The organism is Micromonospora polyrhachis (assembly GCF_014203835.1).
GTDB classification, from domain to species: Bacteria; Actinomycetota; Actinomycetes; order Mycobacteriales; family Micromonosporaceae; genus Micromonospora_H; species Micromonospora_H polyrhachis.
In genome coordinates, this window is record NZ_JACHJW010000001.1 from 4,973,978 (window position 1) to 5,085,740 (window position 111,763).

Genomic DNA, 111,763 nt, shown 5'->3' on the forward strand with positions numbered 1-111,763 from the left:
TCTCAGCGGCAGTCCCGCATGGTCCATCAGGAACAGTTGCCGCTGGTAGTCACCGACGTACTCGCGGAAGGTGAGGGTACGGTCGATCACCTGCTGTGGGCTGCCCACGGTCAGCGGGGTCTCCCGGGTGAACTCCTCCAACGACGGGCCGTGGCCGTACACCGGGGCGTTGTCGAAGTACGGCCGGAACTCCCGTACGGCGTCCTGGGAGTTACGGCGCACGTACACCTGACCGCCGAGGCCGACGATGGCCTGGTCCTCGGTGCCGTGGCCGTAGTGGGCGAACCGCTGGCGGTAGAGGCCGACCATGCGCCGGGTGTGCTCCTTCGGCCAGAAGATGTGGTTGGCGAAGAAGCCGTCGCCGTAGTACGCGGCCTGCTCGGCGATCTCCGGGCTGCGGATCGAGCCGTGCCACACGAACGGCGGGATGCCGTCCAGCGGCCGGGGAGTCGAGGTGAACGACTGCAACGGCGTACGGAACTTGCCCTTCCAGTCCACGACGTCCTCCCGCCACAGTCGGCGCAGCAGGTCGTAGTTCTCGATCGCCAGCGGGATGCCGTTGCGGATGTCCTGCCCGAACCACGGGTATACCGGCCCGGTGTTGCCCCGACCCAGCATCAGGTCGACCCGGCCGTCGGCCAGGTGCTGCAACATCGCGTAGTCCTCGGCGATCTTCACCGGGTCGTTGGTGGTGATCAGGGTCGTGGCGGTGGAGAGCAGCAGCTTCTCCGTCCGGGCCGCGAGGTAGCCGAGCATGGTGGTCGGCGACGACGGCACGAACGGCGGATTGTGGTGCTCCCCGGTGGCGAAGACGTCGAGCCCGACCTCCTCGGCCTTGCGGGCGATGGCGACCATCGCCTTGATCCGCTCGTGCTCGGACGGGGTGCGGCCGTTGGTCGGATCAGTGGTGACGTCGCCGACGGTAAAGATCCCGAACTGCATGGTCAGCTCCTCACTCGGGAACGGGGGCGACCGTCCGACCCCCTGAACCACCGGCACAACATGTTTGACTCGTCAACTATTCCATGGGTCAACCACTTCGCTGGGCTCCGCTGCCGCTCGACCCTCCATCCCGTTCGACTTCCCATCCTGTTCGGCCTTGAACGGTCCCGTCCGGCGATGGGGAGGTAAGGAAGGGCCTCTTCCAAGGCAGAAGAATAAGTAGGGGCCTTCCCTACAGCAGCGCCGTAGAGTACGCCGGTGATCGTTGCCGAGCGTCCGCACGTCGCACCCCCGACCGGCTGGGCGGCCACCCTGGCGGTCTTCGAGTACTACCTCGTGGTCTACCGCAGAGTCTGGCGGGGCAGCGTCTTCGGGGCGTTCGCCCTGCCCCTGTTGACCATGCTCGGCTTCGGGCTGGGTGTCGGGGCGTACGTCGAGGGTGGGGTCGCCGGCGTGTCGTATCTCGACTACATCGTCCCCGGTCTGATCGCCTCGACGGCGCTCCAGGTGGCCATTGGCGAGTCGACCTGGCCGGTGTGGGGCAACTTCGAGTGGAACAAGTACTACTCCGCGCAGGCGGCGACACCGCTGCGGGTGGCGGAGATCCTCAACGGACAGTTGGCCTTCGTGCTCTTTCGGGTGCTCGTCAGCAGTGCGGTCTTCCTACTGGTCGCTGCGGCCTTCGGCGCGCTGCACTCGCCCTGGACGCTGGCCGTACCACCGCTGATGCTGCTGATCGGGTTGGCGGTCGCCGGGCCGGTGGTCGCATACACCTCGATGATCCCCAGCGACGGCTACCTGTCCCTGCTGTTCCGCTTCGCGGTGATCCCGATGACACTCTTCGCCGGGGTCTTCTTTCCGGTCGAGTCGCTGCCCGGGGCGGTGCGCTGGCTCGCGTACGTGTCGCCGCTGTGGCACGGGGTCGACCTGTCCCGGGCGGCGACCCTCGGCGTCGCGCCGTACTGGTCGATTCCCGGTCATCTGGGCTACCTGGCCCTCTGGACGGTGGCCGGCTGGCTGTTGGCCTGGTGGCGGTTCGATCGCCGTCTGATGAGTTGACAGTCTGGTGAGTTGCCCCCTGGTGAGTTGATCCCTGGTGAGTTGACAGTCTGGTCATTGAAGAGGAGAGAGAGCACGTGGTCAGCGTCGTTCTGCCCCGACTGGTCAGCTTCGAGGGAGCGCCCCGCCGATCGGCGTCGGTCACCGAACGGAACCTCGCCGCGATGCGCTCCGCATACTGGCTGGTGCTTGTCTCCGGGTTCTTCGAGCCGCTGCTCTACCTTCTCTCCATCGGGGTCGGAGTCGGGGCGCTGATCGGGGACATCACGCTGTCCAGCGGCGAGGTGGTGTCGTACGCCGCCTTCGTCGCGCCTGCGATGCTCGCCTCGTCGGCGATGACCGGCGCGCTGGCGGAGACCACGTCCAACTTCTTCGGGAAGTTGAAGTACATGAAGCTGTACGACGGCATCCTGAACACCCCCGTTCAGCCCTTCGAGATCGCGCTCGGTGAGCTGGCCTGGGCGATGCTGCGCGGCACGCTCTACTCGGCGGCGTTCCTCGGCATCATGGTGGCGATGGACCTGACCAGCGCCGGCCGGGCGGTCGCCGCCTTCCCGGCCACGGTCCTGGTGGGCTTCGCCTTCGGGGCGCTCGGCATGGCGCTGTCGACGTACATGCGCAGCTGGCAGGACTTCGACCTGATGGGGGCCATCCAGTTCACCCTCTTCCTCTTCTCCGGGACCTTCGTGCCGGCCGACGCCTATCCGATGTTGCTGCGGTGGTTGGTGGAGGTCACGCCGTTGTACCGTGCCGTAGACCTCGTGCGGGGCATCAGCACCGGGAGTGCGGGGTGGCTTCGGTTGGTCGACGTGCTCTATCTGCTTGCCGCCACCATCCTGGGCCTGGCGCTTGCGGCCCGCCGGATGGGCCGGTTGCTCTATCGATGAAGCTTTGCCCTTGGTTGCGGTCCGTGATGGAGTTGTCGGCAGAGCGAGCTCGTCGAATGACGATAGTCGGACAGGCCGTCACATTGTCCCACCGATTACCCATTGGTTTGGGCTGCTGGCAGTAGCTTTGCGAACGGTGGTTAGGGTCTCTGGAGAATCAGTTCGTATCCCCTTGGCCAGGAGAATTTGGGACACCGATGACCGACCCTTACTCCCCGTATTCGAATCAGCCCGACCCGAACCAGCCGCAGCAGTGGGGGCCGCCGCCCACCTCCGCGCCGCCCGGACAGTCGGCCGGCTACCCCGCCCCCGCCCAGCCGGGTGCCCAGCCGCAGTACGGCCAGCCGGCCCAGCCCGGGCAGTACGACCCGACGGGTCAGCAGCCGCAGTACGGCACCCCGGGTCAGCCCGGGCAGTACGACCCGACGGGTGCCCAGCCGCAGTACGGCCAGCCGGCCCAGCCCGGACAGTACGACCCGACGGGTCAGCAGCCGCAGTACGGCACCCCGGGTCAGCCGGGGGCGTACGACCCCAGCGGCCAGCCGCCCTACGGCACCCCGGAACCGCCGAAGAAGTCCAACAAGGGCCTGACCATCGGTCTGATCATCGGTGGTGTGGTGCTGCTCGTACTGCTGCTCTGCGGTGGCGCGGTGGCGCTGGTGATGAACAGCGGCGACGACGAGGACGACAAGCCGATTGCCCAGCCGGGCAACAGCGCGGGCGCCGACCCGAGCAACGGTGCCAAGCCCACACAGCCTGGCAACAAGAACAACAACGCCATCACCGCTGACTCCGCCAGCGACTTCCGCGAGGTCTGCTCGGGTGGCGCGATCATGAACGCGGCGCCCTACAACGGTCCCGCTGGCGCGAAGGCGTACGCCTTCTCCAACTCGCCGGGTCGGTTGACCAGCTGGGGCACCGAGTCGCTCGACTACGACGCGACGTACTACGCCAAGTCCGCCGAATACACCACGGTCAGCGTGGTCGGTTGCCTCACCTACGAGGAGGGCAGCGAGGCGTCGGGCCAGAAGTGTGACATCAAGGCCAGCGACGGCACCAAGCTGACCGTCGACTACATGTCGTCGCGGTACACGCTGACCTTCCACAACGCCCAGACCGGCGAGAAGATCGGCGATGGTGGCAGTATCAACGCACCGGCCACCCGTTGCCCGAGCTTCATGACCTACAACAAGACGACGCTCAAGTCGTACGCGTCGCCGGACGACGGCACGCTGAACGCGGCGTTCAAGAAGTTCCTGTCCTGATCATCGCGCCGCTTCGTGGCGTGACCGCGCAGCCTCGGGGCCGCGTACCGCATCGGTACGCGGCCCCGCCGCATCTCCGCCGCCTACTACTACGAGGAACTCGCCGCCGCACCCGGGCAGCGGCAGGAGATGTCCCCGCTTTCCTAGATCCAATAGGCTCTTTTGTCGCTTCGGACGAAAGTTAGCGTCAGATTGGCGGAACCTCTGGACAGGTGACCCGGCGTACTCCTACTGTGGCGGGCACAACTTTCGATGTCATACCGGCGCGCTGCCGGGGTGGACATCAGGCTCCCCTCCGGAGGTGAGACCGAGTGCGCAACGCGGAACCGTTACATCTCCGGCTGCTGCGTCTGCTGCGTGACAACGGTGCGGTGTCCCGCGCCGAGTTGGCCGACCGGCTGGAGATTCCCCGGCCCCGACTGCTGGCCGAGGTGTCCCGGCTGGTGAGCCTGGGCTACGTGGCTGAGGCCGGGCTGGCCGCATCCCGGGGCGGTAGACGATCCACACTGGTGGAACTCAATCCCAGCCTGCGGTTCGCCGCCGTCGACCTGGGAGCCAGTTCGGTCGATGTGGAGGTGGTCAACGGCCGGCTCGAACCGGTCGCCGCGTACGCCGAGCCAGCCGACATCCGGACCGGCCCCAAGGTGATCCTGCAACGGGTCAACGAACTGCTGCACAAGGCGAAGGCCGACGGGGCGTACGAGCGGCTCGACGCGGTCGGCGTGGGCGTACCCGGACCGGTCAGCTTCCGCGACGGGGTTCCGGTCTCTCCCCCGATCATGCCCGGTTGGGACCGGTTTCCGGTCCGGGAACTGCTCACCCGGGAACACGGCTGCCCGTCGGTGGTCGACAACGACGTCAACATCATGGCGATCGGGGAGCGGCACGGCGGGGTGGCCCACTCGGTGGACGACTTCCTCTTCGTCAAGGTGGGCACCGGCATCGGGTGCGGCATCTACCTCAGCGGCGAGGTCTACCGGGGCGTCGACGGCTGCGCTGGCGACATCGGGCACATCCAGGTCGACGCACACGGTCCGATGTGCACCTGCGGCAACATCGGCTGCCTGGAGGCGCTGTTCAGCGGCACCGCGCTGGCCAAGGAAGCGATCACCGCCGCCCGGAGCGGCACCTCCCCGGCGATGGCCGAGCGGCTGACCGCCAAGGGCGCGCTCACCGCCCTCGACGTTGCCGAAGGGGCCATCGAGGGGGACGTGGCCTGCATCCGGCTCATCCGGGACGGTGGCCGCCGGCTCGGCGGCGTCCTCGCCGGGCTGGTCAGCTTCGCCAATCCATCAATGATCGTCATCGGGGGTGGGCTCGCCCAGCTCGGCCACATCCTGCTGGCCGAGATCCGCAGCGTGGTCTACCGCCGCTCGCTGCCCCTGGCCACCGGAAACCTGCCGGTCGTCCTCTCCGAACTCGGGCCCCGGGCCGGGGTCACCGGAGCGGCGGTGCTCGCCAGTGACGTCGCCTTCGGGGAGGCGACGTGACCGAGGTCGTGCTACGGCTCACCGACGTGGTCAAGACCTTCCCCGGCGTACGGGCCCTGGACGGGGTACGGCTGGAGGTGCGCGCCGGTGAGGTGCACTGCCTACTGGGCCAGAACGGTGCCGGCAAGTCGACTCTGATCAAGGTGCTCTCCGGGGCGCACCGACCCGACTCGGGGCAGGTCGAATGGCTCGGACAGCCGGCCACCTTCGCCAATCCGCAGGCCGCGATGAAGGCCGGTATCGCCACCATCTATCAGGAACTCGACCTGGTCGAGGACCTGTCGGTGGCCGAGAACGCCTTCCTCGGTCACGAACCCCGCCGGTTCGGTTTCGTCCGCCGGGGGCAGATCGTCCGGCGTACCCGGGAGATCCTCGGCCGGCTCGGGCACGCGGAGATCCCGCCCCGGCGGATGGTCCGGGCGTTGCCCGCCGCCGGCAAGCAGATCGTCAGCATGGTCCGGGCGCTGTCCCACGAGGCCCGACTGATCGTGATGGACGAGCCCAGTGCGGTGCTCGCCCACGACGAGGTGGGCAACCTGTTCCGGATCATCCGGGAGCTGACCGCCCAGGGGATCGCGGTCATCTACATCTCGCATCGGCTGGAGGAGATCCGCGAGATCGGCGACCGGGTCACCGTACTCAAGGACGGTCGGACCACGGCGGCCAACCTCTCCGCCCGGGACACCCCGACCCGCGACCTGGTCAGCCGGATGACCGGCCGCACCATCGAGTACGTCTTCCCGGACCGGCCGCAGGCCGAGCCGGAGCGACCCGGAACCGAGCCGGAGCACGCGGAGTTGCTGCGGGTCGACCGGCTCGGGCGGGTGGGCGAGTTCGCCGACGTCTCGCTCAGCGTCGGTCGGGGGGAGATCGTCGGTATCGCCGGGCTGGTCGGCTCCGGCCGGTCCGAACTGCTGGAAACCATCTACGGTGCCCGCCGGGCGGAGACCGGCACGGTACGGATGGCCGGTCGGACGGTGCGCCCCGGCAGCGTACGGGCGGCGGTGCGGGCCGGTATCGGCATGGCCCCGGAGGAACGTAAGAGCCAGGCGCTGCTGCTCGGTGAGCCGATCTACCGCAACGTCACCCTGGCCACGTTCAGCCGCTATGCCCGACTCGGGTTCACCGACGCGGGCCGGGAACGGGCCGAGGCCGACCGGATTGCCCAGACCCTGGAGTTGCGCCCCCGGGACGTACGCCGGCCGGTGCGCACCCTCTCCGGCGGCAACCAGCAGAAGGTGGTGGTCGGCCGGTGGCTGCTCGGTGACACCCGCCTGCTGCTGCTCGACGAGCCGACCCGGGGGGTGGACGTCGGCGCGCGGGCCGAGTTGTACCGGGTGGTCCGGGCGCTCGCCGCCCGTGGCGTGGGGGTCCTGTTGGTCTCCAGTGAGGTGCCGGAGGTGCTCGGCCTGGCCGACCGGGTGCTGGTCATGCGGGAGGGCCGCGTCGTCCACCAGGCACCGGCCGGGCAGCTCGACGAGGCCACCGTCCTCGATCTCGTGATGGCGGGTTCGCTGATGGAAGGAGCGGCAGGATGACCGACAGCACCGCGACCGCCGTACGGAAGACCCCGGCGCAGCCCGACCCCGAGGCCGGTACGTCCTGGTGGCGCGGGGACGGCAGCGAGTCGGTACGGCGCAACTTGGGTCTGCTCGGGGTGCTGGTCGCACTGGTCGTCATCGGCATCGTCACCCGACCGGACCTCTACGGCGACTCGCGCTGGGTCAGCGACAACATCTTCGCCATCCTCAAGCTCGCCTCGGTGATCGGGGTGGTCACCGTCGGCATGACCTTCGTGATCATCGGGGGTGGGATCGACCTGTCGGTGGGTGCGATCGTGGCGCTGGCCGGCGTCTGGTCCACCACGCTCGCCACCCAGAGCTTCGGTGCCGGCGGCATGATCTTCACCGCGCTCACTGTCGGCGTCGGGGTCGGACTGGTCAACGGCCTACTCATCTCGTACGGCCGGCTGGTGCCGTTCATCGCGACCCTGGCGATGCTGGTCGCCGCCCGCGGCCTGGCGGCGGAGATCTCCAACAAGCAGACCCAGGTCTCGGCCAACGACACCATCAACGGCATCGCCAGCACCGAACTGCTGGGCATCCCGATGCTGGTCTACCTCCTCGCCGTGGTGGTTGTCACCGGCTGGGTGCTGCTCAACCGCACCACCTTCGGTCGCCGTACGGTGGCCGTGGGCGGTAACCCGGAGGCGGCCCGGCTCGCCGGGATCAACGTCAAACTCCACACCATGCTGCTCTACGCGCTCTCCGGGCTCTGCGGTGGCATCGCCGCCATCATGCTGACCGCGCAGGCCAACTCCGCCCAGGCGGCGATGGCCAACCTCTACGAACTGGACGCGATCGCCGCCGCCATCATCGGCGGAACCCTGCTCAGCGGCGGTCGGGGCACCATCGTCGGATCGTTGCTCGGCGTGATCATCTTTGCGACGATCACCAACCTGTTCGCCATCAACGACCTGTCCGTAGAGGCGCAGAACATGGTCAAGGGCGGCATCATCGTGGTCGCCGTACTGGTCCAGCAGTTCCGGTTCAAGTCTCTGACCCAGCTTCTCCATCGCAACAACAAGGTCACCACCACGACCTGAACCAGCACCACCGCACCTGGTGACGCCCGGTTGGGCGCTCGCCCGATCCCGCACGCCCGCATACCCCTAACAGCACACCTCAGGAGGTTGTCATGACCCAGCACAGACGCGATCTGTCGCGCCGCCGGCTGCTGCTCGGCGGAGCCGCGATCGGGGCCGGCACCCTGCTCACCGCGTGCACCAGCAACGAGGCCGAGCCGACCGCGGCGCAGACCAAGGCCGGCGATGCCGGCGGTGGCAACAGCGCCCCCGGCAAGAAGGTCACCATCGGCTTCTCCGCGCCCGCCGCCGACCACGGCTGGATGGCCGCGATCACCAGCAATGCCAAGGCGCAGGCCGCGGCGTACTCCGACGTGGAGCTGAAGTCGGTCGAGGCCGGTGCCGACGCCGCCACCCAGCGGGCCGCGCTGGCCACCCTGCTGTCCCAGAAGCCGGACGTCATCGTCCTGCTGCCACACGACGGCAAGGAACTCAACGCGTTCGGCCTGGAAGCGATGAAGGCCGGCGTCCCGGTGGTCAACCTCGACCGGGCGTTCCCGGACGCGCTTGCCTACCGCACCCAGATCAAGGGCGACAACTACGGCATGGGTGTCTCCGCTGGCCGCTACATCGGGGAACAGATGAAGGCCAAGGGCGTGACCAACCCGATCATCGGGGAGATCGCCGGCATCGACGCGCTGGAGCTGACCCAGGAGCGGTCAGCCGGTTTCCGGGACGAACTGGCCGTGTACGGCTTCAAGGTGGCCAACCGGCGGGCCGCCGAGTTCACCGCCGACACCGGCCAGCGCGAGGCGGCGCAGCTGCTCCAGGCACTGCCGAAGCTGGACGCGCTGTGGAACCACGACGACGACCAGGGCATCGGTGTGCTGGCCGCGATCAAACAGGCGAACCGCACCGAGTTCATCATGGTCGGTGGCGCAGGCGCCAAGGCCGCGATCGAGGCGATCCAGGCCGACAACAGCGTCCTGAAGGCGACGGTCACCTACAGCCCGTCGATGGCCTCCTCGGCGATCTCGCTGGCCCGTCTGATCGGACAGAACAAGGGCATGTCCGACCTGGTGGAACTCCAGGTACCGAAGGAGATCACCCTCACTTCGGAGACCATCACCAAGGAGAACGCGAGCGCCTACCTCAAGCTCGGGTTCTGACGTACGGGGGGAGACCCACCTTGTCCACTGTAGATCAAGAGCTGCGGGTCGGCCTGGTCGGCTACGCGTTCATGGGTGCCGCGCACTCGCAGGCGTGGCGGACCGTGAACCGGGTCTACGACCTGCCGGTGCGAGCCCGGATGGCCCTCGTCTGCGGTCGGGACGCGGCGAAGGTGGCCGACGCCGCCGACCGACTCGGCTGGGACGGGTACACCACCGACTGGCGTGACCTGGTCGGCCGGGACGACATCGACGTCGTCGACGTCTGCACCCCCGGCGACAGCCATGCCGAGATCGCGATCGCGGCCCTGACGGCGGGCAAGCACGTCCTGTGCGAGAAGCCGCTGGCGAACACGGTCGCCGAGGCCCGAGCCATGGCCGCCGCCGCGACCACGGCCCAGGCGGCAGGGGTACGGTCCATGTGCGGGTTCAACTACCGCCGGGTGCCCGCGGTCACCATGATGCGTGACCTGGTCGCCGCCGGCCGGCTCGGGGTGATCCGGCACGTCCGGGCGGCCTACCTGCAGGACTGGATCGTCGACCCGCAGTATCCGCTGGTCTGGCGACTACAGAAGGACCGGGCGGGCTCCGGCGCGCTGGGCGACATCGGTGCGCACATCATCGACCTGACCCAGTTCGTCACCGGCCAGCGGATCACCGGTGTCAGCGCGATCACCGAGACCTTCGTCAAGGAACGACCGCTGCCGGACATGGTGACGACCGGGCTGGTCACCGTGGACGACGCCGCCGTCTTCGTCGCCCGGCTCGACGGCGGAGCGCTGGCCACGTACGAGGCCAGTCGGTTCGCCACCGGACGCAAGAACGCGCTCCGGGTCGAGATCAACGGATCTCTCGGTTCGCTCGTCTTCGACCTGGAACGCCTCAACGAGCTGGAGTTCCACGACGCCTCGGCACCCAGCACCGAGCAGGGATTCAACCGGATCCTGGTCACCGAATCCGACCACCCGTACCTGTCGGCATGGTGGCCGCCGGGGCACATCATCGGCTACGAGCACTCGTTCACCCACCAGATGCGTGACTTCCTGGCGGCGATCGCCACCGGGACCGACCCGGCCCCTTCCTTCGCCGACGCGCTCCAGGTGCAACTGGTGCTGGACGCCGTCGAACGCTCCGCCGCCCTCGGCTCGTCATGGGCGGAGGTGGAACCGGCCCTCACCACGGTGGCTGCATGACCATCCAGGACGCGAAACCATCCAGGACGCGGGGGAGGCGAGGCCGGAACGCCGGTCGACCTCGTCTGCCGGCCCCGTCCGTTCGTACCGGTAGGCACTCCCGGGACGGTATCGACGCCGCCGACGTCGGCGCTGGTCCCAGGCTTGCCGTATCGGACGCGTGGACGGACGGGGCGCCACCGTACCCGGAACGCGGCTAACTTCATACCTGTTCGGCGGTGCGGGCGATGCCCCCATCGGGTGCCCCGCACGAGGAGGGAGCACACATGCGTACGGGTGTCTGGCTGGTGGGGGCGCGTGGCTCGGTGGCGACCACCAGCATCGTCGGAGCGCTCGCCCTGCGGGCCGGGCTGGCCGAGCCGACCGGCTGTGTCACCGAGCTGCCCGCGCTGCGGAGCGCGGCCCTGCCTGCCCTCGGCGACCTGGTCTTCGGTGGGCACGACGTGGTGGCGACTCCGCTGGTGAAGAAGGCGGAGGCACTGGCCGCGGCCGGAGTGTTGCCGCCCCGACTGGTGACCGCGCTCGCCGAGGAACTGGCCGGGGTGGAGCGCGAGGTCCGGCCGGTGCCCACCGGCGGCCGGCAGGCCGGCACGATCGCCGCTATCACCGCCGACCTGACCGGATTCCGGGCGCGGCACGGTCTGGACCGGGTCGTGATGGTCAACGTCTCCACCACCGAACCGGTGCCGCCCACGCACCCGGGGCACGCCGATCTGGCTACGCTGACCGCCGTGCTGGAGGCCGGGCAGGCGGTGCTTCCGCCCAGTGCCGGGTACGCCTTCGCCGCCTTCACCGCCGGATGCGCCTACGTGGACTTCACGCCGTCGACCGGGGCGCGGCTGCCGGCGCTGGCCGAGTTGGCCGCTCGCGAGCGGCTGCCGTACGCCGGCCACGACGGCAAGACCGGCGAGACCCTGGTCAAGTCGGTGCTGGCACCGATGTTCGCCATGCGAAACCTGCGGGTCCGCACCTGGTCGGGGGTGAACCTGCTCGGCGGCGGGGACGGCGCCAACCTGGCCGAGCCGGCGGCCAACGCGGCAAAGGCAGCCAGCAAACAGCGGGTCCTCGGCGAGACGTTGGGCTACGTTCCGCAGGGCACCACCCGGATCGAGTACGTCGAGGACATCGGCGACTTCAAGACCGCCTGGGACCTGGTCACCTTCTCCGGTTTCCTGGGCATCCCGATGCGGATGGAGTTCACCTGGCACGGCTGTGATTCGGCGCTGGCCGCGCCGCTGGTGCTCGACCTGGCCCGGCTCACCGCCGCAGCACATGTGGCTGGTCGTACTGGCCCGCTGACCGAGTTGGGCTTCTTCTTCAAGGATCCGCTCGGTTCGGTGGCGGATTCCGGGGCCACCGCCGAAACGGAGGGCTTCGGGGGCGTCGCCGAAACCGGCGGCGGACACGCGCTGGCCGAGCAGTGGGCCGCGTTGCGTGGACTGGTCCGACGACTTGACGCCACCGTCGGTCGGGACGGTACGGGCCACACCGGAGATGCCTGCGGACGGGATGAAGCTGGCGATGCCGTCGGACGGGATGGAGCCGGCGATGCCATCGCTGCGTGACCTTGCCGAACTGGTCCGGGCACCGGCCGCCCTCTCCGTACCCGGGGACGTGCTGGCCGGTGCGGTCGCCGCCGGATGGGCATACCCGCTTGCCGGTTCCGCAGCCGAGCCGCCAGGCGGGCACCGCCTGGACCGGGCGGCCCGCGCCTCCGGTCTGGCCGGGGCGTCGGTGCTGCTCTACTGGGCCGGCATGGCGGCCAACGACTGGGCCGACCGTCGACTCGACGCGCTCGAACGGCCGGAACGGCCCATCCCCAGCGGCCGCGTCCACCCGGCGACCGCGTTCGGCCTCTCCGCCGGCCTCACCGTGGCCGGCTTGGCGGCGGCTGGGCTCGCCGGTGGACGCCGGTCGCTGGCCGTGGCCGTGCCGCTGACCGGTGCGGTGTGGGCGTACGACCTGTGGGCCAAGAAGACAGCGGCCGGTCCAGCGGTGATGGCCGCCTGTCGCGGGCTGGACGTGCTGCTCGGCGCGAGCCTCGGCCAGCCACTGCGGGCCGTACCGGCGGCGGTGACCATAGCCGCCCACACCTACACGGTGACCGCGTTGTCCCGCCGCGAGGTGACCGGTGCCGACCGGTGGCTGCCGATGGCGACCCTGGCCGGCACGGCGGCGGTGGCCGGGGCAGCAACTGGGCCGGTGGGGGCCGAGACGAGAGTGGCCGCAGCGAGATCGGCCGGGATGCGAGCGGTTGGGTCGGGGGCAGCGGGGGCCGGTCGAATCCGTCGTACCCGGCGCGACTGGCGAGGGCTGGTGCCAGCCGTACTGGCCGCCGGCTACCTCGCCCGCTACGGCCGGGCGCAGGCGCGGGCGATGGCCACCCCGGACGCGGCCCGAATCCGGACTGCGGTGGGGGCCGGCATCACCGGGCTGCCCGCCTTGCAGGGCGCGCTGATCGCCCGGGCGGGCGCGCCGCTGCTGGGGATGGTGGTGGCCGCCGCCGCACCGGTGGGGCGGCGGCTGGCCCGCTGGATGTCGCCTACCTGATCCTCGACCTATCGAGGGCTACCGCTTTGATCAAGAACGTGGCAGTCTAGGCAAGAATATCGGGGAATGCGAATTCATCGTTTATCCCACGGTGGAGGTGGCCGGTGACGAACATCCCCCGGTTCGGGTACGGCACGAACGGATTCGCCAACCACCGGCTGGACGACGCGTTGGCGGTGCTGGCCGACCTTGGCTACCAGGGGATCGCGCTGACCCTCGACCACGACCATCTCGACCCCTACGAACCGGACCTCGCCGCCCGGGTGACCGCCGTGGGCCGACGCCTCGCCGACCTCGACCTCGGGCTGGTGATCGAGACCGGGGCCCGCTACCTGCTCGACCCGTGGCGTAAGCACTCGCCCACCCTGCTCGACGACGATCCGGCCCGCCGGGTCGACTTCCTCCGCCGGGCGGTGGCGATCGGGGCCGACCTCGGGGCCGAGGCGATCTCCTTCTGGGCCGGCATACGGCCGCCACACGTCGACGAGGCCACCGCCTGGGACCGGCTGGTCGCCGGCTGCGCCGAGGTGCTGGCGGTGGCCGACCGGGCCGGGGCCACCCTCGGCTTCGAGCCGGAACCGGGCATGCTGGTGCCGGACATCGCCGGCTGGCAGCGGCTGCACGCCGCCCTCGGCGCGCCGTGCAACCTTGGCATCACCCTCGACATCGGGCACTGCCGGTGCCTGGAGCCACAGCCGGTCCCGGACTGCGTCAGGCAGGTCGCCCCCTATCTGGTCAACGTGCAGATCGAGGACATGCGTCGGGGCGTACACGAGCATCTCGAATTCGGCGACGGGGAGATCGACTTCCCGCCGGTGCTGCGGGCCCTGGCCGACGCCGACTACCGAGGGCTGATCGCCGTCGAGCTGCCCCGGCACTCCCACGCCGCCCCGGCTGTCGCCCGACGCTCGCTGGACTTCCTCCGTGCCGCCGCCGACCGGGCCGGCACGAACCCCACCGTGGCCACCACCGTGGCTCCCGCCGGGAAGGAGCGCTGATGGGACCGGACCGACTTCGAGCCGCGCTGGAGGGCGTACCCGATCCGGGGTGGCTGACCGAGGCGCTGCGCCGCGTCGCGGCCGAGCCTGCCACGCTCCCGCGGATCTTCGCCACCGTTGGCCGCAACTGCGGTCGGGGCCAGCTACCGGACGCACCGGGCTGGACCGCCGACGACGCCGCGCGGGTGCTGCTGCTGACCGCGCTGCCGGCCGACGCCGTGGCCGCCCAGGTCGAGACCCTCTACCGGTACGGCGACGCGGCGGAGAAGCGGGCGGTGCTGCGCGCCCTGCCGATGCTGCCGCTGGATGCCGAGGCCCTGCCCCTGCTGCACGACGCGATCCGCAGCAACGACACCCGGCTGCTCACCGCCGCGCTCGGCCCGTACGCCCGACACCTCGACGACGCGGCCTGGCGGCAGGCGGTGCTCAAGTGCGTCTTCCTCGGCGTACCGCTGTCGGCGGTGGACGCGCTCGCCGAGCGGGCCGACACCGAGCTGGCCGTGATGCTGGCCGGGCTGGCCGACGAGCGGCATGCCGCCGGTCGGAGCATCCCCGCTGACGCCACCGCACTGCTCGACCGGCTCACCCACGCTTCCGTCCGGCCCGCGTCCGGCCCCGACCAGTCCGCCCACGGACCCGACCAGGTTACCCATGGTCCCGCCCGGTCCACCTCGAAGGAGGCGTGATGCGCATTTTCGACCCGCACATCCACATGACCTCGCGGACCACCGACGACTACGAGCGGATGGCCGCCGCCGGGATCCGGGCCCTGGTCGAGCCGGCGTTCTGGTTGGGGCAGCCGCGCACCAGCGCCGCCACCTTCGTCGACTACTTCGACTCGCTGCTCGGCTGGGAACCGTTCCGGGCCGGCCAGTTCGGCATCCGACACCACGCCACGATCGCGCTCAACCCCAAGGAGGCCAACGACCCGCGCTGCCGCGAGGTGCTCGAACTGCTGCCGCGCTACCTCGACAAGGACGGGGTGGTGGCGGTCGGCGAGATCGGGTACGACTCGATGACCCCCGAGGAGGACGAGGCCTTCGCCGCCCAGCTCGCCCTGGCGGTGGCCCATGAACTGCCCGCCCTGGTGCACACCCCGCACCGGGACAAGGCCCGGGGCACACAGCGCACCCTGGCGGTGGTGGCCGAGTCCGGCCTCGACCCGGGGCGGGTGCTGGTCGACCACCTCAACGAGGTGACCGTGGAGCTGGTCCGGGACAGCGGCTGCTGGCTGGGCTTCTCCATCTATCCGGACACCAAGATGTCCCCGCCCCGGATGGTGGAGATCCTGCGCCGCTGGGGCACGGAACGGATGCTGGTCAACTCGGCCGCCGACTGGGGTCGTTCCGATCCGCTGCTCACCCGGGCGACCGCCGAGGCGATGCTGCTGGGCGGCTTCAGCGACGACGAGGTCGACCGGGTGCTGTGGCGCAACCCGGTCGAGTTCTATGCCCAGTCCGGTCGGCTCGACCTGGCCGACCTCGATCTGGCCGGGCTCGACCTGGCACCGACCTTCGAGGGGAACTCGATCCTGCGGGGAGGCAGCTGATGCGGCTGCGGCACCGCGACGGCCAGACGGTCCACCTGAGCTACTGCACCAATGTGCACCCGGCCGAGGACCTGGCTGGCATCGTCGGCCAGCTCGACGCGTACGCGGTGCCGATCCGGCGGTGGCTCGACTCCGACGTGCTCGGGTTGGGGTTGTGGTTGTCGGCCCCGGTCGCCACCGCGCTGGCCGCCGACCCGGCCGCCCGGCGACGGCTTCGGGCCGAGCTGGACGGGCGCGGGCTGGAAGTGGTGACCCTCAACGGCTTTCCCTACCGGTCGTTCCAGGCACCGGTGGTCAAGCACGCCGTCTACCAGCCGGACTGGACCACCCGGGAGCGGCTGGACTACACGCTGGACCTGGCCCGGGTCCTGGTCGACCTGCTGCCCGACGATGCGGCCCGGGGCTCGATCTCCACCCTGCCACTGGCCTGGCGGGACCCGTGGGACGCGGACCGGGCCGCCGAGGCGGACCGGCGGTTGGCCGAGCTGGCGACCGGGTTGGCCGAGCTGCATCGACAAACCGGGCGGGTGATTCGGGTCGGCTTCGAGCCGGAGCCGGGCTGCGTGGTGGAGAGCACCACACAGGCGGCCGAGCGGCTGTCCAAAATAGACATCAGGTGGCTGGGAATCTGCCTCGACCTGGCGCATCTGGCCTGTGCCTGGGAGGAGCCGGCCGCCGCGCTGGCCCGGCTGCACGCGGCCGGACTGCCGGTGGTCAAGGTCCAGGTCTCCGCCGCGCTCCAGGCCCTCGACCCGGTCGCCGCCGCCGACCACCTTCGGGGGTACGTCGAACCCCGCTTCCTGCACCAGACCCGGGCCGCGGCCTGCGCCGACGCGGTCGAACCGGCCGACCCGGCGCACGCCGCCGACGACCTGGACGCGGCGCTGGCCGACGGGCTGCCCGGGGCCTGGCGGGTGCACTACCACGTGCCGGTGCACGCCCAGCCCGATCCGCCACTCAGCTCGACCAGCCCGGTGCTGCGCGCCGCGCTCCGGGAACTCTTCGACGGTCCGGTCGCCGGCTGCGACCACCTCGACGTCGAGACGTACACCTGGGGGGTGCTGCCCACCTCGCGCCGGCCCCGCTCCGACGTGGAGTTGGCGGCCGGCATCGCGGCCGAGTTGGCGTACGCCCGCGCCGAACTGGGCGCGCTCGGGCTCGCGCCAGCCGCGCCGAGCGAGGTGTGGTCATGACCCCGCCGGTCGTGACCCCACTGGTGGTGATCGACGTGGTGGGCCTGACCCCTCGGCTGCTGGCCCAGATGCCCCGGCTGCGGGCGGTGGCCGAGGCCGGGTTCCAGGCGGAGCTGGGTACGGTGCTGCCGGCGGTCACCTGCTCGGTGCAGTCCACCTTCCTGACCGGCGAACCGCCGGCCGGGCACGGCATCGTCGGCAACGGCTGGTACTTCCGCGACGTCGGGGACGTGCTGCTGTGGCGGCAGCACAACGCCCTGGTCGGCGGCGAGAAGCTGTGGCAGGCGGCCCGGCGGGTGTGCCCGGACTACACGGTCGCCAACGTCTGCTGGTGGTACGCGATGGGCGCGGACGTGAACTGGACCGTCACGCCCCGGCCGATCTACTACGCCGACGGGCGCAAGGAGCCGGACTGCTACACCGATCCACCCGAGTTGCACGACGCGCTGACCGCCGCGCTCGGCACCTTTCCGCTGTTCACGTACTGGGGGCCGGGGGCGGGGCTGCCGTCGTCGGAGTGGATCGCCGACGCGGCGGTCGAGATCATGGCGGCCCACCGGCCGGACCTGACCCTGGTCTACCTTCCGCACCTCGACTACGACCTGCAACGCTTCGGCCCGTCCTCGCCGCAGGCGGCGGCCGCCGCGACCGCGCTGGACGGAGTGCTCGGTCCGCTGCTGGACGCCGCCTCGGCCCGGGGCGCGACCGTGGTGGTCCTCTCCGAGTACGGCATCACCGACGTCTCCCGGCCGGTCGACGTCAACCGGCTGCTGCGGAGCGAGGGCTGGCTGCGGGTCCACACCCAGGACGGCATGGAATACCTGGACCCGTGGACCTCCCGGGCCTTCGCCGTCGCCGACCACCAGGTGGCCCACGTCTACGTACCGGATCCGGCCGACGTGCCGGCGGTGGCGAAGCTCTGTGCCGGCCTGGCCGGGGTGGCCGAGGTGCTCGACCGGGCGGGCCAGGCCCGGTACGGCCTGGACCATCCCCGTTCCGGCGAGCTGGTGCTGGTCGCCGAGCCGGATGCCTGGTTCACCTACTACTACTGGCTGGACGACGCGGCGGCCCCCGACTTCGCCCGGCTGGTGGAGATCCACCGCAAACCCGGGTACGACCCGGCGGAGCTGTTCTTCGACCCGGCAGACCCGGGCGCAGCCAAGCGGCGGGCGGCGGTGGCACTGGTCCGTAAGAAGATCGGCCTGCGTTACCTGATGAACGTGGTGGGCTTGGACGCCGGGGCGCGGGCCGTCCGGGGCTCGCACGGACGGTTGCCGGCCGACCCGCTGGACGGGCCGGTGCTGCTCTGTTCCGACCGGTCCGTGGCCCGGGACCGGCTCGCCGCCGTGGATGTGAAGCAGACGCTGCTCGACCTGGCTGGACTGAATGGGGAGAAGGCATGACGGTGGAGATGGCGGCCCCGCTGGGCCTCGCTGAGGACCTGCGGTCCCGGTTCGACGCGCGGCTCGCCGCGTTCCTGGACCGGCAGGATCCGGACTGGCCGGACAGCACGCCCCGGGACGTCTTCACCACCCTGCGCCGGTTCGTGCTCGCCGGCGGCAAGCGACTCCGGCCGTCGTTCTGCTACTGGGGCTGGCGGGCCGCCGGGGGACCGGACGGTACGCCTATCGTGACCGCCGCCGCCGCGCTGGAACTCTTCCACGCGTTCGCGCTGATCCACGACGACATCATGGACGGCAGTGACCAGCGTCGGGGGGAGCCGTCCGTACATCGGCGCTTCACCGACGTGCACGCCCGGTCGCGGTGGCGCGGCGACTCGGCCGCGTACGGGCGCAGCACCGCCCTGCTCTGCGGCGACCTCTGTGCCGCCTGGGCGGACCAGATGTTCCACGAGTGCGGGTTGGAGACCGAGCAGTTGCTTCGGGGCTACCGGATGTTTTCGGCGATGCGTACCGAGGTGATCGCCGGGCAGTATCTGGATCTGGTCTCCGGGGTGGACGAAGCGTCGGTCGAGAGCGCGCTCACGGTGATCCGGCTCAAGTCGGGCCGCTACACCATCACTCGGCCGTTGCAGATCGGCGCGACGCTGGCCGGTGCCGGTGCGGAGTTGGTCGACGCACTGGCCGACTTCGGCGATCCGTTGGGCGACGCCTTCCAACTCCGTGACGACGTACTTGGGGTCTTCGGGGATCCAACGGTGACCGGCAAGTCGACCCTGGACGACCTGCGGGAGGGCAAGCCCACGGTGATGATGGGCCTGGCCCGGGCCGCCGCCGACCAGCGGCAGGCTGCCCGACTGACCGTGCTCTTCGGCAATCCCTACCTCGACGCGGCCGGCGCGGCGGAGTTGCGCGGGATCATCATGGACACCGGCGCGCTGGACCGGATCGAGCAGATGATCAGGGTACGCAGCGACGCCGCGCTCTCCGCGTTGGCCGAAGCGCCGTTGTCGGACGAGGCGCGGGAGGTGCTGGCCGCGCTGGCCGCCGAGGCGGTCGACCGACACGTCTGACGAGGTGGGGTGGGCAACGTCAGAAATCGGTCATCGACTATTTAGATGATCGCCCATATGGTTGCTTCGAGTCGTCGGCGAAACGAGGAGTCATGCCCGTCACGATCCACAGGCGCGCGACCTGGGCGCAGTACGTCAACGAGGACCAGCGGCCGCACGCCGCTGCGGATCCCGCGCCCAGTGACAACCCGGACTGGAATCCGATCGGTGGGGTGTTCGTCCATCATCGTGGCCCGGCCGACCCCTTCGGCGGTGAGTACCCCACGGAGGAGGACTGCCGTCGGGACATCGCCGAGGTCTACGAGGACCACACGTCGGGCGACGAGTTCAACGGCGACATCGGGTACAACTTCCTCATCTGCCAGCACGGCAACATCTACCAGGGGCGGGGCTACGAACGCGGTGAGGCGAACGCCGGTGAAGCAGGTCCGGTCGACGGCCTGAAGCGCAACGCCAACTTCTACTCCATCTGTGCCCTCATGCGGTCGAACCACACGGCCAACGAGACGTTGCTGGAGGCGTACCGGCAGCTCATTCAGCACCTGCGTACGGAGGCGCCACGTACGTGCGGGACGAGGATCTACCCGCACTCCTTCGGATACGACACCGAGTGCCCGGGAAACCTCACGATGTACGCACAGCCGGGCTCGACGATCGACCCGGCCGCCCCGTGGACCGGTCTCGCGGACATCTACATCTTCGCGGCGCAGAAGTGGGTCAACGCGACCTACCAGAACGCGCCGGGATACATCCGATGCCCCGAGACCGGCCGCACCGGCTGGTCCACGGTGCTCTCCCTCACCCAGGGTCTCCAGCACGAACTCGGTATCTCCCCGACGGTCCAGAACTTCGGCCCCGGCACCTTCGCCGCGGTCAAGCAGCGAAGGCTCGTGCCATCCGACGAGTCCAACCTGAACCTGATCCGCATCTACAACGGTGCCCTGTGGTGCAAGGGCTACTGGACTTCCACCATCCAGGCCTTCTGGAACAGCGACTCCCAGGCCGCGCTCGAAGCACTCTACGGCCACGCCGGCCTGTCGTACTCGGACTCGGCACAGCGGTACGAGATGTGGCCGCACGTGGTCAAGGCGCTGATGCGGATGGACCAGTTCCGGCTGGTGCCTCGTGGCGACATCAACATCCAGCGGATCCAGCAGCGGTTGAACTCTCGCTACGTCGCCGACATCGGCATTCCCGCGATGGCCCTGGTGCCCTGCGACGGAATCTACTCCCGGGACGTGCAGCAGGGGTTCATGATGGCGGTCCAGTACGAGATCGGCATCGCCCCGGACGCCATCACCGGCTATTTCGGTCCCGGCACCCAGGCCGGGTTGCGGGGGCGGGGCTCCGGTCAGCTCACCGGGAACCTGCGCTACCTGTTCCGCTCGGCGTGCTACTTCAATTCCCCCACGATGCTGCCGGGCGACCCTCAGGTGCCGCTGATGTACAAGCCGGAGGACATCGGCACCGACACCCAGACCAGTACCCACCTGGAGTGGGTACGCGCCTTCCAGCGGTTCTCGCAGATATCCGTGACCGGCACCAACGACTACACGACCTGGGCCCAGCTGCTCGTCTCCTCCGGTGACACGGACCGGCCGGCCACCGGCTGCGACTGCATCACGGAGATCACGGCGGCGCGGGGTGCTCAGCTCAGGGCGGCCGGTTACCAGATCGTCGGCCGCTACCTCGACGAGCATCTTCCCCCGAGCGATCCGTACTACCTGGGCAAGGCGCTCAAGTCCGGCGAACCGCAGACCATCCTGGATGCGGGGCTGCGGTTCTTCCCGATCTTCCAGTACAACGGCACGCAGCTGGGCAACTTCACCTACGCCAAGGGGTACGACCAGGGCAAGATCGCCCACCAGAAGGCGGTCGAGCATCGCATCCCCGCCGGCGCCTGCATCTACTTCGCGGTCGACTACGACGCGCTCGACATCGACATCGACTCCAACATCAAGCCGTACTTCTCGGGGGTCAAGGCGGGGCTTGCCGAACTGGGCAACCGCTACACCTTCGGCATCTACGGATCGCGCAACGTGTGCAGTCGGGTGTCGCACGAGGTGGGTGCCCGCTGGTCGTTGGTCTCCGGCATGTCCTGGGGTTACTCCGGGAACCTCGGTTTCCCGCTGCCGGAGAACTGGTCGTTCAACCAGATCAGGGAGTACGAGTTCCAGCCCGGCTGGGGGCTGGACCACGACGTCTGGCGTCAGGGAGCAGATCCCGGCGTGTCCACCCTCGTCACCGGTCAGTGAGGAATCTGATGATCACCAGACGCAGTCTCCTCGGTGGTGCCGCCGCTGGGGCCAGCATGCTCGCCCTCGTGCCCAGCGCCTCGGCGCACGCGGCCGACAAGGCCGACATGGGTACGGGGATGTGGACTCGTGACGTGTCCGCGAATGGCTGGCGGATCGACCCCGCCGCCATCGCCACCTACCGGGTCGAAGGGGCGGGAGTCTCCATCGCGCTCCGGCAGGGTCAGGCCGCCGCAGTGCTGTTGCACGTGGCGCGGCGCTGGCACTACGAGATCGGTCCGTTGGACACGGGGGAGGGCGGGGGAGTCACCGCCCACACCAGCCAGCGCACCGTACGGGCGGACTTCGAGTCCAACTATCTCTCCGGCACCGCCCTTGCCCTGCACCCCACCGCCTACCCCCTGGGTGGCAGCGAGCGGCTGTGGCCCCATCAGGAGGCGATCGTGCGGGACATCCTTGTCGACTGCGACGGTACGGTCGTCTGGGGTGGCGACCTCACCCCGGCGAAGCTCTCCCACTTCCAGCTCGTCGCCCGTCCCGACGCGCCGACCCTGGCTCGCGTTGCCGCTCGATTGGACACCAGTAGGCACACCGAACTCCGGTCCCAGACCGCTGGTGCGGTCGCCGACCCGATGACCCCGGCCCGACGGGAGCAGGCCCGGCGTCTGCCTCGCCCGCGCTGATCTCTGCCACGCGATGACGTGGAAGTGGGGACCGTCCCCTGTTCAGGGCCGGTCCTGAGGGTCGTCCTCGAACGCCTGGGCGACGGTGAGGCTGTCCTCGTAGATGTGGTATCGGGTGACCACGCCGTCTTCGACCGTGAGATGCAGGGCAAACCGGGCGCGGTACGCGCGACCGGTGCGCCTGGCGGTTTGGCGGATCTCGCCAAGCACGACGGCATGCTCCCCGTCAACGAGGATCCGCTCGATCTGGGTGTCCACCGACCCAGGTACGTGGTGTTCGGTGAGCTCGCGGAAGTTGGCTACGGCGTCAGCGCGGGTGGCCCGGTGCCGAATCCACGGGGTGACGGCCGAGCCGTGCTCGGCCTCCGGCCAGTTCAGCTTCCAGTCGCACTGCTCGGCGAAGAGTTCGGCGGTGCGCTCGAGGTCACCCGCGCCGATCCGCTGGAGTAGCTCTTGTACTACGGCGCGGGTGGTCGTCTCCGATGCTACGGGCATGGCGGTTCTCCTTCGTCGTGCATCCGCGCCCTGACTGGCGCGGTGAGACCAACCCTGCCAACGTGGCTGCTTGCCGGCAATTACTTCGCAGGTAACCCCGTTTTCTCGATACGAGCGAAAGTTTGGTTTGTCTGGGCAGAAGGTATGGACACGTCGTCGGTTCCCTCCTAGTCTCGTCCGCACACGAAAGAGTTTCGTCGATGTAAACCGACGGCGCGGTAGTCCATCGACAGGTGACCTCCCCATCCGGTGCCCCCACCGGCCGGTGGTCACGGACAACCCGGGGAGGACCCCGAAGCTTCGACCTCCACCGTTACGGCAACCGGCGCGACGGCGCGCGCCCTGCCTGGCAACCCCCAGTCAGGAAGGGAAGGCACCACTGTGTCCACTACGGAATCCCGAGCCGGACGACGATGGCAGGCCAGTAGCGCAGCCCTGCTGCTGGTCGCGGCGACCGTCAGTACGGCCATCGGCACCGCTCCCGCTCCCGCCCAGGCACACCCGATCAACGCAGCCGATTTCCAGCAGGTCGAGCTGGCCCGTGGCGTGTCCGACATGGGCGAGCCGATGTCCCTGGCCGTCCTGCCCGACCGGTCGGTCCTGCACACCGCGCGTAACGGCACGCTGCGCCGTACCGACGCGGCCGGCAACACCGCCGTGCTCGGCACCCTGCCGGTCTACAGCCACGACGAGGAGGGCCTGCAGGGCGTCGGCGTCGACCCCGGCTTCGCCACCAACCGGCAGATCTACCTCTACTACGCGCCACCACTGTCCACACCGGCCGGTGACGCGCCCGTCACCGGGACCGACTGGTCGGCCTGGCAGGGCGTCAACCGGCTGGCCCGGTTCACCCTCAACGCCGACTTCACCCTCAACATGGGCAGCCAGGTCACCGTCCTCGACGTACCGGCCGACCGGGGCATGTGCTGCCACGTCGGCGGGGACATCGACTTCGACGCGGCCGGTAACCTTTACCTCTCCACCGGGGACGACTCCAACCCGTTCGACTCGGCCGGCTACGCGCCCATCGACGAGCGCAGCAACCGCAACCCGGCCTACGACGCCCAGCGCAGCTCCGGCAACACCAACGACCTACGCGGCAAGATCCTGCGGATAAAGGTCAACGCCAACGGGACGTACTCGATCCCGGCGGGCAACCTCTTCGCGCCCGGCACCGCCAGGACACGGCCGGAAATCTACGCGATGGGCTTCCGCAACCCGTTCCGGATGAGCGTCGACAAGACCACCGGCATCGTCTACGTCGGCGACTACGGCCCGGACGCCGGCACCACCAGCGCCAATCGGGGACCCGCCGGGCAGGTCGAGTTCAACCGGGTCACCTCGCCCGGCAACTACGGCTGGCCGTACTGCACCGGCACCAACACCAGCAGCGAGACGTACAACGAGTGGGACTTCGCCACCGGCACCGGCGGCGCGAAGTACAACTGCACCGGCGGGCCGACCAACAACTCGTTCCGCAACACCGGCCTGACCACCCTCCCGGCCGCCCGGCCCTCCTGGATCCGGTACGGCGGGGACGCCGGCACACCCCCCGAGTTCGGTGGCGGTTCCGAGTCACCGATGGGCGGCCCGGTCTACCGCTACGACCCGAACCTCAATTCGGCGACCAAGTTCCCGTCCTCGTTCGACGGGCAGTTCTTCGCCACCGAGTTCGGCCGAGGCTGGATCAAACCGATCCACGTCAACACCGACGGCTCACCCGGCACCATCGACAGCTTCCCGTGGGTCGGCAAGCAGGTGATGGACTCGGCGTTCGGCCCGGACGGGGCGTATTACGTGCTCGACTACGGCACCGGCTACTTCAACGGGGACGAGAACTCGGCGCTCTACCGGTTCGACCATGTGGGTGGGGGCAACCGGGCACCGACCGCAGCCGCCTCGGCGAACCGGACCTCCGGCCCGGCCCCGCTGACCGTCGCCTTCTCCTCGGTCGGCTCGTCCGACCCGGAGGGCAGCGCGTTGACGTACGCCTGGAACTTCGGCGACGGCACGACTTCGACGGCGGCCAACCCGACGAAGACCTACCACACCAACGGCAGCTACACCGTGACGTTGACCGTGACCGACCCGGAGGGGGCCACCGGCAGCTCCAGCGTCACCATCACGGTCGGCAACACCGCCCCGACGGTCTCGGTCAGCGCCCCCGGCAACGGCCAGCTCTTCTCCTTCGGTGACACCGTGCCGTTCCAGATCACCGTCACCGACCCGGAGGACGGCACCATCGACTGCACCAAGGTCAAGATGACCTACGTGCTGGGCCACGACAGCCACGGCCACCAGATCACCTCCAAAACCGGCTGCTCCGGTGAGATCGCCATCCCGGTCGACGGTGAACACGACGACGCGGCAAACATCTTCGCGATCTTCGACGCCGAGTACACCGACGCCGGCGGACTGACCACACACACCCAGCAGACCCTGCAACCCCGACACCGACAGGCCGAACACTTCAAGACCTCCGCCGGCGTCAACCTCTTCGACAAGACGCCGGCCGAGGGCGGAAAGACCGTCGGTGACATTCACAACGGCGACTGGATCGCGTTCGAGCCGTACCGGCTGGGCAACGCGACCTCATTCACCGCGCGGGTGTCGTCCGCCGGAATCGGCGGCACCCTACAGATCCGGGCCGGTTCGGTGACCGGCACCGTACTCGGGTCGGCCACCGTGCCGGTGACCGGTGGTTGGGAGACCTTCACCGAGGTCACCGGCGCGATCTCCGGCGCACCGGCCGGCACCACCACCCTCTACCTGACCTTCGCGGGCGGGGCGGGCGCGCTCTACGACGTGGACGCGTTCACCCTCAACACCGGTGGTCCGCGTACCGGTCCGGTGGTGGGGTTGGCGGGCAAGTGCCTGGATGTGGCGGGTGCGGCCACGGCGGACGGTACGAAGGTGCAGCTCTACACGTGTAACGGGACGGGTGCGCAGCAGTGGACGGTTGCCGCCGGGTCCGGTCCGGTGAAGGCACTGGGCAAGTGCCTGGACGTGTCGGCCGGTGGCACCGCCGACGGCACGAAGGTCCAACTGTGGACGTGCAACGGCAGCGGGGCGCAGAACTGGGCACCCCAGGCCAACGGCACGGTGGTCAATCCGCAGTCCGGTAGGTGTCTGGACGTCTCCGGTAACAACTCCGCCGACGGTACGCAGATCCACATCTGGACCTGCCACACCGGCGCCAACCAGAAGTGGACCCTGCCCTGATGTGGGGAAGGGCCCCTTCTCGTCGCTTTCCGCCGTGGAAGGGGCCCTTCCCCACCACCGTCGATAGGAGAGCAACCATGCGTAGACTCCTCCGTCCGGTCCTCGCCGCAGCCACCACGACCCTGGCCGCGCTCGCCTGCACCACGCCCGCCGGCCCGGCCACCGCCGGCACCGCCCCGGTCGATGCCAGCGGCGTTTCGGCCGGCCCGGTGGCATCCGCCGACGCCCCGTACGACGTGCTGGTCTTCTCGAAGACCGCCGGCTTCCGGCACGACTCGATCGCCGTCGGCACCCAGGCCATCCGGGACCTCGGCGCGGCGAACAACTTCACCGTCACCGCCACCGAGGACGCCACGGCGTTCACCACCGGCAACCTTGCCCAGTACGAGGCGGTCGTCTTCCTCAACACCACCGGTGACGTGCTCGACGCCGGTCAGCAGGGCGCGTTCGAGTCGTACGTCCGGGCCGGCGGCGGGTACGTCGGTGTCCACGCCGCCGCCGACACCGAGTACGACTGGCCGTTCTACGGCAACCTGGTCGGGGCGTACTTCGCCTCGCACCCGGCCATCCAGCAGGCCAACGTCAAGGCGGTCGACCGAGGGCATGCTGCCACCGCCCACCTGCCGCAGACCTGGACCCGCACCGACGAGTGGTACAACTACCGGACCAACGCCCGTTCCACGGCGCGCGTGTTGACCACGCTCGACGAGTCGTCGTACTCGGGTGGTGGGATGGGGGCCGACCACCCGCACACCTGGTGCAAGCCGTACGAGGGTGGCCGCTCGTTCTACACCGGCGGCGGCCACACCCAGCAGTCGTACGCCGAGCCGGCGTTCCGCGCGCACCTGCTCGGCGGCATCCGGTACGCGGCTGGCCGGACCAAGGCCGACTGCCGGGCCGAGTCCGGTTACACCACCCTGTACAACGGTTCGACGAGTGGCTGGTCCCAGGCCGGGCCGGGCAGCTTCACCAACGCAGACGCCACGCTGACCTCGGTCGGCGGGATGGGCCTCTACTGGTACAGCGCGCGGGAGTTCACGTCGTACTCCCTGAAGTTGGACTGGAAGCTGGCCGGCGACGACAACACCGGGGTCTTCATCGGCTTCCCGCCGTCGACCGACCCGTGGTCGGCGGTGAACAACGGTTACGAGGTCCAGATCGACGCTACCGACACGGCGGACCGGACCACCGGTGCGGTCTACACGTTCAAGTCGGCGGACATCGCCGCCCGGGACGCGGCGCTGAACCCGCCGGGGGAGTGGAACACCTACGAACTGCTCGTAGATGGTGAACGACTCCAGGTCTTCCTCAACGGGGTGAAGATCAACGACTTCACCAACACCGACCCGGCGCGGTCGCTGGCCGGTCACATCGGCATCCAGAACCACGGCGACGGCGACGACGCGTCGTTCCGCAACATCCGGATCAAGGATCTGGGTACGCCGGGCGGCAACACCACCATCCAGGCGGAGGCGTTCGGCACCGCCAGCGGCGTCCAGCCGTACCCGAAGGCGGGGGCCAACGGCGGACAGACCCTGGGGTACGTCGACCCGGGCGACTGGGCCGCGTACCCCGGGGTGGACCTGACCGGGGTGACCAGCTTCCGGGCCCGGGTGGTCTCCGGCGGGCCCGGCGGCGCCATCCAGGTGCGGGCCGACTCGGCCAGCGGCGCGGTGCTGGGCACGGTGGCGGTGCCCAACACCGGTGGCTGGGAGTCCTTCGCCGACGTCACCACGACGCTCTCCACCGTCCCCGCCGGGCTGCGGAACCTCTACCTGACCTTCACCGGTACGGGCAGCGGCCTGTTCGACGTCGACGACTTCACCCTGGTCCGGACGACCGGTGGTGGTCCCCGGAGCGGTCCGGTCGTGGGGTTGGCCGGCAAGTGTCTGGACGTGGCGGGTGCGGCCACCGCGGATGGCACCAAGATCCAGTTGTACGGCTGCAACGGCACCGGGGCACAGCGCTGGACGGTGACCTCCGGCGGTGGCCCGGTCGTCGGGCTGGGCGGCAAGTGCCTGGACGTGTCGGCTGGCGGTACCGCCGACGGCACGAAGGTCCAGCTGTGGACGTGCAACGGCAGCGGGGCACAGAACTGGACGCCGCAGGTCAACGGCACGCTGCTCAACCCGCAGTCCGGTAGGTGCCTGGACGTCTCCGGCAACAACTCCGCCGACGGTACGCAGATCCACATCTGGACCTGCCACAGCGGAGCCAACCAGAAGTGGACGCTGCCGTAGCGCAGCGCGGTGAGGAAAGGCCCCGACCAAGGCAGAAAGCGATAGGAAGGGGCCCTTCCTTCCATCAGGGAGGGAGAAGAGGGAGTATGGCGCGACCCGTCACGCTGTTCACCGGCCAGTGGGCCGACCTACCGTTCGAGGAGGTGTGCCGGCTGGCCTCCGAGTGGGGCTACGACGGACTGGAGATCGCCTGCTGGGGGGACCACTTCGAGGTCGACAAGGCGCTCGCCGACGACACGTACGTCGACCGCAAGCGGGAGACCCTGGCCAAGTACCACCTCCAGGTCTTCGCGATCTCCAACCATCTGGTCGGGCAGGCAGTCTGCGACCACCCGATCGACGAACGGCACCAGGGCATCCTGCCGGCCCGGATCTGGGGCGACGGCGAACCCGAGGGGGTACGCCAACGCGCGGCAGCCGAGATCAAGGACACCGCACGGGCGGCGGCGAAGCTCGGCGTACGGACCGTCGTCGGCTTCACCGGCTCGTCGATCTGGCACACCCTGGCCATGTTCCCGCCGGTCCCGCCCTCGATGATCGAGAAGGGGTATCGGGACTTCGCTGACCGGTGGAACCCCATCCTCGACGTCTTCGACTCCGTCGGCGTACGGTTCGCCCACGAGGTGCACCCCAGCGAGATCGCGTACGACTACTGGACCACCCGGCGCACCCTGGAGGCGATCGGGCACCGGCCGGCGTTCGGGCTGAACTGGGATCCCTCGCACTTCGTCTGGCAGGAACTCGATCCGGTCAACTTCATCCTGGAGTTCGCCGACCGGATCTACCACGTCGACTGCAAGGACGCGAAGGTGCGTACCGGGGACGGGCGGCGGGGGCGGCTCGCCTCCCACCTGCCCTGGGCCGACCTGCGGCGCGGCTGGGACTTCGTCTCCACCGGGCACGGGGACGTGCCGTGGGAGGACTGCTTCCGGGCGCTCAACGCCATCGGGTACGACGGCCCGATCTCGATCGAATGGGAGGACGCCGGCATGGACCGGCTGGTGGGTGCCCCCGAGGCGCTGCGGTTCGTCCGTGGACTCGCCTTCGACGCGCCGACCGCTGCCTTCGACGCCGCCTTCACCAGCGAGAAGTGAACACGTAGCCGGCACACCAGCGGGAAGTGAACACGTAGCCGGCACACCAGCGGGAAGTGAACGTGCGGCGGGGGTGGTCACCGGTACCGGTGACCACCCCCGCCCGACGGTTCAGTCTGCGCTGCGGCGACGGTTCAAGCCCGCGCCGAGATCGAGGTTCAGACCGTGCTGCCGTTGGTGTTGGAACCGGGCGACTTCGCCCGAGGTTCGGTCGTCGCGGAAGCGGTCGACGTGCCGGTGGTCCGGCTCGCGCCGGAGGTGGCGCTGGCCAGGGCGTTGTCCGCCGGGGTCAGCTCCGTGGTGTTGTCGGTGCTCGAACTGACGTGCAGCTTCTCGCCGAGGCGGGTCTGGCTCAGCTTGTCCCGGCCCTCGGTGTAGAGGCGGGTGGCCTGGGCCTGGGCGACCCCGGCTGCCTCCTGCACCGTCGGGTGATCCAGCACCTTGCGGCCCTTGACGACCAACTGCTCGTACGTCTCACGGCCTGAGCGGGCGCCTAGGACGAAGCCCGCGGCGAGCCCGCCGATGAACCACAGCTTTCCGCGCATGGCGGCTCCTCTCGTACCTGACGCGGAGTCGCTCACCGGGGTCCGGTGTGCCACCGTGTCGCGCCTACGTCGTCTGTCCGGTGCTATCTACCCATCCTCCTGGATGGGCATGCCTGAGACGACCATCATCACAATTTGCCCCGATATCCGAGTGGGCGATTTTTCGCGGAGAACCCGGTAGCGAAGCACCCCCCGGTGTCCTGTACTCTTGTCCCGTCGCACGGCGACGGAGAGATCCGGAAGCCGAGCACACTGCAATCCCCCGTAGCTCAATTGGCAGAGCAGCCGGCTGTTAACCGGCAGGTTTTTGGTTCGAGTCCAAACGGGGGAGCCTCTTCACCAAACCCGCCCGCCGACCCCAGGTCGGCGGGCATCGTCATATCTGGGGCCCGTCCACCACACGAGGTGGCCAGCCGGGCTTCCGGGCCGGCAGCCGTCCCGGATACGCGGGGGCGTCGCCTGAGCGACGTGCGACAGGTGGGTTTGGAATGGTCGAAAATCGGACGCGCAGGCCGGTACTGGTCGCGATCGCGGTGGCGCTCGTGTGGGTGGTCATCGCCCTGATCGCCGCCCCCTACAGCGGGAAGCTCACCAGCGTGGCGACCAACTCGAACGTCGCCTTCCTGCCCAAGGACGCCGAATCCAGCCAGGCCCTGGAGCTGACCCGGGGCTTCGTCGAGCAGCAGACGACGCCAGCGCTGGTCGTCTACCAGCGCAGCAGCGGCATCACCGAGGCGGACCGGCAGCGGGCCGGCGCCGACGCGGCCCGGTTCGCCGAGGTGCCGGGGGTGCTGCCGCCGGTGCCGCCACCCGTGCCGAGCCAGGACGGACAGGCACTCCAGGTGATGGTGCCGATCAGCGACGCCGAGGGAACCCAGGTACAGGACGTCGTCGACCGGCTACGGGAGATCACCGGCAAGGGCGAAGGCGGGCTCACCATCAACGTCGCCGGACCGGCCGGCCTCCAGGCCGACCTGATCGAGGTCTTCTCCAGCATCGACGGGCGGCTGCTGCTGGTCACCCTCTGCGTGGTGCTGGTCATCCTGCTGATCGTCTACCGCAGCCCGGTGCTGTGGATCATTCCGTTGCTCAGCGCCGGTGTGTCGTATCTGCTCTCCACCCTCGCCGTCTACTACCTGGCCGACAACGACATCATCATGCTCAACGGGCAGGCGCAGGGCATCCTCACCGTTCTTGTCTTCGGTGCCGGCACCGACTACGCGCTGCTGCTCATTGCCCGCTATCGCGAGGAACTGCGGAACCATCCCGACCCGGCCGAGGCCATGTTGGTGGCCTGGCGGGGTGCCGCGCCGGCCATCATCGCCTCCGGGACCACGGTCATCGCCGGCCTGCTCTGTCTGCTGCTCTCCGGGCTCGAATCCAACCAGGCGATGGGACCGGTATCGGCGGTCGGCATCGGGGCGACCCTGGTGGTCATGCTCACCTTCCTGCCGGCGCTGCTGCTGATCGGTGGGCGCTGGGCGTTCTGGCCCCGCCGACCGCAGTTCGACTCGGCCGAGGCGGCGGGGGGTATGTGGCACCGGATCGCCGGCTTCGTCGCCCGGCGGGCCCGTACCGTCTGGTTGGTCACCAGTCTGGCGCTGGCCGCGCTGGCCATCGGCCTGACCCAGTTCAGTACCAACACCCTCAGCCAGGTCGACCTCTTCACCAGTCGGACCGACGCGGTCGCCGGGCAGGAGACGATCAACCGGCACTACCCGGGTGGGTTGGGTGACCCGGTGCTGGTCTTCACCCGGGCGGAGGCGGCCGACCGGACGGCGGAGCGGATCCGGGGGGTCGCCGGGATCGCCGAGGTCCAGCCGGTCACCCCGCAGACCGGAGCGGCCCCCGGACAACCGGCGCAGCCGGACACCGCCGAACCGAAGGTGGTCGACGGGCGGGTCCAACTCCAGGCCACCCTCGCCGATCCGATCGACAGCAGTGCGGCGAAGGAGACCGTACGTCAGCTGCGGGTGGCGCTACGCGACGTGCCCGGTGCCGACGCGGTGGTCGGCGGCTCGACCGCGATCGACGTGGACACCGCCGACGCGTCGGACCGGGACCGCAACGTGATCATCCCGGTGGTGCTGGTGGTGATCGCGATCATCCTCGCCGTGCTGCTGCGTTCCCTGGTCGCGCCGGTGCTGTTGATCCTCACCGTCGCGCTCTCCTTCGCCGCGACGCTGGGGCTCTGCGCGCTGCTGTTCAAGTACGTCCTCGACTTTCCCGGTATCGACTCGTCCTTCCCACTCTTCGCCTTCGTGTTCCTGATCGCGCTCGGCATCGACTACAACATCTTCCTGATGAGCCGGGTACGCGAGGAGGCGGTGAAACACGGCACCCGGGCCGGGACACTGCGCGGGTTGGTGGTCACCGGTGGTGTGATCACCTCGGCCGGGGTGGTGCTCGCTGCCACCTTCGCCTCGCTGGTCGTACTCCCGATGGTGATCCTGGTCGAACTCGGCCTCGCCGTGGCGATCGGCGTGCTGCTCGACACCGTCGTCGTACGCTCGCTGCTCGTGCCGGCACTGGCGTACGACCTGGGCCCGCCGATGTGGTGGCCGAGCCGGCTCGCCCGGCGGCGTAACCACGGCGACTCCGACGGTCCGCCCGACCGGTGAGGTGACCGATCGGCCCCTGGTCGCGGGCGGGTCGCGCCGGGCTGGTCTGGCGGAGACCACACGAACGGGGCACGTACGTTAGGCTTTCGCCCGGCGAGGGGCGGTAGCTCAGCAGGTTAGAGCAGTCGACTCATAATCGATCGGTCACGGGTTCGAGTCCCGTCCGCCCCACCAGCAGCATGTGAGCTGGGAAAACGTGAAACCGGATGGCGTACGCGAACGGCCCTCGCAAAGCGCGCCGTGAACTGGATAAACGTGCGCGTGGTCCCGGATCGGCGCATCCGGGCCGCTGGCCCTGCAGCGACGCCGGTGGACGGATGTGTCGACAGGCGGCTGACGCCCTGACTGAGCTGCCACCGCCCCTTATCTGCGGCAGTTGCGGACGTTCTTGGTCAGACGGTCGTGCTCTAATCCCACCCATGTACGAGGTCGTTGTCGCGGCGCTGGTTCGCGAAGGTCGAGTCCTTCTCGTCCACCGGAGTCCGAACCGCCGCGCCTACCCGGACGTGTGGGATCTGCCGGGCGGACACATCGAGACAGGTGAGACAGAGTTGGCCGCGCTCACGAGGGAGATGCACGAGGAACTGGGCGTGCGGATAGCAACGGGATCGGCGATCCATCTGTGTCGGCTGGACATAGGCCGCAGAGGGGAGTCCGTACGCCTCAGCGCCTGGCTTGTCGGTGAGTGGGAGGGGACACCGACCAACGTCGCTCCCGATGAACATGACGAGATCCGTTGGTTCCGGCCTGAGGAGTTGCCTCCGGTCGCCCACGAACCCTTGGGCAAGACGCTGGTGGAAGCGATACGGGGCGCCCGCGCCTGAACTCAACGCGCTGTCATCGGCATGACTGCGCAGCCTGAGCCGAATGGCTTGTGGCCGTCGATTCGCAGGACTTGACGACCCCTTCGACGGCTTCCACTGTGCCCGCCGTGGCACGTACCGGGGGTCGATGTGGTCGGTAGTCGAAACCGCAGGGACCGGTTGCCAGCCTTCTGGCCTGGGCGGGCAGCGATGCCGCTGGTCTGCCCAGGTTCGCACTCGCCTTCCCCGATCCGCTGCGCGGCAAGCTGGGCGTTGTCGTGCTGGACGGGACCAAACCGTGGACGCCCACCGGTTCTCTTCTTCGTCTGCCCGCGCGCCCTCCGCGTCCAGCGGTGGCTCTCGTCTCGGGGCGGTGGAGCCGCAGGGTGGGCCGCGCCGCGGTTACCCTGCCGGGAGCAACCCGGACCGGCTCATCCCGCGCGAGGTGGAAGTCTTGCGGTTGATGGCGCAGGGGATGAGCGACCGTGACATCGCGGAGACCCTCTTCGTCGGCCGTTCCCAGCCGCGGAAACCTACCAACCGAGATCGCCGGAAACACCGTCGGCGAGACAGCCCGGCGAAGGGACGTTGGAGTACTAGGGTCCAATGACCCGTGTGTCCACACCCCGCCACCTTGATTGTGTTGGCATGTCGGTGGCGAGCCTGTATCCGGGCTACTTCGCACTGGTCATGGCGACCGGTATCTGTTCTGCGGCACTGCGGGAGATCGGACAGCCGACCGCGTCGGCCGTTCTGCTCGCCATCGCGGTGGCCTGTTTCGTTGTTCTGACCATCGCTCTGGGCTGGCGGCTGGTCCGCTACCCGCGCCAGGTCCTCGACGACCTTTCCGCACCGGAGAAGGCGTTCGCGTTCTTCACCGTGGTGGCGGCCTGCAACGTCCTCGCCTCGCGGCTGGTCGCGGATGGCCATCGCGCCACCGCGACCGTCTTGGCGATCGTGGGTGCGGCGGTGTGGCTGGTCTTGTCCTACACGATCCCCGTACGGCTGATCCTGGGTCCCCGGCCCCGGCCGATCCTGGAGGGGGTGAACGGGACCTGGTTCATCTGGGTGGTCGGCACCCAGTCGATCGCGATCGCCGCCGCGGCCCTGGACTCGCCCGGTACCCGCTACACGTATACCGCCGCGCTGATCGCCGTGCTGATGTGGTCGGTCGGCTTCGTGCTGTATCTCATCGTCGCCACACTGCTGCTGACCCGGCTGCTGCTGCTCAAGGTGCGCCCGCAGGATCTGACCCCGCCGTACTGGGTGACCATGGGCGCTACCGCGATCACGGTCTTCGCCGCGGCCCAGATCATCCAGATGCCGGAAGCGCCCGCGGTGCTCGCCGCCGGTCCGGTCCTGGCCGGACTCGGGCTGGTGCTGTGGGCGTTCGGCACGTGGCTGATCCCGATGCTGATCGCCTTCGGCCTGTGGCGCCACGTGCTGCGCCGGGTCGAGCTGGAATACGGTCCGGCGCTGTGGAGCATCGTGTTCCCCCTCGGCATGTACGCGATGGCGAGCATGCAGTTGGGAACGGCGGCGCGGCTGCCCATCGTCGCCGGCATCGGGCAGGACTGGACCTGGCTCGCCGTCGGCGCATGGGGCGTCGTCTTCGCCGCCATGTGCGTGGCGCTGACGCGTTCGCTGTTGCGACGAACCCAACCCGAGACGGTCGGCACGCCATAGCCTGCCGCGATTGTCAGATTCCGCGACCGCCCCGCGTTGCCGGTAGCGATTCGGCAATGAAGCCCCCTGTCATGGCGCGAGTTCCGCTCAAGATCTCTGGGCGACCAGCACGAGCCAGGAGGCCTGACCGCACTTCCACAGTCAGTCCTCCCGCCCTACCTCACGGAGCGACCTCCTTCTGTTGTTGCCTCTGGAGCTATAGGTGAACCGGGTTCGGTGATCCCGTAGGCGACCGACGACGCGGCAATGCGGCTCCCACCGACAGCGTGTGGGCAGAGAGGCATGGTGATCGGCCGGATCCTTACGGCTGGAAGTATTCCGACATCAGACCGCTGACCCATTCCGGCTGCTTGACGTTCTCCGGTAGGAACTCCGCCATCGCTGGCTTCAGGTCGATGACCGGGGTGCCCGAGACCGCGTCGAGGCCGACCACCGTCAGTTCGCGGCCGTCGACGGATTCGATGGCGCAGCACGTCACCCCGATGCGGTTCGGTCTGCGCGGGCCGCGGCCGGCGAACACGCCAACGGGCGGGAGATCGGGACGGCCGCGGTAGGGACGAGGCTCGCGGTGATCGCCGTGTTCCGGGAACTGGTCGAAAATGAATAGGACCTCCACGTGGGAGAAGTCCTCCAGACCCTGGAGGCACGCATCGCCGAAGCGCTCGTCAACGGTGATCGTGCTGAGGACGGCACCCCAGTTGTCCGTGTGCTGAACGTCCGTCCTGGCGTTCCGAACGGTACCTATCGGGGTGATCTCGAAGCTGTGCATTATTCCTTCCACGTCCGTACGAGTGTCGGGCCATTGGCGCCGTTCTTGACCGTGCCGTTCTCGGCCATGCCGTAACGATCCGGGAGGCCGCATCCGCCAGGATCGGCAGTACCGCTGTATGGCATCGGTTACCCGACGAGCAGGAGGCCGCTGATCGCCAGCATCACCACGGCGGTGGCCCCGAGGCTATGTCGCGTACGGCCTTGACGGATAGCCAGGCCTGGAAGTTGGGGTCCTTGACCGGCGTGTCGGGAATGCCGAAGCCGGCTGCGGCCTGCGGTGCCCAGAAGGCGTACGCGCCCATGAAGATGATGCCTACGCCGATTAGTCCGGCGAACACGGTGCGACGTTGATGAGCATGGGTTCCCGCTGTGGTGAAGCGGATCTTGCGACATGAGAACTTTCAGCTACTGGCACCGCGCCTCGTCCACGGCAGGAGAGTGTGTGTGGGGGCGGTGATCCAGTGCGGCAGATCAGGGAACGATCACCACGCCGCCCCGTACGCCGCCTTGGGCCAGTCGGTTGTGGGCCGCTGCCGCGTCGGCGAAGGAGTAGACGCCGGCGACCCGGAGCGGGATGTCACCGCTTTCTGCCAATTTCACCAGTTCGCCTAGCCGGGAGCTGTCCGGCAGCACGTCCAGTGCGAACGTCCGGATGCCCCGCACCGGCTCCGGGCGCAGCGGGGGTGAGGCGGCCACGTAACCGCCGCCGTCCCTGACCAGTTCCATCGCCGATGGGCCGATCACGGCCAGGTCGACAACCGCGTCGAAGCTGTCCGGCGCTACCGCGATCGGATCGTCCGAGCGCGGCACGAACGTCGCGCCCTGCGACTCGACGAACCCGCGGTCGTCGGCCCCCGCTATTCCCGTGGCGTGCAGGCCGGTGACTCGGGCCAGCGCCAGGGTGAACCCGCCGACCTGCCCGGCGGCACCGGTGACAAGCACGGACGAGCCCACCGGGAGCGCGAGCAGGTCGAGGGCCTGGGCGGCGGCGAGGCCGTTGGTCGGCAGGGTCGCGGCCTCGCTGGCGGGAATGCCGACGGGCGCGGCGGTCAGCCATGCGGCGTCGAGGACCACATACTCCGCATGGGCACCGACCGTGGTGCGTAGCCACGGCGAGAAACCGACGACCTCGTCATCCACCGTCAGATCTCCAACGGCCGGACCCACCGCGTCGACCGTGCCGGCTACGTCCCAGCCGGGTACATACGGCAGCCCGGCCGGCAGTGGCGCTGGGAATCGACCGGCGCGGATCATGAGATCGACCGGGTGCACGACGGACGCGGCGACCCGTACTCGTACCTGTCCCGGCCCCGGCTGCGGCACCGGCAGGTCCGTCGCCACGTGCAGAACCTCCGGCCCGCCGAACTGTGCATACCTGACTGCGCGCATCGCCGTTCCCTCCGCTGGACTTCATGTTCGTCATGACGGTAGGCACCCTCGCGCACGTGGGAAAGTAGGTACCTGGAAGTGCCTAGGGCACCGGCAAGGTGGGGGGAACATGGCGACTACGACCGCTGGACAACGACGAGAGCAGGCCAAACGCGACTATGACGCGTTCCTGGTCGGCTGCCCGACCAGGGAACTGCTGAGCACGCTCACCGACAAATGGGCGGCACTGGTGATCGCGGCGCTCGCAGACGGCCCGCAGCGGCACAGCGAACTCGCCCGCCGCATCGCCGGCGTCAGCCAGAAGATGCTCACCCAGACCCTGCGCACACTGGAACGCGATGGACTGCTCACCCGTACCGTGACCGCGTCGGTGCCGACCCGCGTCGACTATGCGCTCACCCCGCTCGGCCACGACCTGTTCCCGGTGATGGTCGCGATCAAGACATGGGCAGAGGCACACATGGATCGCGTCTTTCAGGCCCGCGCCCAGTTCGACGCGCGGTCATAAGTCCAGTGGACGCTCCATGTGGCCGTCGGGGACCTCGTTGTCCTGACGACGTCGAGAGGAAGCGCCATACACCCATCGTGGTGGCGAGAAATCAACCCCTGAGCTGCGGGAATGTGATTCGTTGCCGGCCACGTCCGGTCCGACGAACGAATGTGCCACCAATTGGCTGACGCTCGCGTGGTTACGCGTGGCCGCCCACGGTCACCGTGCCGATGGTCAGATGTGGTCTGCCCTCCAGGATCTCCCCGATCCGGTCTGCCTGCTCGTCGAGGTCCCGGCGTTGGGCGACGGTGAGCGTGGTCAACGGTTCGACCGTGATGTTCAGCTTGCGTCCGGAACGGCGGAGGTGCCAGATCCCGGCGACGGTGCCGTCGATGAGCAGTACCGGAAAGTTTCCGGCTTGGCCGCCGGAGAGCGCGCGTTGTGCGGCAGCTCCGGGGAAGAGCTGCTCACGCGGGTGGCAGCCGACGGTGTAGGCGTCGAAATATGGCAGTAGCCGTACGCCGTGCGCTGGCACGGGTGTGGGCGCGGTGTCGCCAGCGGTGACCCAGGCGACCGTGCCGGCGACGTCGACTGGTTGCAGTTCGTCGGCGAGGGAGTCGAACAACTGGGCCGCCCAGCGGCGAGGTGCGGACAGCCACTGCGCGAAGTGCTGCGGTGTGGCCGGCCCGTACGCATGCAGGTAGTGCCGGACCAGGCCGGCGAGGGCGTCGGGTGCCGGGGCTGGCTGGAACCCGGGCAGCCACCGTTGCGGGCTGGTGTAGGTCACCTTCCGTCCCTGGTTCGGGCCGAAGCAGAGGACCCCTCGGTGCGCGGCAAGGTGCATCGCCTGACGCCAGCGCGGCCACATGCCGCCGAACGCCGGCACCACCGGGTCGGCGGCCCAGGAGCCGCTGCTGGCGACCACCGCTGCGGTGAGTTCGTCGATGGTGAGTTCCGCGTCGGCCAGTGCCTCCGCGATGGCCGCGACGACCTCGTCGGTCTGGTCCGGCGTCAGCCGCGCGTCGGCGGACAGGCTGTTCGACGACGGTGGCAACGCCCCGAGCGCGCCGGTCCACAGGGGTAGTTCGCGGCTCGGTAACAGGTGCACAGTGCCGCGTGGCCCGAACGTCTTGACCAGACTGCGTTCGTTCCACAGGGCGTCCCGGACGTCGCTGCGGGTGACACCGGCTACGCGTAGCCCGATGGAGACCTCAGCGGCGGAGAGCACCTGAGCGTGGGCGCCGCACATGGCGGCGACGGCATCGACTGCTCGGCCGGGGAACGGCGCGGACAGTCCGTGCCTGCCGAGCCGCCGGCCCCACACCTCGGGCCAGGACAGCTGCGGCATCACGGTGGAAAGGTTGGCCATGGGCGTCAGCGGAGCTTGCGGAAGAATCCGCGTACGTCGTCGACGAGGAGGTCGGGTGCTTCCATGGCGGGAAAGTGGCCGCCGCGGCTGAACTCGGTCCAGTGCACCACGTTGTGGTCGCGTTCGGCGAGGGGTCGGAGGGTGATGTCGTTGGGGAACACCGCCACCCCGGTCGGTACCGAGGAGCGTGGCTGGGCCTGGCCCCAGCTGTTGGCGTCCTCGTAGTAGATGCGGGCGGCGGATCCGGCGGTGCCGGTCAGCCAGTACATCGAGACGTCGGTGAGGATCAGGTCGCGGTCGACAGCGTCCTCGGGCAGGGCGGCGCTCGGGTCGGTCCACTCCTTGAACTTCTCGACGATCCACGCGAGCTGGCCGACGGGTGAATCGGTGAGGGCATAGGAGATCGTCTGCGGCCGGGTCGACTGGACGATGGCGTACCCGCTCATGTCCCGGCCCCAGGTCGTCATGAGTGCGAGACGGGCCTGGTCGGCCTCGGTGAGATCGGCCAGTTCGGTCGGGTCACCGGAGGGGAAGGTGCCCAGGTTGTTGACGTGTACGCCGATCACATGCTCAGAGTCGACCCGGCCGAGTTTGGGGGAGACGATCGCCCCGGTGTCACCGCCCTGCGCGCCGTAGCGGTGGTAGCCGAGGCGGCCCATCAGTTCGGCCCAGGCGCGGGCCACCCGATCGGTACTCCAGCCCGGGGTGGTGAGGGGGCTGGAGAAGCCAAAGCCGGGTAGCGATGGGGCGACGACGTGGAAGGCGTCAGCGGGGTCGCCCCCGTAGCGGGCGGGATCGGTCAGTGGTCCGATGACCTTCATGAACTCCACGACCGAGCCGGGCCAGCCGTGGGTGAGGATGAGCGGCAGCGCGTCCGGCTCGGCCGAACGTACGTGCAGGAAATGAATGTTCTGTCCATCGACGACGGTGGTGAACTGGGGAAACTCGTTCAGCTGTGCCTCGTGGGCACGCCAGTCGTACGTGGTGTGCCAGTAGTCGGCCAGATCCTTCAGGTAGCCCAGCGGCACCCCAGCCTCCCAACCGGCACCGGGCACCTCGGCCGGCCAACGGGTGCTGGCGAGCCGGTGACGCAGGTCGTCCAGGTGCTCCTGGGAAATTTCGATCCGGAACGGGGTGATCTCTTCGCTCATGAACACAATGCTACCGGCGAGCTAGGACAGGTCCGGTCCTAGGTCGCTGAGAGACTGTGGGACATGTTGGAAACCTCCGCCCGACTGCTGCGTCTGCTCTCGCTGTTGCAGACTCCCCGTGATTGGATCGGAACCGACCTGGCACAACGCCTTGAGGTCGACGTGCGGACCGTGCGCCGAGACATCCAGAAGCTGCGCGACCTCGGCTATCCGGTCCATGCCACCCCCGGCGTAGCCGGCTACCGACTCGGTGCCGGCACGAAGCTCCCGCCGCTACTACTCGACGACGAGGAAGCCGTCGCCATCGCCATCGGGCTACGCACCGCCGCCAGCGGCACGATTACCGGCATCGAGGAAACCTCGCTACGCGCACTGGCCAAGCTCGAACAGGTCCTTCCCTCCCGTATACGCCACCGGGTCAACCTGCTGCACTCGGTCACCGTCACGGTCCCGTCCGCCGGCCCCACCGTCGACCCCGACGCACTGACCGCCGTCGCCGCCGCCTGCCGCGACCACCAGCGGCTCCGCTTCGACTACCGCAGCCACGACGGCACCACCTCGGTACGGGACACCGAACCACACCGGCTGGTCCACACCGGCCGACGCTGGTACCTGGTTGGTTGGGACACCGACCGGCGGGACTGGCGCACCTACCGGGTCGACCGAATCCATCCCCGCGTCCCGACCGGCCCCCGCTTCACCCCCCGACCGGCACCCGACGTCGACCTCGCCGGCTACCTGACCCATGGAGTCTCCACCGCCCCCTACCGCTACCAGGCCCGAATCACCCTGTACACGTCGGCGGAAACCGCCGCCGAACGCATCTCACCCACCGTCGGTGTCATCGAAGCCGTCGATCCGCACACCTGCCTTCTGCACACCGGATCCAACTCCCTTGACGAAATCGCCATCTACGTCGCATCGTTCGGCTTCCGCTTCCAGATCCACCACCCACCCGAACTCGTCGTACACATCCGAGACCTCGCCACCCGGCTCGCCGACGCTGCCCAATGACCCCCCCAGCAACCCGCGCAACGGCAAGGCCCAGTCGTCGCTGCCGAACGTCAGGTCGACGCCACGGTTGTGCGGACCCACCAACACGCGGTCACGGGGAGCTAGGCGGCGGACGTCCCGTCAGCGGCCGATCTTGTCCAACTCGGCAATGTCGTCCCCGGAGAGCGACAGCCCCGCGCCGGCGACGTTCTCGCGCAGGTGCGCCACGGACGAGGTCCCGGGGATCAGCAGGATGTTCGGCGAACGCTGCAGCAGCCAGGCCAAGGCGACGCACATCGGCGTCGCGGCCAGTCGGGCGGCCACCGAAGACAGGGTCGAGGACTGCAGCGGGCTGAAGCCGCCGAGCGGGAAGAAGGGCACGTAGGCGATACCTTGGCCGGCGAGTAGCCGGTGAGGGTTGTCCTGATCGCAGCCTTCGATATAGGCGACTGCGGTTGGGAAGCCATCCAGAATCAGGGTCGGACGCAGAGGGCAGGGAGAGCAACAACTTCCTGCCACTCTCAACGTATATCGCAGTGGGGGTCTTGCGGCAAGACCCGGGTCGTGCCGCAGAATTCTCCGGCCGAAGCCAGGACCTGCGGAAAACAGGGATTCGCGACGTACGCATGCGCGTGGGTGCGCTGCTGATTCGTGCGCGGTAACTGGCCCAAGACAATGGGGGGATCCATGTTCGACGTGATCATCGTCGGGGGCGGACCGACCGGCTTGATGCTGGCCAGTGAGTTACGCCTGCACGGTGTGTCCGTGCTCGTCCTGGAGCGGGAGACCGTTCCGACCGGGCACGTCCGCGCACTTGGCCTACACGTACGCAGCATCGAGCTGATGGACCAGCGGGGCCTGCTGGAACGGTTCCTCGCGCACGGCCAGCAGTACGCGGTCGCCGGGTTCTTCGCCGGTATCGACAAGCCGTGGCCGGACCGGCTGGACACCGCACACTCCTACGTTCTCGGCATCCCGCAGCCGGTCACCGAGCGCCTGCTGGCCGAGCGGGCTGCCGAAGTCGGCGTCGAGATGCGGCGCGGCTGCGAACTGGTCGGGCTGAGCCAGGACGACCAAGGGGTGACCGTCGAGCTGGCGGACGGCACACCCCTGCGCTCGCGTTACCTGGTCGGCTGCGACGGCGGTCGCAGCACGGTGCGCAAGCTGCTCGGTGTCGGTTTTCCCGGCGAGCCCAGCAGGGTGGAGACGCTGCTGGGCGAAATGGAGGTGGCGGTACCGCCGGAGACGGTGGCGGCCGTGGTGGCCGAAGTCCGTAAGACCCAGAAGCGGTTCGGCGTCGGGCCCTTCGGAGCCGGGGTGTACCGGGTTGTCGTACCCGCCGAGGGGGTGGCCGAGGATCGTACGGTCCCGCCGACCCTGGAGGAGTTCAAACAGCAACTGCGGGCGTACGCCGGCACCGACTTCGGCGTGCATTCACCGCGTTGGCTGTCCCGCTTCGGCGATGCCACCCGGCTGGCCGAGCGTTACCGCACGGGTCGGGTGCTGCTGGCCGGCGATGCGGCGCACATCCACCCGCCGACTGGTGGGCAGGGGCTCAACCTCGGCATCCAGGACGCGGTCAACCTCGGCTGGAAACTGGCCGCCGAGGTCACCGGCTGGGCACCGGAGGGCCTGCTCGACAGCTACCACACAGAACGCCATCCGGTGGCCGCCGACGTGCTGGACAACACGCGGGCACAGATCGAGCTGATGTCCACCGAGCCGGGGCCGCAGGCGGTACGCCGGTTGCTGTCGGAACTGATGGACTTCGAGGAGGTGAACCGGTACCTGATCGAGAAGATCACCGCGATCGGGGTCCGGTACGACTTCGGTGACGGGCATGAACTGCTCGGCCGGCGGATGCGGGACGTACAGCTCAAGCGGGGGCGGCTCTACGAACTGACCCACGATGGCCGGGGACTGCTGCTCGACCAGACCGGCCAACTCTCGGTGGCAGGCTGGGCGGATCGGATCGACCACGTCGTCGACGTCAGCGAGGAACTGGACGTGCCCGCCGTACTGCTGCGGCCGGACGGGCACGTCGCGTGGGCCGGTGACGACCAGCAGGATCTGCTCCACCAACTGCCCCGATGGTTCGGTGCCGCCGACAAGGAAACTGCTGAAAGCTGATCGTCAGCTCCTTGATCAACGCGTCGGCCAGGGTGACCCGGTAACGCAGGTCAACCGTTCCGCCGGGAAAGTTCCCTTCGAGATGCTGGACCACCTCGAAGTGCCCATCGTCGATCCGGTGGCGGCGATGGGCTTGGTCGTGTAGTCGTACTCGCTGGCTGACCTTCGCGCGCCCAAGCTGTCGGTCGCGGCTTGTGACGGAGATGATAAGTGCGCATACTATTGGCATGGCTGTGCTCAGTTCTTGCTCTGCTCAGACGACGCACGCTCCTTCGGTCGTGTACTCACGGTGGGCTGATCCCGCTACCTGGCCGGAGTGGGACTCCGAGGTGCGCGAGGTGATCTTCGAGGGGCCCGCTGTGCTCGGGAGCACGGGCAGGATGCGGCCGGCATCCGGGCCTACCGTCTCGTTCTCGGTCACGGTCGCCGATCCTGACCGAGTCTTCACGAACACCTCATCGATGCCGGGCGCGACGTTGACCTTCGAACATGTTGTCGAGCCTGCTCCGGAGGGTGCTCTGGTGACCGTGACGATACGAATCGACGGGCCCCTCGCCCCGCTGTGGAGGCGCATCATCGGGCGAGGTATAGCCGACGCCGCGCGGTCGAGCGTGGTCGGTCTGCTGACGTACCTGGACTCCGCATGAGCCGCGGGTGGCTAGGCGTGGTATCCGAGGCGCATGTGCGTCGAGGCGAGGAGCTGGGCATCGCGCAGCTCAACCACGGGAAGCGTTCGGGGCTCTCGCGGATACGTGCGGGTGACACTCTCGTCTATTACTCACCGACCCGGCAGCGAGAGGACCGTGTGCCGTACCAGTGCTTCACCGCCATCGGCATCGTCCCTGACGACGACATCTGGCAGGCGGACGAGGGCGACTTCAAGCCCTACCGGCGACGCCTTGCCTATCTACCAGCAAGGCCGGTTCCGCTCGAGGAGGTGCGCTCGCGACTGCACCTGACAGCTGAGCCGAACTGGGGCTACCAGCTTCGCTACGGTCTCGTGCCTCTCGACGTACACGATGTCGAAGTTCTCGGAGAGGCGATGAAGACATGAAAGGCGAACTGGTCACCGCACACTCGGACCCCTCGACGAGCACGGGCCTGATGCTCTGGCGGGTCACGAACTCGTGGCAACGAGCCATCCGGGCCGCGCTCGCTCCGTTTGGATTGACGCATGTGCAGTTCGTCCTTCTGGCCACCCTGACCTCCATGGGCCGCGCCACTCCCGTCACCCAGAGAGACCTCGCCGACCAGGCAGCCACCGACGTGATGATGACCTCGCAGGTCCTCCGGGTCCTAGAGGACAAGCAGCTCATCGAACGCGCGCCGCATCCGGAAGATCGGCGTGCCCGGACACTCACCCCTACGGCTGCGGGCGTGGCCCTGGTCAACCGCGCGAACACCGCGGTGGAAGACGCGGACCGTGCCTACTTCGCGGCCCTGGGCGCTGCGACACGAGACTTCACGCGCCTTCTGGGAACCCTCGACAACGCACACCGAGCCGCCTCGTAGGCGGCTGCTCAACGTCGGTCCGGGGGCTCAGCCGAGCGCGGCCGGAATCGGCCTCTTGCTGGCCGCCAGCGTGCCCAGAAGCCGAAGCGCCTCGGCACTTCGGCTGTGCGGCTCCGCGCGGTAGACAATGAGCTGCTGGCCGGGCGTGCCCCGCACATCGAACGCGTGGTACGACAACGTCAGCTCGCCCACCGCGCCGTGCCGGAAAGTCTTCGCCTCGTGTGTCTTGCCCTGCACGTCGTTGCGCTCCCACAGCCGTCGGAACTCCGGGCTGGCCGCACCCACCTCCTCGGCCAGCTCCCGCGCCCGCTGGTCGTGCGGGTCATGTCCGAGGGCCAGGCGTAGGTTCGCCACACACGCCTCGGCCGCCCGCCGCCAGTCGGCGAAGAACGTGCTGCCGGCCGGATCCAGGAAGGTCATCCGGACGAGGTTGTCCGCCTCGGCGAAGTCCGCGTAGAAGACATCCGCCAGCGCGTTACGGGCCAGCAGGTCGAGTCGCAGGTCGATGACGACCGCCGGAGTGTCTGGCCAGGCGTCGAGCAGTTCCCGCAGGCCCTGCTCGACCCGGGGCCGGGCGGGCACCGGCACGCTGCCGGGCGAGACGTCGGCCAGCCGGAACAGATGGTCGCGGGCATCCGGACCGAGGTCGAGCGCACGGGCCAGGGCGTCCAGCACCGACGCTGACGGGTTGCGCTCCCGTCCCTGCTCCAGGCGGGTGTAGTAGTCGACGCTCACCCCCGCGAGCACCGCGATCTCCTCGCGTCGTAGCCCTACGACCCGTCGGTTGCCGCTGGACACGAGGTTGACGTCGTCCGGCGTCAGGCGGGCACGTCGGGCAGCGAGGAACGTCCCGAGTGCGGTTGTCGGCATGCCACCAACGGTAGCCAGGCGGCTTCGGCCCAGCCAGGGTGCGCCGCACCCCGGTTACCGCCGGCCTGGTTGTCGGTTCCGGCGTCCCCGACGGTGGGAGGACCACACCCAACCCCTATCCGGAGGTACGACGTGAGTGTCCGCATACTCGACGAGGCGGTATTGGCGAAGATCATCGGGAATACCGGTGACCTGCGCCGTCCGCTGATGTTCGTCAACGCCACCATCCACACGCTCGACCCGGTGATCGGTGACCTACCCGCCGCCGACCTGCTGCTCGGCGGCGACGTGATCGTCGGAGTCGGTCCGGGCCTGCACACCGCGGCCGAGGACGACGGTGCGATCGTCGTCGACTGCACCGGGCTGACCATCGTGCCCGCGATCGTCGACGGTGTCGCCGTCGCCGGCCTGCGCGCCCGCCCAGCCGACCGGGTCGGCACGCTCACCCCGGGGAACCCGGCCAGCTTCGCCGTGATCGCCGGCCGGGCCCCGGGCGCGTCCGCCCTGGAGATGATCGTCTGGCGGCCGGAACAGGCCGTTGCGATCGTCGTCGACGGCGAGGTTGCGCTCTTCAACGGCCGACGCCTCACGCCCGCCCCGGCCGAGCCCGATCTGCGCCTCCGGTCGATCCAGAGCCCGTACCTCGGCATGTGGATCGACGAGACCGGCTTCGTGCACCAGGAGTTGACCGCCGACGGCCGGTACGACGAGACGCGGGGCGGGCGGCCCCACGCGTACCAGGGGTCGTTCTGGATCGACGGTGACCGGATCGTCTACCGCGACGACCTGGGCTTCTGGGCGTACGGCGTATTCACCGACGGCGTGCTGCACCACGCCGGCTACACCTTCCACCGGCAGTGACCACAGGTAGCAGAGGAGACACCCACATGATGTTGTTCACCGGCGGCACCGTCGTCACGATGGAGCCGCAAATCGGCGACCTGGAACGCGGTGACGTGCTTTTACCGGAGCCGGCCGAGGCCATGATCAGATAGTTGTGCCCGGCCCCGTGCCGCTCGGCGTGCGCGGTCAGCTTCTTCACCACGTCCCACTGGTGGTAGCGGGGGAAGATCAAGGCCTTTCGGGTACGCCCGTCCGCGCCCTCTCCTGGTGCAGGCGGACGAAACGTTCCAGCAGGCCGAGCCAGTTGTCCGGCTGCCAGATCTCCGCCCACAGGTAGGAGATGGCGTATGTGCCGTAGGCGGTGGCCGGGGGGTTGCCCTTGCCACCCGATCGGCCCGGTCCGGCGCTGCCGGTGTTGAACGGCAGGAATCGGGTCTTCGCGCCGCGCAGTTGGGTGGTGGCGAAGACCAGGTCCGGGTCGACGGCGAAGTTGGCGATGACCCGACGCGAAAAGACCAGCTCGCTCGGGTCGCGCTCGGCCCGATACTGCTCCTTGGCGTGCTCGACCCCGGAACCGGTGAGCGGGTTCTTCAGCTCGGCGGTGGCGACGGGAATGCCGTTGAGGAAGAGCGTGAGATCGAGCCGGTTGCCCCGGTCGGCCTGCTTGGTCGCGTACGCCAACTCCCGGACCACGGTGAGCCGGATCTCGCGGTAGTCGGTCAGGATCGCGTCCGACTCCACGAAGGACGGCTTGAATTAGGCGAGCCGAATGCGTACGCCCTGGTCCTTGACGCCCTTGCGGAGTACGTCGAGCAGTCCTTCGGTGGAGATCGCCTGGTCGAGCCGCTTGACGAATCCGCGCTACGCCTCGTTGGGGTCACCGCCGTAGTAGGTGACCAGGTCATCCCACTCGGCGGTCTGGGTCGCCCCGATGAAGGTGAAGAGCTGGTGGCTGTCGAGCCCAAGCTCGGGGCGGTAGTCGGCGCTGTTGCCCTCGGCCCAGCCGTTGGCCAGCATCGCGGCGACGATTGTGTCACCGAAAACCAACTCGTGGTGGACGGCCATGTCGCCTCTCGTGCCGGTCCGGGTGCCGGAGCCGGACCACCGCAGAGCCTACTGATCGAAGCAGATCTAGGCGAGCGATCTTTGGTCACCTATGAGGGCTGGTAGGTTCAGCGCTTTGAGCCTTACCTTCTCCGAATGAGGACCTGCGTCATGTCGCACACCGAGAAGATCGCCGGTGAGCTGGCCGCCCTCACAGCAGGCATCGAGGCAGCTCAGGGGCGCGCAGCCGCAGCCGACCAACAGGCACAAGACGTGGCGCTACGGGCGGCCGGAGCTGGCTTTGCCGCGTTGGCGGCAGGCATGGCTCGGGTGCGCGAGGCGATCAACGCCATTCAAGGCGGCCTGAATGGTCTTGCCGGGGCAACCGGTGAAGCAATGAAGCTGGCTACTGTCGTTCCGGAGGGTGGCACTCCGCAGGAGACAATTGCCGGGCTCGCATCCGTCCAGAACGCCGTGAGTGGTCTCCATGAGATGGCAGTCGGCGTGATAGAGCAGATTAGCCAAGCCCAGCGACTCGTTGCCATGGTTCTCCAGGGCGGTCAGCCGGGACCGATGCTGTCGGCGCTGGATAACGTCAAGCAGGTGGTGGTGCTGGTGGCCCAGCGTTCCGGTGACGCCCGACAAGCCATTGAGGTGGCGACGGCTGAGGCGCGGCAGTTGGGGATCTCGGGAAACTGACAGGGGCTGGCGGCCTGCTGCCGACCAGCCCTTCCCGTGCCTCCGCAGAGCCTTCGACCTCGGCAGACTCCACTGGTGGTGTCGCTTCCCCCCGTAGGACCGGCGTAGGTATGCCATGGACCCGACGTCGGACCGGTGTCCTTGGTGGGTCGGCAACCGGGTCGCGGGCCAGAATCTCGCCAAACGACAAGCCTCCGCAACGGCGTGCTCTCGAACTGGAAAATGAATGTGCTGACAGGGTCGCCGAGCAGGGCTACCGGATCCACCAGAATCCTACGGAGCAGGAGATCAGCGAATCTCGACGCAACACGGGGGACGCTGGTGATCCTGGGCGATCTCCTGACTTCCTGATTGAGGGCCATGTTTTTGATTGTTACGCTCCCACTGCGCACAAGCCGGTGCGCGGTGTTTGGAGCGAGGTTTCCAAGAAGGTTGATGAGGGCCAGGCGCAGCGTGTGACCTTGAACCTTCAGGATTGGCAAGGCGACCTCTCCGCCCTGCAGAAGCAGTTCGATGACTGGCCCTTGTCCGACTTGAAGGAGCTCGTGGCTGTTACGCGGAGCGGCGCGATCGTGCAGATCGTCAAGCGAGACTGAGGAAGGGCGTAGAGGTGTCCATTAACTATCGACTAACGCTCGCTGGCAATATCCCCTTGGAGCAGGTGGCGGAGTTCGCTGCTCCGACCGCTGTCGAGACCTCGACATTGTCCGGCGGTCGGATGCTCAGTGCTGACCTCTCCGATCAACTCGGATATGCCGTCAGCATTACGGCGGGTAGTGGGGGCTACTACGACGCTGAGGACGACAATGGAGAGCAATGGGTGTGGGAGCCCGACCCGTATGTGGATGTGAATTTCCATATGCGCAAGGACATGCTTGCCGAGAAAGGGACGCTTAACATGATCAAGGCCGTGGGCCGCGTCTTGGCTGCTCGGCCGGAAGATGCCGCGCTCGTGCTGAACGGCAACTGGTTGATGTTGACTCGGGTTGGGGGCGAGCTGCGAAAGCACAACGTTGCCGACTGGTTCGATGAGGAATACGTAGGGATCCTTCCGGATTGAGCCCAGTTGAGATCACCAACGTAATTTCAATTCTCATGCCGTCCGCTTGTTGACGTCCGGTCTGTTGTATGCCCGGATGTAGCGGTCGAACTCCACCACTCCGGTCACTCCTGTTTCATGCACGGACGGATCGAAGTAGCGGATGCCTGCTAGGTCCAGGCCGTCGGTCACCAGATCCGACAATGTGCTGTAGGGGATGCGGGTGCTCCCGATGACCGGGAAACCCCTGTGGAACGTCGGGATCGATTTCAACACCGGCCTTGGGTCTGCGGAGTGGAACGATGGTCGCGCCCGTCCATCCTTCGAACTCCCCGAGTACGTCCTTCATGGTTACCAGCAGCTTTTGTCCGGGCTGCTTGAGAATGTCTACCTGTTGGCCCTCGGTGCCCAGACTATGGTGCGACCGTCGTCGATTAGGCGATAGTTGGAAAGGTGTTCGACATCAGTCAGGTCTTGCAGGTTGGCTGACGCCTCACGGATCTTCTGCAGCAAAAACCAGTACGCAGGTTGGCAACCATGCGGATTGCGATGAGGTCTCTGAAGCTGTATTCAATCGGCCTGGTCGAACTTGTCTCGGGAACCAGGAGCGGCGATGATCCAGACCGCCATCGGTAGAACTGGTGGACGGTCACACCGCCAAGCGCTGCGGTCAACGCCTCGGGGTACGCCACTGCCTCCACCCTCCTGAAGTAGGGGCTAGCCGAGGCCCACCTTCGTGACCTCGTCCACGCCGGGCTGTCCCTCGACGAGAGCCTTGATTGTCGCGATCTTCTCTGGTCTGACGGTATGTAGGAAGAACGCTGCAGCGGTCCATTTCTGCGAGGACTCGGATGCGGTGACGGAGACAGCTTCGTCGAAGGTCACGTACATGGTCGCGGCACTCTCGACGAGAGTCTCCTTGATCGCGGCGGCCTGCGCGTCGGTGTAATCCTGCTGTCGGCACGCGGGATTCGGTGACTGGGCGCTGCAGAGCCGGATGACAAACACAGTGGATTGCTGGTTGTCGCCGCTGCTGACGCGCTGCCAAATCAGGAACGCCCCAGCGGCGGTGGTGGCAATCAGCACCACGCACATGGCGACCACCGCAGCGATCACCTTCCCCCGAACACCTGGGCGACGCGGCGGCATGGAAGGCGGCGGTGAGGACGGTTGCCCGTACGCCTCCCCGTGCGGTGGCCCGTACGGCTGCTGGCCGTGGTCGTGCGGTGCCTGCGGCTGGGACGTGTCCATCGGCTCACGATAATTGCCAGGGATCCGCGAGTTGCTCAGCCTCGGCCACGAACTCATCGAGCTCTGCTGAGGTCAGGTGCGCCCGGGGAAGTAGGTAGCCGAGGACGAAGATCTCGATCCCGAGCATGTTTACGGCGGCAATGGGGTCGGCGAGCTCTGGCTCGCCGAGGGCGGCCCGGATCAGATGCTCCATTTCGAGAGCTGGCAGGCAGTCGAGTTCCTGGTGCGACGCCTGGGTCATCGACACGAAGGCGGCCACATCGGCTGGGGTAGCGTTGGGTCCGAAGTGCTCGTCGACCGCGAGCGCGAACACGGTACCGATGAATTGCAGGCCGCCTGTCCAACCGTCGCGGCCGAGCTGCACCGCGAAGGCGTCCGCGGCGTCCCAGTCAGCTCTGGCCAGGGCCCGAATCCGCTCGCTGAGGGAGGTTAGGTTCATGGGCGGGTCAGGCCGATGGTGGTGGCGAGGCGGGTTACGTCGGCCGTGGTGGTGCCGGTGCGGAGCACGGCGGTGAGTGCGGTACGGGCGGTGGGGCGGATGCGGGTCTCGGCGGGGGCGATGCGGTCGGCGGTGACCAGGGCTTGGCCAGCCGTGCGAGGGTTGCCGAGGTCGAGGTAGGCGCGGGTGATGTCGATCAGATGGGCGGCTCGGTGTTCGGCGGGTAGCCGTCCCCAGGCGTCGCTGCTGGTGGCGTACTGGTGGATGGTGATGGCCTGGTGGTTGTCGCCAAAGCTGGCGGCGATCAGGGCGCGGGCGAGGTCGACCACGGTGGACCCGAACGCGATGTCGCCGCTGTCGCGGTCGGGGTGGGTGTCGTGCGTGCCGGCCAGACGTGCCGCGTGGTCGGCGAGGTCACGGGCGGCGGTCGCGTCCCGGCAGGTCGCGGCCGAGAGAGCGGCTTCGACCAGCAGAGTCCCGGCCAGGGCCAGGTCGTCCGGCGCGGGCTTGTGGGATGGCGGCGGGGTGAGCTGGCGTACGGCGGTGATGCTGGCGGCCATCGCCAGCCGGCCTCGGTTGAGGGTGCGGAGCGCCTGAGCCAGTGGAATCGTCGCGAGCGCGGTGCGGATTCCCGGCGGCGGTGGCTATCGCCCGGTCGGCAGCCAGCCAGGCAAGGTTGGGCTCGCCGAGCTTGACAAGCAGGTGGGCAGCGAGCCGGTGTACCTGTACCAGCAGATCGAGGGTGTGCGCTGGGCCGGTGGTGGCTGCGAGGGTGCGGGCGTCGTGGAGTAGGTCGGGGAGCATCCGCAGCACCTGTGGGTGGTCGGCGTGCTGGTACGCCGTCCAGGCGTACGCCAGTTGGGCGGCGACTGACGGCGGCGGCTGGTGCTCGTCGACGCCGGCGCCGGGGGAGTCGTAGCAAGCCAGGGCGGCCCCCACCTGCTCCACTGCCCCGGCGACATCCTCGATTGACTTCGGCTGTCGTGCGGGGCGGGTGAGCAGGATCTCCGGGGTGACGCCGAGCGCCTCGGCGACAGCCTCGATGACCGAGAGCCGTTCGAGCTGTCGCACGCCGCGCTCGACCTTGTCGACCCAGCTTTTCGATTTGCCGATCCGGTTGGCGAAGACCTGTTGGGTCATTCCGCGCCGCGCTCGTAGCTGGGCCACTCGCCGCCCGTTGGCGACGTCTCGCTGTTGCGCTGTCGGCCTGGCCCGGTCATCGGTGGTCCACACGGTGCATGGCCTCGGTGGACTCGCCGCAGCGGGGGCACCACCGCGACTTGACCTTGAAGGCGAGGAGTCCGGGCAGGAACCCCGGCAGTAGGCCGCCGAACAGGATCGACAGGATCTCCTCGATCACGAGCGCCCACACCCCCGCCCGGTCACCGTTGACCCTCGACGATCCGGCGCAGGGCTTCGCAGCGTACGCGCAGCTGGATGCAGGGTGGGTGGTATTCGCTGGTGGGCCAGGTGCATTCGGGGGCGTGACCGGTGATCCAGACCGAGACGCTGGTGGCCGATGTGCTGTCGGTGTGCACCTTGGCGACGATCAGGGCAACGGTGCGGTCGACGTCGCAGTTGGCTTCGTCCGGGTGGTACCAGTCCTCGCTGTCGAGCCGCAGCAGGGTGCCGGGTGGGATGCACGGCAGGTCGGGTGCGGTCATCGGCTGCCTGCCTGTCCGGAGAGGATGCGCTGCTGGGCGTGGGGGAGGACCGGTCCGATCAGGGCGGTCGGAACGTCCCACGCCGGTCGGGTAGGGGTGGCGGATCGCCGGTCCTCCAGCCGATGCCGCCCGTGGTACTCCCGCCGCCGGCTCACCGCCCAGTCTCCGGTGTGAGGAGGCCGATCAGGACCGCCGACAGCAGGTTGGCGTACGGAATGTTCTCGTCGATCACGAGCACTCTCATCTTCTGGCGTGGCCGGGGGCAGGGGGTTGCCGCACCCACAACCCCCGGCCGTTCCACCGGACTTGAATCGGGTCACTGTCCGTTCGGGTGCGTCGAGTTGACCTCACCGAGGCGGTGGCGTGGGTCGGTGCGCGTGGTGCCTATCGGTGCGGATCAGTGCCGAGGGCTCCCTGTTCACGATGTGTCCGATACTGTGCGTGTGACCGGCCACTACGCATGGAGGGTCAGGGGAAGGTGACACTCAGCGGGGATGCGATCAGCCGTTTGTTGACCGAGGTGGGCTGGCAGCCCGAACAGCTTGCCCGGCGCCTCAATGAATGCGCGGAACGACATGGCCGAACAGAGCGACTGCACCTCAAGACGCCGTACAAGTGGAAGAAAGGCGACGTCCCCCGCAGTCCGTGGCCATCGTTGACCATCGCGCTGTTGTCCGAGCAGTTACGCCGAGCGGTCACTCTCGATGAGCTGGGTTGGCCTGACGACGGGTTTGAGGCTATGACCGCTTCTGCCGGCTTGGAGCTGCCCTGGTCACCAGCCGGGGCCTTGCAAGCGGCCGAGGTCGTGAACGAACCTGAAGGAATGATGCACCGACGGATGTTTCTCACTCTGCTCGGATCTGCACTGACGTCACCTGCGCACGAGTGGTTGATCACCCAGCAGCCATTAGACGTTGCGTCGACCACCGGTCGTCCGCTTTCCGGCGAGGTCGTTGACCACCTGGACGCCGTGACGGCCAGCCTCCGACGCATGGACGACCATCTCGGCAGCGGACAAACCCTAGGCCTGGTTCGCGAGCACCTGAGCATAGTCGTCGGAGTGCTGCGCAATCGTCGCTACCCGGACACCATTGGCCGCCGCCTTCACACCACCGCCGGTGAGCTGCTGCGCCTCGCCGGCTGGCTCTCATTCGACAATGGCCACCACAGTCAGGCGCAGCGGTTCTGGATCGCCGGTCTCTACCAGGCTCACACCGCTGGTGACCGTGGGCTCGGTGCGAACATTCTCGGATTCATGTCCTGCCAGGCCAAGGACCTCGGGCAACTCCGGCAAGCCGTGACCCTCGCGGAAACCGCGCGGGCGAGCTACCCGGGTACGAGTCCGAAGGTGGCGGCGATCCTCGACCTGCGGGCTGCCGAGGCGTATGCCAACAATCAGTCGGTGGCTGATGCCCGCCGTGCACTCGACAGTGCCTTCGACCGGCTCGCCGACAATCGGCCTGAGTACGGCGACCCGGACTGGGCCTACTGGATCAACGAGGCGCAGGCTCACGCGCAGGCGGGCTACTGCTACGTCAAGCTCGAAGATTGGTCACGTGCCCGAGAGCACCTACGAGCAGCGCTTCGGCTGCAGGGCAACGAGTACAGCCGTGAAGGCGCGCTGCGAAACGCCCTGCTCGCCACTACGTACGTCCGGCAAGGTCATCCCGACCTGGACAAAGCGCTTGCCCTCGGTGACCAGGCCGTCGATACCCTCACTGGCCAGGTCACTTCCGCGAGGTGCATCAAGCACGTGCGGAACCTTGTCGGCAGCCTGACCCCGTATCGACGTACTCCAACGGTCCACCGTTTCTGTCAGGACGCCAGAGACCTGATCGCCACCTGAGACGCAAACATCAGCGGTGGAGTCTGGAGGGGCATGGGTGCACTCCCTGAGGTCGCCGCGACCAGACGTGTCAAGATAGCCGATCTGCACGCCGTAGCTGCCGCCCTCTGCGTGGCCCGCACCACGCTCGACCAAGCGCGTTGGCGGCTTGCTGCGGTTGCGCACGGAGCGGAACGACAGGACGTCGTCGACGGGTCTACGTCATGGGAGCGGACGGCCGAGTGAGGTTCTGGAGAACGTACGTCGCCACAGACGAGCGGCCCACGTGCGTCGATTGGGGCAACCAGACCGAGGCAGATGGCGAGACAGCAGGTCATGACCAGTTCTCGGAGGACGATCCCTGGGGCTAGCGCTAACTGGTGTCAGTTGTTGCCGGCCTCGCGGGCGACACCGTGACCGTCAGTTAGGGAGCGCTCGTCACTCCTACGCTCTAGCCGGCCCACGTCCCGAGCGCGCCCGCATCTGCAACGGACGACAACGACGACGCTGGGGCCAGCCCGCCATGACACGCAAGCTGACCCCACCACCGCGAACGTTCCTGGTTACAGCAGAACTAGCCGCCTGTTTCCTGGCTGGTGACGAACGTGGGTGGGGCGTTGAGATTGATCTTTGCGAGGAGCTTCTGTGTCATGACGGTCAAGCCGATCGTGTTGAACGGCTTGCCGAGCGAGCGCATGAGGGAGTTCTCCGACGGCCGGTAGATGCCGTACTTGTAGGTGTACGCCCCTTCGTACGCACCGATGACACCGCCGTCTGGCGTGCTCTGTCCCAGCAGCCCGTACCACTTGGTCTTGCGGGAGGTGAGTTGGCTGGCGGTGTACCTCGTTACGTTGGGCGCGCTGGGCTCGGCCCCCGAGTAGCGGTTGTACGGCGTGTCGTACTCGTCAGCCAGGCCACCGATGGAGTGGCCCAGCTCGTGCTGGACGATCTGCCCGGATTGGGCGTTGCCGCCGGATGCGGTGGCCATGCTGCTGTAGCCGGCGCCGCCGTACTTGGTGCTGTTGCCGATGGCGACGATCATGTCGACCGCCGGGGCGTTCGCCGCGTACGACTTGGCCGTCGATTCGTTGAGGCACAGCAGGCGCTCGGTCCCGGAGCACCAGAAGTACATGCCCAGTGCCGTGTTCTTGTTGACACCCTGGTTGGGGTCGTTGTCCACACCCGATTCGGCGGAGACGACGTCCACCATCCACACGTTGAAGTAGTTCTTGTAGGTGCTGTACGGGGCGATCGTGGTGAGCGTGGCCCACTTCTCGGCGACGTGCTGGTGGTAGAGGGCGAGCTGGGACGACGTGTAGCCGTCGCCGACGAAGACGAGGTCGAACCGGTCGGCCGTGCTCCCGGTCTGCTGGAGCGCGGTGACGGTGGCAGGCGGCGGTGCTGCGGTGACACCGGCGGTCGTTGTCGGGGCGGCCTCGGCCGGGGCCGCGACCTGGCTTATCGTCCCGTCGGGCGAGAACGCTTCCAGCCAGCGGGTTCCGGCCGGGGCATCGGGTGCGGGGGCCGCCGACGCCTGAGTCGGCGATACGACGGCTGCGGCTGCCACGACGATGACTGTCACGGCGGCTAACCGGATGATCGGACGCAACGTGGGCCTCCTAGGCTCGATCGTGAACGGATGGCCGCGCGACCTGCTTCTAAATATCGAGGTGAATTCGTGACGTTCGGCAATCACGACATGCCATAACATCCGGGTGATGAACCTGGAGCTGCGTCACCTGCGGGCCCTGTGTGTCATCGCCGACACCGGGAGCATCACGAAGGCCGCAGCCACGCTGGGCGTGTCCCAGCCGGCCCTCACAGCTTTGTTGCAGCGGGTGGAACGGGAGATCGGCGGCCAGGTCTTCACGCGAGGGCGGCACGGCGTCCGGCCGACGTCGCTGGGGCAGTTCGTCCTCGTCCGCGCCCGTACGGTGCTGATGGCCATGGAGGACCTGCACCGCACCGCCGCTCGCCAGATCCGGCCGGTGACCGACACGGTTCGCCTCGGCGGACTCGCCGGCCCGGTTTCGGTTGGGCTCGCCGATCGGCTCGGCGACCATCTTCCCGATGTCGAGGTTCGACTGCACGCTGAGTATTCGCCGCGGCTGCTGTGGGAACTGCTGCAATCCGGCCGGCTGGACGCCGCCGCGATGCTCGACTATCCGGGTTTCGAGCTGCGGCCACCGCCCACTGTGCTGTGGGAGGTGATCGTGTTTGAGCCGGTCTTCGTGGCCCTGTGGGAGGGGCACCGGTTTGCCGAGCGCGACGAGGTGGATCTGGCGGATCTCGCCGACGAGCCGATGGCCCTGACCCCGTCGGACGGGGCCGGCTGGCCGGATTGTTGGCACCTGGCGTGTCAGCAGGCGGGCTTCGCTCCACGCGTGCTCTACACCATCTCCGATGCCGTTCCGATCCGGGAGATGGTCGCCACCCGCCGAGCCATCAGTCCGTGCCAGGCCGTGTTTCCGGCCAGCGACGGGGTAGTGGTGCGACCTCTCGCCGGCAACCCGATCACCCTGCGTCACCTTCTGGTGTGCCGCCGGGACGGTCCGCTGGCCGAGCACTTCGACGACCTCGTCCGGCTGGCCCGGGAGGCGTACCAGGCGTATGCCGCGCGACGCCCCGAGTATCTCAGGTGGCTACGCCGGCACGACGACGATGGATTACCGGCCATCCCAGCTTTCCATAATGCAGATCTTATGGATTCAGTCTGACCTCGGACTTTGTAGGTTATTTCGGCGTACGTCAACGAGTGGCAGCGGTCGACCTGTAGCGGGCCGACGAAGCTGCGCCAAGCATGGCGGAGCATCAGTCTTCCCTAATCGATGCGGATAGACCACAGTCGACGTCGGCACAGTCCCACTCGGCCGGCCCGGCCCACTCCTATCCGAGGAGCCTTCGTGACGCACTGGCGACGAATATCGAACTTCGCTCTCGCGCTGGCGCTCGCCAGCAGCCTGGGCGCGGCGGTCGGCTCCCGGCCTGCCGCCGCGGAAGCAACCGGCACCGCCGGCACCGCAGCGGCAGCCGGGACTGCTGAGGCAACCGGCACCGTGGCGGCAGCCAGCAGCGCTGGGGCGGACATCCGTACGCGGATCGAGGCGATTCCCGGCGTGACGGTGGTTTCCGACCGGACGGTGGCGCTGGGCTACCGGCAGTTCATCCTGACCTTTCGCCAGCCGAACGACCATCGGGACCCCGGTAGGGGCAGCTTCGCGCAGCGCATCAACCTGATGCACCTCGACGTCGATCTCCCGACGGTTCTGTATACCTCCGGTTACGGCGTCTCCACCGGGACCTCCCGGTCGGAGCCCACGCGGCTGCTCGGTGGGAACCAGATCTCACTGGAACACCGCTTCTTCGTGCCGTCCCGGCCGTCCCCGACGGACTGGCGGGATCTGAACATCTGGCAGGCCGCCAGTGACCAACACCGTGTCGTCGAAGCGTTCAAGCCCATCTACGCCAGCAAATGGATCTCGACGGGCGCCAGCAAGGGTGGCATGACCGCCGTCTACCACCGCAGGTTCTTTCCCGACGACGTCGACGGCACGGTCGCCTACGTTGCGCCCAACGACGTGGTGAACAAGGAGGACTCTGCCTACGATGCCTTCTTCGCCTCCGTAGGCACCGACCCGGTGTGCCGGGCCGACCTGAGCAACCTCCAGGCCGAGGCGCTACGGCGGCGAGGCGAGCTGGTGCCGCGCTTCGAGACGTACGCGACGACCAACGGCTTCACGTTCACCAGCATCTTCGGTACGGCCGACGTGGCGTTCGAGATGTTGGTCATGGATACCGTCTGGGCCTTCTGGCAGTACCTGGGCCAGGCCTGGTGTTCGAGTGTGCCGAAGACGGGGGCGGCGACGGACGACATCTGGGACTTCCTCGACGATGTCGCGGGCTTCACCTTCTACACCGACCAGGGCCTGACGCCGTACGCGCCGTACTACTACCAGGCTGCCACCCAGCTCGGCTCGCCCGCTCTCAAGTTCAGGCACCTCCGGGGCCTGCTGCGCTATCCCGGGGCCTACGACGCGGCGAACTGGGTGCCGCGGGACATTCCGGTGGGCCGGTTCGAACCGCAGGTGATGCGCCACGTCGACAACTGGGTCCGGCACGATGGCTCGGAGTTGATGTTTGTCTACGGCGAGCGGGACCCGTGGGGCTCCGAGCCGTTCCGGCTCGGTCCGGGCACGCGCGACTCGTTTGTGTTCAAGGCATCGGGTGCCAACCACGGTGCCAACATCGCCGGACTGACCGGGGCTGACGGCGCTGTCGCCACCGCCGCGTTGCTGCGCTGGGCCACCCCGGATTCGTCGGTCGAGTCGGGTCAGGGACCGAGCAGCCGGGCTGGAAAGCGCCTGCCGGTCCGGGGCTTCCGGACCGAACTGGATGAACGATGCGTGGCGGACGGCGATCCCCGGGCCTGCCGCCACTGACGGCAGTATCTGCCTGCTGCCAACGACGGCAGCGCCAAAGGGTGTCCAGATCGGCGTGACAGCCGACCTGGACACCCTCGGCGACATCGTGACCCGGCAGACTAGGCGGTGGAGCCGGGTCGGCCGCCACCGGGCTTGTCCTGGACATTCCAAGTGATCGTCGAGCTCAGGATGTCCCGCTGGTACGTGGGGTTCCGGACGAAGCCGGTGGTGTCGGTGACCCGGACCGTGTAGGTGCAGGCACCCCTACCCCGCAGGTCCTTGCGACCGCACCACGGTGACTCCGGCTGTCCCTTGGGCTGCTTGGGCTTCTTGGTCAGGACTTCGACGGAGGTCCGGCCAGCCCACTGGGTGATCTCATGGCCGTTGATGAACCAGCGGGTGGTCACCGTCGGGATGGGCACGGGGGCGACCGTCAGTGTGGCCCGGTCCCGGACCGGTGCCCTGTTCGGGGTGGCACTGTCGACCAGACCGGTCGTCTCGTAGAGCTTACGGGTCATCTCCTCGCGGCCGACCAGGTTGAACGGCTGGCGCAGGGAGCGCATCAGCGAGTTGTCGCTGGGCCGGTAGATGCCGAGGTTGTAGTAGTAGGCGCCTTCGAACGTGCCGATGGTGCCGCCGTCCGGGCTGGCCTCACCGAGCCAGTACCACCACTTCGTTCGCTGCGTGACCTGCTGGTTGGCGTTGTGGACGGAGACGTTGGCGTACGGCGGTTCCTCGCCGGTGTAGGTGCTGCCGTCATCCGGGTAGGCCCAGTACGGGTACTCGTCGGCCAGGTCGCCGAGGGAGTGGCCGAGCTCGTGCGGCAGGATCTCCGGTCCGGCCGAGTGTCCGCCGGAGAAGGTGACCAGGTTGTCCTCGATGTAGCCGGCACCACCGTACGTGGGGCTGTTGATGACGACGGCGATCTGGTCGAACGCGGGAGCGAGCCCCGCGTACGACTCGGCGGTGGGAACGTCGAGGCAGATCAGGCGTTCCAGGCCGTCGCAGTAGTAGGTGCTGTTGAGCGCGGTGTCCTTGACCACGCCCTCGGTCGGGTCGTTGTCGGAGCCGGACTCGTTGGAGACGACGTTGACCTGCCAGACGTTGAAGAGTGTGCGATAGCTGCGGAACGGCTCGCGTTGGGCCAGGATGTTCCAGCTGTAGGCCACCTGGCTGGCGTACAGGTCCTGCTCGGATTCGGTGTAGCCGTCGCCGAGGTAGACCAGGTCGATGCGCTTGTCACTGGGGCCGTTGATCTCGATCGGCGTCACCGTCGCGGTCGGCGGGGCCACGCTCCGTTGCTGGGCACCGACCTGGGCCGGCACCTCCACATAACCCTGTGGGCCGTGCTCGCCAAAGACCTCGACCTTTCGCTCGCTCGGGCCTTGGGCGTGGGCGGGTACGGCCAGAACACAGCTGGTGACGAGAAGGGCGCCGACGAGCAGGGGGAGTCTGCGCACGGGTTCTCCTTTCCGGGGAAGTGCGCAGAGTGTTGCCTGCCACCGGTCACGATCGGGTCACGTCGGCGCGGTCCGGGTTGGCCGCCTGTCCGGCAGGTTGGGCATATCCGCAGCTCGGAGCCGGGGATAACGCGGTGGATATCCCCGGTCGGGATGGAACCCGACAGCGGTGCCATTCCTGCGCTGCCGGGATCGGCCCGGTAGGCCGGGAGCGGCCATAACCGGGCTCGGGGACTCCGTCTGGGACGCCCTCGATTCCAAGGCATCCCGCTGAACCAAACTCTTCCGAAGGGATTCTGATATGCGAACATCCGCGAGAAGAGCCGCTTCCGTGGGCCTGCTCGCCGTGGTCACGCTGGCCGGTTCGGCGTGCACCAGCGGTGGCGGCGGCGGGGACCCGACAGCCCACCGACGTCGGACAAGGTGGAGACATCCACCGTGACGATCGGCGACGCAGCCGCCTCGACCGGTCCCGCCAACTGACCACCTACAAGTTGGTGGACGGGAAGTTCGTGCTGGTGGGTGATCTCGCCACCGACACCGGGACCAGCGCCGACGGCGGCCGGACCTGGAAGTTCACGCTCAAGGGCGGGATCAAGTTCGACGACGGTACGCCGGTCACCGCCAAGGACGTGAAGTACGGCATCGAGCGCCTCTACGACCCGGGGAAGGTGCTCGGACCCAAGTACGTGCCGCAGTGGTTGTCCGGCGGCGACTACGCCAAGGCGTACTAGGGGCCGGCGAAGAGCGGATCAACCCCGAGCACTACCACCGGTTCCCACACGAGTTCTCCGGCGGGCAACGCCAGCGGATCGGCATCGCCCGCGCGCTGGTCACCGAGCCGAAGTTGATCGTCGCCGACGAGCCCGTCTCCGCGCTGGACGTCTCCATCCAGGCCCAGGTGATCAACCTGCTGCACCGGCTCCAGGGCGATCTGGGAATAGCGTTCCTGTTCATCGCCCACGACCTGGCGGTGGTCCGCCACTTCTGCCACCGGGTCGCGGTGATGTACCTCGGCCGGATCGTCGAGGTCGCGGATCGCCAGACGCTCTACACCCGCCCCGCGCACCCGTACACCCACGCGCTGCTCTCCGCGGTGCCAGCCTTCCCCGAACTCACACCTCACCCCGGACCATCGCGCGAAGCCGGTCGAACACCGCCGGCCGGGCACTGAGCCCGTCATGGACGTGCTCGTTGGTGACCCACGGCCGCAGCCCCCGGACCTGGCCGGCGGTCACCATCGACTGTGCGAAGTCGACGTAGAGGTCATCGAAGTAGACGACCGCCGCGACGGGAACGGTGTTGCCGGCCAACCGGTCCGGGTCGTACAGGCGTGGCCAGTCGTCATGAGCGGCCAGCAGATCGGCGCACCCGCGCAGTGGCCTGAGCGCTGGATCCTGGTCGAAGAGCCAGGGATAGAACATCTCCGCCGTGAAGTTGACCTCGGCGCGGTGCCACAGGTCGAACTCGTCGAACTCGGCCCGCACCCGGCTCGCCGACCAGGACGAAGCGGTGCCCTGGCAGTAGATCGACTCATGTAGCAGCGCGTACAACGGCTGGCCGGCCATCGACACCATCCGGTCGACGCCGCGCAGGAAGGTGTCGGAGAGGACCGGTCCGCCCGGCGCGGATATGAAGGCCAGTTCGAGCAGATGGTGCAGGTTGTCGAAACCACTTGCCATGCCGAACGTGAGGCCCGACATCTGGAACCGCTCGGTCGACAGCCGCTCGCCGCTGGGCAGTCGGATGTCGTTGTCGGCGAGGTGGTCCACCACCTGCCGTACCACCTTTCGATCTCCCGGGTAGCGCGTGTAGAACCGCTCGGTGTGGGCCAACGCCCGGGGATAGGCTGCCCGGTACACCTGGTCCGGGTGGGCGGTCAGGCTCGGCAGGCCGCCGGCGATCATCACCTCGGCCAGGCCCTGGGGCGCCGATGAGAGGTAGGTCATCGCGCAGAAGCCGCCGAAGCTCTGCCCGAGCAGGCTCCACGGCCGGTCCCCGAGCAACTGCCGGCGGATGAGTTCCGCGTCCTGCACGATCGCGTCCGCCCGGAAATGACGCAGGTAGGCCGCTGCCTCCGCGTCGGTGCGCCCGGCCAGCGACTGCCGGTTCAGCGGGGTGCTGCGGCCGGTACCCCGCTGGTCGAGCAGCAGTACCCGATAGTTCCGTAGCGCCTGGTGTAGCCACGCGCTCGACGACGACGGCCGGTCGGCCGCACTTCCCGGCCCACCCTGGAGGAACAACAACCACGGCAGGTCCCGGTTGTCGGCGTTCTGCTGGGCGACGACCTCACGGGCGAACAGTTCGATCAGTGGCCCGTCGGGATCATCATGATCGAGTGGAACCTCCAGCAGGTGCTCCACGCACACCTGGCCTGGCCGGATGTACCTCAGCGTCATCCCGATGCATCCTCCGCGGTAGTGGGGTTGGAGGAACTATCACCCAGCGCCGTTGGGGCTGTCCCATCCCAGACATCGACAACCCCCCGGTTATGCCGATCCCATCTGCTGCGTCCCAGCCCCATCTGCTGAGGTGCCTGGCCCCATCCGCTGCGGTCGGTTGCCTCTGCGTCGACGGACGCGACCTGCGTAAGTGCCCTGCAAAGCGCGCATACCGGGCGATAATTGCGATTATGGCGACGAAAGCGGAACGTAGTGCTGGCGAGCGCCCGTACACGATCGGCCTCGTGCTGCATCCCAGCAGGAGCGTGCTGGACTCGATCCAGGTGATCACGGAGTTCGGGGCGGCCCACGGTGTTGCCGTCATCGCTCGGGTGGCGGATGCCGATCGTGTCGGTAGCGATGTCACGTTGGTCGACACGGAGGAGTTCGTCGACCGGGCCGACGCGGTGGTGAGCCTGGGCGGTAACGGCACGATGCTCGGCGCGATGCGGCTGGTCGTGGACCGGGGTGTACCAGTCCTGGGCGTCAACCATGGCCGGCTCGGATTCCTGGTGGAGATCGCCCCGACGGAGTTGGCGGCCGCCCTGGTCCGGCTGGTCGAGAACACGTTCACCCTGGAGCCGCACAGCTGCCTCGACGTGGGCGTCCAGGGAGCCACTGCCAGTTGGATGGCCTTCAACGACGTGGTGCTCACCGCAACGAAGCCGTTCGGCGGGATGACGGTCGACCTGCTGGTCAACGGGGCGGGGCACGGCTACTACCGGGGCGACGCCCTCGTCTGCTGCACGCCGATCGGGTCCACGGCCTACAACTACGCGGCCGGTGGGCCGGTCGTCTCGCCCTCCTCTCCGTCGGTGGTGCTCACCCCGGTGGCACCGATGTCGGGCATCGGCCGGTCGGTCGTACTCGGCGGCGACGACGTCATCTCGCTGGCGAACCCTTCGCCCGATCAGCCGTTACTCGTGTCGATCGACGGCGTACGCGCGGGCCAGCTCGATCCGCAGGGGGCGCTGTCGATCAGTTTGCACAACGACGCGGTCTCCCTGATCCGGTTGGACGCGGACATCCATGCCCAACGGGCCAGGGTCAAGCTCAGCCTCCTCGACCTCCCGCTGCGTCCGGACCAACTGCTCGAACTCATCCCACAGCCGCTGCGCGAACGTGCCGAGCGGCACCGGAGAGCCAACTCCTGATCCGTCCTCCCGGGGCGTTTCATTCGGCAGCCAGGCAAGCCAGGCAAGCCAGGCTGCCAACCCGGGCGGAAAGGTGCCTGTCAGGATGGCTGGCCGATGCCCTGCGGGACGTTGGCCTACGGTTGGTTGGGCCTGGTGAGCTGAGCGACCACCCGACTGACCTCCCGCTGGGCGGTGGCCAGGTCGATGCCGAGCCGATTGAGGACCTGCGCGGCCACGCCCGCACCTTCGGCGAGCAGCCCGAGCAGGATGTGTTCGGTGCCGATGTAGTCGGTGCCGAGTTGGTCTGCGCTCTGCGCCGCCAGTTGCAGACTCCGCGTGGCTGGCGGCGTGAACGGAAGGTGCCCGACCGGCGCGGTGCTACCGATCCCGATGACCTGGTCGATCTGGGTGCGAAGTTGCTCGTTCGAGTGGCCCAGCCGTTCCAGCACGAACGGCGCTATGCCTTGCCCTTCGGCGAGCAGTCCGAGCAGGAGATGCTCGGTGTCGATGTGCGGATGCTTGTGGTCCCGGGCCTCTTGCTGGGCCAACACCACGACCCGCCGTGCCCGGTCAGTCAACCGTTCGAACACCGCACCAACCCCCTCTGGTTCGGCAGTAGAGCCTAGTCGAAGCGACGAGCACGGTGGGCGTTCCGTTTCCCAGGGAACACCCCGCCACCAAGCCCACCTGGTGATCATGAACCTGGCGCCCGTTCGATGCCACCTGCGCCGCCTGACTCGGACTCCAATGCTGACGGGCATCTCGTACGACGTGGAACGTCCCAACGCTCGTGAACCAGATCCCACGCCGGGTGCCCTCAACCGTTCGCCGATGCCGCATCCGCACTCCGCTAACCTGAGTCGCTGTGGGGGCGACATTCAGGGACGACCCCGGCCGTGTCACGGATGAGAAATCGCCATTGGCCTTCTTCGTCGACGTGGTCCGAACAGGCACCGTGGCCGGCGCCGACTGGACGTTCACGCCGGACGAGGTTGCCCAGGCGATGGGCATCGAGCCTGCGGAGAACCAGAACGGGCGGTCGTTGTGGCACGACTACGGTCTGGTCGAGTTCTTCTGGGAACAAACCGCCGACGGGCAGTCCTGGCGGGGCACCCACTTCAGCGTCCAGGTTCACCGACTCGGCGGCGGCGTTGAGTACGTGCTCCCGCCCGTCGTGGCAGACGCCACCGCCACCGCCACCGCCACCGCGTCGGACGAGGTCGCCTTCGATGCGCTTTGCCAGGCACTCGAGCCCGTGTCCCTGGTGCCGATGCCATGGTCCGATCCCGACCTGCACGCCTGGTGTCAGCCTGACTCCACCGTATTGGTGCTGGTCGTCACCGACGATCCTGATCCGGCCAGCCATGCGTCGACGGTGCGGCCGGGGCACGTATACAAGATCTCTGCACCGCACCACCCCGGGCGCATCGATCTCACCGGCATCGCGTCAACCGGAATGGGCGCGACAGCCCGGCACCTGCTCAACCTCGATATGGACGGCCGATACGCCTGGCTGACTCGACGACTCGCCACCGAGACCGGTGACGCCAACTGGTGGTTGCACCTCTACGGGCACGTCGATGTCCGCATCCACGAGCAACCACGACGCCGGCCACAGTGGGTCGTCCTGCGACTGTGGCTACTCGACCGAGCCGCCACCGTCGGTCCGTTCCGCCCGCACGAGCACGCCGAGGCCCGGGCCCGGTTCGTCGGTGACCTGTTCGCCCGCGGTATTGCCAAAGGACTTGATGGTGTCCTGCCCACCGCCGACGAACTCGTCCGGTCGTGCCTCGCCGCCATTCCGATCACCATCGCGGAGGTTACCAGCATCGACGACTGGCGACACGAGTCCCTCGACACCATACGTCGCCTCCGCCTGGCCAAGAACCTGATCAATGCTGCTCAGGGCCACCGAGTACGGGTCACCCACCCAGGTACCCTCGCCGATCTTGATCAGTGGATTCGCTTCCAACCCTGCTTCGCCTGACAACCCCCCAACCGCCACGCGGGCGGACAGATGAGTTCCGACCTGATCGTGCAGCGGCTCGTGGTCGATGGTGCCGGACTCGACGCGGCGATCGACGGAACCGACTGTCCGGGCTCAGGGGGCAAACAGGACGGCGGCCTGCGGAATCGTACCGATACGTAGTCTTGTCGGTTGCGTCTTCGGCAGGCAGGCTGGCCCGATGGGGCGGTCGGATAGCGACAAGCTGGGCGACGGTGACCTACCACCTGCCGGAATTCGGCGCATTGGCTCAGGAGACGAGGCCCGGAAGCTCGCTCACCGGCTGCTGACACCGGGACGGCGGTGGCCGGTTGTCGTACTGACGATCTCGGCCGGGCACGACGAACCCTTCGGGGACCCGGAGGAGATCAAGGAGGCAGTCGGCGACCTGGCCGAGGTGGTGTTGATGCCGACGAGCGAGGTCTCTTGGGCGTTCTCCGGCGAGATGCCAGCCCTGACCCAGGTGTACGGCGGTGCCGGGCGGGTGTACCCGGTCGACCACGGCTGGGTCGGGATGCCGAGCCGCAGCCGACTACGGTTCGCCTACACGTCCCGCGACCGGCCTCGGATCACTGACCAGCTGATCAACGACACGCTGGCGGCGGCGATGGCGGCCGGGCTGGTCGAGTCGCGTACCCGGCCCGGGATCCAGCAACGGTCGGGCCAGGTGCAGGGCGTGATCGGGTCACGGGCCCTGGTGACCCTGGCCGACAACTCGGTGGCGACAGTCTGGGAGGAGCTGACCGTCCCGGGCGTTCCCCTGGATCGGCTGTTGACCAAGGGACAGTCCGTTGTGGGCACCTACGACCCGGTTTCGCGGCGGCTGGATCTGCGGGACGCGGTGCGGTTCACCGATCCGGTCGACGCCGAGCGGGCGGTGAACGCGACGTACCGGATCGGGGACGTCGTCCTGGCGGATGTGGCGGAGGTGGCCGAGGAGGCGGTGCGGCTCCGGCTCCTCCCCGAACTCACCATCGCGGTCGACCGCGATGCGGTGACCACCAACCCGATGGACCTGCTGACCGGACTGTTCACCGTGGGCGAGATCGTCGCCTGTCGCGTCGTCGCGCTCGATCCGCCACGGCTACGCCTGGACGACGTCGACGACGCGGAGTCGCTCAAGTCCGCGCCGAGTCTGCTTTCCGACGGTCCACCCTGGTTGTGCTTGCCCGAGCCCTCGCCGCCGCCCCCGGCCGCATCGTCGTCGTCGCCGATGCCGGTCGCCCCGTCATCGTCGTCGGTGGGCCTGGCATCGTCGGTCGGGCCGAAGGGGTCGCCCACGGTGCCCCGGCAGCCGACCCCGTTCGACCTGGACCGACGTCGTACGAACGGCGGACAGCCGGTGGCACCGCGGCTCGCCTCCGGAGTACGCCTTGAGGAACTCCAGCAGCTGGGCGCCGAACTGGCGGCGGAACGGGCCACCCGTCGGGCCCTGGCCGACGAACTCGCCGGTCTGCGCCTTCGGGCAGCGGAACTGGAGGAGGATCTGGCGCACGCGAACCGCTCCATCGAGCAACTACAGACCCGCTACCGCAACGCTGACCGGGTGAGACAGCAGGCAGCCAAGCAGCTCAAGAGCCTCCAGGGGCGGGCCGAGCCGCCGCGCGACCGGGTCGACCAGTTGTTCCTGGATTCCGAGGAGCAGTTCCGCTACGAGATTTTCTGCGAGTGGGCGCAGCGGATTCCAGCCGCCGAGAAGGCGGAGCGGCCCCTGGCCCCGTACACGTTGGGCCCCGACTTTCTTGCCTCCATCGACCAGGCCGAGGGGGTGAGCCGGGTCAAGGTGGTGGCCGTGGTGGTGGAGGTGCTCACCGAGCAGGTCCAGCGCATGGTCGGCCGCGACCTGCATCGGCTGCGTGACGGGCTGGCCGGGAGTTCGTATGTCAGTCGACCCGACGGGGCGACCTGCTGGCGCGTCGCGCTACAACGCAATGCCGCCGCCGCGCGGCGTCTGCACTATTGGCGTACGCCACACGGTTACGAGTTCTCCCGGGTCGTTCTGCACGACGACTACCGGCCCTGACCGTACGACGAAAGTAGGCCGACCGCCGTTGTTCGATCAGGCAGCGCCCGATGCGGTCAGCCGCTGATCGCGATCCAGGTGGCGCGGGCGCGGGCCAGTTCGGTGCCGGCCGAGTCGTAGAGGGTGGTGTGCACGAGGGCTTTGCGCCCTTCGACCGAGGTCAGCGCTCCGCGTACCACGCACTCGTTCCCGGGTACGGGCAGCCGGTCCAGTCGTGCGGCGATCCGACCCAACACGTACGGCCGACCGGCACCGATCACCGCCCAGCCGCCGGGGCAGTCCAGCGCGGCCCAGAGCATCGCGGGTGACACATCCCCTGGAACGGTCCACGGGGCGGCGGTGCTGCCGTCCGGCATTCGGCCGGGGAAGATGCGTAGCCCGTCGGCACGTTCCGGCCCGCAGACGTAGCAGGTGGGGAACGGATGTTCGGTGAAGCCCGCGTATCCGGCGGAGACCGCGACCGCGTCGGCGTATCCGATCGGCGGGATGACGGTGTCGATCTCGTCGGCCGGCACAACGTCGGCCACGACGGTGCCGTCGGGGGCGTGGACCTGACCGCCGACCCGGGACAGCGGAGTGTCCAGCGGGGGTGGCGTGCGCAGCGTGACCTGACCGCCATCGGAGCCGGCGAAGATGCCCGCCGAGTAGCCACCGTTGCCCGAGCCGGCCGGCCCGTTGAAGCGCGCTGGAACGATCATCGCTCTTCCTCTCCGCTCCGGTGTCAGGAAGGGCCCCCTCCAGGGCGGGGCGGATTCCAGGGGTCGTTGCAACACAGGTGATCAACTGGCTTCGGTCAGAAGCTTAGCGATGCGCTCGGCTGGGGTGTCCCAGCCGAGTGTTTTGCGTGGTCGGCCGTTGAGTTCGGCGGCGACGGCGGCGAGGTGCTCCGGGGCGTGGACGGCGAGGTCGGTGCCTTTGGGGAAGTACTGGCGAAGCAGACCGTTGGTGTTCTCGTTGGAGCCGCGTTGCCAGGGCGAGTGTGGATCACAGAAGTAGACGGGAATGTCCGCAGCGGTGCTGAACTGGTGGTGCAGGGCCATTTCGGTGCCTTGGTCCCAGGTCAGGGATCGTTTGAGGTGGGCCGGCAGGGTGGCGACGGTGGCCTGCAGCGCGTCACGGACACGCTCAGCGGTACGACCGCGACCCAGGTGCACCAACAGGACGTAGCGGGTAGCGCGTTCCACCAGGGTGCCGATGGCCGAGGCGCTGTCCTTACCGATGATGAGGTCGCCTTCCCAGTGGCCGGGCACGGCCCGGTCGTCGGCTTCGGCGGGCCGGTCGCTGATCATCACCATGGGCGCGGTGAAGCGAGGCTGACGTTGTCCGGGTTGGCGGCGCGGGCGGCGGACCGCGCGGCCGGTACGCAGCGCCCGAGTCAGCTCGCGGCGTAGCTCACCGCGTCCCTGCACGTAGAGCGCCTGGTAGATCGTTTCGTGGGTCACGTGCATCCCTGGCTGGTCGGGGAAGTCTCGCCGCAACCGTTGCACGATCTGTTCCGGGCTCCACTTACGGTCCAAGCCGTCCTGCACTGCCTGGCGTAGCCGCGGGTTCGCGGCGAGCTTGCCCGTCTTCGGCCGTGGGCGCCGCTGTTCGGCCCGTGCCTGAGCCGCGTGAGGGCGGTAGTCCCCTGTCCCGGGATGGGCATTACGGCGCAGTTCACGGCTGATCGTGGACGGATCCCGCCCCACCTCGGCTGCGATCGACCGAAGCGACCTGCCCTCGCGCCGCAGGTCAGCGATCAGGATCCGGTCGTCCACGGACAGAAACCGACCGGAGGAAGTCCCGGGCCGGGCAGGAGGTTGCGCCTCCTGCCCGGCCCGGGACTTCCGCCCGTGCCGCCAACGATGGCCAGTACGCCGGTTGACCCCGACGATCCGACACGCCTGTGCGGTACCTACACCCTGCGCCACAAGATCAAGATAAGCCTGACGCTCAGCATGCAACTTCTTCCGGCCCTGAGGCGCCCGGTCCTTACGGATCTCGAACACTGCAACTCCTGAACAGATCAGGTGTTGCAACCACCACTAGAACTCAAGCGGTAAGCGATAAGAAGGGGTCCTTCCTCACCCATCAGCGAGGGTACGGGGTGGGGCGGGCAGGGGCATCGTCGCGACCCGCCCGCCCGCACACCCACCCACCCGGTCGTCGGTCAGGCGTCCTGCGGATACCAGCGCAGCTCGACGGTGTTGCCGTCCGGGTCCCGTACGTAGATCGAGGTCGCCCGGCCCCGTGCGCCGAACCGTCCCACCGGTCCCTCCAGCACGGTGAAGACGCCCGAGTCGATGACTTCCTGCCAGTCCAGTGGTTCCACCGTCAGGCAGATGTGGTCGACGTTCGACTCGTTCCGGTCGCGGGAGAAGAAGTCGATGATGGTCTCGGGGGACACCCGAGCCGAAGGGAAGCCGACCTTGCCGGCCCGCCACTCGTCGACCCGTACCGGCTCCAGGCCGAGTGGTCCACAGTAGAACGCCAATGCCCGTTCGATGTCTTCGACGTTGAGCACCAGGTGGTCGAAGGCCTTAACTCGCATGATCGTCATTTCGTCTCCAGTTTCTGGGCCTGACGCAGCCAGTCGGCGAAGAGGGCGGCATCGATCTCGTCGACGGTGTGCAGCTTCACCGAGGCCATCTCGCGGGCCCCGGGGACGAGTCGGCCGGAGGAGTCGGCGACCTGCTGCCCACGCCACAACCCGAAGGTCAGGTGCGACTTGTAGGCCTTCAGCAGGCAGATCGGGTCCTTTCCCGGCTTGTCGCCGAGGCCCCAGACCGGGTGGCCGTGCCACATCGCGCCGATGGCACCGGGCAGGGCTGTGTCGATGACCGGTCGTAGTGTTTCCCCTATCTCCCGCAGCGGGGCGTCGAGGCCGGTCAGATAGTCCGTGACAGTCGTTTCACTCATGGTGGGCTTCCTCGGGTTCCGGTCGGGATCAGGCGGGCTGGTAGTGCAGGTGGGCCACGCCGGTACGGAAGGTGGCCGAGGCGGCGAGGGTCAGCGGGATCCGGTCGCCGCTGTCGAAGAGGCGCTCTCCCTTGCCGAGCACGATCGGATGCACGAGCAGGTGCAGGTCGTCGACGAGGCCGGCGCGGAGCAGGGCGCGGGTGAGGGTGATGCTGCCGGAGATGCCGATGTCGCGACCCGGCTGCTGCTTGAGTGCGGTCAGCTTGGCGACGACGTCCCCGTCGAGGATGGTCGAGTTGTTCCACTCGGCCGTCTCCATGGTCCGGGAGGCGACGAGTTTCGGCATCGCGTTCAACGCCTCGGCCATCTCACCGGTCTGGTGGGGCCAGGTCGCCGCGAACGTCTCGTACGTTGCCCGACCCAGCAGCAGCGCCCCGGCGTTGGCCATGATCCCGCCGACGACCGCGTTCATCTCGTCGTTCAGATACGGGAAGTGCCAGGTCTCGGGGGCCTCCACCACTCCGTCGAGGGAGATGAAGAGGCCGGTAACGATGCGGCGGGTTCCGGTGCCGGTGCGGTGGCTGTCAGTGGTGGTGCTGGACATGCGGGTACCCCCGTGGATCGTGGTTGGGACCCGGCCGGCGGTTCTTCCCGGCGGCCGGTGACGTTGTCCACGATCCGCCGAGCGGCGACGCCGACCAAGCCCCGATCGGACTACGATCGTTGACTCGGATTCAACGATCGGGGGTCGTGGTGCTGGAACGGTACGAGGTCGAGACATTCCTGACGCTCGCCGAGGAACTGCACTTCGGTCGTACCGCCGAGCGGCTACGGGTCACCACCGGACGGATCAGTCACGTCGTCAAGAAGCTGGAACGCCGGATCGGGGCACCACTGTTCGAGCGCACCAGTCGGGTCGTTGTGCTCACCCCGATCGGGCGGCAACTCGCCGACGACCTGGCCCCCCTGGTGGCCCAGACGGACCAGGCGGTACGCCGAGCCGTCGACGCGGGCCGGGGGATCAGCGGCCAACTGCGGGTGGCGTTCCTGGGGGAGTGGACCGCGCCGGTGCTGCTCAAGGCGGTCAGTCTCTTCGCCGAACGGCATCCCGACTGCGAGGTGCACGTGCACGAGGTGCAACTGTCCAACTCCCGAGCCAGCCTGCTCGATAGGTCCATCGACATCCTCATCGCGTCGTACCCGTTCGACGGCATGGCCTGCGGGCCGGTGTTGCTCACGGAGGCCCGGGTGCTGGCCGTGGCCGCCGGGCACCCGTTGGCCGGCGCGGAGTCGGTGTCCCTGGAGGTCCTGGCCGAGCACCCGGTGGTGCAGTACCCGTCGATGACCTCCGCCGCATTCAAGCGGGATCGGACCCCCGACCGCACCCCAGCCGGCCACCCGGTGCGAAAGGGACCGGCAGGCAACAGCTTCTCCGAGATGCTCTCCCTGGTCGCGATGGGTCGGGGCATCCTGCCGGTGGGGGAGCACACCCGTCGTTACTATCCCCGCCCGGATGTCGCCTACGTGCCGATCCACGACGCCCCGCCGATCGAGCGGGGGCCGATCTGGCTGGAGTCGAACACGACCGCCCGGATACGCGAGTTCGTCCGCGCCGCCGCCGACGCCAATCCACGTCCACTGTCGAGCTGACCGTGCGTTACCCGGGTTCGTCCGGGTGATCCGGGTCGCGAACCCAGGTCACGCAGGTCGGTCGCTGACCGGTGGTGACGTACTCCAGGACCGCCTGGCGGGCGGTTGCGGCCCGCACCCGGGCGCGGCTGGCCGGTACGGTGATCAAGCCTGTGTCGGGGGACTCCAGGACGGTGATGGCGGCCACCGGGTCGAACTCGACGGCATGGGCCCCGTCGGCCACCCAGCAGAGTGCGGCCAGATCCACGTCGACGTCGATGTCGACCCGCAGTTCGGTCGCTCCGTCGGCCCGTCCGAACCGGATTACCTGGCCGGAGCCACCGTGACTCATGATCGTGCCGGCTTGTTCGTCGAACCAGTCCGCCGCGTCGGCGGGGTCGGACAGCGTCTCACAGTGACCGTGATAGTCCACCATCGCGAACGTCAACGTGTGATCCTTTCGCCGGTGCCGGTATAGGTGGCCTGCCACCAGGACTGCCCGCCGTCGCGGGTGACCCACACGGTCAGCCGCGCACCCGCGGGAAGGATCGCGGGGAGGATCTTCTCGCAGGACCATTCATGGTCCTGATCGTGTTGATTGCTGCCACACACGGTGTTGTCAACGACCAAATCGGCGGTTGCGATGTCGTCGTGACGCATCTGGGCGGCGACCTTCGACTCCACATGTTGGTAGAACGTGACGGGAGGCCCACGTAACGGGTCGTACCGGAGGTCGGCCGCGATGCTCCTGTCGCGTCCGCCGGAGGTCACGACCCGACCCTGGAAGCAGCCGGTGGTTGGCCGGTTGGCCCCCGGGGGTCGGGGGAGAAAGCTCGTGGCTGCCGCGCGAACCCGCTCGGGTACGGCGGTCGTCGTCGACCACCTCGTACCCAGCGGTGCCGCCGGAGGTGGGACCGGCACTGTTGACCCGGCCGCCGGATGTGGGACTGGCACTGTTGACCCGGCCGTCGGAGGTGGGACCGGCACTGCCGACCCGGCCGCCGGCTCCTGGGCTGGCGGTCGCGGTGCTGGCGCGGTGCCGACGACGACCGCCAGGTAGCTGTCCAGGTGCTGGGTCGCTGCCAGGAGGTGCTGGAGTGCGTTGTCGAGATGCTCCCGTCCGCTCCGAGCTGCGGCGACCGCGCCGAGGATCGCGGCGTGACGGCTTCCCCGAGTAGCCTGGGTGAGTTGCGCGGTGACGACAGTGACGTCGTTGCGGACCCGGGCGACGACCGAGGTGTGAAAGTGGTCTCGCGCTGATTGGATGGCCGCGATGACCTTGTCGAGAGCCATTGTCAGGCGCCGAGGCTCGCCAGATATTCGCTACAGCCGGTCGCCGCGTGGGCCAGCGCGACGTGAGCGTCGTGCAACTCCCGTATGGCGGATCGCAATTCCTGTAGCGCGGCGGTGGCATCTTCGTGCTGGGTGCCGGTCAGGGTCGCGGCGAGTTGTCTGGTCACATCGGTAAGCGCGCCTTCGGTGGTGGCGATCTCTGCGGTGGACAGCCCGTCGGCGGCATGACGGAGCACGTCAACGATCTCGGCCATCGGCATTGCGCGTCACCTCTCCCGGAGGCGGAGCGTTTCGCCAGGGAGTTAAACACATATTCCCTGTTCGGTGAAGGGCTTCGATGGATTGTGTTGCTTTCGATCGTCTCGTGACGCGTACCGTCCGGTCTTGATCACTGGTTGCTCGGATCTGTCGATCATTGGTATATGACTCACCTAACGATCATTGATGTGGCTCGCATTGGCTGAAATGGTGATCGATGTCCGTCCAGATTTCCCTTGTTGGTTACTGTTTCGTCCCGGGTGGCGGGCCGGTCACCGGTTGGGAACCGTCGACCGGGTCGTGGCATTGTCGGCGGGTGGAGCGGAACAGCGGTGGTGAGCAGTGGCATCGGCCAAAACCGACATCAGACCAGCAACGGATCGATGTCTTCGTCGGGCTGGCGGTCACCGCCGCGGCGCTGCTGAGTCTCACCCTGACCGCCAGTGCCGGCCGATTCATGTTCGGTCCACCGCCGTCCTGGCCGGAGCAGATCTTCTGGTCGGTGGCGGTGACCCTGCCGTTGGCCTGGCGACGCCGCTGGCCGGAGGCCACCGCCGTGATCATCGCGGTGGCGTTCATCGGCGGACAGGTCCGGGCCGCGCCGGAGGCGCAACTGTCCTCGGGCGCGATCTGTGCCGCCATCTACGCGCTCGTCGCCTGGGGACACGACCATCGGCGGGCGCGTCGGATCGGACTGGGCATCATCGTCGCGATGTTCGCCTGGATCGGCATCTCCTTCTGGGAGGCGCTGGCCTCGATCCCGGAGGACGCGTTCGCGGAGGCAGCCGGGCCGGTGCCGCCACTGCTCGCCACGCTCCTCTACATGATCCTGATCAACGTTCTGATCTTCGGGTTCGCCTTCTTCTCCGGCGAGACCGCCTGGATGGCGGCCCGCCGGGAGCACCAGCTCCACGTACAGGCTGAGGCGTTGCGCCGATCGCAGGCAGAGGCGGGCGAGCGGGCGGTGCTGGGCGAACGGGTCCGCATTGCCCGGGAACTGCATGACGTGGTCGCCCACCACGTATCGGTGGTGGGCATCCAGGCGGCGGCCACCCGGCGGGTCATGGCGAAGGATCCGGAGCGGGCCCGTACCGCCCTTTCGTCGATCGAGGAGAGCGCTCGGACGGCGATCGACGAGCTGCGCCGGATGCTCAACCTGCTGCGCCAGCCCGCCACGACCGCCGACGGGGCGGAGGCCCCCGCCACCGCCTCGGTCGAGCGGGTCGACGACCTGCTGGCCAACGTTCGTGCCGCCGGCCTGACCACCCAGTTCGGCGTGTACGGCGATCCGGCGCCGCTGCCGGCGTCACTGTCGCAGGCCGCGTACCGGATCGTGCAGGAAGCGATCACCAATACCCTGAAACACGCTGGGGCTACCATGATCGATGTGCGGATTCGCTACCTCGCCAACGAACTGGAAGTCGACGTCTCCGACGATGGTCGAGGCGGGCAGACCTCCCGCGTGGGTGGGCTCGGGTTGATCGGTATGCGGGAGCGGGTCGCCGCCCACGACGGTCACCTGGAGGTCGGGCCGCGCGCCGGCGGCGGATACCGGGTACGGGCACGCTTCCCGCACGCCCCGGTCGGAGCGGGCGTATGACCGGCTCGAATGGCTGGACCGGCTCGACTGGCTTGACCGGTCCGACTGGCTCGACCGGTCCGACTGGCTTGACCGGCCTGACTGGCTCGACCGGCACCGGGTTCGGGTCGGACCGCCCGATCCGAGTGCTTCTCGCCGACGACCATCATCTCGTGCGTACCGGGTTCCGGGTCATCCTGGAGACGGAGGACGACATCGAGGTGGTGGGCGAGGCGGTCGACGGTGAGCAGGCCGTGGCGCTGGCCGCCAGCACCGAGCCCGATGTCGTCCTGATGGACGTGGAGATGCCCCGGCTGGACGGCCTGGCGGCGACCCGGCGGATCGCGGCACAGGAGACCGGCCCGGCGGTGCTGATCCTGACCACCTTCGACCGCGACGACTACCTCTTCGCCGCCCTCCAGGCCGGGGCCAGCGGCTTCCTGCTCAAGAACGGCACCCCGGAGGACCTGATCGACGCGGTACGCGTCCTGGCCAGCGGCGACGCGCTGCTTGCCCCGGCGATCACGCGACGGGTGATCGCCACCTTCGCCCGCCCCGAGGCGGTAGCCCGCACCGATGGGCGGTTGACCGAACTGACCCCCCGGGAGCGGGAGGTGCTGGTGCTGCTCGCCGGTGGGGCCACCAATGGCGAGATCGCTGGTCAGCTCTATCTGGGCGAGGCGACGGTGAAGACCCACGTCAGCCGGGTGCTTGCCAAGCTGGGGCTGCGCGACCGTACCCAGGCGGTGGTCTTCGCCTACGAGCACGGGGTGGTTACGCCTGGCGGCTGAGGCGGGTCCGTCGCGCGGCGGACCCTGATGATCAATCATCGGCCGGACGCCACGGGGCCTGGCGAAACCTAATCTTTATGGCATGACCCACGTGCTCCAAGTCGAGTCGATCAATCGCAGTTTCGGGGACCGGCAGGTCCTCAAGGAGGTCTCGTTCGAGGTGACGGCGGGCCGGATGACCGGCTTCGTAGGCGGCAACGGTGCCGGTAAGACCACCTCGATGCGGATCATCCTGGGCGTACTCGCCCCGGACTCCGGTCGGGTGAGCTGGCAGGGGACTCCGCTGACCCGCCAGATGCGGCAGCGGTTCGGCTACATGCCGGAGGAACGCGGCCTCTACCCGAAGATGTCCCCCCGGGAGCAGTTGATCTACTTCGGCCGGCTGCACGGGCTGAGCCGCGAGGCGGCGCAGCGCAACACGACCGACCTGCTCGACCGGATGGGTCTGGGCGAGCGCGCGAACGACCAGCTGGAGTCGCTGTCCCTCGGTAACCAGCAGCGGGTCCAGATCGCCGCTGCCCTGGTCCACGACCCGGAGGTGCTGGTCCTGGACGAGCCGTTCTCGGGGCTCGACCCGCTGGCCGTGGATGCCGTCGTGAGTGTGCTGCGCGAGCACACCGCGCGGGGCGTACCGGTGCTCTTCTCCAGCCACCAGCTCGACGTGGTCGAACGCCTCTGCGACGACCTGGTCATCATCGCCGGCGGTGTGATCCGCGCCGCCGGCAGCCGCGAGGGGCTGCGCGCGGCGTACACCCTGCCCCGGTACGAGCTGCGGGTCGACGGCGACGCCGGATGGCTGCGCGACCAGCCCGGGGTGACCCTGGTCGACCTCGACGGTGCCCGTGCCGTCTTCGACCTGGCACCCGGCATGGACGACCAGCAGGTCCTGAACGCGGCCCTGTCCCGCGGCCCGGTACGCGCCTTCGGCCCGGTCGCCCCCTCCCTCGTCGAGATCTTCCGAGAGGTCAACCAGTGAACATCTTCGCCGCCACCCGCCTGGTCGCCGCTCGTGAGATCCGGGTCAAGCTCCGAGACAAGACCTTCCTGTTCAGTACGATCTTCTTCCTGTTCTTCGCTGCCGCCGGCACCATCCTGCCGTCGCTGATGTCTGGCGGTCCGTCCACCGTGGCGGTGACCCAGTCGATGGCCGGCAGCCTGACCGGCACGGATCTGGAGTTGCGTACGGTCGCTGACGACCAGGCCGCCGAGCAGCTCGTCCGGGACGGCCAGGTGGACGCGGCGGTGGTCGCCGGTCCGAAGGTGCTCGCCATGAACGAAGCGCCGAATGACGTGGTGGCGGCGCTGAGCAGTAAACCCCCCGTCCAACTGCTCAACCCCGACGCGGTGGACCCGATGGTCGGTTTCCTGGTGGCGTTCGCTTTCGCGTTCGTCTTCTTCTTCACCTCCCTCACGTTCGGGATCCAGATCGCGCAGAGCGTGACCGAGGAGAAGCAGACCCGGATCGTGGAGATCCTGGTGGCGAGTGTGCCGGTCCGGGCTCTGCTGGCCGGCAAGGTGCTCGCCTGCGGCCTGCTGGCCTTCGGCCAGGTCGGGCTGACCGCGGTGATGGCGATGGTCGGCATGCGGGTCGCCGACAGCGATGGTGGCCTGATGACGCTGCTGTCCCCGGCCATCGGCTGGTTCATACCGTTCTTCGTGGCCGGGTTCGTCATGCTGGCCGCGCTCTGGGCCGCCGTTGGTGCCCTGGTCAACCGGCAGGAGGACATCAGTGGCGCGTCGACGCCGGTGCAGTTGCTCGTCATGCTGCCGTTCTTCGGGGTGATCTTCCTCAAGGACAACCCGCTCGCGATGACGATCCTGTCGTACGTGCCGTTCTCGGCTCCGACCGCGATGCCGGTGCGCTTGTTCACCGAGGACGCGGCCGCCTGGGAGCCGGTGCTGTCGCTGGTCATCCTGGTCGTCACCGGGGTCGTTCTGCTGATGGCCGGAGCGCGGCTGTACGAGGGCTCGCTGCTGCGGACCAACGGCCGTACGACGCTGGCGACGGCGTGGCGGGACCGGGAGATCCGGCGGGTATCCCGAGATGACACGAATGGGGCAGCCATGCCTCGGGACGACGCGGACCGGGAGAGCGCACTGACCCGTTGACCTTCGCGCGCTCGGTCTGAGACGACGGTGCCACCCGACCGGGTGGCACCGTCGCTGTCTGTTCGCCGAGCGACGGCGGTGTCCGGGCCGACCACGATCTTCAGATCGGCCGGATGCTCCGTCCGAGTAGCGGTTCGACGACCACACAATTATCCTGACTGATCGATTGTCGACGATCATTCTCTGCGACGATCATTGTCTGCGACGATCATTGTCTGCGACGATCATGATTTGCGGCGATCATGATTTGCGTGGAACTTGCTTGCAAAATCTCACAAATTGATAGACGTAAATATTCTTGTAGGATCGGCCCAACCGTTCGGATCATCTTCCCGGGTCGTCGATCCGGTGGAGAGATCAAGTGAGGGAGGGCTGGAAGTTGTCACTTCCATACACGCATCGACGCAGGCTCGCCGCGCTTGGCGCTGCGGTCGCCACCTCCGTGGCCACGGTCATGGTCGGTGGGCCGGTCTCCGCCGCACCCGCCACCGGTGAGATCCTCTTCGCCGGGGGTGCCACCGCGGTCGCCGACAGCTACATCGTCGTACTCAAGGACAGCGCGGTCGGCGGTCGGGCCGGCACCCAGCAGACCACGGTAGCGAGCAAGGCCAGCACCCTGGCCGAGCGCTACGACGGCAAGGTGGGCTACGTGTACGGCGATGCGCTCAACGGCTTCGAGACGAAGATGTCGGAACAGGCCGCCAAGCGGCTCGCCGCCGACCCGGCCGTGGACTACGTCGAGCAGAACCACACCGTCTCGCTCGCCACCACCCAGACCAACCCGCCCTGGGGCCTGGACCGCATCGACCAGCACAACCTCCCGCTGAGCGCGACCTACAACTACACCAGCACCGGTAGCGGCGTCACCGCGTACATCATCGACACCGGTATCCACATCTCGCACACCGACTTCGGCGGCCGGGCAATCCACGGCTACGACGCAGTCGACAACTCGTTGCCGGCGGCCGACTGCAACGGCCACGGCACCCACGTCGCCGGCACCGTCGGTGGCACCAGGTACGGCGTGGCCAAGCAGGTCCGACTGGTCGGTGTACGGGTGCTCAACTGCTCCGGTAGCGGCACCAACGCCGGCGTCATCGCGGGCGTCAACTGGGTGACCTCCAACCACGGTGCCGGCCAGCCGGCCGTGGCGAACATGAGCCTCGGCGGTGGCCTGAACACCTCGCTGAACAACGCGGTGGCGAACTCGATCCGCGACGGCGTCTCCTACGCCGTGGCCGCCGGTAACTCCAACGCCAACGCCTGCAACTACTCGCCCGCCTCGGTGGCGACCGCGCTGACCGTCGGTGCGACGCAGAGCAACGACGCCCGCGCGTCGTTCTCCAACTGGGGCACCTGCCTGGACCTCTTCGCCCCCGGCGTGAGCGTCCTTTCGGCCTGGTACACCAGCAACACCGCGACCAACACCATCAGCGGCACCTCCATGGCCGCCCCGCACGTGGCCGGTGCCGCCGCCCGCGTGCTGCAGAACAACCCGAGTTGGAGCCCGGCCCAGGTGCACAGCCACCTGGTCAACACCGCCACCCCCGGCGTGGTGACCAACCCGGGCACCGGTTCGCCGAACCGCCTGCTCTACGTGTCCCCCACGGCCTGAGAGAACACCCCATAACCCGGCCCCGAGGCAGACCGCCTCGGGGCCGGACTGTCTGGAGGAAGGAACCATGACCATCTCAGGGTCCCGGGGCCGGCAAATGCTGGCCCTCAATCTCCTCGCCGCGTTGACCGTCGCGCTTGTTCCCGGCCAGCCCGCTGCCGCTGGGGCCACGTCGGGAGAGACCGGTGAGATCCGCCGGGCGGCGGGCGTCAGCGCCGTACCCGACAGCTACATCGTCGTCCTGCGGCCGGCGGCGACCGGTGCCGCCGCCGGGGCGTCGGTCACGGCCGCGGCGGTCTCCGCCACCGCGGACCGGCTCGCCGCCGGCTACGGCGGGAGCGTCGCCCGCGTCTACCACGCCGCACTCACCGGTTTCGAGGTACGGATGTCGGAGCGTGCCGCCAAGCGCCTGGCCGCCGACCCGGCGGTGGCGTACGTCGAACAGAACCACGTCGTGTCCCTGAGCGGTGTGCAGCTCAACCCGCCGTCCTGGGGGCTGGACCGGATCGACCAGCGGTACCTGCCGCTGGACCAGAAGTACGCCTACCCGAACAAGGCGCCGAACATCCGCGCCTACGTCATCGACACCGGTATCCGGGCCACGCACGTCGACTTCGGTGGTTCGGTCACCAACGGCTATGACGCGGTCGACGGCAGCCTGCCGGCCGCCGACTGCAACGGTCACGGCACCCATCTCGCCGGCACCATCGGCGGCGAGTTGCACGGGGTGGCCAAGGACGTCCGGCTGGTCGCGGTCCGGGTGCTGGACTGCAACGGTTCCGGCACCTACGCCAACGTCATCGCCGGGGTGGACTGGACCACCCACAACGCGATCAGGCCGGCGGTGGCGAACATGGGCATCGGGGGCGGTCCGAGCGCCGCCCTGGACGCCGCCATCACCGCGTCGATCAACTCGGGGATCATCTACGCCGTACCGGCCGGCAGTTCCAACGCCAACGCCTGCAACTACTCGCCGGGGCGGGTACCGGCCGCGCTCACCGTCGCCGGCACCACGCCGACCGACGCCAGGATGAGTTCGGCGAACTTCGGTAGCTGTGTCGACATCTTCGCTCCCGGCCAGGGCATCACCTCGACCTGGCACACCAGCAACACCGCCACCAACACGATCAGTGGCAGCTCGATGGCCTCCGCGCACGTCGCCGGCTGTGCGGCGCTGATCTGGTCCGATCATCCAAGCTGGACGGCGGGACAGGTGATCGCGCATCTGCTCGGCAACGCCACGACCGGAATCGTCACCAGTCCCGGCACTGGTTCACCCAACCGGCTGCTCTACTGCGGCGCCTGAGGCGTATCGGTCCGCCGGGTGTCCGGTCCACACCGGGCCGGACACCCTCGAACCGTTACGCGGCCCAGTCGGGCAGTGGTTCCCGCGCGGCCAGCCAGGCTCGGGGCACCCCGCGCACCTCCGGCTGGTCCCCGATCCCGGTGTACGCGGCGACTATCCCGCCGACGATGGCCGCGGTGGTGTCGATGTCCCCACCGGCCCGGACACAGGCGGTGACCGCCGCCGGATAGTCGTCCAGGTGGGTCGCGGCAACCCAGACGCAGAACGGCACGGTGTCCTGAGCGGTCACCCGGGAGCCGTTGCCCAGTTCGTACGCGGCTTCTTCGACGCCCCGGCCGAACAGGTCCCGGGCTCGTCGGACGCCGTCGCGGACCTCACCGCGCCCGACCCAGTCGGTCAGCGCGGTCAGAAATTCCATGGCGGACGGTCGGGCTTCTCCCCAGCGAGCCGCGCCGGCCAGCCCGGCGGCCAGGGCGACCGCCACCGCCCCGGCGATCCCCTCCGGATGGCTGTGCGTCACCTCGGCCGACCGCGCCGCCTCCTCGGCGACCCGCTGCGGCTCGTCGGCGAAGTACGCCCCGAGCGGCGCGACCCGCATCGCCGCCCCGTTACCGCAGGAGCCCTGCCCGTCGAACAACTCCGGTGCCGCCGTACGCCAGGGGACGCCGTCACGGATCCGGTGCAGCAGCACCACCGCCCCCGGCCCGTAGCCACGGTAGGGCTCACACCGCTGGGCGAACGCCTCGGCCAGCAGATCCTGGTCGATCGTGCCGAACTTGCGTAGCTGGGCCGCGACCGAACAGGCCATCTCGGTGTCGTCGGTCCACTCCCACGGTGCAACCGGCACTCGCCCCTCGACCAGGTCGTCGCTGTGGCGACCTGGCACGAAGTACTGCGCGCCCAGCGCGTCACCGACCGACAACCCGGTCAGCGAGTTATGGCACAGTTCCCGCCGGTCCTCGTCCTGCATCACGTCGATCCTGCCAGACCGGTCACACCCGAATCCGTCACACCCGAATTCGTCACGCCCGAATCCGTCACGCCCGAATCCGTCACGCCGGATTCCGTTACGCCAGTGGCGAGCGAGTTCTGACCCAACGGGGTGAGCCGGCCCGGGTGACCAGTGCCGCCATCAGCACGACCGAGGTCGTCAGCAGCAACCGCTCGGCCAGCCCCACCAGCAGCCGGTCCCCGACCGTCGAGCTGACCAGCATGGCGACCATGAACACGCCGGTGGCGAGCACCAAGCCGCGTACCCAGCCGATCGCCCGGCCAAGCAGGTCCGGAGCGCGGCGGGTGAGCAGTAGGCCGGCGAGTGGCAACGCGACGAACGCCACGACGGAGGCATAGCGATGGAGCTGGCCGGTGCCCGAGAGGTGGGTGCCGGGGTCGGTGGGCGCGATGGCCGCGACGAACATGCCGGCGGCGAACACGCCCAACAGCACGATCGCCCCACGCGGGAGGTTACGCAGGGCCATCAGCAGCGCCAGCGCGGACGCACCGAATGTCATCATCGCGGCGTCGGTCACCCCACCGCGGTCCGCCACGGCGTAGTCGCTCACCGTCAGGGCGAACGGATCGAGGTACGGGTCGGGGTCGATCTGTCCGACGACCGCGAGGAGCACCGTCAGGGCGAGACCAACCCAGGCCAGCGCCGTGAACAGGCGTCGGGCGGATGTGCCCCGCAGCGATTCGATCATGGATAGGACGTTAGTGAGCGGAACCAGGGGCGCGCCTCCGGGTAGCGTCCCTGAACTGCCCCGGAGACCGGGCCGGGGAATCCCTGAGAGCGGCCCGCGTTGCCGGCTGAGGCTAGGTCCGCCGGGATCGAAGGTGTTCGACGGCCACAGCGCGGCCAGCGTGGCACCGGGCGCTCAGGGAGGTCGTCTGGGCCAAGGGACTGCGGACCCAGGTGCTGGAGCTGTGCCACCGCCAGGCGGTCACTCTCTGAAGGGCAGACCGCTCTTGCGCTTTTACGCCTACGGCCTGGTTGGGCGGTGGGGTTTCCGGCTGGCCAGGCCGCTCTTGCGCTTTTACGCCTACGGCCTGGTTGGGCGGTGGGGTTTCCGGCTGGCCGGGCCGCTCTTGCGCTTTTACGCCTACGGCCTGGTTGGGCGGTGGGGTTTCCGGCTGGCCAGGCCGCTCTTGCGCTTTTACGCCTACCGTGAACGGGCTTGGGAATCGCGGAGCAGCGGTGCTTGAGTGGCCCGATGGAGATCTTGGTGTTGGGCGGCACGGCGTGGCTCGGCCGGGAGGTGGCCCGGCAGGCGGTGGACCGTGGCCACACGGTTACCTGCCTGGCCCGGGGCGAGAGCGGTGCGGTGGCCGAGGGCGCGAGGCTGGTCGCCGCCGACCGGAGCGCCCCCACGGCGTACGACGGGTTGGTCGACCGCGACTGGGACGCGGTGATCGAGGTGTCCTGGCAGCCGGGCTTTGTCCGGGGTGCCCTGGCGGCGTTGGGTGACCGGGTCCGACACTGGTCCTACGTCTCCTCCGGCAACGTCTACGCCTCCCAGGGCACTCCGGGCGCGGACGAGTCGGCCGAGACACTGCCGCCGACCGAGCTGGACACAGTAGACCGCGAGTTGTACGGCGAGGCGAAGTCCGCCTGCGAGCAGGCGTCCCAGGCCGCCGTCGGGGAGCGGTTGCTGGTAGCGCGCGCCGGGCTGATCGGTGGACCGGGCGACCCCAGCGACCGCGCCGGCTACTGGGTGGGCCGGGCCGCCCGTGATCCGGGTACGCCGATGCTGGTCCCCGACACCCCGGAACTGCCGACCCAGGTCATCGACGTACGGGATCTTGCCGCCTGGCTGCTCGACTCGGCGGCGGCCGGAACCGTCGGAACGTACAACGCGGTGGGGCCGGTCGGCACTCTCGCGGAGTTCATCGAGTTGTCCCGGTCCCTCGGCGGGCACACCGGGCCGGTGGTCACCGCCGACTCGGACTGGCTGCTCAAGCAGGGGGTCAAGGAATACATGGGGCCGGAGTCGCTGCCGATGTGGCTGGTCGAGCCCGGTTGGGAGGGCTGGTCGGCACGTAGTGGGGAAGCTGCTGTCGCCGCCGGACTGCGGCACCGGCCAGTGGCGGAACTGCTCGCCGACACCCTGGTCTGGGAACGCGAGTTGGGGCTGGACCGGGAGCGTCGGGCTGGCCTCAGTGCCGAGCGCGAGCGCGACCTGCTGGCGGCACTTCGGTCAGGTCCGTTGCATGATCATCCGCCGGTACCAGCCGGGTGACCGGGATGCCGTACACGACATCTGTATCCGTACGGCTGATGCGGGGCAGGATGCCTCCGGCTCGTACGCCGATCCAGATGTCCTGCCGGCCATCTTCGCTCACCCGTACGCCGAACTGGAGCCGGAGCTGGCGTTCGTGCTCGATGACGCCGGGCAGGCCGTCGGATACGTCCTCGGCACCGCCGACACCGCGACCCTCGTCCAACGGTTCCGCACCGAATGGTTGCCACGGTTCACCGACCGGTACCCGGCACCACAGGGGGAGCCGGGTACCTCGGACGAGGTCATGGCGCATCTGCTGCACAACCCGGAGCGGATGATCCTGCCCGAGCCCAAGGACTACCCGGCCCACCTGCATATCGACCTGTTGCCGGCGTACCAGCGGGCGGGCCACGGTCGAAAACTGATCGACACCTTCACGGCGGCGTTGCGCCGGGCCGGGGTACCCGGGCTGCATCTCGGGCTGGTCACCGCGAACGAGTCGGCCCACGCCTTCTACCATCGGCTCGGCTTCCACACCATCGACGTCGCCGACCCCGGCCCGCTCACCTACCTCGGTCTACGCTTCTGAGCGATCGTCTTCAGAGCAACGGTTGGGCAACCTGTCGACTGCCCCGGGGTGCTGTGACTGTGGCGATTGTGTGAAGGCTCCGAATAGGAACGCCCCGATGACGGCGAGGTCGTCGGGCTGTAGCCCGCGTCGAGAAGACGGTGCGATCAGCAGGGACCGGCCGGCACCGATCAGCTTGTCGCGCTCCGGCCCGTCAACGGGGATCGCCTCGTCGTCGGTCCAGATCAGTCGCCGGCCCGAGGCCAGGACCTGCCGCGCCGCGTCGAGCTTCAGCGGCCAGTTGTACTCGCTCTTCGGCACCGGGCATTCGGTCAGTGCCCGGCCCAGTGGTGGGAACCGCCAGAGCCGTTCGAGTTGGTCGGCGTCCGGGCACCAGGTGGTGCACCACCGCACCTCGACGGCACGAGCAAGGTGCAGTGTGCGAATCCGGTCGACCAGGGCGGGAGCCCAGCGCAGGACGTACTCGTAGCGGTCGGTGGGGGACCAGACCCTGGCCCGGTGGGGCGCGGCGCTCCAGCCGGGTTGGGATGCGTTGACCACTCCGTCCACATCCAGCAGCCATACGGGGATCAGGGGCTCGGCGTCTATGTCCGCGTTTTCCTTTCCTGCCGTCGTTCGGTGGTGTCGGGTAGTCGACAACGAATCGCTTCATTGGCCGGCATCCATTGCAAAGGGGGCGACGCGCTGCCACCGTGACAGATCGACAACGGTCGGTCACGGTGTGCAGTCGTCCGTCCCCCTCAGGTAAAGCGAGCCGCAGATGACCTTCTTCGAGGACAAGAAGCCCGTAGCAATCCTCAAGCACGCGATCATGAACCAGTACATCGATCAGTTCGTAGGCAAGACCGGGCTGTACTCGCCCGGTCATCGGGTCGCGGTCATCGACGGGTACGCAGGCGAGGGGCGCTACGCGTCCGGCGAAGAGGCGTCGCCGGCCATGCTCATGCGGAAGGCGCGCGAGCTTACCCGGATCAACCGATGCCTGGAGAGCTACCTTGTGGAGAGCGAGCCGGAGCCGCTGGCCAAGCTGCGGCACGTTATCGCGTCCGAAGGCGCCGACCTGCCGGTGGAGCTGTTTCGGGGAAGTATCGCCGACCATCTGGGGCACCTGTTGGCGCGGGTCAAGGACGTGCCACTGCTGGTCTTCCTGGACCCGTTCGGGGTCATGATCCCGTTTATCGCCACAGTGGAGATCTTCAACCAGCGTCCGACCCAGCCGCCGGCCACCGAACTGCTCATCAACTTTAACGCCAGTGGCCTGCGCCGGATCGCTGGCCTCCTCAACAGTGAAAAGGTGATCCCCGGCAAGGAGGCCGCACTCGCTCGCATGGACGCCGCCTGTGGGAGTGACTGGTGGCGGCAGAAGTGGCTCGACCATGGCGACGACCACGACGCGGCCGAGGAGGGCATCGTGGCGGAGTACGCCCGTCGGCTGGCCAGCAGCCAGCGGTGCGGCTGGTGGACCACACCGGTACGAAACCGGGCACACCAGAAACCGGTGTACTACCTCGTGTTCCTCACCCGGCACCCCGACGGGTTCATCGCCTTCGGTGAGGCACTCTCGCTCGGAATGCAGAGGTGGCGTGAGGCCCTACACGAGATCGTGAACGCCAACACGTTCTTTGGTGACGAGGCCGCCTTCAAGGCGAGCGAGAAGGTGTTGGCTGACGGATGGGTGAACGAGATCGAGGCGAATCTACGGCGGCTGCTGAGTGAAGGAAGACCTTTCAAGATCTTCGACCGGTACGGTGACGTCTTCGGCAGCGCCGCTGGTCAGGCCCGCGAGATGCACCTCCGGGCAGCCTGGAAGCGCCTCCATCCCGGGGTGACCAGGACCGACTCGAAGGGCGATCTGATCAAGAAGGTCATCGAGCCGGCGTAAGCTCCCGCGACGGCATCTCGTCCCAGGTGCGTCCGTCGAGCAACCGTCCGCCAGCCTTCGGGGTACGGCCACCCCACTGTTTGAAGAAGAACGCCGTACCCGAGGCGGTGCAGGCGTCCCGTAGCTGCCGCACCCACGTGGGGTCCATCGGCCGCGCCCCCTGCCCGGACTCGCCGCCCGCGATCAGCCAGTGAATGCCGCCCAGGTTGATGCCATCGAGCGAGCCGAGCAGCGGCTCGGCGGAGATGAACCGGACCGCCGCGGGGACGGTGCGCAGGTGGTCGATCCGAGCAAGCTCGGCTTCGGACTCGACGCTCATGCCCATCCACACGTTTCCGGGCCAGTCCAGTTGCGGTGCGAGTTTCGCCAGCCGGCTGGCCCGCTTGGTGAGCACCTGATAGGTGTGGCGCGGCGTATCGGCCATGACGTCGAAGACCCGCCGTACGTAGTCCAGGGGCACCCGGGCGTGGAAGAGGTCGCTCATGCTGTTGACGAAGACGGTGCGGGGCTCCCGCCAGCGGCGGGGAATGTCCAAAGCGTCTTCGTGGATGGTGACGTCGAATCCGGGGCCGGAGGTGATCGCATTGCCGTCGTTCTGGTATTTGGCGGAGCCCATGGCTTTGAGACGTTTGGCGAGGGTGAGGGCGTAGCAGTTGTCGCAGCCGGCCGAAATCCGGTCACATCCGGTGGTGGGGTTCCACGTGGCCTCGGTCCATTCGATGGCGCTGTGGTCGGCCATTGTCGGCTCCTCCCGGTTGACGTCTCATCCTCTCGAACATCAGTGCGGATTGCGAGGTCCGACGGTGGGTGTCGACCGGATTACTTGTTAACGTGGATCGATGACGAACCTGCTGCTCGGGGCCGGTGTCGTTGGCACGGTGCTGTTCGTCGTGACGTTCCTTGTCGATGGTCTGACCCGGCCCGGCTACGATCCGGTTCGCCAACCGGTGAGCGCGCTGGCGCTCGGCCCACGCGGCTGGGTTCAGGTCACGAGCTTCGTGCTGTGTGGCGGGCTCATCACCGCCTCCGCCCTCGGGCTCGGGCAGGCCACAGGCAGCCTCTGGTTGGCGATCGCGGTCGCCGTGTTCGGCCTTGCGCTCGTCGCCTCCGGTGTGTTTCCCATGGACCCGATGCGGGGCTACCCACCGGGCACGCCGGACGAGACACCGTCCGAGCTGAGTTGGCGGCACCACGTACACGACGGGGCGGGCATAGTGGTCTTCGCCGCGCTGCCGACCGCCGCCATCGTCGCGGTGTTTGCCCTGGACGGTGAGGTGTGGCGGTGGTACTCAGGGTTTACCGCCGTCGCGGCCACCCTGCTGTTCGTGGGCTTCGGCCAGGCATGGGAGCAGGATTCTCCGCGTACCGGTCTGATCCAGCGCGTCGCGATCATCGTTGGCTGGAGCTGGCTCGGGGTGCTCTGCGCGCAACTCGCCTATCCGTCGTAGGGATGACCGCGGAGACTGCGTACTCAGACCGCTTCGGCGTGGGTCGCGCGCCACTCGTGGGCGAGTACCGACCAGACTTCGAGGTCGATGCGGACGCCGTTGAGCGGGAACACCTCACGCAGCACGCCGTCCCGGGTCATGCCGAGTCGGTTGGCGACGGCGATGCTGCGGGTATTGGTGGCATCCACCCGCCATTCCACCCGGGCCATTCCCCGTACGTCGACCGCCCAGTCGATCATGCAGCGGGCGGCGCGGTTGACCAGCCCCTGCCCCTGCGCCTCGGGGGAGAGCCAGACGCCCACCTCGCAGACGCCGCTGGCGGTGTCGAAGACCCGGAACAGGGTGCCGCCGACGAGCGCGCCGTCGAGCCAGATGCCGTAGATCCGGCCGCTGTCGGCGGCCTGCCGCTCGGCGTAGCGCTGCAACCACTGCCGGGCACTGGGCTCGTCGACGATGATCTGCGCCCACGGCAGCCAGGGCGCGAGGTGGGCGCGGTGGCGTTCGACGTACGCGGCAAAGTCGGCCGCCTGCCACGGTTCGAGTGGCCGAAGCTCGGCGTTGTCGGTGAGCGGGTACGCGAACACTGGATCTCCTTCGGTCCACATGCCAAACGTTTGTTACGTACTATACGACGGCTCGATCCGCGGCCCCTCGCCGTCAGCTCGATGCCCCTGGGGACTACGCCATATCGGCGCGGGTGCGCAGCGCGTCGGAGGTCTGCGCGTCGGCCGGATAGAACGACTCGATCGACAGCTCGGCAAGGGTGATGTCCAACGGCGTACCGAAGGTGGCGACGGTGCTGAAGAAGGTGAGCACACTGTCGCCGTACTGGAAGCGCAGCGGTACGACGATCTCGCCGGGCCCCGGCAGCTCGACCTCTGGTTCGGGCTGGTCGCAGGGGTAGTCGCGCAGCTCAGCGGCGAGCGCGGCCAACTCGGAGTCCCCGGTGACCTCGACCTGTCGGCGTAGGCGGCCGAGCAGGTGGGCCCGCCACTCGCCAAGGTTGACGATGTGCGGTGCCATGCCCTCCGGGTGCAGGCTGACCCGGAGTACGTTGACCGGCGGCTTCAGCAGGTGCGGCGCGACGGCGTCGGTGAACAGGGTGAGGCTGGCGTTGGCGTCGAGCAGGTGCCACCGGCGGTCGACCACCACCGCCGGGTACGGCTCGTGCCCGGTCAGCACCTGCCGGACGGCGTCGCGTACCGCCGTCATCTGTGGGGCGTCGAGCGAGTTCTCCGAGTACGCCGGGGCGTACCCGGCCGCGAGCAGCAGCCGGTTGCGTTCCCGTAGTGGCAGGTCGAGCTGCTCGGCGAGCTGGAGCACCATGTTGCGGCTCGGTGCCGAGCGGCCGGTCTCGACGAAACTGAGGTGCCGGGTGGAGACCTCGGCCTGGATGGAGAGTTCGAGTTGACTGACCCGTCGGCGTTCCCGCCACTGTCGCAGCAACTCACCGAAGGGGCGGGGTGGCTGGGCGACTGCACTGGTCATGACGTCCTCACCCGGCGATCTTAGTCGGCGTGAACAGCTTGGCTGGTTGCGCTGCGGCCCGGTTGCGCTGCGGCCCGGCTGAGCCACCACCGGCGGTTGCCAGGAGATGGTGTCGGCGCTGGCGTGCAGGTAGCCGCTGGTGGGGAGCAGTCGGGCGGCGGTATCGCGTAATGCGGCTGTCAGCGGGTGGCGAGCCTGGGCGATCCGGCCGAATCGGGCAGAAGCGCGGACCAGCCCCTGGGTACGGGGACGGCGCGTATTGTCGTACGCGGTCAATGCCGCCGTAACGTCGGCGGTGCCGGCGGCGTCGGCGGCAAACGTGACCAGGGTGATGGCATCTTCGAGAGCCTGACAGGCACCCTGAGCGAGGTCCGGGGTCATGGCGTGCGCGGCGTCGCCGATCAGCGCTACCCGCCCGACGGTGTAGGTGGGCAGTGGGGTGGCCAGGTGGTGGATGTCGTGGCCGAGCAGGGCGGCCGGTGCAGTGGCGGCCAGGAGTTGCGGGATTGGGTCGTGCCACCCGGTGAAGCGGGCCGTGACCTCCCCGATGGTGTCCCGGGTGTGGCTGCCTTCCCGAGCCGTTGCCGTCGCATACCAGTACACCTGCCCGTCAGCGAGCGGGGCGATCCCGAAACGCTGCCCCCGGCCCCAACTCTCGGTCAGTCCTTCCAGTCCCGGTGGGGCCGCGTCAGCGGGGACGAGGCCGCGCCAGGTGAGGTAACCGGCGTAGGCGGGGCGGGGGTGCGCCGGGAACAACGCCTGGCGAATGTCGCTGTGCACTCCGTCGGCAGCGACGACCAGATCGGCCTGCGCAACGCCGTTGCCCCGGGCGCTTTCGTAGGTCACCTCGGCATGTCCCGCCCGGGTGCTGACGCCCAGGACCTGGTGGCCGGTGCGCATCTCCGCCTCGGCTGCGGCGTCGGCGAGGATGTGGTGCAGGTCGGCGCGGCGTAACAGGAACGACGGGCCGCCGCCGAGCGCGGTCAGATCGTCGAGGCTGGTACGGATCAACCAACGTCCTTTCGCTGCCCGGATGCCCGCCGCCCCGGAGGCGAAGCTGCGCTTGCGCAACTCCTGCCCGACGCCGAGCTGTTCGAGTGCGCGTACGGCGTTGGGCGCCAGGCTGATTCCCGCTCCGACCGGCGCGAACTGGCGGGCCCGTTCGAAGACGGTCACCCGCCAACCCGCCCGGGACAGGCCGACAGCGGTGGCAAGCCCGGCGATACCGGCCCCGATGATGACTGCCGTACGTCTCCTCAAGATTTCTTTCCTTCCGTCCGGCCCCCGATAAGTCGAACATACGCGTTCGACTTATCGCCGTTCGGGGCCTACTGTAACTCGTATGTTGATGTATGAGTTAGGGAGATGGGTTCGATGAGTCACGCGACGGGGCACCCACTCCACCTCCCCGAGACTTCGGTGGACAGCCGGCGCTGGTCGGTCCTGGTGCTGCTCTGCCTGGCCCAGTTCGTGGTCATCCTGGACGTGACCGTGGTAAACGTGGCGCTTCCCCGGATGGCCGCCGACCTTGGCCTCGACCGCAGCGCCCTGACCTGGGTGGTTACCGCGTACACGCTGTGTTTCGGCGGCCTGATGATGCTCGGCGGCCGGCTGGCCGACCTGCTCGGCCGGCGGCAGATGTTCCTGATCGGACTGCTGGCCTTCACCGCCGCATCACTCGTGGCCGGGCTGGCCCACAGCGGCACACTGCTGGTGGCCGCCCGAGTGGCGCAGGGCGTGGGAGCAGCCCTGTTGTCACCGGCCGCGCTGTCGATCCTGACCACGACTTACCAGGGTCCGCAGCGGCACCGCGCACTCGGCGTGTGGGGAGCGATCGGCGGCGGCGGTGCGGCAGCGGGGGTGCTGGTCGGTGGCCTCCTGGTCTCCGGCCCGGGTTGGGAGTGGATCTTCTTCGTCAACGTGCCCGTCGGGGTGGTGGTCGCCGCCCTGGTCCCCAGGATGGTCCCCGCGACGCCCCGCCATCAGGGCCGGCTGGATGTGCCCGGAGCGCTGCTGGCCACCGCCGCTTCCGGGGCGCTGATCTATGGACTGGTGCGGGCCGGGGACGTCGGCTGGACAGCCGGGACCACCCTGTTGCCGATCATCATGGGCGTGGCGCTCTATGCCGTCTTCGCCATCGTCGAACATCGGGTTCCGGCACCACTGGTCCAACTCCGCCTGTTCCGGCAGCGACCCATGGTCGCCGGCAGCGTCGTGATGCTGGCCGCCTCCGGGCTGCTCATCTCCGGGTTCTTCCTCAACTCGCTGCTGCTGCAACGCCTGCTCGGCCTGTCCGCCCTGCGCACCGGGCTGGTGTTCCTGCCGGTTGCCATCGCCACCATCATCGGCGCGCACCTGGCCGGGCACCTGATCGGCCGGATCGGACCCCGACCGCTGGCCGCTGTCGGGTTCGCCACCGCTGCGGTCGGTCTGGTGCTGCTAACGCGGGTAGCGCCCGGTGGAAACGCGTGGACCGACGTACTGCCCGGGTTCGTGCTGACCGCCGCCGGTCTCGGCACCGGGTTCATCACCGCCACCGTCACCGCGATGAGCCGGGTCGACCCGCACCACGCCGGCATGGCCAGCGGCACCATCAACACCGCTCACGAACTCGGTGCGACCCTGGGTGTGGCGATCGTCTCGACGATTGCCGGTGCCAGCATCGACACCAGCGCCGCCGTAACCGGTGCTGGCGGATTCGCCGATGCGTTCTGGGCATGCGCGATCGCTGCCAGCGTGATCGCCGCGACGGTGCCGTGGCTGTTGCCGCCCGGCCCGCCACCGGTCACCGACGGCCCGGTCTTCGTGCACTGAGCCTTAGGCTCTGCGTCGTGACCAAAGAACGTGACGGCCAGGCACGGGCGACGGCCGGGTCAACGGATACGCCTCGCCCGGCTGAACCGGGCCGTCGTCGGGCGGATGCCCGCCCGGCTGAGCCCGGCCGTCGTCGGGCGGATGCCCAACGCAACATCGAGGCCATCCTGAACGCCGGGCTGGCCTACCTGAGCCAGGGGCACGAGGTCAACATGGCGGAGATCGCCCGGGCCGCCGGAGTCGGTCGGGTCACCCTCTATGGCCATTTCCCGGCGAAGGAGGCCCTGGTCGACGCGCTGGTCGCGTACGCGATCACCCGCGCCAACGAAGCACTCGACGCTGTCGACCTCGGTGACGGACCGGCCCCGCAGGCGCTGGCTCGGCTGATCGACTCGGCGTGGCAGATCCTCAACGAGCACCGACAGTTGATGCGCATCGGGCCCCGCTACCTGGGGCCGGAACGAATGCGCGCCCACCACGACCAGGTCATGACCCGGGTGGAGCAGCTGATCAGCCGCGGCCAGCGCGACGGTGACATCCGTACCGACCTGCCCCGTGCGTGGCTCGTGACCACGTTCTACACCCTGCTGCACGCGGCTACCGAAGAGGTCGCCGCGGACCGCCTCGACCCTGTGGAAGCGGGGAAGATCGTGACCACCACCGTCCTGGCCGCCCTCGCCGTGATGTGAGCTCACCAAGGTCAGTTGGCTTGGTGATCAGGACGCTATGGACGCTACGACGGCCCGGTAACGTCCATAGCGTCCTGATCACCTCGTCGACTCTGCTCGTTACCTCGCAGGTAATCGACAGCATCGCGGAACCAGGAAATGATTCCCTCAACGCCGACGAGCGAGCCGGAAAGGCTACTTCGTAGGGCGTCGATTCGTGATGTGGATTGCTGCGAAAGGCAGGACAATGGCTGAGTACAACGAGCTGGTCGAGCGTTACCTCGCTGTCTGGAACGAGGGGGACGAGCAGGCCCGAGCTGCGGCGATCGCGGCACTGTGGACCGAGAACGCCACCTACACCGACCCGATGGCCGAGGTCGCCGGGCATGCCGGAATCGCTGCGGTCATCAGCGGTGTGCAGGGCATGTTCCCCGGGCACGTCTTCCAGGTGCACGGCCCGGTCGACGGCCACCACAACGTCGTACGGTTCGGTTGGGAACTGGTGCCGGCGGCCGGCGGTGAATCACTCGTAATCGGCTTCGATGTTGCCGTGCTGGCGGAGGATGGCCGGATTCGGGCCGTCCACGGATTCCTCGACAAGGTCCCGGCCGCCGTCTGACTGTTACGGCAGCGCACGATCGAATACGGCGCACATCGAATATCGCGTGGCCTACGTGATATTCGATGTGCGCCGTTGCGCATTTTCCGCTGAGTCAGGACGGCGACGCGGGTCTGCTCACCGCGCCGGGGAGGTCCAGCGCCACCACGCGTACGGATACCCAGCGCTCCTGCCAGGTCGGCCCGACCGAATCGATGGGATAGCCGACGATCTCGACCATCAACAGGCTGCCGACCTGTACGACGCCACCGACGCGGGTGACCAGCAGCCGCAGCGGTTCGGTGCCGTTCAGGTAGTGCGTCTCGGGGACGTTCAGGGTGTCCCCGGGCCGGACCTTCTCGCGTATCCGGGCGGCGAGTTCGGTGAGGGCCGCCAGGGTGGGATCGAGCCTTGCCATCAGTCAGAACGCCCGGCGACTGAAGGTGGGCTGATCGGGACGCGGCGGGGTGTCCGCTGCCGGCCCGGAATCCGGCTCGGTCGGCTCCAGGGTTGATTCGGGCTCAGGCGTCTTCGCGGGCTGGCGCGGAGATGCGGGGACCGGCTCGTAGTCGCCACTGAACATGGGTGCTCCTCTCAAGTGGATGACGGTCCGACTCGACCGCCGGGGAGAGGGGGCCGCCGTCGGTGTGGGGGACGGGCGATGCGACGGCGGCCCCGGGTCGGCTGCGTCCCTCTGTGGCTCTGCCGAAAGCCACCGCATCCGACGGGTCACAGTCTGGTGATGGATCGACTACGTTCGGAAGGGATTGGCAGGTCGCGGGGCGGATCGGTAGCGGCTGCGGTGCGTACCCGAGGCGAATCAACCCATCGGCACCGGCACTGTGGAGGAAGTGTGGCGACTGACAAGCCAACTACGGCGGACCTCATCCGGACCCAACTGCGCCGAATGCGTACGGCCGCCGGACTGAGCCAGGAGGAGTTCGGCAAGCGGGCGCACTATTCGGCGTCGATGGTGTCGGCGGTGGAGTTGGGCCAGCGCCCGCTGGACGCCGCCTACCTGGCCCGCGCGGACGAGGTGCTCGGTACGGGTGACCTCTTCGTACGACTGCTGGAGCTGGCCAAACGCGACGGTGAACCGTTGTGGTTCCGGCCCTGGCTGGACGCCGAACGCCGAGCCACCCAACTGCGGTGCTTCCACCCGACGTTGATCCCCGGTCTGCTTCAGACGGCCAACTACGCCCGCGCCCTCTTCCGGGGCGACACCAGCCTCACCGAGGAGCGAATCGAGCAGTTGGTAGCCGCCAGGCTGGAACGGCAGACCATCCTGGACCGGGCCGAGCCGCCGCAGTTCACCACAGTGATCGACGAGGCGGCGCTGGACCGGTTCGCCGAGGAGTGCGCCGGGATACTGGCAAGGTGGGAGAGTGTGCGTAACGAGGCGCTGCCTCGACGGCAGTCGATCGAGCTGATCAAGGAGTTGGTGCGGCCATGGATCTGACCGGTGCCCGGTGGCGTAAGTCCACCCGGAGCGGCGCTAACGGCGGCGACTGCGTCGAGGTGGCCGACAACCTGCCCGGCGTCGTGTTGGTGCGCGACACCAAGGACCGGGACGGTGGCACGTTGGCCTTCGGCCCGGCGGCCTGGCTGGCCTTCGTGTCGTACGCCGCCACACGCGACTGACCCGCATAGCTCGCGCTGTCCCCGCTGGCCAGCCCGGCGGGGACAGCGAGTCCGGGGGGCACAGCTCGCTGTTGTCTACACCGAGTCAACCTCGGCGGGCGTGGCTCGCGTAGGGCACGATCAGCCGCCTGGCGGCAGGGGCCCGAACCGTGCGACATAGTGCCAGACCCGCTTCAGTGCCTGCTCGTCATGGTCGCCGGTAAGCGCGGCAGCGCCGATCATCCGAGAATTCAGATAGCCGTCGATGGCGATCTTTGTGCCCAGGTCGACGCACTCCTGCCCCCGGTAGTCCGGGTAGCGCCGCAACTCGCTGACGGCGAGCCGGAAGCCCGGGTGCCATTCGAGCGGGCAGGGCAGCCGACAGGCGGCAGCCTCCACCTCCGTACCCCGATAGCTCGGGTCCAGCACCAACGCCTCCACGTCGCGGTCCAGCCGGACCGGTCCGTGCACCTGGGCAGCGTAGTTTCCCAACGATCGTTATGTACGATGCCCCTGGTTGGACCAGGTGAGGAGAGCTGCGGATGCCCGCACGAGGAGACCACGACGCGCGGCGGGCCGACGTCTCCGAGGCGGTCTGGCGGGTGCTCGCGGCCCGAGGATTCGGTGGACTGACGCTGCGGGCGGTCGCCGCCGAGATGACCGCCTCGACCGGTCTGCTCACCCACTACTTCCCCAGCAAGCGGGCACTGGTCCGGCACGCGCTCGACGTCGCCGAGGAGCGCAGCGAGACCCGCGCGCGGCAGATCGCCGAGGCGCCGGGCCTGCCGGCGCTGCGGGCCGCGCTGCTCGACGTGCTTCCGCTCACCGCCGAGTTGGTCGCGATGAGCCGGGTCTGGGTGAGCTTCTGGGACGCGGCGCTGGGCGATCCCGACCTCGGCCTCCGGCAGACCCAGCGGTACGTCCGCTGGCGCGCGCGGCTGCGGGTCCACGTCGAGGCGGCGATCGGCCGGGGTGAGCTGCCCGAGGCCACCGACCCGGAGGAGGTGGCCGCGATGGCTGCCGCGTTCGCGCACGGGCTCGTCGTGCAGGTGCTCTTCGACCCGGACCGCTTTCCACCGGCCCGGCAGACCACCTTGCTGGACGGTTTCCTGAGCGCGTTACCTCGGGCGTAACGCCCCGATCTCGTCTCCACCGGTTCCGTTACCCGGGGTGGGCTGACGTTTGACTTGACCAAGAGTCAGGGATAACGTGCAGTCCGTTACATCCATACATCTAAATGTGTTTGTTGGAGGTGCGTCGTATGGTCAGACGTCAAGTCCGCCGCCTGGGCGCGGTGCTGGTCACACTCACCGCCGCGACAGCAGCCACGCTGGCCGTGGCCACACCGGCACATGCCTCGCACGGCGGGACAGCGGCCAGCGGAATCCTCAACACCACGGCGTGGCGGGTGTGCATCTCGGGCTGGACGGACGGGCAGAGCGCCTCGTCGTATGCCATCACCCAGATCAACCCGACCGACGTCAACGCGTCGTCGGTGGCCTGCACCGGCAGCTACAACGTGTCGTCCTACGCGGCCAGCTACCCGGACTCGTGGTACGGCCTGACCAGTTGCCCCGGCGGCGTCTCCGGCGGGTACTGCACCTACAAGACCGTCCAGCTCAACGGTCGTACGGCCACCACGACGACCCAGTGGCGCAAGACCGCGACCCATGAGTTCGGGCACGTCGCCGGACTGGGCCATCGGTCCACGAACTCCTCCTGCATGACGTCGGGTGCCGCGCCGCCGATCGTCACCACGTTCGACAGCCACGACACCGACGCGATCAACGCGACCTACTAGCGGACGGAAGGGGGATTCGATGAGTGAGAAGAGGACCAGACGAGGGCTGCTCGTCGGCGCGCTCGGAGTGGCGGCTGCGCTCGTACTGTCGGCGTGTGGCGGAGCGAGCCAGCACGCCGACGAGGGCGAGCACGTCCACGACAATGCCAACGGGGCCAATGTGGACGTGAGTGACTATCTGCCCAATGCCGGGCTGGCGGAACTCACCGACGCCTCGGAACTCGTGGTCTCCGGGCGTGTGGTCGGCGCAGTCAGCGGTGTCCAGATCGGGGAGAGTAGGGACCTCGAATACACGATCTACACGATCGCCGTCGACGAGGTCATCAAGGGCAGCGCGGGCGAGTCCATCGAGGTCGCCCTGCTCACCCACATCCAGCGCGCCGCGGTCGTCTTCGACAGCAGGGCTACGCCCAACCGAGGCGACCAGGGGATCTGGCTGCTGACGAAGATCGCGCCGGAGTTCAAGCGCGAGGGCTACGTCCTGACCAACCAGAACAGCCAACTCCTGGTCAAGTCGGACGGGTCCGGGCTGGCCGGGGGCGCCTCGTCGTCCGTGGTCGCCAAGGAAGTCAAGGAACTCGGCGGTCTGACCGGGGTCCTGGCCAGGTTGCGCGACGCGGCGAGATAGCCCCATAGACCTCGGCCCGGCGGCTTGCAGGCGTCGCCGGGTCGAGCCGTGTGCCTGCCTTCATTCAGCAGCCGGGCCGAGCCGCGTGCCCCTCGGTCACTCACGTGCCCGGTATCGGGCTCGCCGACCTGCTCTGCGGAGTGAACTGGTCAACCACGACCAGCGAGGTTCCCGGCCTGACCTCGCTCAGCAACTGCCGTTGCCCCTTCCGGGGCAACCGGATACAGCCATCCGTGGTGTCCTTGCCCAGTTCGCCGTCGTGATACCAGGTGTGCAGCCCGATGTGTGCGTCGCGCAGGCCGGGCGGAATGGCCTTCGGGTTGTCCGGCACCGCCCCGAGGGCGAACACATCGGTGTCGGCGTAGACCGCGCCGGGCAGGGTGGATCGGCCGAGCAGGAAGGTGCGGCCCAGCGGGGTGGGCGTACGCGCGACGCCGAGGCTGACCTGCCAGGACCGGACGAGTGTCCCGTCCCGGAACCAGAAGAGCTGGTGACTCCGGCGGGTCACGACGAGCTGGTCACGTAGCGGCACGCTGCTCCAGCCGTCCGGTGGTACCCAGGCCAGGGTCCGGTTGACCGAGGGCAACAGTACGGCGGCCCAGCCTGCCCGCCGCTCGACGATCGGCATGGTCAGCTCGACCCCCTGGATGGTGGGGGCGAGGAAGGCCCGGGGCTGCCCGCCCGGTGCGTCGTACGCGCCGACCAGGCGCAGCGGGTGCAGGCCCTCGCGCAGCGGATCGGTCGACAGTGTTGCCGGATCGGTGGGGAAGCCTCGCGGTGCCGGCCCGTAGTCCACGACCGGCAGGTTGGCCGGTGGCGGGGTTGCGCCGATCGGAGCCTCGACGGACGGCGATGAGGGTGGAGACGCGTTCGGACCCACGCGTCCGGTGTCGGCGACCGGTTGCGGTGTGGCGACCGCCCCCGGTTGTGTTCCGGTGCGGCGCAGGTTGGCGATGGTAGCCGACGCCAGTACGACTGTGCCGATGATGAGCGTGATCACTCCGCCAACGAGTACGACCCGCTGCCAGCCGCGCGGCGGCGCGGAGGGCTCGAAAGGGTCAAAAGGCATGCTTGCACCATATTGCAAGTGGCTAAAGCGGGCAATTTCCGCGAAAAGCCTTCGTGTGTGTTGGGTGGTCGACGCGATGGCGACAGCCGGCGGTGACGCTACGAAGCGTAATGATTGCGGAAGGGCGATTCCCCGTCGGGCGGGCGGTGAACGTATGGAGTAAATCGGGCAGATCATTGCTTTGTTGGACGTGTCCTGACGGCCGGCGGCTGCGGAAGGCGAAGAGTGCCGGACAGGTGCGGCTGTTTCTCGCAGATTTCCCTCAGGATTTGCACGATCGGGTCCAGGCGTTTGGGGCGAGGGTTGGTCGTGGTGATGTAGACGTCGAGTTTCGGAGCCCTTCCCTCGTGGTGCAGTGGCACCCACCGCGACGATTCGACGCCTTTTCCGCCGAATCGGGAGCCGGCCTTGTAGGGTAGGGCCACGTCCGATGGGGCGACAACGACCCGCTTCGACTTGATGCCGAATCGCTGGTGGTCGTCGGATGCGCGTTGGATGCTCATCGCGCTCTCGTATGTCTCGGCGACTATTCTGGCCTCCTTTGGCGGCGTGCTGATCCTTGTCGTGGTGATCCAGGTCTCGAGTAGTCTTCGAGAGCGGGAGCCTGCTGGTGGCACCATGGCCCGATATTCGTTGACCAATTCGGTGAGGCTCATCTGATCCGCTTGGTAGGCGGCTGGGACCATCACCTCCAACTGCGTGCCGTAGAGCACATCGGATTGAAGTTCTTCCTGGTAGATGGTTGTTCTGCCGCCGATCGCGATCTCGTGATGGCCAAGGGTCAGGGGAAACAGCGCCTCGTCCTCGAAGCCGTCGTCGCCGCGAGCGTCCAGCCTCAGTTCCGCCACGATGATCTGGTCCTCGTGGTTCGGGTGCCGTGCTCGGAGGTCGCATTCGAGTTGGCTGGTGATGTAGACGTGATGGGGGAGGCACACGATCTTCGGAAGTGTTCGCTCGGTTGACGGTGCGCGCTCTTCCTGGAAGCTGGTGACGATCCTCTTCGCAAACCGGAGGAACCTCTTGCCGCGTACGGTCAGTTCGAGGTTTCCCTTCTGCGGCTCCTTGAAGGTTGTTTCGCCGAGCCAGGTGTCTATCTTCTTGAGAATGTTCTCGATGCCCTTTATGGTGATGTCTTCCTGGTAATCCTTGAAAAGGTGCTCCCGGGCTTTCTTCTTGGTTTTATAGGTAGCCACCGTCGCGAATACGACACAGTCCCATTGGGTGGGGGCGCGATCCCGGACTCTTCCCATTCGGCAACTCTATGACCACTGCCCGTGTGTGGTGCGTGCCCAACTTCCGACAGGGGAAGTTTTACTTCTCGGGGCGCGAAAAGTAGGTCGAGTTTTGACTGTGCGTGACGGTGACTCAGGGTGAAAAATGATCGGGCCCGCTGTTTGCCCCAGCGGGCCCGATCCCAGTGAACCCGCAACATCTACCGTCCTGAGGAGACCGATGCTGCTCCAGCAACGTACCGCCCTGGAAGGGGCCTGGAAAGTAGCCGTTCCGTTACTTCGAGACTCCGGGGGCGGGCGGCTGTACGTCTCGTTGGCCAGGCCGAGCTGGCATTCGGCCGTCCTGGTCGGCGGGCTGGTGAGCATGACCCGGGAGGGCCTGGCGGTCAGCGGGCTGAACCACCGGGTTGCGGTCTCCTATCTTGCCTATGCCGCCGCAGCGGCCATCGCACTGCTCTGTGGCCAGGTCGTGAGTTGGTACGCCAGGAGTGAGCGGACCTCGCGGGTCCTGAGCGGTCTGCTCAGCGCGGCCGGACTCATACTCACCAGTGTCGCCACCGGGCCCTTGCTGATGCCCCAGAGCAGCGCCCTCGTTCTCGTGCTCGGGTTGACCTGCGTCGGGGAACTCGGGTACCGGTTCGGGAAGGTCGGCGAGCCGGCGGAGGCACAGAGTGGAGTCCCCGGTTGGCACCACGGGGCCGGTCGTTCAGTAGCGGTTCGGACCGGCAAGGGAAGGAAGTCCCGATGATGGCGACCCTGGTGCTGTCCGAGGTCGTACTGGAACGCGATGGCCGGGTTGTCGCGGCCTATGAGGTACGGCGGGACGTCCGCGGCGACGTGGTGCTTCTCGACCACGAGATGCAGCGAGACGGGAGACCCGGAGCCTGGGATGCGACTCTGGCGCGGATGGCTGTGCCGGCCAGGGGCGGAACGTGTCGCCCGCCTGTGCGAGACTCCGGCGCGACAGCCACTCGGTGTGGACGCCCTACCCCCTCGACAGGAACCCCCGAATGAATCTGCAACAGCTCCAGGCACAGCGGCAGCTGATCATCCGGCAACGCATCCGGATGATGGTCAACCAGTACGAGGTCCACTCGGTACTCGGCGACGGGACCGAGGGCGAGCTGCTCGCGTTCGCCCAGCAGAAGCGAATGGCCTTCAAGGAGCAGGTGACCCTCTACACCGACGACACCAAGCAGGTGCCGGTGCTCGGCTTCAAGGCCCGTCAGGTCATGGACCTCGGCGCGACCTACGACATCGTGGACCCCAGCGGGACCGCCCTGGGCCTGTTCCGGAAGGACTTCAAGAAGTCGCTGCTGCGCTCCACCTGGCACGTCGAGCAGCCCGGCGTCGGAATGGCCACCGGTCAGGAGCGCAACGCGACCGTCGCCATCCTGCGCCGCTTCGTCGACTCACTCTCCTGGCTGCCGTACCACTTCGACTTCACCATCGACGGGCAGTTGGCCTTCTCCGTGGTGAAGAAGTGGGGCCTGCGCGACAAGTACGTGGTCGACATCCACCACCCGGGTCTCGACCGGCGGGTGGTCATCGCCATGGCAGTCGGGCTGGACGCGCTCCAGAGCCGCTGACCAATAGCCCTGCCGCAGGGCCGGGCCCCCGCTCACGTCGGACGTGCTGATCTCACGTCGGATGTGCTGATCACGTAGACGTGGCGCGGAGCTGACGCAGGACGTACCCGAGGAACGCGGTCACCTCGGCGACCGGCACCGCGCGTCCGGCGGCCCGACCGGCGGCGTGGCTCGCGACCGCCGCGTCGATCAGACCGGCGAAGGCCGGCGCGGCGGTCCGGGCCCACCGGGCCGCCGCCGGCTTGGCGTACCACCGCTGTTGCGCGGCGAACCGCAACGCCCGGCACCCGTTGAGTACGGAGTTGTCGCCGTGCGCGGCCGGGTCGGCCAGGTGCGCCTCCATCGACTCGACCACCACCGGCAGCAGTACGGCGAACGGTGCCGGCCGCAGCACGGCACGAGGATCCGGACCGGCGAGTGCCCACCCGCTCTGCCAGGAGATCGACCGGTCGATGGCGTACCAGAAACCGGGCCCGTCGGCCGGGTCGAAGCTGACCTTCGGCGGCAGCTCCCGGCCGGTGTTGAGATCGAGGAGATAGCCGGCGGCGACACCACCGTCGTTGACCGCTGCTCGCGGATAGAGCACGAACTCCAGGCCGGTGGCCGGGCAGGGCAGCTCGTCGTGGGCGAGCCGGGCCGCGATCGTCGCCAGCACCGGTCGTGGCGGTGGATGCTCGACCACGGCGATGACGTCGAGGTCACTTCGGCCCGGGGTGTAGCCGGCCAACGCGAGGGAACCGGTGGGGTAGACCCCGACCAACTCCGTACCGAGGATGGCGCTCAGGTGACGCACGACCGCGTCCAGGTAGGCGGATTCGGTGAGCGGGACCCGGGTTGTCATCGATCCACCGTAGGGTCGACGGGGACGATCTTCCAACACGGAGGAGGTAGAGCGTGAGCCAGGAAGTACGGGGCGTGATCGCCCGGGCCAAGGGAGCACCGGTCGAGGTCACCACCATCGTCGTACCCGACCCCGGACCGGGCGAGGCGGTCGTCCGGATCCAGGCCTGCGGTGTCTGCCACACCGACCTGCACTACCGCGAGGGCGGCATCAACGACGAGTTCCCCTTCCTGCTCGGCCACGAGGCGGCCGGCATCGTGGAGCAGGTGGGTACGGGTGTCACCGACGTCGCACCCGGCGACTTCGTGGTGCTCAACTGGCGGGCGGTCTGCGGCACCTGCCGGGCCTGCCGTCGGGGCCGACCGTGGTACTGCTTCAACACGCACAACGCGAAGCAGAAGATGGCCCTCACCGACGGCACCGAACTCACCCCGGCGCTGGGTATCGGTGCGTTCGTGGAGAAGACCCTGGTCCACGCCGGGCAGTGCACCAAGGTCGACCCGGCCGCCCGCCCGGCCGCCGTGGGCCTGCTGGGCTGCGGGGTGATGGCCGGGCTCGGCGCGGCGATGAACACCGGGCAGGTGACCCGGGGCGACTCGGTCGCGGTCATCGGCTGCGGTGGCGTCGGCGACGGCGCGGTGGCCGGGGCGGCCCTGGCCGGGGCGACGACGATCATCGCGGTGGACACCGACCCGCGCAAACTCGACTGGGCCCGCAGGTTCGGGGCGACGCACACCGTCGACGCCCGCCAGACCGACCCGGTCGAGGCGATCCGGGAGCTGACCGGCGGGCACGGGGCGGACGTGGTGGTCGACGCGGTCGGCCGACCGGAGACCTGGCGGCAGGCGTTCTACGCCCGGGACCTGGCCGGCACCGTCGTGCTGGTCGGCGTACCCACCCCGGAGATGACCGTCGAGTTGCCGCTGTTGGACGTCTTCGGTCGGGGCGGGGCGCTCAAGTCCAGCTGGTACGGCGACTGCCTGCCCGGCCGGGACTTCCCGCTGCTGACCCAGCTCTATCTCCAGGGTCGGCTGGACCTGGACGGCTTCGTCACCGAGGAGATAGCCCTGGACCAGGTCGAGGCGGCCTTCGACAAGATGCACCACGGCGACGTACTGCGCTCGGTGGTGGTCTTCTGATGGCAGATCCCTCGGCAGCCCAGCAGTCGGATTCGACGTCGGCCCAGCGGCCGGAATCGGTGGCCCAGCGGCCGGAATCGGCAGCCCGTATCGACCATGCGGTCACCTCAGGCACCTTCTCGCTCGACGGGCAGACCTTCGACGTGAACAACAACGTCTGGGTGGTCGGTGACGACACCGAGTGCGTGATCCTGGACGCGCCGCACGACGTCGACGCGATCCTGCGTGTTGTCGACGGCCGGCGGGTGCGGGCCATCCTTGCCACGCACGCCCACGACGACCACGTACGGGTCGCGCCGGCGTTGGCCGAGGCGACCGGAGCCCCGATCCTGCTGCACCCGGACGACCGGGTGCTGTGGGACCTCGTACACCCGGATGTCGCGCCCGACGGCGACCTGCACGACGGGCAGCGCATCGAGGTCGGCGGCACGGTGCTACACGTGCGGCACACCCCCGGGCACAGCCCGGGTGCCTGCTGCCTCTATGCGCCGGACCTGGGCGCTGTCTTCACCGGCGACACCCTCTTTGCGGGCGGGCCGGGGGCGACCGGCCGGTCGTACAGCGACTTCGGCACGATCATCGAGTCGATCCGGGGCCGACTGTTCGACCTGCCGGCGGAAACTGTCGTACACACCGGGCACGGCGACAGCACCACCATCGGCGCTGAGGCCCCACACCTGGACGAGTGGCTGGCCCGAGGCCACTGAGTCCGGGAGTTCGCGCCGGCGGTGCCACTGAGCCCGGGGAGCGTGCGAGTCACCCGCTGAGTGGAACACCACGTACCTCATGCCAGCCGGATGACGTACGTGGTGTTCCACCCACGGTCGACCGGTCAGCGCGCCGCGCCCACCAGTTGCTCCTCGGCCTCTTCGATCCGCTGGTTCCACTCGCCCTTGGACGACTGCCAGCCGTCCTCGTCGACGCCGCGCCGCCAGTAGCCGGAGATGGACAGCGCCTCCTTGGGCAGGCTGTGCTCGACCCGCAGCAGGTGGCGCAACTCCTTGACGAAGTGTGCCTCGCCGTGGACGAACGCGTGCACCGCGCCGGGCAGGAACTCCAGCGCCCGTACCGCCTCGACCAGCGCCTCCCCGACGACCCGGCCCCCGCGGTGCAGCCAGACGATCTCGGCCGCCCCCTCGGTGACCAGCTTCTGCTCCTCGTCCGGACCGGCCACCTCGACGAAGACCCGGGCCGGGGCGTCGACCGGAAGCCGTTCGAGCGCGGCGGCGATCGCCGGCAACGCACTCTCGTCCCCGGCCAGCAGGTGCCAGTCGGCGTCCGGGCTCGGCGCGTACGCCCCGCCCGGTCCGCGCAGCATGATCTGGTCACCCGGGCGGGCCTGCGCCGCCCACGGTCCGGCCAACCCCAGGTCGCCGTGGTGGACGAAGTCGAGGGTCAGTTCCAACGCCGTCGGATCCCAGGCCCGCACGGTGTACGTCCGGGTCCGGGGCCACTGCTCGCGGGGCAGGTCCCGACGGACCGCCGCCAGGTCCAGCGGGTCCGGGTATACCACCCCGTCCGGTGGGAAGATCAGTTTGACGTAGTGATCGGTGAAGGCCCCGGCACCGAACCCGGACAGCCCGTCACCACCCAGCACCACGCGGATCATGTGTGGGGTCAGCCGCTCGGTACGCTGCACCGTAGCATAGATGACCTGGGATTTGTTCCTGGCGTCCGTCACGAAGTAAGGCTAGCCTAAGCGGGCGGTGGACCGGATTGGGGTACGTCGACGGCATGCGAATACTGATGATCGGCGGATCTGGCCTGGTCGGCACGATGATCCTGCCCCACCTCGCCCGACAGCACGAGATCCGCGTCCTGGACCCTCGACCATCCGCACCCGGTCCCTGGGAGTACGTCGCCGGCGACGCCACCGACTTCGCGGCGGTCACCGAGGCCGCCGTCGACACCGACGCCCTCGTCTACCTGGCGATGGGCCCACTGGCCGGCTGGGGTGAGGTGGCCAACGTCGCCGCCCACTTCGACGCCAACGTCAAAGGGCTGCACCTGGCACTCTGGGCCGCCGCCGAGGCCGGGGTACGACACGCGGTGGTGGCCAGTTCCATGTCGGTCTACCCGAACCCCGCCGACGACGAGACGTACCCCGATCCGGACACCCCGCCGGGCGCCACCGACTTCTACGGGCTGACCAAACGCCTCGGCGAGCAGGTCGGCCAGGCCGCTGTCGCCGAACACGGGATCAGCCTGGTGGCGTTGCGGCTCTGCCTGCCCACGCCGGACGACCGGTGGCCCCGCGATGACGATCGATGGAGTCGTACCATCGCCACGTCTGCCCGGGACACCGCGTCGGCCGTGGACGCCGCGCTGGCGTACCGGGGGCACGGGTTCACCGCGCTGACGATCAGCGGTGATGCGGCCGGACGGATGACCAACATCGACGCCGCCCGCCGGCTACTCGACTGGGAGCCACAGGACCCCACCAAACCGTGATCGTCGACACCGGGCGGTTGCTGGCCGGAACACGAACCGGTCAGCCCGCTCCGGTCAGCCGCCTGCTCCGGTCAGTCTGCGCGCATCTCCTGCCCCGCCGACCCTGTCGACTCGTCGCGGCCTTGCCAAGCTGGTCACCCGCTCGGTACTGGACGGACCCGCGCCCACCTCGTCCACGACGAAAGGCTGAGCGAGGCGGCCGGACCTGCGCCGGCTCTCCTGACCACCAGGTGGGCGTCAGGAGAGCCGGACCGGCATCAGCACCGAGAACGTCCCCTCGTCGGCGGGCAGTCGGATCGCCAACGGGTTGATCGGTCCGTCGAGTTCGAGCACCAACTGCCCCTGGCCGCTGGCACCGAGCGCGTCGAGCAGGAAATCCCCGTTTACCCCGACGTAACCGGACTGGTCGAGATCCAGACCAGCACCGTCCACCACCGTCAGACCGCCCGTCTCGTTCACGGTGAGGATGGCGACGTCGTACCGTACGCCGTTGTGCTCGCGTACGACGGTGGGTGCGACCTCCGGGGCCAGCGCCGCGCGCAGTGCCGGCGCATCGACGGTGACCTGCTGGCCGCCGGATGTCCCGAACCGGCCGCCGAGCCGATCGCCGAGCAGTCGCCGGTAGTCGGGGAAGTCGTGCTCCAGCGTGGGCATGGCGAGGCGGTGTCTCGGCAGTTCGACGGTGATCACCGTCGGAGTCAGGACGAGCTCCACCGGCTCGTCTTCGATCAGCAGCTCTCGTAGCTGGTCGATCAGGGTCGCCGGGACGAGCAGGTGGGCCGGGGGACCGGTGACCTGACCGATGGCCGACTCGGCCACGGCGAGCCGGAACCGGTCGGTGGCGACCAGACGCAGCGTCTCCGGCCCGACCTCGCACCAGACGGCGTTCAGCATAGGCAGCTCGGGATCACGGCCGATGGCGAACCGGACGGCGTCGATCGTGGCGGCGAGTTCCGCGCCGGTCAGGGTGAGGCGAGTGGCGATGGGGGTCTCGTCGTGGTCGAGTAGGTCGCGTACCCGGGACAGCTCCCGGCGGGCGTCGGCGAGCCCGTCCTCCAGCCGGCGTAGGTGCGCGTCCAGCAGGCGACGCACGGCCGCCGGGTCGCAACGTTGGGCCGCCACCGCCTGACTGATCTCCGCCAGCGGCATGCCGACGCGGCGGAGACCGGCCACCATCCGGGCCGGGACGATCTGCTGCGGGTCGTACCAGCGGTAGCCGGTAGTCGGGTCCACGGCTGCCGGCACCAGCACGTCGGCCCCGTCGTAGAACCGCAGGGCGCTGACGCTCAGCCCGCTGGCCCGGGCCATCTCACCGATGCTGTGCAGCTCGCCGTCCACACCACGATCCTGCCGCCTCGACCAGGTCGAGGGTCAAGCCGGCTCGGGCCCTTCCCTACGTCGAGGCGTCGGGTTGGAAGACCGCACGGACACAGTCGTCGCGTTTGTCCTTGAAGAGTTGGTAGCCCTCGGTTGCCCGGTCCAGTGGCATCCGGTGCGTCGCGAGATGCTCGGTCCGCAGCTCGCCACTGCGCATCCGGTCCAGCAACATCGGGATGTAGCGCTGCCCGTGCTGCTGGGCGGAGCGCAGGGTCAGTCCCTTGTTCATCACCGCGCCGAGCGGAAACTTGTCGACCAGCCCGGCGAAGACCCCGAGTACGAAGACACTGCCGCCCTTACGGCAGGCGTGGATCGCCTCCCGTACCGCGATCGGCCGGTCCGTCTCGATTCGCAGTTGCTGCTTGACCTGGTCGTAGAGGAACTGTGGCCCGGAGCTGTGCGCCTCCATGCCGACCGCCTCGATGCACACGTCCGGCCCCCGTCCGCCGGTACGCTCGCGCAGCTCGCCGCCGACGTCGGTACGCTCGTAGTTGATCGTGTCAGCGCCGATGTGCCGCTCGGTCATCCGCAGTCGATAGTCGAACCGGTCGATGCAGATGACCCGTTCCGCACCGAGTAGCATCGCCGCGCGGGCGGCCATCTGTCCGACCGCCCCGCAGCCCCAGATCGCCACCACGTCCCCGGGACGTACGCCGCCGAGGTCCGCCCCCATCCAACCGGTCGGGGCGGCGTCCGAGGCGAACACCGCCCGGTCGTCGCTCACCTCCTCGGGCACCCGGAACGCGCCGGTGTCGGCGTACGGGACCCGCACGTATTCGGCATGGCTACCGGCGAAACCACCCATGGCGTGTGAGTAGCCGTAGCAGCCGCCCGGGGCGAAACCCCAGGCCATCTCGGCGATCGCCGGATTGGTGTTGCCGTTGTCGCAGCAGGCGAAGAGCCCCTGCCGGCAGTACCAGCATCGCCCGCAGGAGATGAACGAGCAGACCACCACCCGATCGCCGACCGAGTGCCGGTGCACATCCGGCCCGACCTCCACGATCTCGCCCAGGAATTCGTGCCCGAGCACGTCACCGGCCTGCATGAACGGGATGTACCCGTTGATCAGGTGCAGGTCGGAACCGCAGACCGCGCTCTGCCGCACCTTGACGATGGCGTCCTGGGTGTTGCGGATCTGCGGGTCCGGGACCCGCTCGACCGCCAGCTTGTCGACACCCTCCCAGCACAGCGCCTTCATCCGGCCGCCCTCACACTCGTCCCTGGTCGCGGCCGTGCCGGGTGGCCACCTCCAACGGCCGGTTGAGCAGCGTGCGGCGGGTCGTGCTGGGCCGGTCGGGGCTGAGCAGCTCACCCGTCTCGGCCAACTGCTTGGCCTGGCGCAGTGCGGTGCGCAGCGCCATCCGCGGATCGTCGCCGGTGAGATGGGCGACCATGCCGGTCAACACGTCCGAACCGCCGGCGCGCAGCCGGACCGCCAACTCGGTGCCCCGCCCGCCGGGTGCTGGCCGGACCCGGGTCTCGACCCCGTCGCCGAGTCGGACGAGTGGTTCGGGCAGCTGGCCTTTCGGCGCGACCTGGGCCGGGGGCCGGTCGACGGTCACCGTCTGCCACCGGGACGCCCACCTGCCGGTGGAGCCCCGGCCCGGCCAGTTGCCCCGACCCGGACGGGACAACGCCCGGTGCATCGCGATCGCCCCGGCCGTAACGACGGCCGCCGCCGCTGCCGCACCCTTCGTCACCCGTCCCATCAGCCTCACCCGTCCCTCGTCGTTCGCCCGGGTTCCACCGCTGTACGACGTTCCGCTTCGGCAATGGTGGGCAACGGTCGGGTGAACCAGGCTCCCCCCGAAGGGGTGAAGCTCGGCGGCTCGGGTATCCGGCGCCGGCGAGCAGCGGTCGGCCCTGTCGACGGGCGGCCTCGGATATCCGTTCGGCCGGACCCGGGGGCGGGGGACATCCGCGCGCCGGAGGGTGGCGTGGTCGTACTGGCGGAGGTGATGGGGCGGAGATGGTGGAGGACCGGATCGGGGATGGTCGAAGGCTCCCGCCGTTGCTGGCAGCCAAACTGGCGGTGGCCGCCCTGCCCGGCGAGACGGTGGCGAGACCCCGACTGTTCCGGCTGCTCGACGCCGGTGTCACCGGGCCGGTCACCCTGGTCAACGCGCCGGCGGGCTGGGGCAAGACCACGCTGCTGAGCGCCTGGAGCCGGGCCCGGGACGCACGGACACCCGCCTGGCTCTCGGTCCAGTCCGGTGACACCGGTGACCGGCTCTGGGCGTACCTGTGGGCGGCCCTGATCCCCGATGGCCCGGATGGTCGTGTCGTTGCCGGGTCTGTTGGTCGGCCCGGCTTCCTCGAACATCTCGCGGCGGTCCTCGCCGAGCGGGCGGAGCCGACGATCCTGGTCGTCGACGACCTTCACCTGGTCGACGATCCGACCGTACTCGACGGCCTCGAAGCCCTGCTCCGGCACACGGGGGACCGGCTGCGCCTGGTGCTCGGCTGCCGGCGTGCCCCGACGTTGGCCCTGCATCGCCGCCGGCTCAGCGGCGAGCTGACCGAGATCGGTGCGACCGAGTTGGCGTTCACCGCCGAGGAGACGACCGAACTGCTGGCCGCACACGAGGTCACCCTGGCCGCCCGACAGGTGCACGACCTGCGCACCCGGACCGAGGGCTGGCCGGCCGGGCTGCGTATCGCCGCCCGGTGGCTACGCGGACACCCCGACCCGGAGCGGTTCGTCGCCGGGTTCTCCGGGGACCATCCGGACGTCGCCGGCTATCTGGCCGAGGAGGTGCTGGCCGCGCTGCCCGACCGGGAACGGGACGTGTTACGCCGTATCGCGGTCACCGACCAGGTCTCCGGTGACCTGCTCGACGCCCTGACCGGGGAGACCGACGGTGACCAGGTGCTGGCCGAACTGCACCAGCGGCTCGGGTTCGTCGTGCCACTCGGTCCCCGGCCCCCGTGGTACCGGTGTCACCGGATGTTGGCGGAGTTGCTCCGCAGCGAGTTGCGGCAGTGGCCGACCGACCGGGTGGTCGAGCTGCATCGTCGGGCAGCCGCCTGGCAGGTGGCGCACGCCCGGCCGGAGGCGGCACTCCGGCACGCGCTCGCCGCCGGGGACCGGGCGCAGGCAATCGACCTGCTGGTCGGGCACTGGACCGAGTTGCTGCCGTACGGTCCGGGCGAACCGGACCCGACATCCGTCGCACCAGCGGCGTCGGGTGTAGGAGCGGTGTCGGGTGTAGCAGCGGTGTCGGGTGTACCGGTCGGGCCGGCACGGGACGCGCTCGGGCCGGCCGGAGCGTCGACCGCCTTCGGAGATTCGGAGCTGGCCCTGGCGTACGCGGCGGAGCACCTGAGCCGGCACGATCCGGCGGCTCGAGACTGGCTGCGGCGTGCCGTGGCTGACGAAGGTTTGCGTACCGGGAAGCGGGCAGATCGGTTCGCCGTGCCGGTCGCGGCACTGCAACTGGCCGCCGCGCGACTCACCGGCGACCCGGCGGACGTACGCCCCGCCGTCGACCGGCTGCTCGCCGTCGCGCCCCCGGGCGGACCGGCCGCCGGCCAGCCCCCCGCCGACCTCGCCCTGCGGGCCATCGCGCACACCACACTCGGCAGCACGCTGCTCGGTGCCGGTGACCTGTCAGCGGCCGAGGCCGAACTCACCGTGGGCCTGGCCGACGCGGAACCGGCTGGTCTGCCTCGGGCGACCCGAGCCTGTGCGGCCGGGCTCGCCCTCGTGCACGCGGTCCGGGGCCGGCTGCGCGCCGCCGAGGAGGCGGCGCGGATGGCGCTGGAACCGACCCCCCGACCGGGCGGAGCCACGTTCTCCCCGGCTGAGCCGCTGCCGCATGGTCCGCATCCGGGCGACTGCGCCGCCGCCCACCTGGCACTGGCGGTCGTCG

112 protein-coding genes, 2 tRNA genes and 5 pseudogenes (2 of these 119 cut by a window edge) are annotated in these 111,763 nt (G+C 68.6%); 71 read left to right on the top strand and 48 right to left on the bottom strand.

What is annotated here, in order from left to right:
• Positions 1–942, bottom strand: partial view of an LLM class flavin-dependent oxidoreductase gene (locus FHR38_RS21935; RefSeq protein ID WP_184536439.1) — the 5' portion only. Its footprint begins 198 nt before the window's first position; 942 of the gene's 1,140 nt are visible here — the first part of the coding sequence; it begins with the start codon at positions 940–942; its stop codon lies off the left edge, out of view.
• 258 nt (positions 943–1,200) lie between these two features.
• Here FHR38_RS21935 and FHR38_RS21940 point away from each other — a divergent pair, with 258 nt between their 5' ends.
• From FHR38_RS21940 to FHR38_RS22025, 18 genes are all read left to right on the top strand, one after another.
• A complete protein-coding gene (locus tag FHR38_RS21940; RefSeq protein ID WP_184536440.1) occupies positions 1,201–2,001 on the top strand; it encodes an ABC transporter permease in 801 nt (266 codons plus the stop codon).
• A 77-nt stretch (positions 2,002–2,078) separates the two neighbouring features.
• On the top strand, positions 2,079–2,888 hold the full coding sequence (locus FHR38_RS21945) for an ABC transporter permease (RefSeq protein WP_184536441.1): 810 nt from the start codon (positions 2,079–2,081) through the stop codon (positions 2,886–2,888).
• Between the two features lie 197 nt (positions 2,889–3,085).
• Complete coding sequence (locus FHR38_RS21950; protein WP_184536442.1) at positions 3,086–4,153, top strand: hypothetical protein; 1,068 nt, start codon at positions 3,086–3,088, stop codon at positions 4,151–4,153.
• A 311-nt stretch (positions 4,154–4,464) separates the two neighbouring features.
• Positions 4,465–5,643: an ROK family protein gene (locus tag FHR38_RS21955; RefSeq protein ID WP_184536443.1), complete on the top strand. Its 1,179-nt coding sequence runs from the start codon at positions 4,465–4,467 to the stop codon at positions 5,641–5,643.
• Entirely contained in the window at positions 5,640–7,181 is a 1,542-nt protein-coding gene (locus FHR38_RS21960; RefSeq protein ID WP_184536444.1) for a sugar ABC transporter ATP-binding protein, read from the top strand. The genes FHR38_RS21955 and FHR38_RS21960 overlap by 4 nt, the downstream gene beginning before the upstream one ends.
• On the top strand, positions 7,178–8,248 hold the full coding sequence (locus tag FHR38_RS21965) for an ABC transporter permease (RefSeq protein WP_184536445.1): 1,071 nt from the start codon (positions 7,178–7,180) through the stop codon (positions 8,246–8,248). Before FHR38_RS21960 ends, FHR38_RS21965 begins: the two co-directional genes overlap by 4 nt.
• 92 nt (positions 8,249–8,340) lie before the next feature.
• Positions 8,341–9,396 carry a substrate-binding domain-containing protein gene (locus tag FHR38_RS21970; protein WP_184536446.1) on the top strand — a complete coding sequence of 352 codons (1,056 nt, stop codon included), beginning with the start codon at positions 8,341–8,343 and terminating at the stop codon, positions 9,394–9,396.
• 20 nt (positions 9,397–9,416) lie between these two features.
• Positions 9,417–10,589, top strand: a complete 1,173-nt coding sequence (locus FHR38_RS21975; protein WP_184536447.1) for a Gfo/Idh/MocA family protein — start codon at positions 9,417–9,419, stop codon at positions 10,587–10,589.
• Between the two features lie 266 nt (positions 10,590–10,855).
• A complete protein-coding gene (locus FHR38_RS21980) occupies positions 10,856–12,154 on the top strand; it encodes an inositol-3-phosphate synthase (RefSeq protein ID WP_184536448.1) in 1,299 nt (432 codons plus the stop codon).
• Positions 12,138–13,139 carry an SCO3242 family prenyltransferase gene (locus FHR38_RS21985; protein ID WP_184536449.1) on the top strand — a complete coding sequence of 334 codons (1,002 nt, stop codon included), beginning with the start codon at positions 12,138–12,140 and terminating at the stop codon, positions 13,137–13,139. The genes FHR38_RS21980 and FHR38_RS21985 overlap by 17 nt, the downstream gene beginning before the upstream one ends.
• 104 nt (positions 13,140–13,243) lie before the next feature.
• Entirely contained in the window at positions 13,244–14,137 is an 894-nt protein-coding gene (locus FHR38_RS21990; RefSeq protein ID WP_184536450.1) for a sugar phosphate isomerase/epimerase family protein, read from the top strand.
• A complete protein-coding gene (locus tag FHR38_RS21995; RefSeq protein ID WP_184536451.1) occupies positions 14,137–14,823 on the top strand; it encodes an EboA domain-containing protein in 687 nt (228 codons plus the stop codon). Before FHR38_RS21990 ends, FHR38_RS21995 begins: the two co-directional genes overlap by 1 nt.
• A complete protein-coding gene (locus tag FHR38_RS22000) occupies positions 14,823–15,686 on the top strand; it encodes a TatD family hydrolase (RefSeq protein ID WP_184536452.1) in 864 nt (287 codons plus the stop codon). The genes FHR38_RS21995 and FHR38_RS22000 overlap by 1 nt, the downstream gene beginning before the upstream one ends.
• A complete protein-coding gene (gene eboE, locus FHR38_RS22005) occupies positions 15,686–16,879 on the top strand; it encodes a metabolite traffic protein EboE (protein WP_184536453.1) in 1,194 nt (397 codons plus the stop codon). Before FHR38_RS22000 ends, eboE begins: the two co-directional genes overlap by 1 nt.
• A complete protein-coding gene (locus FHR38_RS22010) occupies positions 16,876–18,282 on the top strand; it encodes an alkaline phosphatase family protein (RefSeq protein ID WP_184536454.1) in 1,407 nt (468 codons plus the stop codon). Before eboE ends, FHR38_RS22010 begins: the two co-directional genes overlap by 4 nt.
• Complete coding sequence (locus FHR38_RS22015) at positions 18,279–19,352, top strand: polyprenyl synthetase family protein (RefSeq protein ID WP_184536455.1); 1,074 nt, start codon at positions 18,279–18,281, stop codon at positions 19,350–19,352. The genes FHR38_RS22010 and FHR38_RS22015 overlap by 4 nt, the downstream gene beginning before the upstream one ends.
• Positions 19,353–19,444: 92 nt before the next feature.
• Positions 19,445–21,607: a glycoside hydrolase domain-containing protein gene (locus tag FHR38_RS22020; protein WP_184536456.1), complete on the top strand. Its 2,163-nt coding sequence runs from the start codon at positions 19,445–19,447 to the stop codon at positions 21,605–21,607.
• An 8-nt stretch (positions 21,608–21,615) separates the two neighbouring features.
• Positions 21,616–22,290 carry a hypothetical protein gene (locus FHR38_RS22025; RefSeq protein WP_184536457.1) on the top strand — a complete coding sequence of 225 codons (675 nt, stop codon included), beginning with the start codon at positions 21,616–21,618 and terminating at the stop codon, positions 22,288–22,290.
• Between the two features lie 42 nt (positions 22,291–22,332).
• On the opposite strand, the gene FHR38_RS22030 is transcribed toward FHR38_RS22025, so the two are convergent.
• Positions 22,333–22,785, bottom strand: a complete 453-nt coding sequence (locus FHR38_RS22030; RefSeq protein ID WP_184536458.1) for a nuclear transport factor 2 family protein — start codon at positions 22,783–22,785, stop codon at positions 22,333–22,335.
• Between the two features lie 381 nt (positions 22,786–23,166).
• Between FHR38_RS22030 and FHR38_RS22035 the strand changes: the two genes are divergently transcribed.
• From FHR38_RS22035 to FHR38_RS22045, 3 genes are all read left to right on the top strand, one after another.
• Positions 23,167–26,007, top strand: coding sequence for a PQQ-dependent sugar dehydrogenase (locus FHR38_RS22035; RefSeq protein WP_184536459.1), 2,841 nt, complete (start codon positions 23,167–23,169; stop codon positions 26,005–26,007).
• A gap of 77 nt (positions 26,008–26,084) precedes the next feature.
• A complete protein-coding gene (locus tag FHR38_RS22040) occupies positions 26,085–28,247 on the top strand; it encodes a ThuA domain-containing protein (RefSeq protein WP_184536460.1) in 2,163 nt (720 codons plus the stop codon).
• An 86-nt stretch (positions 28,248–28,333) separates the two neighbouring features.
• Positions 28,334–29,341, top strand: coding sequence for a sugar phosphate isomerase/epimerase family protein (locus FHR38_RS22045; RefSeq protein ID WP_184536461.1), 1,008 nt, complete (start codon positions 28,334–28,336; stop codon positions 29,339–29,341).
• A 158-nt stretch (positions 29,342–29,499) separates the two neighbouring features.
• Here the strand turns inward: FHR38_RS22045 and FHR38_RS22050 are convergent, their stop codons facing one another.
• Entirely contained in the window at positions 29,500–29,886 is a 387-nt protein-coding gene (locus FHR38_RS22050) for a hypothetical protein (protein ID WP_184536462.1), read from the bottom strand.
• 258 nt (positions 29,887–30,144) lie between these two features.
• Between FHR38_RS22050 and FHR38_RS22055 the strand changes: the two genes are divergently transcribed.
• The 6 genes from FHR38_RS22055 (at position 30,145) to FHR38_RS22080 (ending at position 34,996) form a co-directional block, all read left to right on the top strand.
• Positions 30,145–30,217, top strand: a tRNA-Asn gene (locus FHR38_RS22055).
• A gap of 157 nt (positions 30,218–30,374) precedes the next feature.
• The gene (locus tag FHR38_RS22060; RefSeq protein ID WP_184536463.1) at positions 30,375–32,507 is read left to right on the top strand and encodes an MMPL family transporter; all 2,133 of its coding nucleotides are present in this window, start codon (positions 30,375–30,377) and stop codon (positions 32,505–32,507) included.
• 97 nt (positions 32,508–32,604) lie between these two features.
• A tRNA-Ile gene (locus FHR38_RS22065) sits at positions 32,605–32,681 on the top strand.
• 245 nt (positions 32,682–32,926) lie between these two features.
• Entirely contained in the window at positions 32,927–33,331 is a 405-nt protein-coding gene (locus FHR38_RS22070) for an NUDIX domain-containing protein (protein ID WP_184536464.1), read from the top strand.
• A 127-nt stretch (positions 33,332–33,458) separates the two neighbouring features.
• Entirely contained in the window at positions 33,459–33,920 is a 462-nt protein-coding gene (locus FHR38_RS33585; RefSeq protein ID WP_376771423.1) for a helix-turn-helix transcriptional regulator, read from the top strand.
• Positions 33,921–33,958: 38 nt separating this feature from the next.
• Positions 33,959–34,996 (top strand): tellurite resistance/C4-dicarboxylate transporter family protein, encoded by a 1,038-nt coding sequence (locus FHR38_RS22080; protein WP_184536466.1) that lies wholly within the window; start codon positions 33,959–33,961, stop codon positions 34,994–34,996.
• Between the two features lie 301 nt (positions 34,997–35,297).
• On the opposite strand, the gene FHR38_RS22085 is transcribed toward FHR38_RS22080, so the two are convergent.
• From FHR38_RS22085 to FHR38_RS22095, 3 genes are all read right to left on the bottom strand, one after another.
• Positions 35,298–35,765, bottom strand: a complete 468-nt coding sequence (locus FHR38_RS22085) for an SAM-dependent methyltransferase (protein WP_184536467.1) — start codon at positions 35,763–35,765, stop codon at positions 35,298–35,300.
• 163 nt (positions 35,766–35,928) lie between these two features.
• The gene (locus FHR38_RS22090) at positions 35,929–36,105 is read right to left on the bottom strand and encodes a DUF4267 domain-containing protein (RefSeq protein ID WP_312882329.1); all 177 of its coding nucleotides are present in this window, start codon (positions 36,103–36,105) and stop codon (positions 35,929–35,931) included.
• Positions 36,106–36,238: 133 nt separating this feature from the next.
• Positions 36,239–37,156 carry an NADP-dependent oxidoreductase gene (locus tag FHR38_RS22095; protein WP_184536468.1) on the bottom strand — a complete coding sequence of 306 codons (918 nt, stop codon included), beginning with the start codon at positions 37,154–37,156 and terminating at the stop codon, positions 36,239–36,241.
• 109 nt (positions 37,157–37,265) lie between these two features.
• Here FHR38_RS22095 and FHR38_RS22100 point away from each other — a divergent pair, with 109 nt between their 5' ends.
• Positions 37,266–37,664 (top strand): winged helix-turn-helix transcriptional regulator, encoded by a 399-nt coding sequence (locus tag FHR38_RS22100; protein WP_184536469.1) that lies wholly within the window; start codon positions 37,266–37,268, stop codon positions 37,662–37,664.
• Positions 37,665–37,845: 181 nt separating this feature from the next.
• Here FHR38_RS22100 and FHR38_RS22105 read toward each other — a convergent pair whose 3' ends face one another.
• Positions 37,846–39,015 carry a winged helix DNA-binding domain-containing protein gene (locus tag FHR38_RS22105; protein ID WP_184536470.1) on the bottom strand — a complete coding sequence of 390 codons (1,170 nt, stop codon included), beginning with the start codon at positions 39,013–39,015 and terminating at the stop codon, positions 37,846–37,848.
• A 5-nt stretch (positions 39,016–39,020) separates the two neighbouring features.
• Positions 39,021–40,154 carry an epoxide hydrolase family protein gene (locus FHR38_RS22110; RefSeq protein WP_312882584.1) on the bottom strand — a complete coding sequence of 378 codons (1,134 nt, stop codon included), beginning with the start codon at positions 40,152–40,154 and terminating at the stop codon, positions 39,021–39,023.
• A 75-nt stretch (positions 40,155–40,229) separates the two neighbouring features.
• Here FHR38_RS22110 and FHR38_RS22115 point away from each other — a divergent pair, with 75 nt between their 5' ends.
• A complete protein-coding gene (locus FHR38_RS22115) occupies positions 40,230–41,180 on the top strand; it encodes a helix-turn-helix transcriptional regulator (RefSeq protein WP_184536472.1) in 951 nt (316 codons plus the stop codon).
• Between the two features lie 120 nt (positions 41,181–41,300).
• On the opposite strand, the pseudogene FHR38_RS22120 reads toward FHR38_RS22115, so the two are convergent.
• Positions 41,301–41,564, bottom strand: a pseudogene (locus tag FHR38_RS22120) (aldo/keto reductase); the annotation flags it as partial.
• Between the two features lie 282 nt (positions 41,565–41,846).
• Here FHR38_RS22120 and rox point away from each other — a divergent pair.
• From rox to FHR38_RS22140, 4 genes are all read left to right on the top strand, one after another.
• Complete coding sequence (rox, locus tag FHR38_RS22125; protein WP_184536473.1) at positions 41,847–43,289, top strand: rifampin monooxygenase; 1,443 nt, start codon at positions 41,847–41,849, stop codon at positions 43,287–43,289.
• Between the two features lie 227 nt (positions 43,290–43,516).
• Positions 43,517–43,936 (top strand): SRPBCC family protein, encoded by a 420-nt coding sequence (locus tag FHR38_RS22130; protein WP_184536474.1) that lies wholly within the window; start codon positions 43,517–43,519, stop codon positions 43,934–43,936.
• Positions 43,937–43,953: 17 nt separating this feature from the next.
• A complete protein-coding gene (locus FHR38_RS22135; RefSeq protein ID WP_312882330.1) occupies positions 43,954–44,343 on the top strand; it encodes an EVE domain-containing protein in 390 nt (129 codons plus the stop codon).
• A complete protein-coding gene (locus FHR38_RS22140; RefSeq protein ID WP_184536476.1) occupies positions 44,340–44,801 on the top strand; it encodes a MarR family winged helix-turn-helix transcriptional regulator in 462 nt (153 codons plus the stop codon). Before FHR38_RS22135 ends, FHR38_RS22140 begins: the two co-directional genes overlap by 4 nt.
• A 27-nt stretch (positions 44,802–44,828) precedes the next feature.
• Here the strand turns inward: FHR38_RS22140 and FHR38_RS22145 are convergent, their stop codons facing one another.
• Positions 44,829–45,671, bottom strand: a complete 843-nt coding sequence (locus FHR38_RS22145) for a helix-turn-helix transcriptional regulator (RefSeq protein ID WP_184536477.1) — start codon at positions 45,669–45,671, stop codon at positions 44,829–44,831.
• Positions 45,672–45,803: 132 nt separating this feature from the next.
• On the opposite strand from FHR38_RS22145, the gene FHR38_RS22150 reads away from it, so the two are divergent.
• The gene (locus FHR38_RS22150; RefSeq protein WP_312882331.1) at positions 45,804–46,532 is read left to right on the top strand and encodes an Atu4866 domain-containing protein; all 729 of its coding nucleotides are present in this window, start codon (positions 45,804–45,806) and stop codon (positions 46,530–46,532) included.
• A gap of 210 nt (positions 46,533–46,742) precedes the next feature.
• On the opposite strand, the gene FHR38_RS31655 is transcribed toward FHR38_RS22150, so the two are convergent.
• Both FHR38_RS31655 and FHR38_RS31660 read right to left on the bottom strand, forming a co-directional pair.
• The gene (locus tag FHR38_RS31655; protein ID WP_221449118.1) at positions 46,743–47,255 is read right to left on the bottom strand and encodes a type I restriction endonuclease; all 513 of its coding nucleotides are present in this window, start codon (positions 47,253–47,255) and stop codon (positions 46,743–46,745) included.
• A gap of 120 nt (positions 47,256–47,375) precedes the next feature.
• Positions 47,376–47,579: a hypothetical protein gene (locus tag FHR38_RS31660; RefSeq protein ID WP_221449119.1), complete on the bottom strand. Its 204-nt coding sequence runs from the start codon at positions 47,577–47,579 to the stop codon at positions 47,376–47,378.
• A 150-nt stretch (positions 47,580–47,729) separates the two neighbouring features.
• Between FHR38_RS31660 and FHR38_RS22160 the strand changes: the two genes are divergently transcribed.
• The 3 genes from FHR38_RS22160 to FHR38_RS22170 all read left to right on the top strand — a co-directional run bounded on the left by FHR38_RS22160 (position 47,730) and on the right by FHR38_RS22170 (position 49,317).
• Entirely contained in the window at positions 47,730–48,257 is a 528-nt protein-coding gene (locus FHR38_RS22160; protein ID WP_184536478.1) for a DUF6244 family protein, read from the top strand.
• Between the two features lie 173 nt (positions 48,258–48,430).
• Positions 48,431–48,853, top strand: coding sequence for a CdiA C-terminal domain-containing protein (locus FHR38_RS22165; RefSeq protein WP_312882585.1), 423 nt, complete (start codon positions 48,431–48,433; stop codon positions 48,851–48,853).
• Positions 48,854–48,867: 14 nt separating this feature from the next.
• On the top strand, positions 48,868–49,317 hold the full coding sequence (locus tag FHR38_RS22170; protein WP_184536480.1) for a SitI3 family protein: 450 nt from the start codon (positions 48,868–48,870) through the stop codon (positions 49,315–49,317).
• A gap of 33 nt (positions 49,318–49,350) precedes the next feature.
• On the opposite strand, the gene FHR38_RS22175 is transcribed toward FHR38_RS22170, so the two are convergent.
• The 4 genes from FHR38_RS22175 to FHR38_RS32410 all read right to left on the bottom strand — a co-directional run bounded on the left by FHR38_RS22175 (position 49,351) and on the right by FHR38_RS32410 (position 51,546).
• Positions 49,351–49,572 (bottom strand): hypothetical protein, encoded by a 222-nt coding sequence (locus FHR38_RS22175; RefSeq protein ID WP_184536481.1) that lies wholly within the window; start codon positions 49,570–49,572, stop codon positions 49,351–49,353.
• A gap of 441 nt (positions 49,573–50,013) precedes the next feature.
• The gene (locus FHR38_RS22180; protein ID WP_184536482.1) at positions 50,014–50,547 is read right to left on the bottom strand and encodes a hypothetical protein; all 534 of its coding nucleotides are present in this window, start codon (positions 50,545–50,547) and stop codon (positions 50,014–50,016) included.
• A gap of 4 nt (positions 50,548–50,551) precedes the next feature.
• Positions 50,552–50,911 (bottom strand): hypothetical protein, encoded by a 360-nt coding sequence (locus FHR38_RS22185; protein WP_312882332.1) that lies wholly within the window; start codon positions 50,909–50,911, stop codon positions 50,552–50,554.
• 71 nt (positions 50,912–50,982) lie between these two features.
• Positions 50,983–51,546, bottom strand: a complete 564-nt coding sequence (locus FHR38_RS32410; protein WP_246446686.1) for a hypothetical protein — start codon at positions 51,544–51,546, stop codon at positions 50,983–50,985.
• A gap of 61 nt (positions 51,547–51,607) precedes the next feature.
• Here FHR38_RS32410 and FHR38_RS32415 point away from each other — a divergent pair, with 61 nt between their 5' ends.
• Positions 51,608–51,778: a hypothetical protein gene (locus FHR38_RS32415; protein WP_246446689.1), complete on the top strand. Its 171-nt coding sequence runs from the start codon at positions 51,608–51,610 to the stop codon at positions 51,776–51,778.
• Positions 51,779–51,997: 219 nt separating this feature from the next.
• Here the strand turns inward: FHR38_RS32415 and FHR38_RS33590 are convergent.
• The 3 genes and pseudogenes from FHR38_RS33590 to FHR38_RS22200 all read right to left on the bottom strand — a co-directional run.
• A pseudogene (locus FHR38_RS33590) lies at positions 51,998–52,219 on the bottom strand (helix-turn-helix domain-containing protein); the annotation flags it as partial.
• On the bottom strand, positions 52,203–52,346 hold the full coding sequence (locus tag FHR38_RS22195; RefSeq protein WP_184540511.1) for a hypothetical protein: 144 nt from the start codon (positions 52,344–52,346) through the stop codon (positions 52,203–52,205). The gene FHR38_RS22195 and the pseudogene FHR38_RS33590, both read right to left, overlap by 17 nt.
• A gap of 22 nt (positions 52,347–52,368) precedes the next feature.
• Entirely contained in the window at positions 52,369–52,650 is a 282-nt protein-coding gene (locus FHR38_RS22200) for a hypothetical protein (RefSeq protein WP_184536485.1), read from the bottom strand.
• Positions 52,651–53,128: 478 nt separating this feature from the next.
• Between FHR38_RS22200 and FHR38_RS22205 the strand changes: the two genes are divergently transcribed.
• Entirely contained in the window at positions 53,129–54,496 is a 1,368-nt protein-coding gene (locus FHR38_RS22205) for an NsdA family TPR-like regulatory protein (RefSeq protein WP_312882333.1), read from the top strand.
• 553 nt (positions 54,497–55,049) lie between these two features.
• On the opposite strand, the gene FHR38_RS22210 is transcribed toward FHR38_RS22205, so the two are convergent.
• On the bottom strand, positions 55,050–56,057 hold the full coding sequence (locus FHR38_RS22210) for a M64 family metallopeptidase (protein ID WP_312882334.1): 1,008 nt from the start codon (positions 56,055–56,057) through the stop codon (positions 55,050–55,052).
• A 136-nt stretch (positions 56,058–56,193) separates the two neighbouring features.
• Here FHR38_RS22210 and FHR38_RS22215 point away from each other — a divergent pair, with 136 nt between their 5' ends.
• Positions 56,194–57,192, top strand: a complete 999-nt coding sequence (locus tag FHR38_RS22215) for a LysR family transcriptional regulator (RefSeq protein ID WP_184536487.1) — start codon at positions 56,194–56,196, stop codon at positions 57,190–57,192.
• A 186-nt stretch (positions 57,193–57,378) separates the two neighbouring features.
• Positions 57,379–58,914, top strand: a complete 1,536-nt coding sequence (locus FHR38_RS22220; protein ID WP_221449121.1) for a S28 family serine protease — start codon at positions 57,379–57,381, stop codon at positions 58,912–58,914.
• Between the two features lie 101 nt (positions 58,915–59,015).
• Here the strand turns inward: FHR38_RS22220 and FHR38_RS22225 are convergent, their stop codons facing one another.
• Entirely contained in the window at positions 59,016–60,356 is a 1,341-nt protein-coding gene (locus FHR38_RS22225; protein WP_184536489.1) for a M64 family metallopeptidase, read from the bottom strand.
• Positions 60,357–60,736: 380 nt separating this feature from the next.
• Between FHR38_RS22225 and FHR38_RS33595 the strand changes: the two genes are divergently transcribed.
• Positions 60,737–61,090, top strand: a complete 354-nt coding sequence (locus FHR38_RS33595; protein ID WP_376771424.1) for an ABC transporter substrate-binding protein — start codon at positions 60,737–60,739, stop codon at positions 61,088–61,090.
• Between the two features lie 17 nt (positions 61,091–61,107).
• Positions 61,108–61,515: pseudogene (locus FHR38_RS22235) on the top strand (ATP-binding cassette domain-containing protein); the annotation flags it as partial.
• Here FHR38_RS22235 and FHR38_RS22240 read toward each other — a convergent pair.
• Positions 61,472–62,755, bottom strand: coding sequence for an alpha/beta fold hydrolase (locus tag FHR38_RS22240; RefSeq protein ID WP_184536490.1), 1,284 nt, complete (start codon positions 62,753–62,755; stop codon positions 61,472–61,474). The pseudogene FHR38_RS22235 and the gene FHR38_RS22240 sit on opposite strands and share 44 nt — an antisense overlap.
• A gap of 233 nt (positions 62,756–62,988) precedes the next feature.
• On the opposite strand from FHR38_RS22240, the gene FHR38_RS22245 reads away from it, so the two are divergent.
• The gene (locus tag FHR38_RS22245; protein ID WP_184536491.1) at positions 62,989–63,951 is read left to right on the top strand and encodes an NAD(+)/NADH kinase; all 963 of its coding nucleotides are present in this window, start codon (positions 62,989–62,991) and stop codon (positions 63,949–63,951) included.
• 116 nt (positions 63,952–64,067) lie between these two features.
• Here FHR38_RS22245 and FHR38_RS22250 read toward each other — a convergent pair whose 3' ends face one another.
• The gene (locus FHR38_RS22250) at positions 64,068–64,523 is read right to left on the bottom strand and encodes a Clp protease N-terminal domain-containing protein (RefSeq protein WP_184536492.1); all 456 of its coding nucleotides are present in this window, start codon (positions 64,521–64,523) and stop codon (positions 64,068–64,070) included.
• A gap of 329 nt (positions 64,524–64,852) precedes the next feature.
• On the opposite strand from FHR38_RS22250, the gene FHR38_RS22255 reads away from it, so the two are divergent.
• Positions 64,853–65,920 (top strand): hypothetical protein, encoded by a 1,068-nt coding sequence (locus tag FHR38_RS22255; RefSeq protein WP_184536493.1) that lies wholly within the window; start codon positions 64,853–64,855, stop codon positions 65,918–65,920.
• Positions 65,921–66,119: 199 nt separating this feature from the next.
• Entirely contained in the window at positions 66,120–67,961 is a 1,842-nt protein-coding gene (locus FHR38_RS22260; RefSeq protein WP_184536494.1) for a hypothetical protein, read from the top strand.
• 56 nt (positions 67,962–68,017) lie between these two features.
• Here the strand turns inward: FHR38_RS22260 and FHR38_RS22265 are convergent, their stop codons facing one another.
• The 5 genes from FHR38_RS22265 to FHR38_RS22285 form a co-directional block, all read right to left on the bottom strand.
• Positions 68,018–68,659 (bottom strand): hotdog fold domain-containing protein, encoded by a 642-nt coding sequence (locus FHR38_RS22265; RefSeq protein ID WP_184536495.1) that lies wholly within the window; start codon positions 68,657–68,659, stop codon positions 68,018–68,020.
• 81 nt (positions 68,660–68,740) lie between these two features.
• The gene (locus tag FHR38_RS22270; RefSeq protein ID WP_376771391.1) at positions 68,741–69,949 is read right to left on the bottom strand and encodes an IS30 family transposase; all 1,209 of its coding nucleotides are present in this window, start codon (positions 69,947–69,949) and stop codon (positions 68,741–68,743) included.
• A gap of 161 nt (positions 69,950–70,110) precedes the next feature.
• A complete protein-coding gene (locus FHR38_RS22275) occupies positions 70,111–70,500 on the bottom strand; it encodes a VOC family protein (protein ID WP_221449123.1) in 390 nt (129 codons plus the stop codon).
• Positions 70,497–70,859: a DUF1801 domain-containing protein gene (locus tag FHR38_RS22280; protein WP_184536496.1), complete on the bottom strand. Its 363-nt coding sequence runs from the start codon at positions 70,857–70,859 to the stop codon at positions 70,497–70,499. The genes FHR38_RS22275 and FHR38_RS22280 overlap by 4 nt, the downstream gene beginning before the upstream one ends.
• 28 nt (positions 70,860–70,887) lie before the next feature.
• Positions 70,888–71,463, bottom strand: coding sequence for a dihydrofolate reductase family protein (locus FHR38_RS22285; RefSeq protein ID WP_184536497.1), 576 nt, complete (start codon positions 71,461–71,463; stop codon positions 70,888–70,890).
• 149 nt (positions 71,464–71,612) lie between these two features.
• On the opposite strand from FHR38_RS22285, the gene FHR38_RS22290 reads away from it, so the two are divergent.
• A complete protein-coding gene (locus FHR38_RS22290; RefSeq protein ID WP_184540049.1) occupies positions 71,613–72,509 on the top strand; it encodes a LysR family transcriptional regulator in 897 nt (298 codons plus the stop codon).
• Positions 72,510–72,516: 7 nt separating this feature from the next.
• Here the strand turns inward: FHR38_RS22290 and FHR38_RS22295 are convergent, their stop codons facing one another.
• The 3 genes from FHR38_RS22295 to FHR38_RS22305 are packed head-to-tail and all read right to left on the bottom strand — an operon-like array spanning position 72,517 to position 74,035.
• Positions 72,517–72,936, bottom strand: coding sequence for an Imm1 family immunity protein (locus FHR38_RS22295; RefSeq protein WP_184536498.1), 420 nt, complete (start codon positions 72,934–72,936; stop codon positions 72,517–72,519).
• A complete protein-coding gene (locus FHR38_RS22300; protein WP_184536499.1) occupies positions 72,933–73,781 on the bottom strand; it encodes a DddA-like double-stranded DNA deaminase toxin in 849 nt (282 codons plus the stop codon). Before FHR38_RS22300 ends, FHR38_RS22295 begins: the two co-directional genes overlap by 4 nt.
• A gap of 2 nt (positions 73,782–73,783) precedes the next feature.
• Complete coding sequence (locus FHR38_RS22305) at positions 73,784–74,035, bottom strand: hypothetical protein (protein ID WP_184536500.1); 252 nt, start codon at positions 74,033–74,035, stop codon at positions 73,784–73,786.
• 320 nt (positions 74,036–74,355) lie between these two features.
• Here FHR38_RS22305 and FHR38_RS22310 point away from each other — a divergent pair, with 320 nt between their 5' ends.
• From FHR38_RS22310 to FHR38_RS22335, 6 genes and pseudogenes are all read left to right on the top strand, one after another.
• Positions 74,356–75,639 (top strand): sensor histidine kinase, encoded by a 1,284-nt coding sequence (locus tag FHR38_RS22310; RefSeq protein ID WP_312882338.1) that lies wholly within the window; start codon positions 74,356–74,358, stop codon positions 75,637–75,639.
• Positions 75,640–75,716: 77 nt separating this feature from the next.
• Positions 75,717–76,409 carry a response regulator gene (locus FHR38_RS22315; RefSeq protein ID WP_246447644.1) on the top strand — a complete coding sequence of 231 codons (693 nt, stop codon included), beginning with the start codon at positions 75,717–75,719 and terminating at the stop codon, positions 76,407–76,409.
• A gap of 82 nt (positions 76,410–76,491) precedes the next feature.
• Positions 76,492–77,385, top strand: coding sequence for an ABC transporter ATP-binding protein (locus tag FHR38_RS22320; RefSeq protein ID WP_184536503.1), 894 nt, complete (start codon positions 76,492–76,494; stop codon positions 77,383–77,385).
• A pseudogene (locus tag FHR38_RS22325) lies at positions 77,382–78,434 on the top strand (ABC transporter permease); the annotation flags it as partial. The gene FHR38_RS22320 and the pseudogene FHR38_RS22325, both read left to right, overlap by 4 nt.
• 463 nt (positions 78,435–78,897) lie before the next feature.
• The gene (locus tag FHR38_RS22330; protein WP_184536505.1) at positions 78,898–80,133 is read left to right on the top strand and encodes a S8 family peptidase; all 1,236 of its coding nucleotides are present in this window, start codon (positions 78,898–78,900) and stop codon (positions 80,131–80,133) included.
• A gap of 67 nt (positions 80,134–80,200) precedes the next feature.
• Positions 80,201–81,439, top strand: a complete 1,239-nt coding sequence (locus FHR38_RS22335; RefSeq protein ID WP_184536506.1) for a S8 family peptidase — start codon at positions 80,201–80,203, stop codon at positions 81,437–81,439.
• Between the two features lie 55 nt (positions 81,440–81,494).
• On the opposite strand, the gene FHR38_RS22340 is transcribed toward FHR38_RS22335, so the two are convergent.
• Complete coding sequence (locus FHR38_RS22340; protein ID WP_184536507.1) at positions 81,495–82,409, bottom strand: ADP-ribosylglycohydrolase family protein; 915 nt, start codon at positions 82,407–82,409, stop codon at positions 81,495–81,497.
• Positions 82,410–82,506: 97 nt separating this feature from the next.
• Positions 82,507–83,139 carry a DUF998 domain-containing protein gene (locus FHR38_RS22345; RefSeq protein WP_184536508.1) on the bottom strand — a complete coding sequence of 211 codons (633 nt, stop codon included), beginning with the start codon at positions 83,137–83,139 and terminating at the stop codon, positions 82,507–82,509.
• A gap of 510 nt (positions 83,140–83,649) precedes the next feature.
• Here FHR38_RS22345 and FHR38_RS22350 point away from each other — a divergent pair.
• Positions 83,650–84,675 (top strand): NAD-dependent epimerase/dehydratase family protein, encoded by a 1,026-nt coding sequence (locus FHR38_RS22350; RefSeq protein ID WP_184536509.1) that lies wholly within the window; start codon positions 83,650–83,652, stop codon positions 84,673–84,675.
• Positions 84,647–85,246, top strand: a complete 600-nt coding sequence (locus tag FHR38_RS22355) for a GNAT family N-acetyltransferase (protein WP_184536510.1) — start codon at positions 84,647–84,649, stop codon at positions 85,244–85,246. The genes FHR38_RS22350 and FHR38_RS22355 overlap by 29 nt, the downstream gene beginning before the upstream one ends.
• Here FHR38_RS22355 and FHR38_RS22360 read toward each other — a convergent pair.
• A complete protein-coding gene (locus tag FHR38_RS22360) occupies positions 85,235–85,885 on the bottom strand; it encodes an HAD domain-containing protein (RefSeq protein WP_221449125.1) in 651 nt (216 codons plus the stop codon). The two genes, FHR38_RS22355 and FHR38_RS22360, sit on opposite strands and share 12 nt — an antisense overlap.
• A 121-nt stretch (positions 85,886–86,006) precedes the next feature.
• Between FHR38_RS22360 and tcmP the strand changes: the two genes are divergently transcribed.
• A complete protein-coding gene (gene tcmP / locus FHR38_RS22365; protein ID WP_184536512.1) occupies positions 86,007–87,128 on the top strand; it encodes a three-Cys-motif partner protein TcmP in 1,122 nt (373 codons plus the stop codon).
• Here tcmP and FHR38_RS22370 read toward each other — a convergent pair.
• Entirely contained in the window at positions 87,112–87,867 is a 756-nt protein-coding gene (locus FHR38_RS22370; protein ID WP_184536513.1) for a DUF5131 family protein, read from the bottom strand. The genes tcmP and FHR38_RS22370 overlap by 17 nt on opposite strands.
• 100 nt (positions 87,868–87,967) lie before the next feature.
• On the opposite strand from FHR38_RS22370, the gene FHR38_RS22375 reads away from it, so the two are divergent.
• A complete protein-coding gene (locus FHR38_RS22375) occupies positions 87,968–88,576 on the top strand; it encodes a DUF998 domain-containing protein (RefSeq protein ID WP_184536514.1) in 609 nt (202 codons plus the stop codon).
• A 23-nt stretch (positions 88,577–88,599) separates the two neighbouring features.
• Here FHR38_RS22375 and FHR38_RS22380 read toward each other — a convergent pair whose 3' ends face one another.
• The 3 genes and pseudogenes from FHR38_RS22380 to FHR38_RS32435 all read right to left on the bottom strand — a co-directional run.
• Entirely contained in the window at positions 88,600–89,160 is a 561-nt protein-coding gene (locus tag FHR38_RS22380; protein ID WP_184536515.1) for a GNAT family N-acetyltransferase, read from the bottom strand.
• A 94-nt stretch (positions 89,161–89,254) separates the two neighbouring features.
• Complete coding sequence (locus FHR38_RS32430) at positions 89,255–90,064, bottom strand: helix-turn-helix domain-containing protein (protein ID WP_184540051.1); 810 nt, start codon at positions 90,062–90,064, stop codon at positions 89,255–89,257.
• Positions 90,065–90,298: 234 nt separating this feature from the next.
• Positions 90,299–91,324: pseudogene (locus FHR38_RS32435) on the bottom strand (FAD-dependent oxidoreductase); the annotation flags it as partial.
• 114 nt (positions 91,325–91,438) lie between these two features.
• Between FHR38_RS32435 and FHR38_RS22395 the strand changes: the two are divergent.
• The 3 genes from FHR38_RS22395 to FHR38_RS22405 all read left to right on the top strand — a co-directional run bounded on the left by FHR38_RS22395 (position 91,439) and on the right by FHR38_RS22405 (position 94,165).
• Positions 91,439–92,878, top strand: coding sequence for an MFS transporter (locus FHR38_RS22395; protein WP_184536516.1), 1,440 nt, complete (start codon positions 91,439–91,441; stop codon positions 92,876–92,878).
• A 17-nt stretch (positions 92,879–92,895) separates the two neighbouring features.
• Complete coding sequence (locus FHR38_RS22400; RefSeq protein ID WP_221449128.1) at positions 92,896–93,567, top strand: TetR/AcrR family transcriptional regulator; 672 nt, start codon at positions 92,896–92,898, stop codon at positions 93,565–93,567.
• 226 nt (positions 93,568–93,793) lie between these two features.
• A complete protein-coding gene (locus FHR38_RS22405; RefSeq protein ID WP_184536517.1) occupies positions 93,794–94,165 on the top strand; it encodes a nuclear transport factor 2 family protein in 372 nt (123 codons plus the stop codon).
• Positions 94,166–94,259: 94 nt separating this feature from the next.
• On the opposite strand, the gene FHR38_RS22410 is transcribed toward FHR38_RS22405, so the two are convergent.
• Both FHR38_RS22410 and FHR38_RS22415 read right to left on the bottom strand, forming a co-directional pair.
• Entirely contained in the window at positions 94,260–94,562 is a 303-nt protein-coding gene (locus FHR38_RS22410; RefSeq protein ID WP_184536518.1) for a hypothetical protein, read from the bottom strand.
• Positions 94,563–94,565: 3 nt separating this feature from the next.
• The gene (locus tag FHR38_RS22415) at positions 94,566–94,727 is read right to left on the bottom strand and encodes a hypothetical protein (protein WP_184536519.1); all 162 of its coding nucleotides are present in this window, start codon (positions 94,725–94,727) and stop codon (positions 94,566–94,568) included.
• Positions 94,728–94,997: 270 nt separating this feature from the next.
• Between FHR38_RS22415 and FHR38_RS22420 the strand changes: the two genes are divergently transcribed.
• Positions 94,998–95,603: a helix-turn-helix domain-containing protein gene (locus FHR38_RS22420; protein WP_376771425.1), complete on the top strand. Its 606-nt coding sequence runs from the start codon at positions 94,998–95,000 to the stop codon at positions 95,601–95,603.
• Entirely contained in the window at positions 95,594–95,785 is a 192-nt protein-coding gene (locus tag FHR38_RS22425; RefSeq protein ID WP_184536521.1) for a DUF397 domain-containing protein, read from the top strand. The genes FHR38_RS22420 and FHR38_RS22425 overlap by 10 nt, the downstream gene beginning before the upstream one ends.
• Before the next feature lie 120 nt (positions 95,786–95,905).
• Here FHR38_RS22425 and FHR38_RS22430 read toward each other — a convergent pair whose 3' ends face one another.
• A complete protein-coding gene (locus tag FHR38_RS22430) occupies positions 95,906–96,235 on the bottom strand; it encodes a DUF3626 domain-containing protein (protein WP_312882340.1) in 330 nt (109 codons plus the stop codon).
• Positions 96,236–96,306: 71 nt separating this feature from the next.
• Between FHR38_RS22430 and FHR38_RS22435 the strand changes: the two genes are divergently transcribed.
• The 3 genes from FHR38_RS22435 (at position 96,307) to FHR38_RS22445 (ending at position 98,193) form a co-directional block, all read left to right on the top strand.
• Positions 96,307–96,897, top strand: coding sequence for a TetR/AcrR family transcriptional regulator (locus FHR38_RS22435; RefSeq protein WP_184536523.1), 591 nt, complete (start codon positions 96,307–96,309; stop codon positions 96,895–96,897).
• A 128-nt stretch (positions 96,898–97,025) separates the two neighbouring features.
• A complete protein-coding gene (locus FHR38_RS22440; RefSeq protein ID WP_184536524.1) occupies positions 97,026–97,565 on the top strand; it encodes a matrixin family metalloprotease in 540 nt (179 codons plus the stop codon).
• Positions 97,566–97,584: 19 nt separating this feature from the next.
• Positions 97,585–98,193 carry a hypothetical protein gene (locus tag FHR38_RS22445; protein ID WP_184536525.1) on the top strand — a complete coding sequence of 203 codons (609 nt, stop codon included), beginning with the start codon at positions 97,585–97,587 and terminating at the stop codon, positions 98,191–98,193.
• A gap of 100 nt (positions 98,194–98,293) precedes the next feature.
• Here the strand turns inward: FHR38_RS22445 and FHR38_RS22450 are convergent, their stop codons facing one another.
• The gene (locus FHR38_RS22450; protein ID WP_184536526.1) at positions 98,294–99,262 is read right to left on the bottom strand and encodes a L,D-transpeptidase; all 969 of its coding nucleotides are present in this window, start codon (positions 99,260–99,262) and stop codon (positions 98,294–98,296) included.
• Positions 99,263–99,435: 173 nt separating this feature from the next.
• Complete coding sequence (locus FHR38_RS22455) at positions 99,436–100,512, bottom strand: LysR family transcriptional regulator (RefSeq protein WP_184536527.1); 1,077 nt, start codon at positions 100,510–100,512, stop codon at positions 99,436–99,438.
• A gap of 202 nt (positions 100,513–100,714) precedes the next feature.
• On the opposite strand from FHR38_RS22455, the gene FHR38_RS22460 reads away from it, so the two are divergent.
• The gene (locus tag FHR38_RS22460) at positions 100,715–101,242 is read left to right on the top strand and encodes a hypothetical protein (protein WP_184536528.1); all 528 of its coding nucleotides are present in this window, start codon (positions 100,715–100,717) and stop codon (positions 101,240–101,242) included.
• A 262-nt stretch (positions 101,243–101,504) separates the two neighbouring features.
• Entirely contained in the window at positions 101,505–102,083 is a 579-nt protein-coding gene (locus FHR38_RS22465) for an LURP-one-related family protein (RefSeq protein WP_184536529.1), read from the top strand.
• A gap of 70 nt (positions 102,084–102,153) precedes the next feature.
• On the opposite strand, the gene FHR38_RS22470 is transcribed toward FHR38_RS22465, so the two are convergent.
• The gene (locus tag FHR38_RS22470) at positions 102,154–102,924 is read right to left on the bottom strand and encodes an aminoglycoside adenylyltransferase domain-containing protein (RefSeq protein ID WP_184536530.1); all 771 of its coding nucleotides are present in this window, start codon (positions 102,922–102,924) and stop codon (positions 102,154–102,156) included.
• Between the two features lie 53 nt (positions 102,925–102,977).
• On the opposite strand from FHR38_RS22470, the gene FHR38_RS22475 reads away from it, so the two are divergent.
• Positions 102,978–104,063: an S-(hydroxymethyl)mycothiol dehydrogenase gene (locus tag FHR38_RS22475; RefSeq protein ID WP_184536531.1), complete on the top strand. Its 1,086-nt coding sequence runs from the start codon at positions 102,978–102,980 to the stop codon at positions 104,061–104,063.
• Positions 104,063–104,770 carry an MBL fold metallo-hydrolase gene (locus tag FHR38_RS22480; RefSeq protein ID WP_184536532.1) on the top strand — a complete coding sequence of 236 codons (708 nt, stop codon included), beginning with the start codon at positions 104,063–104,065 and terminating at the stop codon, positions 104,768–104,770. The genes FHR38_RS22475 and FHR38_RS22480 overlap by 1 nt, the downstream gene beginning before the upstream one ends.
• Before the next feature lie 125 nt (positions 104,771–104,895).
• On the opposite strand, the gene FHR38_RS22485 is transcribed toward FHR38_RS22480, so the two are convergent.
• Positions 104,896–105,744 (bottom strand): siderophore-interacting protein, encoded by an 849-nt coding sequence (locus FHR38_RS22485; protein ID WP_312882341.1) that lies wholly within the window; start codon positions 105,742–105,744, stop codon positions 104,896–104,898.
• A gap of 53 nt (positions 105,745–105,797) precedes the next feature.
• Here FHR38_RS22485 and FHR38_RS22490 point away from each other — a divergent pair, with 53 nt between their 5' ends.
• Positions 105,798–106,514, top strand: a complete 717-nt coding sequence (locus FHR38_RS22490; protein WP_184536533.1) for an NAD-dependent epimerase/dehydratase family protein — start codon at positions 105,798–105,800, stop codon at positions 106,512–106,514.
• A gap of 237 nt (positions 106,515–106,751) precedes the next feature.
• On the opposite strand, the gene FHR38_RS22495 is transcribed toward FHR38_RS22490, so the two are convergent.
• From FHR38_RS22495 to FHR38_RS32440, 3 genes are all read right to left on the bottom strand, one after another.
• Complete coding sequence (locus FHR38_RS22495; protein ID WP_184540057.1) at positions 106,752–107,840, bottom strand: DNA polymerase III subunit beta family protein; 1,089 nt, start codon at positions 107,838–107,840, stop codon at positions 106,752–106,754.
• Between the two features lie 67 nt (positions 107,841–107,907).
• On the bottom strand, positions 107,908–109,089 hold the full coding sequence (locus tag FHR38_RS22500) for a zinc-dependent alcohol dehydrogenase (protein ID WP_184536534.1): 1,182 nt from the start codon (positions 109,087–109,089) through the stop codon (positions 107,908–107,910).
• A 10-nt stretch (positions 109,090–109,099) separates the two neighbouring features.
• Entirely contained in the window at positions 109,100–109,600 is a 501-nt protein-coding gene (locus FHR38_RS32440; protein WP_246446694.1) for a hypothetical protein, read from the bottom strand.
• Positions 109,601–109,860: 260 nt separating this feature from the next.
• Between FHR38_RS32440 and FHR38_RS22510 the strand changes: the two genes are divergently transcribed.
• Positions 109,861–111,763 carry the 5' portion of a winged helix-turn-helix domain-containing protein gene (locus FHR38_RS22510; protein ID WP_184536535.1) on the top strand. The gene runs 887 nt beyond the window's last position, so only the first 1,903 of its 2,790 coding nucleotides appear in the window; its start codon is at positions 109,861–109,863; the stop codon falls past the right edge of the window.

What these genes read in the sequence shown, in the direction of transcription:
- FHR38_RS33585 (WP_376771423.1), top strand. Translation starts at nt 33,459, where the DNA reads ATGTGGTCGGTAGTCGAAACCGCAGGGACCGGTTGCCAGCCTTCTGGC.
- FHR38_RS22470 (WP_184536530.1), bottom strand. Translation starts at nt 102,924, where the DNA reads ATGACAACCCGGGTCCCGCTCACCGAATCCGCCTACCTGGACGCGGTC.
- FHR38_RS22425 (WP_184536521.1), top strand. Translation starts at nt 95,594, where the DNA reads ATGGATCTGACCGGTGCCCGGTGGCGTAAGTCCACCCGGAGCGGCGCT.
- FHR38_RS22335 (WP_184536506.1), top strand. Translation starts at nt 80,201, where the DNA reads ATGACCATCTCAGGGTCCCGGGGCCGGCAAATGCTGGCCCTCAATCTC.
- FHR38_RS22490 (WP_184536533.1), top strand. Translation starts at nt 105,798, where the DNA reads ATGCGAATACTGATGATCGGCGGATCTGGCCTGGTCGGCACGATGATC.
- FHR38_RS22100 (WP_184536469.1), top strand. Translation starts at nt 37,266, where the DNA reads ATGGCGACTACGACCGCTGGACAACGACGAGAGCAGGCCAAACGCGAC.
- FHR38_RS32410 (WP_246446686.1), bottom strand. Translation starts at nt 51,546, where the DNA reads ATGGCCGCCAGCATCACCGCCGTACGCCAGCTCACCCCGCCGCCATCC.
- FHR38_RS22000 (WP_184536452.1), top strand. Translation starts at nt 14,823, where the DNA reads ATGCGCATTTTCGACCCGCACATCCACATGACCTCGCGGACCACCGAC.
- FHR38_RS22085 (WP_184536467.1), bottom strand. Translation starts at nt 35,765, where the DNA reads ATGCACAGCTTCGAGATCACCCCGATAGGTACCGTTCGGAACGCCAGG.
- FHR38_RS22180 (WP_184536482.1), bottom strand. Translation starts at nt 50,547, where the DNA reads ATGGACACGTCCCAGCCGCAGGCACCGCACGACCACGGCCAGCAGCCG.
- FHR38_RS22070 (WP_184536464.1), top strand. Translation starts at nt 32,927, where the DNA reads ATGTACGAGGTCGTTGTCGCGGCGCTGGTTCGCGAAGGTCGAGTCCTT.
- rox (WP_184536473.1), top strand. Translation starts at nt 41,847, where the DNA reads ATGTTCGACGTGATCATCGTCGGGGGCGGACCGACCGGCTTGATGCTG.
- FHR38_RS22040 (WP_184536460.1), top strand. Translation starts at nt 26,085, where the DNA reads ATGCGTAGACTCCTCCGTCCGGTCCTCGCCGCAGCCACCACGACCCTG.
- FHR38_RS22015 (WP_184536455.1), top strand. Translation starts at nt 18,279, where the DNA reads ATGACGGTGGAGATGGCGGCCCCGCTGGGCCTCGCTGAGGACCTGCGG.
- FHR38_RS22455 (WP_184536527.1), bottom strand. Translation starts at nt 100,512, where the DNA reads ATGGGAAGAGTCCGGGATCGCGCCCCCACCCAATGGGACTGTGTCGTA.
- FHR38_RS22045 (WP_184536461.1), top strand. Translation starts at nt 28,334, where the DNA reads ATGGCGCGACCCGTCACGCTGTTCACCGGCCAGTGGGCCGACCTACCG.
- FHR38_RS22030 (WP_184536458.1), bottom strand. Translation starts at nt 22,785, where the DNA reads ATGCCCGTAGCATCGGAGACGACCACCCGCGCCGTAGTACAAGAGCTA.
- FHR38_RS22105 (WP_184536470.1), bottom strand. Translation starts at nt 39,015, where the DNA reads ATGGCCAACCTTTCCACCGTGATGCCGCAGCTGTCCTGGCCCGAGGTG.
- FHR38_RS22160 (WP_184536478.1), top strand. Translation starts at nt 47,730, where the DNA reads ATGTCGCACACCGAGAAGATCGCCGGTGAGCTGGCCGCCCTCACAGCA.
- FHR38_RS22395 (WP_184536516.1), top strand. Translation starts at nt 91,439, where the DNA reads ATGAGTCACGCGACGGGGCACCCACTCCACCTCCCCGAGACTTCGGTG.
- FHR38_RS22370 (WP_184536513.1), bottom strand. Translation starts at nt 87,867, where the DNA reads ATGGCCGACCACAGCGCCATCGAATGGACCGAGGCCACGTGGAACCCC.
- FHR38_RS22340 (WP_184536507.1), bottom strand. Translation starts at nt 82,409, where the DNA reads ATGCAGGACGAGGACCGGCGGGAACTGTGCCATAACTCGCTGACCGGG.
- FHR38_RS22060 (WP_184536463.1), top strand. Translation starts at nt 30,375, where the DNA reads ATGGTCGAAAATCGGACGCGCAGGCCGGTACTGGTCGCGATCGCGGTG.
- FHR38_RS22010 (WP_184536454.1), top strand. Translation starts at nt 16,876, where the DNA reads ATGACCCCGCCGGTCGTGACCCCACTGGTGGTGATCGACGTGGTGGGC.
- FHR38_RS22140 (WP_184536476.1), top strand. Translation starts at nt 44,340, where the DNA reads ATGAAAGGCGAACTGGTCACCGCACACTCGGACCCCTCGACGAGCACG.
- FHR38_RS22050 (WP_184536462.1), bottom strand. Translation starts at nt 29,886, where the DNA reads ATGCGCGGAAAGCTGTGGTTCATCGGCGGGCTCGCCGCGGGCTTCGTC.
- FHR38_RS22095 (WP_184536468.1), bottom strand. Translation starts at nt 37,156, where the DNA reads ATGCGCGCAGTCAGGTATGCACAGTTCGGCGGGCCGGAGGTTCTGCAC.
- FHR38_RS22130 (WP_184536474.1), top strand. Translation starts at nt 43,517, where the DNA reads ATGGCTGTGCTCAGTTCTTGCTCTGCTCAGACGACGCACGCTCCTTCG.
- FHR38_RS22080 (WP_184536466.1), top strand. Translation starts at nt 33,959, where the DNA reads ATGTCGGTGGCGAGCCTGTATCCGGGCTACTTCGCACTGGTCATGGCG.
- FHR38_RS22415 (WP_184536519.1), bottom strand. Translation starts at nt 94,727, where the DNA reads ATGTTCAGTGGCGACTACGAGCCGGTCCCCGCATCTCCGCGCCAGCCC.
- FHR38_RS22435 (WP_184536523.1), top strand. Translation starts at nt 96,307, where the DNA reads ATGCCCGCACGAGGAGACCACGACGCGCGGCGGGCCGACGTCTCCGAG.
- FHR38_RS21950 (WP_184536442.1), top strand. Translation starts at nt 3,086, where the DNA reads ATGACCGACCCTTACTCCCCGTATTCGAATCAGCCCGACCCGAACCAG.
- FHR38_RS32440 (WP_246446694.1), bottom strand. Translation starts at nt 109,600, where the DNA reads ATGGGACGGGTGACGAAGGGTGCGGCAGCGGCGGCGGCCGTCGTTACG.
- FHR38_RS22320 (WP_184536503.1), top strand. Translation starts at nt 76,492, where the DNA reads ATGACCCACGTGCTCCAAGTCGAGTCGATCAATCGCAGTTTCGGGGAC.
- FHR38_RS22480 (WP_184536532.1), top strand. Translation starts at nt 104,063, where the DNA reads ATGGCAGATCCCTCGGCAGCCCAGCAGTCGGATTCGACGTCGGCCCAG.
- FHR38_RS22215 (WP_184536487.1), top strand. Translation starts at nt 56,194, where the DNA reads ATGAACCTGGAGCTGCGTCACCTGCGGGCCCTGTGTGTCATCGCCGAC.
- FHR38_RS22285 (WP_184536497.1), bottom strand. Translation starts at nt 71,463, where the DNA reads ATGTCCAGCACCACCACTGACAGCCACCGCACCGGCACCGGAACCCGC.
- FHR38_RS22275 (WP_221449123.1), bottom strand. Translation starts at nt 70,500, where the DNA reads ATGACGATCATGCGAGTTAAGGCCTTCGACCACCTGGTGCTCAACGTC.
- FHR38_RS22280 (WP_184536496.1), bottom strand. Translation starts at nt 70,859, where the DNA reads ATGAGTGAAACGACTGTCACGGACTATCTGACCGGCCTCGACGCCCCG.
- FHR38_RS22265 (WP_184536495.1), bottom strand. Translation starts at nt 68,659, where the DNA reads ATGATCGTTCCAGCGCGCTTCAACGGGCCGGCCGGCTCGGGCAACGGT.
- FHR38_RS21970 (WP_184536446.1), top strand. Translation starts at nt 8,341, where the DNA reads ATGACCCAGCACAGACGCGATCTGTCGCGCCGCCGGCTGCTGCTCGGC.
- FHR38_RS21995 (WP_184536451.1), top strand. Translation starts at nt 14,137, where the DNA reads ATGGGACCGGACCGACTTCGAGCCGCGCTGGAGGGCGTACCCGATCCG.
- FHR38_RS22405 (WP_184536517.1), top strand. Translation starts at nt 93,794, where the DNA reads ATGGCTGAGTACAACGAGCTGGTCGAGCGTTACCTCGCTGTCTGGAAC.
- FHR38_RS22260 (WP_184536494.1), top strand. Translation starts at nt 66,120, where the DNA reads ATGGGGCGGTCGGATAGCGACAAGCTGGGCGACGGTGACCTACCACCT.
- FHR38_RS32430 (WP_184540051.1), bottom strand. Translation starts at nt 90,064, where the DNA reads ATGACCAGTGCAGTCGCCCAGCCACCCCGCCCCTTCGGTGAGTTGCTG.
- FHR38_RS22245 (WP_184536491.1), top strand. Translation starts at nt 62,989, where the DNA reads ATGGCGACGAAAGCGGAACGTAGTGCTGGCGAGCGCCCGTACACGATC.
- FHR38_RS22440 (WP_184536524.1), top strand. Translation starts at nt 97,026, where the DNA reads ATGGTCAGACGTCAAGTCCGCCGCCTGGGCGCGGTGCTGGTCACACTC.
- FHR38_RS22355 (WP_184536510.1), top strand. Translation starts at nt 84,647, where the DNA reads ATGATCATCCGCCGGTACCAGCCGGGTGACCGGGATGCCGTACACGAC.
- FHR38_RS21980 (WP_184536448.1), top strand. Translation starts at nt 10,856, where the DNA reads ATGCGTACGGGTGTCTGGCTGGTGGGGGCGCGTGGCTCGGTGGCGACC.
- FHR38_RS31660 (WP_221449119.1), bottom strand. Translation starts at nt 47,579, where the DNA reads ATGGCCGTCCACCACGAGTTGGTTTTCGGTGACACAATCGTCGCCGCG.
- FHR38_RS22145 (WP_184536477.1), bottom strand. Translation starts at nt 45,671, where the DNA reads ATGCCGACAACCGCACTCGGGACGTTCCTCGCTGCCCGACGTGCCCGC.
- eboE (WP_184536453.1), top strand. Translation starts at nt 15,686, where the DNA reads ATGCGGCTGCGGCACCGCGACGGCCAGACGGTCCACCTGAGCTACTGC.
- FHR38_RS21985 (WP_184536449.1), top strand. Translation starts at nt 12,138, where the DNA reads ATGCCATCGCTGCGTGACCTTGCCGAACTGGTCCGGGCACCGGCCGCC.
- FHR38_RS22200 (WP_184536485.1), bottom strand. Translation starts at nt 52,650, where the DNA reads ATGACCGCACCCGACCTGCCGTGCATCCCACCCGGCACCCTGCTGCGG.
- tcmP (WP_184536512.1), top strand. Translation starts at nt 86,007, where the DNA reads ATGACCTTCTTCGAGGACAAGAAGCCCGTAGCAATCCTCAAGCACGCG.
- FHR38_RS22500 (WP_184536534.1), bottom strand. Translation starts at nt 109,089, where the DNA reads ATGAAGGCGCTGTGCTGGGAGGGTGTCGACAAGCTGGCGGTCGAGCGG.
- FHR38_RS22350 (WP_184536509.1), top strand. Translation starts at nt 83,650, where the DNA reads ATGGAGATCTTGGTGTTGGGCGGCACGGCGTGGCTCGGCCGGGAGGTG.
- FHR38_RS21965 (WP_184536445.1), top strand. Translation starts at nt 7,178, where the DNA reads ATGACCGACAGCACCGCGACCGCCGTACGGAAGACCCCGGCGCAGCCC.
- FHR38_RS22445 (WP_184536525.1), top strand. Translation starts at nt 97,585, where the DNA reads ATGAGTGAGAAGAGGACCAGACGAGGGCTGCTCGTCGGCGCGCTCGGA.
- FHR38_RS22460 (WP_184536528.1), top strand. Translation starts at nt 100,715, where the DNA reads ATGCTGCTCCAGCAACGTACCGCCCTGGAAGGGGCCTGGAAAGTAGCC.
- FHR38_RS22240 (WP_184536490.1), bottom strand. Translation starts at nt 62,755, where the DNA reads ATGACGCTGAGGTACATCCGGCCAGGCCAGGTGTGCGTGGAGCACCTG.
- FHR38_RS22450 (WP_184536526.1), bottom strand. Translation starts at nt 99,262, where the DNA reads ATGCCTTTTGACCCTTTCGAGCCCTCCGCGCCGCCGCGCGGCTGGCAG.
- FHR38_RS22345 (WP_184536508.1), bottom strand. Translation starts at nt 83,139, where the DNA reads ATGATCGAATCGCTGCGGGGCACATCCGCCCGACGCCTGTTCACGGCG.
- FHR38_RS22020 (WP_184536456.1), top strand. Translation starts at nt 19,445, where the DNA reads ATGCCCGTCACGATCCACAGGCGCGCGACCTGGGCGCAGTACGTCAAC.
- FHR38_RS22115 (WP_184536472.1), top strand. Translation starts at nt 40,230, where the DNA reads ATGTTGGAAACCTCCGCCCGACTGCTGCGTCTGCTCTCGCTGTTGCAG.
- FHR38_RS22305 (WP_184536500.1), bottom strand. Translation starts at nt 74,035, where the DNA reads ATGGCCGAGATCGTTGACGTGCTCCGTCATGCCGCCGACGGGCTGTCC.
- FHR38_RS22465 (WP_184536529.1), top strand. Translation starts at nt 101,505, where the DNA reads ATGAATCTGCAACAGCTCCAGGCACAGCGGCAGCTGATCATCCGGCAA.
- FHR38_RS22375 (WP_184536514.1), top strand. Translation starts at nt 87,968, where the DNA reads ATGACGAACCTGCTGCTCGGGGCCGGTGTCGTTGGCACGGTGCTGTTC.
- FHR38_RS22300 (WP_184536499.1), bottom strand. Translation starts at nt 73,781, where the DNA reads ATGGCTCTCGACAAGGTCATCGCGGCCATCCAATCAGCGCGAGACCAC.
- FHR38_RS22025 (WP_184536457.1), top strand. Translation starts at nt 21,616, where the DNA reads ATGATCACCAGACGCAGTCTCCTCGGTGGTGCCGCCGCTGGGGCCAGC.
- FHR38_RS22410 (WP_184536518.1), bottom strand. Translation starts at nt 94,562, where the DNA reads ATGGCAAGGCTCGATCCCACCCTGGCGGCCCTCACCGAACTCGCCGCC.